Annotated in this window: 111 protein-coding genes and 1 pseudogene (1 of these 112 cut by a window edge); 47 read left to right on the forward strand and 65 right to left on the reverse strand. The window is 62.7% G+C overall.

Going from position 1 to position 112,000, the window contains the following annotated elements; genetic code table 11:
- Nucleotides 1-69: 69 nt before the first annotated feature.
- Nucleotides 70-1,857, reverse strand: coding sequence for a DUF6538 domain-containing protein (locus ACX3P1_RS15680; RefSeq protein WP_459080520.1), 1,788 nt, complete (start codon nt 1,855-1,857; stop codon nt 70-72).
- A gap of 208 nt (nt 1,858-2,065) precedes the next feature.
- On the opposite strand from ACX3P1_RS15680, the gene ACX3P1_RS15685 reads away from it, so the two are divergent.
- From ACX3P1_RS15685 to ACX3P1_RS15695, 3 genes are all read left to right on the forward strand, one after another.
- Nucleotides 2,066-3,475 (forward strand): DUF2793 domain-containing protein, encoded by a 1,410-nt coding sequence (locus ACX3P1_RS15685; RefSeq protein ID WP_459080521.1) that lies wholly within the window; start codon nt 2,066-2,068, stop codon nt 3,473-3,475.
- 72 nt (nt 3,476-3,547) lie between these two features.
- Nucleotides 3,548-5,464, forward strand: coding sequence for a glycosyltransferase family 4 protein (locus ACX3P1_RS15690; RefSeq protein WP_459080522.1), 1,917 nt, complete (start codon nt 3,548-3,550; stop codon nt 5,462-5,464).
- Nucleotides 5,391-6,077 (forward strand): glycosyltransferase, encoded by a 687-nt coding sequence (locus tag ACX3P1_RS15695; RefSeq protein ID WP_459080523.1) that lies wholly within the window; start codon nt 5,391-5,393, stop codon nt 6,075-6,077. Before ACX3P1_RS15690 ends, ACX3P1_RS15695 begins: the two co-directional genes overlap by 74 nt.
- Before the next feature lie 39 nt (nt 6,078-6,116).
- Here ACX3P1_RS15695 and smc read toward each other — a convergent pair whose 3' ends face one another.
- From smc to ACX3P1_RS15710, 3 genes are all read right to left on the reverse strand, one after another.
- Entirely contained in the window at nt 6,117-9,575 is a 3,459-nt protein-coding gene (smc, locus tag ACX3P1_RS15700) for a chromosome segregation protein SMC (protein ID WP_459080524.1), read from the reverse strand.
- Nucleotides 9,576-9,635: 60 nt separating this feature from the next.
- A complete protein-coding gene (locus ACX3P1_RS15705; protein ID WP_459080525.1) occupies nt 9,636-10,379 on the reverse strand; it encodes a DsbA family protein in 744 nt (247 codons plus the stop codon).
- Nucleotides 10,380-10,508: 129 nt separating this feature from the next.
- Nucleotides 10,509-11,006, reverse strand: a complete 498-nt coding sequence (locus ACX3P1_RS15710; RefSeq protein WP_459080526.1) for a DUF721 domain-containing protein — start codon at nt 11,004-11,006, stop codon at nt 10,509-10,511.
- 51 nt (nt 11,007-11,057) lie between these two features.
- On the opposite strand from ACX3P1_RS15710, the gene mutY reads away from it, so the two are divergent.
- Both mutY and ACX3P1_RS15720 read left to right on the forward strand, forming a co-directional pair.
- Nucleotides 11,058-12,176 (forward strand): A/G-specific adenine glycosylase, encoded by a 1,119-nt coding sequence (mutY, locus tag ACX3P1_RS15715; protein ID WP_459080527.1) that lies wholly within the window; start codon nt 11,058-11,060, stop codon nt 12,174-12,176.
- Complete coding sequence (locus ACX3P1_RS15720) at nt 12,173-12,784, forward strand: HAD family hydrolase (RefSeq protein WP_459080528.1); 612 nt, start codon at nt 12,173-12,175, stop codon at nt 12,782-12,784. The genes mutY and ACX3P1_RS15720 overlap by 4 nt, the downstream gene beginning before the upstream one ends.
- 87 nt (nt 12,785-12,871) lie before the next feature.
- On the opposite strand, the gene ACX3P1_RS15725 is transcribed toward ACX3P1_RS15720, so the two are convergent.
- Complete coding sequence (locus ACX3P1_RS15725; protein ID WP_459080529.1) at nt 12,872-14,002, reverse strand: DNA methyltransferase; 1,131 nt, start codon at nt 14,000-14,002, stop codon at nt 12,872-12,874.
- A 148-nt stretch (nt 14,003-14,150) separates the two neighbouring features.
- Here ACX3P1_RS15725 and ACX3P1_RS15730 point away from each other — a divergent pair, with 148 nt between their 5' ends.
- Nucleotides 14,151-14,840 carry an HAD family hydrolase gene (locus tag ACX3P1_RS15730; protein ID WP_459080530.1) on the forward strand — a complete coding sequence of 230 codons (690 nt, stop codon included), beginning with the start codon at nt 14,151-14,153 and terminating at the stop codon, nt 14,838-14,840.
- Between the two features lie 4 nt (nt 14,841-14,844).
- Here the strand turns inward: ACX3P1_RS15730 and ACX3P1_RS15735 are convergent, their stop codons facing one another.
- Nucleotides 14,845-15,456 (reverse strand): hypothetical protein, encoded by a 612-nt coding sequence (locus ACX3P1_RS15735; RefSeq protein WP_459080531.1) that lies wholly within the window; start codon nt 15,454-15,456, stop codon nt 14,845-14,847.
- A gap of 128 nt (nt 15,457-15,584) precedes the next feature.
- Here ACX3P1_RS15735 and thrC point away from each other — a divergent pair, with 128 nt between their 5' ends.
- The 4 genes from thrC to ACX3P1_RS15755 are packed head-to-tail and all read left to right on the forward strand — an operon-like array spanning nt 15,585 to nt 21,780.
- Complete coding sequence (gene thrC / locus ACX3P1_RS15740) at nt 15,585-16,979, forward strand: threonine synthase (protein ID WP_459080644.1); 1,395 nt, start codon at nt 15,585-15,587, stop codon at nt 16,977-16,979.
- 14 nt (nt 16,980-16,993) lie between these two features.
- Nucleotides 16,994-18,286 carry a M16 family metallopeptidase gene (locus ACX3P1_RS15745; protein WP_459080532.1) on the forward strand — a complete coding sequence of 431 codons (1,293 nt, stop codon included), beginning with the start codon at nt 16,994-16,996 and terminating at the stop codon, nt 18,284-18,286.
- A 9-nt stretch (nt 18,287-18,295) separates the two neighbouring features.
- Nucleotides 18,296-18,877 carry a GNAT family N-acetyltransferase gene (locus ACX3P1_RS15750; RefSeq protein WP_459080533.1) on the forward strand — a complete coding sequence of 194 codons (582 nt, stop codon included), beginning with the start codon at nt 18,296-18,298 and terminating at the stop codon, nt 18,875-18,877.
- A gap of 14 nt (nt 18,878-18,891) precedes the next feature.
- A complete protein-coding gene (locus tag ACX3P1_RS15755) occupies nt 18,892-21,780 on the forward strand; it encodes an EAL domain-containing protein (protein ID WP_459080534.1) in 2,889 nt (962 codons plus the stop codon).
- 61 nt (nt 21,781-21,841) lie between these two features.
- Here the strand turns inward: ACX3P1_RS15755 and ACX3P1_RS15760 are convergent, their stop codons facing one another.
- Entirely contained in the window at nt 21,842-22,450 is a 609-nt protein-coding gene (locus tag ACX3P1_RS15760; RefSeq protein WP_459080535.1) for a YqgE/AlgH family protein, read from the reverse strand.
- Between the two features lie 136 nt (nt 22,451-22,586).
- Between ACX3P1_RS15760 and ACX3P1_RS15765 the strand changes: the two genes are divergently transcribed.
- The 3 genes from ACX3P1_RS15765 (at nt 22,587) to ACX3P1_RS15775 (ending at nt 24,462) form a co-directional block, all read left to right on the forward strand.
- Entirely contained in the window at nt 22,587-23,396 is an 810-nt protein-coding gene (locus tag ACX3P1_RS15765) for a protein-disulfide reductase DsbD domain-containing protein (protein ID WP_459080645.1), read from the forward strand.
- 96 nt (nt 23,397-23,492) lie between these two features.
- Nucleotides 23,493-23,978: a redoxin family protein gene (locus ACX3P1_RS15770; RefSeq protein WP_459080536.1), complete on the forward strand. Its 486-nt coding sequence runs from the start codon at nt 23,493-23,495 to the stop codon at nt 23,976-23,978.
- Between the two features lie 4 nt (nt 23,979-23,982).
- The gene (locus tag ACX3P1_RS15775) at nt 23,983-24,462 is read left to right on the forward strand and encodes a DUF2938 domain-containing protein (protein ID WP_459080537.1); all 480 of its coding nucleotides are present in this window, start codon (nt 23,983-23,985) and stop codon (nt 24,460-24,462) included.
- Between the two features lie 98 nt (nt 24,463-24,560).
- Here the strand turns inward: ACX3P1_RS15775 and rnhA are convergent, their stop codons facing one another.
- The 11 genes from rnhA to coxB form a co-directional block, all read right to left on the reverse strand.
- A complete protein-coding gene (rnhA, locus tag ACX3P1_RS15780; protein ID WP_459080538.1) occupies nt 24,561-25,106 on the reverse strand; it encodes a ribonuclease HI in 546 nt (181 codons plus the stop codon).
- Nucleotides 25,103-26,083, reverse strand: a complete 981-nt coding sequence (locus ACX3P1_RS15785; RefSeq protein ID WP_459080539.1) for a homoserine kinase — start codon at nt 26,081-26,083, stop codon at nt 25,103-25,105. The genes rnhA and ACX3P1_RS15785 overlap by 4 nt, the downstream gene beginning before the upstream one ends.
- Nucleotides 26,083-27,087, reverse strand: coding sequence for a 4-hydroxy-3-methylbut-2-enyl diphosphate reductase (gene ispH / locus ACX3P1_RS15790; RefSeq protein ID WP_459080540.1), 1,005 nt, complete (start codon nt 27,085-27,087; stop codon nt 26,083-26,085). Before ispH ends, ACX3P1_RS15785 begins: the two co-directional genes overlap by 1 nt.
- Before the next feature lie 66 nt (nt 27,088-27,153).
- Nucleotides 27,154-27,909 (reverse strand): SURF1 family protein, encoded by a 756-nt coding sequence (locus ACX3P1_RS15795; protein WP_459080541.1) that lies wholly within the window; start codon nt 27,907-27,909, stop codon nt 27,154-27,156.
- The gene (locus ACX3P1_RS15800; RefSeq protein ID WP_459080542.1) at nt 27,906-28,292 is read right to left on the reverse strand and encodes a DUF983 domain-containing protein; all 387 of its coding nucleotides are present in this window, start codon (nt 28,290-28,292) and stop codon (nt 27,906-27,908) included. The genes ACX3P1_RS15795 and ACX3P1_RS15800 overlap by 4 nt, the downstream gene beginning before the upstream one ends.
- A gap of 83 nt (nt 28,293-28,375) precedes the next feature.
- On the reverse strand, nt 28,376-29,257 hold the full coding sequence (locus tag ACX3P1_RS15805; RefSeq protein ID WP_459080543.1) for a cytochrome c oxidase subunit 3: 882 nt from the start codon (nt 29,255-29,257) through the stop codon (nt 28,376-28,378).
- 1 nt (nt 29,258) lies between these two features.
- Nucleotides 29,259-29,888, reverse strand: coding sequence for a cytochrome c oxidase assembly protein (locus ACX3P1_RS15810; RefSeq protein ID WP_459080544.1), 630 nt, complete (start codon nt 29,886-29,888; stop codon nt 29,259-29,261).
- Between the two features lie 7 nt (nt 29,889-29,895).
- Nucleotides 29,896-30,051 carry a hypothetical protein gene (locus ACX3P1_RS15815; protein ID WP_459080545.1) on the reverse strand — a complete coding sequence of 52 codons (156 nt, stop codon included), beginning with the start codon at nt 30,049-30,051 and terminating at the stop codon, nt 29,896-29,898.
- On the reverse strand, nt 30,048-30,992 hold the full coding sequence (locus ACX3P1_RS15820; RefSeq protein ID WP_459080546.1) for a heme o synthase: 945 nt from the start codon (nt 30,990-30,992) through the stop codon (nt 30,048-30,050). Before ACX3P1_RS15820 ends, ACX3P1_RS15815 begins: the two co-directional genes overlap by 4 nt.
- A gap of 84 nt (nt 30,993-31,076) precedes the next feature.
- Nucleotides 31,077-32,729: a cytochrome c oxidase subunit I gene (ctaD, locus tag ACX3P1_RS15825; RefSeq protein ID WP_459080547.1), complete on the reverse strand. Its 1,653-nt coding sequence runs from the start codon at nt 32,727-32,729 to the stop codon at nt 31,077-31,079.
- Between the two features lie 38 nt (nt 32,730-32,767).
- A complete protein-coding gene (coxB, locus tag ACX3P1_RS15830; RefSeq protein WP_459080548.1) occupies nt 32,768-33,634 on the reverse strand; it encodes a cytochrome c oxidase subunit II in 867 nt (288 codons plus the stop codon).
- A gap of 381 nt (nt 33,635-34,015) precedes the next feature.
- Between coxB and ACX3P1_RS15835 the strand changes: the two genes are divergently transcribed.
- Together ACX3P1_RS15835 and tldD are read left to right on the forward strand one after the other, a co-directional pair.
- Nucleotides 34,016-34,531 (forward strand): invasion associated locus B family protein, encoded by a 516-nt coding sequence (locus ACX3P1_RS15835; protein ID WP_459080549.1) that lies wholly within the window; start codon nt 34,016-34,018, stop codon nt 34,529-34,531.
- Between the two features lie 81 nt (nt 34,532-34,612).
- Nucleotides 34,613-36,025 (forward strand): metalloprotease TldD, encoded by a 1,413-nt coding sequence (gene tldD / locus ACX3P1_RS15840; RefSeq protein ID WP_459080550.1) that lies wholly within the window; start codon nt 34,613-34,615, stop codon nt 36,023-36,025.
- 1 nt (nt 36,026) lies between these two features.
- Here the strand turns inward: tldD and ACX3P1_RS15845 are convergent, their stop codons facing one another.
- From ACX3P1_RS15845 to aroC, 14 genes and pseudogenes are all read right to left on the reverse strand, one after another.
- A complete protein-coding gene (locus ACX3P1_RS15845) occupies nt 36,027-36,542 on the reverse strand; it encodes an RES family NAD+ phosphorylase (protein WP_459080551.1) in 516 nt (171 codons plus the stop codon).
- Complete coding sequence (locus tag ACX3P1_RS15850; RefSeq protein ID WP_459080646.1) at nt 36,535-36,906, reverse strand: antitoxin Xre/MbcA/ParS toxin-binding domain-containing protein; 372 nt, start codon at nt 36,904-36,906, stop codon at nt 36,535-36,537. Before ACX3P1_RS15850 ends, ACX3P1_RS15845 begins: the two co-directional genes overlap by 8 nt.
- Nucleotides 36,907-36,909: 3 nt before the next feature.
- Nucleotides 36,910-37,242 (reverse strand): annotated as a pseudogene (locus tag ACX3P1_RS15855) (DUF2853 family protein); the annotation flags it as partial.
- A 46-nt stretch (nt 37,243-37,288) separates the two neighbouring features.
- Nucleotides 37,289-38,530: a class I SAM-dependent RNA methyltransferase gene (locus ACX3P1_RS15860; protein ID WP_459080552.1), complete on the reverse strand. Its 1,242-nt coding sequence runs from the start codon at nt 38,528-38,530 to the stop codon at nt 37,289-37,291.
- Nucleotides 38,527-39,291 carry a TlyA family RNA methyltransferase gene (locus ACX3P1_RS15865; RefSeq protein WP_459080553.1) on the reverse strand — a complete coding sequence of 255 codons (765 nt, stop codon included), beginning with the start codon at nt 39,289-39,291 and terminating at the stop codon, nt 38,527-38,529. The genes ACX3P1_RS15860 and ACX3P1_RS15865 overlap by 4 nt, the downstream gene beginning before the upstream one ends.
- A 53-nt stretch (nt 39,292-39,344) precedes the next feature.
- On the reverse strand, nt 39,345-39,629 hold the full coding sequence (locus ACX3P1_RS15870) for a hypothetical protein (RefSeq protein ID WP_459080554.1): 285 nt from the start codon (nt 39,627-39,629) through the stop codon (nt 39,345-39,347).
- Nucleotides 39,630-39,777: 148 nt separating this feature from the next.
- Complete coding sequence (gene dxs, locus ACX3P1_RS15875; RefSeq protein WP_459080555.1) at nt 39,778-41,691, reverse strand: 1-deoxy-D-xylulose-5-phosphate synthase; 1,914 nt, start codon at nt 41,689-41,691, stop codon at nt 39,778-39,780.
- An 82-nt stretch (nt 41,692-41,773) separates the two neighbouring features.
- Entirely contained in the window at nt 41,774-42,694 is a 921-nt protein-coding gene (locus tag ACX3P1_RS15880; protein WP_459080556.1) for a pirin family protein, read from the reverse strand.
- A gap of 16 nt (nt 42,695-42,710) precedes the next feature.
- On the reverse strand, nt 42,711-43,103 hold the full coding sequence (locus ACX3P1_RS15885) for a type II toxin-antitoxin system VapC family toxin (RefSeq protein ID WP_459080557.1): 393 nt from the start codon (nt 43,101-43,103) through the stop codon (nt 42,711-42,713).
- The gene (locus ACX3P1_RS15890) at nt 43,100-43,348 is read right to left on the reverse strand and encodes a type II toxin-antitoxin system Phd/YefM family antitoxin (RefSeq protein ID WP_459080558.1); all 249 of its coding nucleotides are present in this window, start codon (nt 43,346-43,348) and stop codon (nt 43,100-43,102) included. The genes ACX3P1_RS15885 and ACX3P1_RS15890 overlap by 4 nt, the downstream gene beginning before the upstream one ends.
- Before the next feature lie 62 nt (nt 43,349-43,410).
- Complete coding sequence (locus tag ACX3P1_RS15895) at nt 43,411-43,662, reverse strand: exodeoxyribonuclease VII small subunit (RefSeq protein WP_459080559.1); 252 nt, start codon at nt 43,660-43,662, stop codon at nt 43,411-43,413.
- A 2-nt stretch (nt 43,663-43,664) separates the two neighbouring features.
- Nucleotides 43,665-44,591 (reverse strand): histone deacetylase family protein, encoded by a 927-nt coding sequence (locus ACX3P1_RS15900; protein WP_459080560.1) that lies wholly within the window; start codon nt 44,589-44,591, stop codon nt 43,665-43,667.
- Nucleotides 44,592-44,677: 86 nt separating this feature from the next.
- The gene (gene ribB / locus ACX3P1_RS15905) at nt 44,678-45,775 is read right to left on the reverse strand and encodes a 3,4-dihydroxy-2-butanone-4-phosphate synthase (protein WP_459080561.1); all 1,098 of its coding nucleotides are present in this window, start codon (nt 45,773-45,775) and stop codon (nt 44,678-44,680) included.
- A gap of 107 nt (nt 45,776-45,882) precedes the next feature.
- Nucleotides 45,883-46,983 carry a chorismate synthase gene (aroC, locus tag ACX3P1_RS15910; protein WP_459080562.1) on the reverse strand — a complete coding sequence of 367 codons (1,101 nt, stop codon included), beginning with the start codon at nt 46,981-46,983 and terminating at the stop codon, nt 45,883-45,885.
- A 184-nt stretch (nt 46,984-47,167) separates the two neighbouring features.
- Here aroC and ACX3P1_RS15915 point away from each other — a divergent pair, with 184 nt between their 5' ends.
- Nucleotides 47,168-47,446 carry a DUF1344 domain-containing protein gene (locus tag ACX3P1_RS15915; protein ID WP_459080563.1) on the forward strand — a complete coding sequence of 93 codons (279 nt, stop codon included), beginning with the start codon at nt 47,168-47,170 and terminating at the stop codon, nt 47,444-47,446.
- 18 nt (nt 47,447-47,464) lie between these two features.
- Here the strand turns inward: ACX3P1_RS15915 and ACX3P1_RS15920 are convergent, their stop codons facing one another.
- From ACX3P1_RS15920 to ACX3P1_RS15935, 4 genes are all read right to left on the reverse strand, one after another.
- Nucleotides 47,465-48,052, reverse strand: a complete 588-nt coding sequence (locus ACX3P1_RS15920; RefSeq protein ID WP_459080564.1) for a histidine phosphatase family protein — start codon at nt 48,050-48,052, stop codon at nt 47,465-47,467.
- Between the two features lie 36 nt (nt 48,053-48,088).
- On the reverse strand, nt 48,089-48,907 hold the full coding sequence (gene fabI, locus ACX3P1_RS15925) for an enoyl-ACP reductase FabI (protein WP_459080565.1): 819 nt from the start codon (nt 48,905-48,907) through the stop codon (nt 48,089-48,091).
- A gap of 82 nt (nt 48,908-48,989) precedes the next feature.
- Complete coding sequence (locus tag ACX3P1_RS15930) at nt 48,990-49,922, reverse strand: DnaJ C-terminal domain-containing protein (protein WP_459080566.1); 933 nt, start codon at nt 49,920-49,922, stop codon at nt 48,990-48,992.
- Between the two features lie 96 nt (nt 49,923-50,018).
- Nucleotides 50,019-50,480: an RT0821/Lpp0805 family surface protein gene (locus tag ACX3P1_RS15935; RefSeq protein WP_459080567.1), complete on the reverse strand. Its 462-nt coding sequence runs from the start codon at nt 50,478-50,480 to the stop codon at nt 50,019-50,021.
- A 39-nt stretch (nt 50,481-50,519) separates the two neighbouring features.
- Here ACX3P1_RS15935 and pdxH point away from each other — a divergent pair, with 39 nt between their 5' ends.
- Nucleotides 50,520-51,137, forward strand: coding sequence for a pyridoxamine 5'-phosphate oxidase (pdxH, locus tag ACX3P1_RS15940; protein WP_459080568.1), 618 nt, complete (start codon nt 50,520-50,522; stop codon nt 51,135-51,137).
- Between the two features lie 25 nt (nt 51,138-51,162).
- Here pdxH and ACX3P1_RS15945 read toward each other — a convergent pair whose 3' ends face one another.
- Together ACX3P1_RS15945 and ACX3P1_RS15950 are read right to left on the reverse strand one after the other, a co-directional pair.
- The gene (locus tag ACX3P1_RS15945; RefSeq protein WP_459080569.1) at nt 51,163-51,936 is read right to left on the reverse strand and encodes a crotonase/enoyl-CoA hydratase family protein; all 774 of its coding nucleotides are present in this window, start codon (nt 51,934-51,936) and stop codon (nt 51,163-51,165) included.
- Between the two features lie 20 nt (nt 51,937-51,956).
- Complete coding sequence (locus ACX3P1_RS15950) at nt 51,957-53,732, reverse strand: acyl-CoA dehydrogenase (RefSeq protein WP_459080570.1); 1,776 nt, start codon at nt 53,730-53,732, stop codon at nt 51,957-51,959.
- A 291-nt stretch (nt 53,733-54,023) separates the two neighbouring features.
- Here ACX3P1_RS15950 and ACX3P1_RS15955 point away from each other — a divergent pair, with 291 nt between their 5' ends.
- Nucleotides 54,024-55,133, forward strand: a complete 1,110-nt coding sequence (locus ACX3P1_RS15955; RefSeq protein ID WP_459080647.1) for a glycoside hydrolase family 25 protein — start codon at nt 54,024-54,026, stop codon at nt 55,131-55,133.
- Here the strand turns inward: ACX3P1_RS15955 and purD are convergent.
- Nucleotides 55,130-56,410 (reverse strand): phosphoribosylamine--glycine ligase, encoded by a 1,281-nt coding sequence (purD, locus tag ACX3P1_RS15960; RefSeq protein WP_459080571.1) that lies wholly within the window; start codon nt 56,408-56,410, stop codon nt 55,130-55,132. The genes ACX3P1_RS15955 and purD overlap by 4 nt on opposite strands.
- A gap of 135 nt (nt 56,411-56,545) precedes the next feature.
- Here purD and ubiA point away from each other — a divergent pair, with 135 nt between their 5' ends.
- The gene (gene ubiA / locus ACX3P1_RS15965; RefSeq protein ID WP_459080572.1) at nt 56,546-57,529 is read left to right on the forward strand and encodes a 4-hydroxybenzoate octaprenyltransferase; all 984 of its coding nucleotides are present in this window, start codon (nt 56,546-56,548) and stop codon (nt 57,527-57,529) included.
- A gap of 2 nt (nt 57,530-57,531) precedes the next feature.
- On the opposite strand, the gene ACX3P1_RS15970 is transcribed toward ubiA, so the two are convergent.
- The 3 genes from ACX3P1_RS15970 to ACX3P1_RS15980 all read right to left on the reverse strand — a co-directional run bounded on the left by ACX3P1_RS15970 (nt 57,532) and on the right by ACX3P1_RS15980 (nt 60,696).
- Nucleotides 57,532-58,098, reverse strand: a complete 567-nt coding sequence (locus ACX3P1_RS15970) for a DUF6101 family protein (protein ID WP_459080573.1) — start codon at nt 58,096-58,098, stop codon at nt 57,532-57,534.
- A 183-nt stretch (nt 58,099-58,281) separates the two neighbouring features.
- Nucleotides 58,282-59,712: an FAD-binding oxidoreductase gene (locus ACX3P1_RS15975; RefSeq protein ID WP_459080574.1), complete on the reverse strand. Its 1,431-nt coding sequence runs from the start codon at nt 59,710-59,712 to the stop codon at nt 58,282-58,284.
- A gap of 9 nt (nt 59,713-59,721) precedes the next feature.
- The gene (locus ACX3P1_RS15980) at nt 59,722-60,696 is read right to left on the reverse strand and encodes an L-threonylcarbamoyladenylate synthase (protein WP_459080575.1); all 975 of its coding nucleotides are present in this window, start codon (nt 60,694-60,696) and stop codon (nt 59,722-59,724) included.
- Between the two features lie 174 nt (nt 60,697-60,870).
- Between ACX3P1_RS15980 and ACX3P1_RS15985 the strand changes: the two genes are divergently transcribed.
- Nucleotides 60,871-61,335, forward strand: a complete 465-nt coding sequence (locus ACX3P1_RS15985) for a hypothetical protein (RefSeq protein WP_459080648.1) — start codon at nt 60,871-60,873, stop codon at nt 61,333-61,335.
- 12 nt (nt 61,336-61,347) lie between these two features.
- Here ACX3P1_RS15985 and glyS read toward each other — a convergent pair whose 3' ends face one another.
- From glyS to ACX3P1_RS16000, 3 genes are all read right to left on the reverse strand, one after another.
- A complete protein-coding gene (gene glyS / locus ACX3P1_RS15990; RefSeq protein WP_459080576.1) occupies nt 61,348-63,948 on the reverse strand; it encodes a glycine--tRNA ligase subunit beta in 2,601 nt (866 codons plus the stop codon).
- A complete protein-coding gene (locus tag ACX3P1_RS15995; protein ID WP_459080649.1) occupies nt 63,948-64,874 on the reverse strand; it encodes a glycine--tRNA ligase subunit alpha in 927 nt (308 codons plus the stop codon). The genes glyS and ACX3P1_RS15995 overlap by 1 nt, the downstream gene beginning before the upstream one ends.
- Before the next feature lie 199 nt (nt 64,875-65,073).
- A complete protein-coding gene (locus ACX3P1_RS16000) occupies nt 65,074-66,852 on the reverse strand; it encodes a tetratricopeptide repeat protein (protein WP_459080577.1) in 1,779 nt (592 codons plus the stop codon).
- A 199-nt stretch (nt 66,853-67,051) separates the two neighbouring features.
- Here ACX3P1_RS16000 and blaOXA point away from each other — a divergent pair, with 199 nt between their 5' ends.
- Nucleotides 67,052-67,855: a class D beta-lactamase gene (blaOXA, locus tag ACX3P1_RS16005; protein WP_459080578.1), complete on the forward strand. Its 804-nt coding sequence runs from the start codon at nt 67,052-67,054 to the stop codon at nt 67,853-67,855.
- 21 nt (nt 67,856-67,876) lie between these two features.
- On the opposite strand, the gene ACX3P1_RS16010 is transcribed toward blaOXA, so the two are convergent.
- Nucleotides 67,877-68,893, reverse strand: coding sequence for a polyprenyl synthetase family protein (locus ACX3P1_RS16010; RefSeq protein WP_459080579.1), 1,017 nt, complete (start codon nt 68,891-68,893; stop codon nt 67,877-67,879).
- Between the two features lie 157 nt (nt 68,894-69,050).
- On the opposite strand from ACX3P1_RS16010, the gene ACX3P1_RS16015 reads away from it, so the two are divergent.
- From ACX3P1_RS16015 to ACX3P1_RS16045, 7 genes are all read left to right on the forward strand, one after another.
- Nucleotides 69,051-69,275: a putative signal transducing protein gene (locus tag ACX3P1_RS16015; RefSeq protein ID WP_459080580.1), complete on the forward strand. Its 225-nt coding sequence runs from the start codon at nt 69,051-69,053 to the stop codon at nt 69,273-69,275.
- A gap of 3 nt (nt 69,276-69,278) precedes the next feature.
- Complete coding sequence (locus ACX3P1_RS16020) at nt 69,279-70,070, forward strand: tRNA1(Val) (adenine(37)-N6)-methyltransferase (RefSeq protein ID WP_459080581.1); 792 nt, start codon at nt 69,279-69,281, stop codon at nt 70,068-70,070.
- Between the two features lie 85 nt (nt 70,071-70,155).
- On the forward strand, nt 70,156-71,022 hold the full coding sequence (locus ACX3P1_RS16025; RefSeq protein ID WP_459080582.1) for a S49 family peptidase: 867 nt from the start codon (nt 70,156-70,158) through the stop codon (nt 71,020-71,022).
- A 170-nt stretch (nt 71,023-71,192) separates the two neighbouring features.
- Nucleotides 71,193-71,378 (forward strand): hypothetical protein, encoded by a 186-nt coding sequence (locus tag ACX3P1_RS16030; protein ID WP_459080583.1) that lies wholly within the window; start codon nt 71,193-71,195, stop codon nt 71,376-71,378.
- A gap of 20 nt (nt 71,379-71,398) precedes the next feature.
- The gene (locus ACX3P1_RS16035) at nt 71,399-72,301 is read left to right on the forward strand and encodes a 4-(cytidine 5'-diphospho)-2-C-methyl-D-erythritol kinase (protein WP_459080650.1); all 903 of its coding nucleotides are present in this window, start codon (nt 71,399-71,401) and stop codon (nt 72,299-72,301) included.
- Nucleotides 72,294-72,836, forward strand: a complete 543-nt coding sequence (moaB, locus tag ACX3P1_RS16040) for a molybdenum cofactor biosynthesis protein B (RefSeq protein WP_459080584.1) — start codon at nt 72,294-72,296, stop codon at nt 72,834-72,836. Before ACX3P1_RS16035 ends, moaB begins: the two co-directional genes overlap by 8 nt.
- Entirely contained in the window at nt 72,833-73,471 is a 639-nt protein-coding gene (locus ACX3P1_RS16045) for a class I SAM-dependent methyltransferase (RefSeq protein WP_459080585.1), read from the forward strand. The genes moaB and ACX3P1_RS16045 overlap by 4 nt, the downstream gene beginning before the upstream one ends.
- Here the strand turns inward: ACX3P1_RS16045 and ACX3P1_RS16050 are convergent, their stop codons facing one another.
- From ACX3P1_RS16050 to ACX3P1_RS16060, 3 genes are read right to left on the reverse strand one after another with little or no spacing between them, the layout of a single operon-like run.
- A complete protein-coding gene (locus tag ACX3P1_RS16050) occupies nt 73,472-74,332 on the reverse strand; it encodes a C40 family peptidase (protein WP_459080586.1) in 861 nt (286 codons plus the stop codon).
- 12 nt (nt 74,333-74,344) lie between these two features.
- On the reverse strand, nt 74,345-74,695 hold the full coding sequence (locus ACX3P1_RS16055) for a MarR family transcriptional regulator (protein WP_459080587.1): 351 nt from the start codon (nt 74,693-74,695) through the stop codon (nt 74,345-74,347).
- A gap of 57 nt (nt 74,696-74,752) precedes the next feature.
- On the reverse strand, nt 74,753-76,117 hold the full coding sequence (locus tag ACX3P1_RS16060) for a leucyl aminopeptidase family protein (RefSeq protein WP_459080588.1): 1,365 nt from the start codon (nt 76,115-76,117) through the stop codon (nt 74,753-74,755).
- Nucleotides 76,118-76,261: 144 nt separating this feature from the next.
- On the opposite strand from ACX3P1_RS16060, the gene ACX3P1_RS16065 reads away from it, so the two are divergent.
- Nucleotides 76,262-77,080: a tetratricopeptide repeat protein gene (locus ACX3P1_RS16065; protein ID WP_459080589.1), complete on the forward strand. Its 819-nt coding sequence runs from the start codon at nt 76,262-76,264 to the stop codon at nt 77,078-77,080.
- Nucleotides 77,081-77,150: 70 nt separating this feature from the next.
- Here ACX3P1_RS16065 and ACX3P1_RS16070 read toward each other — a convergent pair whose 3' ends face one another.
- The 8 genes from ACX3P1_RS16070 to ACX3P1_RS16105 all read right to left on the reverse strand — a co-directional run bounded on the left by ACX3P1_RS16070 (nt 77,151) and on the right by ACX3P1_RS16105 (nt 85,922).
- On the reverse strand, nt 77,151-78,176 hold the full coding sequence (locus ACX3P1_RS16070; RefSeq protein ID WP_459080590.1) for a type II secretion system F family protein: 1,026 nt from the start codon (nt 78,174-78,176) through the stop codon (nt 77,151-77,153).
- A gap of 12 nt (nt 78,177-78,188) precedes the next feature.
- Nucleotides 78,189-79,202, reverse strand: a complete 1,014-nt coding sequence (locus ACX3P1_RS16075; RefSeq protein WP_459080591.1) for a type II secretion system F family protein — start codon at nt 79,200-79,202, stop codon at nt 78,189-78,191.
- A gap of 100 nt (nt 79,203-79,302) precedes the next feature.
- Nucleotides 79,303-80,811 carry a CpaF family protein gene (locus tag ACX3P1_RS16080; RefSeq protein WP_459080592.1) on the reverse strand — a complete coding sequence of 503 codons (1,509 nt, stop codon included), beginning with the start codon at nt 80,809-80,811 and terminating at the stop codon, nt 79,303-79,305.
- A 26-nt stretch (nt 80,812-80,837) separates the two neighbouring features.
- Entirely contained in the window at nt 80,838-82,127 is a 1,290-nt protein-coding gene (locus ACX3P1_RS16085; RefSeq protein ID WP_459080593.1) for an AAA family ATPase, read from the reverse strand.
- A 34-nt stretch (nt 82,128-82,161) separates the two neighbouring features.
- The gene (locus ACX3P1_RS16090; RefSeq protein ID WP_459080594.1) at nt 82,162-82,899 is read right to left on the reverse strand and encodes a CpaD family pilus assembly protein; all 738 of its coding nucleotides are present in this window, start codon (nt 82,897-82,899) and stop codon (nt 82,162-82,164) included.
- 15 nt (nt 82,900-82,914) lie between these two features.
- Nucleotides 82,915-84,402 (reverse strand): type II and III secretion system protein family protein, encoded by a 1,488-nt coding sequence (locus ACX3P1_RS16095; protein WP_459080596.1) that lies wholly within the window; start codon nt 84,400-84,402, stop codon nt 82,915-82,917.
- A complete protein-coding gene (gene cpaB / locus ACX3P1_RS16100; protein WP_459080597.1) occupies nt 84,399-85,211 on the reverse strand; it encodes a Flp pilus assembly protein CpaB in 813 nt (270 codons plus the stop codon). Before cpaB ends, ACX3P1_RS16095 begins: the two co-directional genes overlap by 4 nt.
- Before the next feature lie 192 nt (nt 85,212-85,403).
- Entirely contained in the window at nt 85,404-85,922 is a 519-nt protein-coding gene (locus tag ACX3P1_RS16105; protein ID WP_459080598.1) for an A24 family peptidase, read from the reverse strand.
- A gap of 165 nt (nt 85,923-86,087) precedes the next feature.
- Here ACX3P1_RS16105 and ACX3P1_RS16110 point away from each other — a divergent pair, with 165 nt between their 5' ends.
- From ACX3P1_RS16110 to ACX3P1_RS16170, 13 genes are all read left to right on the forward strand, one after another.
- Nucleotides 86,088-86,504, forward strand: a complete 417-nt coding sequence (locus tag ACX3P1_RS16110) for a pilus assembly protein N-terminal domain-containing protein (protein WP_459080599.1) — start codon at nt 86,088-86,090, stop codon at nt 86,502-86,504.
- A gap of 155 nt (nt 86,505-86,659) precedes the next feature.
- Nucleotides 86,660-87,256: a TadE/TadG family type IV pilus assembly protein gene (locus ACX3P1_RS16115; protein WP_459080600.1), complete on the forward strand. Its 597-nt coding sequence runs from the start codon at nt 86,660-86,662 to the stop codon at nt 87,254-87,256.
- Between the two features lie 37 nt (nt 87,257-87,293).
- Nucleotides 87,294-87,920 carry a TadE/TadG family type IV pilus assembly protein gene (locus tag ACX3P1_RS16120; protein ID WP_459080601.1) on the forward strand — a complete coding sequence of 209 codons (627 nt, stop codon included), beginning with the start codon at nt 87,294-87,296 and terminating at the stop codon, nt 87,918-87,920.
- A 93-nt stretch (nt 87,921-88,013) separates the two neighbouring features.
- A complete protein-coding gene (locus tag ACX3P1_RS16125; RefSeq protein ID WP_459080602.1) occupies nt 88,014-89,255 on the forward strand; it encodes a phosphopentomutase in 1,242 nt (413 codons plus the stop codon).
- On the forward strand, nt 89,248-90,138 hold the full coding sequence (gene mutM, locus ACX3P1_RS16130) for a bifunctional DNA-formamidopyrimidine glycosylase/DNA-(apurinic or apyrimidinic site) lyase (RefSeq protein ID WP_459080603.1): 891 nt from the start codon (nt 89,248-89,250) through the stop codon (nt 90,136-90,138). Before ACX3P1_RS16125 ends, mutM begins: the two co-directional genes overlap by 8 nt.
- A gap of 111 nt (nt 90,139-90,249) precedes the next feature.
- Entirely contained in the window at nt 90,250-91,023 is a 774-nt protein-coding gene (locus ACX3P1_RS16135; RefSeq protein WP_459080604.1) for an enoyl-CoA hydratase, read from the forward strand.
- Between the two features lie 167 nt (nt 91,024-91,190).
- Nucleotides 91,191-91,457: a 30S ribosomal protein S20 gene (rpsT, locus tag ACX3P1_RS16140; protein WP_459080605.1), complete on the forward strand. Its 267-nt coding sequence runs from the start codon at nt 91,191-91,193 to the stop codon at nt 91,455-91,457.
- Nucleotides 91,458-92,250: 793 nt separating this feature from the next.
- Nucleotides 92,251-93,786 (forward strand): chromosomal replication initiator protein DnaA, encoded by a 1,536-nt coding sequence (dnaA, locus tag ACX3P1_RS16145; protein ID WP_459080606.1) that lies wholly within the window; start codon nt 92,251-92,253, stop codon nt 93,784-93,786.
- Nucleotides 93,787-93,985: 199 nt separating this feature from the next.
- The gene (gene dnaN / locus ACX3P1_RS16150) at nt 93,986-95,104 is read left to right on the forward strand and encodes a DNA polymerase III subunit beta (RefSeq protein WP_459080607.1); all 1,119 of its coding nucleotides are present in this window, start codon (nt 93,986-93,988) and stop codon (nt 95,102-95,104) included.
- A 38-nt stretch (nt 95,105-95,142) separates the two neighbouring features.
- Nucleotides 95,143-96,282 carry a DNA replication/repair protein RecF gene (gene recF / locus ACX3P1_RS16155; protein ID WP_459080608.1) on the forward strand — a complete coding sequence of 380 codons (1,140 nt, stop codon included), beginning with the start codon at nt 95,143-95,145 and terminating at the stop codon, nt 96,280-96,282.
- 31 nt (nt 96,283-96,313) lie between these two features.
- Nucleotides 96,314-97,069: a molybdopterin-synthase adenylyltransferase MoeB gene (locus ACX3P1_RS16160; protein ID WP_459080609.1), complete on the forward strand. Its 756-nt coding sequence runs from the start codon at nt 96,314-96,316 to the stop codon at nt 97,067-97,069.
- A gap of 6 nt (nt 97,070-97,075) precedes the next feature.
- Entirely contained in the window at nt 97,076-98,329 is a 1,254-nt protein-coding gene (locus ACX3P1_RS16165; RefSeq protein ID WP_459080610.1) for an aconitase X, read from the forward strand.
- A complete protein-coding gene (locus tag ACX3P1_RS16170) occupies nt 98,326-98,739 on the forward strand; it encodes an aconitase X swivel domain-containing protein (RefSeq protein ID WP_459080611.1) in 414 nt (137 codons plus the stop codon). Before ACX3P1_RS16165 ends, ACX3P1_RS16170 begins: the two co-directional genes overlap by 4 nt.
- Before the next feature lie 3 nt (nt 98,740-98,742).
- Here the strand turns inward: ACX3P1_RS16170 and ACX3P1_RS16175 are convergent, their stop codons facing one another.
- Nucleotides 98,743-99,744, reverse strand: coding sequence for a 2-hydroxyacid dehydrogenase (locus ACX3P1_RS16175; protein WP_459080612.1), 1,002 nt, complete (start codon nt 99,742-99,744; stop codon nt 98,743-98,745).
- Nucleotides 99,745-99,899: 155 nt separating this feature from the next.
- Between ACX3P1_RS16175 and ACX3P1_RS16180 the strand changes: the two genes are divergently transcribed.
- Complete coding sequence (locus tag ACX3P1_RS16180) at nt 99,900-100,457, forward strand: SH3 domain-containing protein (RefSeq protein ID WP_459080613.1); 558 nt, start codon at nt 99,900-99,902, stop codon at nt 100,455-100,457.
- 69 nt (nt 100,458-100,526) lie between these two features.
- On the opposite strand, the gene irrA is transcribed toward ACX3P1_RS16180, so the two are convergent.
- Complete coding sequence (gene irrA / locus ACX3P1_RS16185; RefSeq protein ID WP_459080614.1) at nt 100,527-100,985, reverse strand: iron response transcriptional regulator IrrA; 459 nt, start codon at nt 100,983-100,985, stop codon at nt 100,527-100,529.
- Between the two features lie 234 nt (nt 100,986-101,219).
- Between irrA and fabA the strand changes: the two genes are divergently transcribed.
- The 4 genes from fabA to ACX3P1_RS16205 all read left to right on the forward strand — a co-directional run bounded on the left by fabA (nt 101,220) and on the right by ACX3P1_RS16205 (nt 105,549).
- The gene (gene fabA, locus ACX3P1_RS16190) at nt 101,220-101,735 is read left to right on the forward strand and encodes a 3-hydroxyacyl-[acyl-carrier-protein] dehydratase FabA (protein ID WP_459080615.1); all 516 of its coding nucleotides are present in this window, start codon (nt 101,220-101,222) and stop codon (nt 101,733-101,735) included.
- Between the two features lie 31 nt (nt 101,736-101,766).
- Nucleotides 101,767-102,984 (forward strand): beta-ketoacyl-ACP synthase I, encoded by a 1,218-nt coding sequence (fabB, locus tag ACX3P1_RS16195; RefSeq protein WP_459080616.1) that lies wholly within the window; start codon nt 101,767-101,769, stop codon nt 102,982-102,984.
- A gap of 115 nt (nt 102,985-103,099) precedes the next feature.
- A complete protein-coding gene (gene fabI / locus ACX3P1_RS16200) occupies nt 103,100-103,912 on the forward strand; it encodes an enoyl-ACP reductase FabI (protein WP_459080617.1) in 813 nt (270 codons plus the stop codon).
- An 83-nt stretch (nt 103,913-103,995) separates the two neighbouring features.
- The gene (locus ACX3P1_RS16205; protein WP_459080618.1) at nt 103,996-105,549 is read left to right on the forward strand and encodes a putative bifunctional diguanylate cyclase/phosphodiesterase; all 1,554 of its coding nucleotides are present in this window, start codon (nt 103,996-103,998) and stop codon (nt 105,547-105,549) included.
- A 9-nt stretch (nt 105,550-105,558) separates the two neighbouring features.
- Here the strand turns inward: ACX3P1_RS16205 and ACX3P1_RS16210 are convergent, their stop codons facing one another.
- The 6 genes from ACX3P1_RS16210 to rbfA all read right to left on the reverse strand — a co-directional run.
- Complete coding sequence (locus ACX3P1_RS16210; RefSeq protein ID WP_459080619.1) at nt 105,559-106,572, reverse strand: class I SAM-dependent methyltransferase; 1,014 nt, start codon at nt 106,570-106,572, stop codon at nt 105,559-105,561.
- 294 nt (nt 106,573-106,866) lie between these two features.
- Nucleotides 106,867-109,014, reverse strand: a complete 2,148-nt coding sequence (gene pnp, locus ACX3P1_RS16215) for a polyribonucleotide nucleotidyltransferase (protein WP_459080620.1) — start codon at nt 109,012-109,014, stop codon at nt 106,867-106,869.
- A gap of 267 nt (nt 109,015-109,281) precedes the next feature.
- Nucleotides 109,282-109,551, reverse strand: a complete 270-nt coding sequence (gene rpsO / locus ACX3P1_RS16220; protein ID WP_459080621.1) for a 30S ribosomal protein S15 — start codon at nt 109,549-109,551, stop codon at nt 109,282-109,284.
- A gap of 149 nt (nt 109,552-109,700) precedes the next feature.
- Complete coding sequence (corA, locus tag ACX3P1_RS16225; RefSeq protein ID WP_459080622.1) at nt 109,701-110,774, reverse strand: magnesium/cobalt transporter CorA; 1,074 nt, start codon at nt 110,772-110,774, stop codon at nt 109,701-109,703.
- A gap of 71 nt (nt 110,775-110,845) precedes the next feature.
- Nucleotides 110,846-111,841, reverse strand: a complete 996-nt coding sequence (gene truB, locus ACX3P1_RS16230; protein WP_459080623.1) for a tRNA pseudouridine(55) synthase TruB — start codon at nt 111,839-111,841, stop codon at nt 110,846-110,848.
- A protein-coding gene (gene rbfA, locus ACX3P1_RS16235) for a 30S ribosome-binding factor RbfA (RefSeq protein ID WP_459080624.1) crosses the window boundary here: on the reverse strand, nt 111,841-112,000 show its final stretch. 251 nt of this gene lie beyond the right edge of the window; only the last 160 of its 411 coding nucleotides appear in the window; its start codon lies off the right edge, out of view; its stop codon occupies nt 111,841-111,843. The genes truB and rbfA overlap by 1 nt, the downstream gene beginning before the upstream one ends.

Consider the following 112,000-nt stretch of genomic DNA (forward strand, 5'->3'; position numbering starts at 1 on the left):
GATTCTCTCATAGGTTGATTCGCGCGGCAAGTAGAAAAGGACTATTTTCCTATAATAATAGGAATTAATTCATACAAGGTGATCAATCGTCAGGCCGGAATAGGCAATCGAGTTCACCAATTCGACGCGCTGCTGAAGCATTCCTTGAGGCATAATGCCGTAACGTCCGGTCATGGTTGCGCTGGTATGTCCAAGGATGAACCCGAACTGTTCGTCTAGATGGCCGGCCCGGCGAAGGGCATCGGCCGCGCCGTGGCGGAAGCTGTAAAGCGATAGGCCGCGTCCCTCCTTCATGCCGAGCCGCGTGAGATAGCGCCCAAATTCCCGGCTGAAGTCGGCAATCATCTGCCCGCGCGAATTGCGTTCGGCGCGCGGGAACAGGCGTTGCTGCCCTGCCGTTTCCATGCCGTCGCGATACTTCAGGAAACCGAGCCGGACCAATTCGGGGTGAATAGGCACGACGCGCATTGAACCTTCATTCTTGGTGCTCTTGCCGCCGTCGCCTTCCGTGGTGATGTGCATGATCCAATGGCCGTGTTCCTGCCGAACGTCTGCAAGGGCAAGCTGCGCTATCTCTGCTGGGCGAGCGCCGGAATAAAGCATGATCAGCGGAACCCAATAGCGGTGATCACGGATACGGACGTTGCCGGGCTTGGCGACATTGCGCCATTCGTCGGCGCTTTGGCATCCGGTGAACAGCGGCGACTTGAACAGGGTGTTCAACTGGTCAGTCGTGAAAGGGATCGTGGTCCGCTTCTTTTCCTTTGCCAGCGACATTCCGGTGGTCGGGTTCTGGTCGAGGTATCCATGCGAAACCAGCCAACCACAAAAAGCGCCAAGGCTCGACAGGTAGCGGTTGACGGTGCGCGGCGTGATCACCGGCTTACCGACCTTCTCATTGTGCCGAACGATCTGCGCAAGCTTCATGCCAGCGAAGGCGTTGCTTTCGGTGGCCTTCACCGGATAGCGCATTAAAAGCGCCTTCCACTCACGGACTGCCTTCTTGTCGATCCGGTGAATCGGGCAAGTGCTGCCGACATGATCTACAAAGGTTCCGATGTCGCGGCGAGCCTGATTCAGCGTGTCGGCGGTGATGGCCTTCGGGTTCTCGCGGGAGTATTGCTCGAAAATCTCCATGATGGTTTCGCCGGGCTTCGCCTGCTCGCGCGACGTGCCAGTGGCGGGCTTCACGATAGGGTCGCGCGGCGAGCCGCTATAGTCGCCACGGTCACGCTCAAGGCTGCGCTCTAAGCCTTCGATTTCCGCACGCATCATCTTCCGGGCGAGGTCGCCACGATCTGGGGATAGCGGGTCAATCAGAAGTTTGTTGCGGTCGATGTAATCTTCAACCTCATCGGCAATCAGCGCCGTTTCCCCTTCGACAAGATGCTTACGCATGGCGTCGAGCTTCACTTGGCGGGCCTGCGCGTCGAATTCGCGCCGGCGCTTCAGCAACATCACGTCAAGACTGGCGTCCAGCACTGCCAACGGGTCGCGCACGTCGATGTTCTCGCGCTGCGCGCGTTCAACGGCTTGTTCGGTCGCGGCCTCAATTTCGGCGCTAGTCGGCGCTTGCTGCCGTGATTGCTCATCGCGCTCAAGGGTGCCGGTGTAGTGCTGCCAAACGGCATCGGCCTTGTCGTCTGGCGTCAACATACGGCGCGAACGCATGTCATCAAACTGCCGGTTCCATGCCTCGACCACCGGCCATAAGAGGCGCTTGGCTTCGTTCTCGTCTTTGGTGCCAAGTGCCTTCACAAGCTCGCGCTTGCCCATCACGTCGATAAGATCGGCCGGAACTTTGGCGCGAGCATAGTAGGTTGCGCCGCGTCTCAAGAGGTAACTTATGCGTGCCATTTCGGTCCCCGTGTAGCATCCCGGTGTTACAGTCAGGTGTTACAGTTTCGGGAAAAATATGTCAATAACTACAATGATTTATGCGAAAACAATGCCTTAGAAGATACTGGATTACTGTCCTGGCGCCCCAGCCATTTTCGACCTGAGCTTATCCACACCTCGAAAGCCCTACCTATACTTGTGCCACTGGCAATCTGGAGTGGCAAACATGGATTCTACCGAAAATCTCAATCTTCCTTATCTCATGCCTTCTCAGGCACAGAAGCATGTGACGCACAACGAGGCTCTACGCGCGCTGGACGCCTTAATCCAGTTGGCCGCCATCAGCAGAACCGTGGAAATTCCTCCGGTTTCCCCGCAGCCTGGCGACCGTTACATTGTGCCGGTGGATGCCACTGGCGCGTGGAGCGGCCACGGCGGCGCAATCGCAGCATGGCAGGACGGAGGCTGGACCTTCCACGCGCCACGCGACGGCTGGCTGGCCTATGCACTGGACGAAAACGCGCTGCTTTTCCGGAACAGCTCGGGCTGGTCCGATTATGCGGCCAATCTCGACGAATTGCAGAACATGGCTCGTTTGGGCGTGAACGCTACCGCAGACGCGGGCAACCGTTTGGCGCTGTCGTCGGCGGCCTCGCTATTCACCCATGAGGGTGCTGGGCACCAGATCAAGATCAACAAAGCCGACGCCGGCGACACCGCTTCGGTGCTGTTCCAGACCGGCTTTTCGGGCCGTGCCGAATTCGGACTTGCCGGCGACGACGATTTTCATGTCAAAGTCAGCGCCGATGGCGCGGCCTTCACCGAGGCGCTGGTGATAGAACGGGCGACCGGTAAGGCGACCTTTCCATCCGGCGTGACCGGCCTACGCGAGTCGCTGACCGCAAACCGTACATTCTACGTGGCAACCACCGGCTCCAATGCCAATAACGGCCTGACGGCGGGCACGGCCTTTGCCACCTTGCAGAAGGCCGTCGATGAGGCCGGCAAGCTCGATTGCTCAATCTACAATGTCGTGATCCAACTCGCCGACGGCAACTATGCCGGCGCGACGCTCAGCCGCCCGTTGCTTGGTGGCGGCACGCTCTCGATTCTTGGCAATGAAACTACGCCGGCCAATGTGGTGCTCAATTCCGGCACCCTCGTCGACAACGGCGCACATTTATCGATCACCGGCGTGAAGTTCGATTTTCCGGCGGACTGGATGCATGCATTGCAGATCGGGATCGGCGCGCAACTCAGCATCGGCGCCGTCGAATTCGGGACGGTCGGCGCCAATGCCGATCACATCAATTCCGAAAGCCCTTGCCGGATCACCATCGAGCAGGACTACGTGATAACGGGCGGCGGACGCCGCCACGTCGGCCTGAGCGGACCGGCCGTGCTCACCGGCACCAATCGTACATTCATGCTCGCAGGCACGCCGGCCTTTACCCAGTTCCTGTGCGCCATCAATTGCGCAACGATTTCCTTGTGGAACCTCAGCCTGTCAGGCTCGGCCACCGGCAGTCGCTACCTCGCCAGCACCAACGGCGTCATCAACCTCTTCGGCAAGGGAGCGGATTTCCTGCCCGGCGACGCAGCGGGGACGGTGGCGAGCGGAGGGGTTTATGCTTAATATTGCAACTTGAGCGAATTCACTGATGAACATCACAACTCGACAAGCTGTTAGAGGAATCTGACTGCTTTAGTGAAGGAAAATAATGCAAGCGGCACGATCTTCAGAGAGATCAAGGCGTCATCGCTTCTGGCGCGAGACGAGGTCGATCCGCTCCGGCATTTCCTGCAGCATGGCCGCAAGCATCGGCTTTCGCCCAGCCGGTCGTTCGATACAGGGCGCTATCTCGACCAGCATGTCGATGCGCGCAATTCGAAGCTCAATCCGCTCGTTCACTATTTGAAGCACGGCCGCGCGCGGGGGCTGGAGATTCACGCCTCGCCGCCCAGCGAGGCCGACCGCATCCTCGCCTCCGGCCTGTTCGATGCCGAATGGTATCTCGATCATCATCCCGATGTGGCGGCCGCCAACTATCCCGCGCTGCTGCACTATCTGGTGCATGGCGCGCTGGAGGGCCGTTCGCCGGGCCCCGATTTCAACGCCGAATGGTACCAGATGCGCTATCCCGACGTCGTCGGGCTCAATCCGCTTATCCATTTCATCGACCATGGGCTGGAAGAAGGCCGCATTGCCAAGCAGCCTGCCCGCGCCCTGGAAATTGCCAGGCATACGCTGGCCGGCGTCGAGGATCTGGACCCGGAGCTTTATGGCGCGGATTATTTCGCCGATGCCGGCCGGCTCGACGTGGTCGATGCGCGCAGGAACAGTCGGGTGTCGCGCTGTTTCGAGCATATTGTCGAAACGCTCGCATCGCCGCCGCGCCATGTCGTCTTCCTGCCATGGCTTTTGCATGGCGGGGCCGATCTCGTCGCCTGCCACGCCATCCGCGCCCTGGCCGAGACGTATGGCGCGGCATCCGTTCTGGTGGTGCTGACCGACCATGACCGGGAGGAAGCGCCGCATCTGCTGCCGGAAGGTGTTTCGCTGATCTCGCTTTCCCGCATCGAGCCGGCGCTGTCGCAGGCAGAGCGTGCCGAACTGGTCGACCTGCTCATTCGCAGCCTGCAGCCCGACACGGTGCTCAACGTCAACAGCCAGGCCTGCTGGGAGGCGGTCAGGCGCGGCGGCCGCAAGCTCCAGCATTTCAGCCGGCTGTACGCCATGCTGTTCTGCCCGGATTTCTCGCCTACGGACCGGCGGCGCAGCGGCTATGCCGATACCTATCTGCGTCATTGCCTGCCCTTTCTGGCCGGAATCTATTTCGACAATGCGTCCTATATCGAAGAGGTTACGCAACAATTCGGCATTCCGGCCGAGCTTCAGGCGCGGCTGGTCGTCCTGCGCCAGCCGGCGCCTGCACCGGCCAAGATCGCGAGGCGCGCGCGCAAGAAAGGCCAATTGCTGCGTGTGCTGTGGGCAAGCCGGATCGCGCCGCAGAAAAACATCGACCTCTTGATACGCATCACGGAGGCCGCACCGGAGATCGAGTTCCACATCTGGGGGCGCGGCAGCCATGCGCTTGAAGGCTGGCTCGACGAGCTTGCGGCACGCCACGAACATGTGCATTTCCACGGGCCATTCGAACGCTTCGACAGGCTCCCCTTGGGAGAATACGATGCGTTCGTCTATACGTCGCTATGGGACGGTATCCCGAACATATTGCTGGAAAGTGCCGCAGCCGGATTGCCCATCGTAGCACCCGATGTCGGCGGGATCGGCGAACTGGTCGACAAGCAGACGGGCTGGCTGATTGCCGATACGAACGATCCGGCGCCCTATGTGAAGGCGCTAGGCGAGATCCGGGATAGGCCCCGACAGGCCGTTACGCGTGTCGAAGCCATGCGGGGGCGGCTACGTGAAAACCATGACTGGAAGCGCTACCGGGAAATTCTCGCCTCGCAACCGCATACGACCGGGGGACTGCTGAATGGGGCGGGGATCGATAACGGCGGTACTGACTGCGCATCGCGAGGGGATGCTGGCAAAGCCGTCGCTGGAAAGCCTGAAACGCGCAGCGGCGCTGGCCGAAAAAGCCGGGTACGAGGTTGAAACTGTCGCGGTTCTGGATCGCGCGGATGCGCTGACCCGCGAGGTCGTCAGGGCTCACGGTCCCGATGGCTTGCGGATGGAAGCCGTGGATTTCGGCGACCCCGGCCTGTCGCGCAATCATGGGGTGTCCGTCGCCAGCGGGCATTATGTCGCCTTTCTCGACGCCGACGATCTTTGGGGCATGGACTGGCTGGCAAGCGCGGCCAACGTGGCGGGCGCGCGCCCGGCTCCGACCGTCTGGCACCCGGAAGTGAACCTCTATTTCGGCGCGGAAAAGCGCCTGTTCGTCCATGTCGATATGGAGGATGTGCTATTCCGGCCCGCCGGCCTGATGATCGAGAATTTTTGGACGGCGCTGAGCTTTGCCGCGCGCGAGATCTACCTCGACAATCCCTATCCAGAATCAGATTTAAGCGAAGGCTTCGGCTTCGAGGATTGGGCCTGGAACATGCAAACGATCAGCCGCGGCGTCGTTCACAAGGTGGTTCCGGGCACCGGTCATCTCATTCGCCGCAAAACCCACCAGTCGGTCGCTATGGCCGATGCCAATGCCCAGGCTGTGCCGCGCCCAAGCCGCTACATCCACAGGTTCATCGAAGAACGGGCGAAATAGCCCCCGCGCGCTGATACAATCGCCTCGTCAGAATGGCGGTCAGCTTGCCTCGCGCATCGCCTCGGCAGCCTGAAGGTCCACCGACACAAGCTGGCTCACCCCCTGCTCCGCCATCGTCACGCCGAACAGGCGGTTCATGCGCGCCATAGTGATCGGGTTATGCGTGATGATGACGAAGCGCGTTTCGGTCGAAGCCGCCATTTCATCCATCAGGTTGCAGAAGCGCTCGACATTCTGATCGTCGAGCGGCGCGTCGACTTCGTCGAGCACGCAGATGGGTGCTGGATTGGTCAGGAACACGGCGAAGATCAGCGACATGGCCGTCAGCGCCTGCTCGCCGCCGGAAAGCAGCGTCATCGTCTGCGGCTTCTTGCCGGGCGGGCGGGCGAGGATTTCGAGGCCGGCTTCGAGCGGATCATCGGACTCGATCAGTTGCAGTTCGGCCGTGCCGCCGCCGAACAGATGCGAGAAAAGCCGCTGGAAATGCACATTGACCGCGTCAAATGCGGCCAGCAGCCGCTCGCGGCCTTCGCGGTTCAGGCTCTGGATCGCCTGCCGCAGCTTTCGGATCGCCTCGATAATGTCCTCGCGCTCGGAGACGATGGCCTCGAGCTTGTCGGACAGTTCCTGCTGTTCTTCCTCGGCGCGCAGATTGACCGCGCCCAGCCGCTCGCGCTCGATCTTCAGCCGCTCCAGCTGGCGCTCGACTTCGTTGACGTCCGGCAGCGGGCTGTCGGCTTCCAGCCCGGTGTGGCGGATGACGAGATGCGGCGGCGTGTTCAGCGTTTCCTGGATGCGCGCCTCGACTTCGGCGCGGCGCTCGTCGGCGGCGGTCAGGCGTTCTTCGGCGCGCGCCCGTGCCTCCCGCGCCTCGGCCAGTCCCTGAATGGCGGCGATGGCAGACTTGTCGAACGTGGCCTGCCGGCTTTCCGCCTCCGCCAAGCGGTCGCCAGCGGCCTTGCGCAGCGTTTCCGCTTCAGCGATCTGCGACAGCAGAGCGCGCCGCCGTGCATCAATCTCGTCCGGCGCGTCGGCCAGCTTTTCGCGCTCCGCCTCGGCTTCCGCCTTGCGCTCGCCAAGCGATGCGATCTGCGCGGAGGCATTTTCGGCGCGCGCCAACCAGTTGCGGCGCTCGGCATTGATGGCCTCCAGCCGGCGCGTCCGCGCCTCGGCCTCGCGCTTCAAGCCTTCATGCACGGCGCGCGCATCGGCAAGAGCCGAGCGCTCGCGCGAGACATGGGCCGCCGCCTGCTCCAGCCGGGCTTGCAGATCGCTCAGATCGGCGGCGTCCTGCAACAGTTCTTCCGCCTCGATCACGGCCGCCGCCGCTTCCTCGTGGCTATCGACGACCCGCGAGCGCGCCTCGTCCAGAGCAGCGCGGCGACTGGACAGTTCGCCCGAGGCCCGTTCGGCCTGCGCCAAGGCGCTGCGGGCGGCGTCCAGCGCATGCTGCGCATCGCGCCAGCCTTGGCGTGCGTCGCGCTCCGCTTCGCCGGCAAGGCGAAGAGCTGCCTCGGCCTTGGCCAGCGCTTCCTCGGCGCCGCGAACTTTGAGCGTCGCCTGGATGGCTTCCGCATCCAGTTCGGCCAACCTGTTCTTCTGTTCGAGGCGCAAAGCTGCCGCCGTCGGCGCATCGGCGCTCGCGCAAAAACCGTCCCAACGCCACAGCGCGCCCGCGCGACTGACCAGCCTTTGTCCCGGCGCAAGCTGCCCTTGAAGCCTGCGACCCTCGCTGTCCTCGACAATGCCGATCTGCGCCAGCCGGCGCGCCAACTGACCGGGTGCGTTGACGACGCTGGCAAGGCTCTGCACGCCCTGCGGCAAGGCGGGGTCGCCGGGCTGAACAGCGCCCTCGCCCCAATGCACCGGCGCGCTGCGGTCGAGCGGCGCGTCGAGGTCTTCGCCCAAAGCTGCGCCCAAGGCCGTCTCGAAACCGCGCTCGACGCTGATCTTTTCCAGCACGGCGGGGAAGAGATCGCCGCTCGCCGCATTGAGCATTCTTGCCAGCGTGCGCGCTTCGGTTTCGATGCCGGCGAGTACCGCCTTGGCATCCTGCAACGGCGTGCGCGCGCCGGACTCGGCAGCGCGGGCATCCTCCACCGCCTGCTCGGCGTGTTCAGCGGCAGCCTCCGTTTCCTCCAGCGCCGCCTCAGCCTGTTCGACCAGCAGCTTCTTTTCAGCCGGATCGACAAGGCCGGCGATGCGCGAAGAAATATCGGAGAGTTCGCGGTCGACTTCGGCCAACTGGCCGGCAAAACGGTCGCGGCGCTCGGCGGTTTCGCGCAGGCTGCGTTCGATCTGCGTGCGCGAGGCCGCCGCTTCCGCCTTTTCGGCGGTCAATTTGGTCAGCGTCGCCTCGCTGCGTTCCAACGTCGCCGCAGCCTGCTCGAAGGCGGTGCGGGTGTTGGCCTCGCGCTCGGCAGCGCCGGCATTTTCCGCATGGAGCGCCTGCTCCTCACCGGCCAGACGCTCCAGAATATCGGCATTGTCGGAAACCATGCGCTCTTCGCGCTCTATGTCGGCGTCCAGTTGCTGCAGCCGCCGGTCGAGTTCGGCCTGGCGCTGGCCGATGCGGCCGGCTTCTTCCTCGATCTGCGTCCGGGCGATAGACAGGCGCTGAAAGGCGGCGGCGGCGGCGGCTTCCGCCTCGCGCAATTCCGGCAGATGGTGCGCGCCGATGCCCTGTTCCTTCGCGGCAGCCATTTGCGCGGCGGCGCGGTCGCCGACCAGCGCGGTTGCCGTCGCCAGCGCCGAGTGCGCCTCGCCCTCCTGCGCCTTGGCCTGCGACCAGCGCAGATGCAGCAGCGTCGCGTCGGCCTTGCGGATGTCGGCCGACAGGCTCTTGAAGCGCGAGGCCTGGCGTGCCTGCCGTTTCAGGCTCTCGATCTGGCTTTCCAACTGCCCAACGACATCCTCCAACCGCTCAAGGTTCTGCTCCGCGCCCCCCAGCCGCAATTCGGCTTCATGGCGGCGGGTATGCAGGCCGGAAATGCCGGCCGCCTCTTCCAGCAGCGCGCGGCGGGCTTGCGGCTTGGCCTGGATCAGTTCGCCGATGCGGCCCTGCCCGACCATGGAGGGCGAACGCGCGCCGGTCGACTGGTCGGCAAAAAGCAGTTGCACGTCCTTGGCGCGGGCTTCCTTGCCGTTGATGCGGTAGACCGAGCCGGCCTCGCGCTCGATGCGGCGCGACACCTGCAACTCGTCGGCATCGTTGAAAGCGGCGGGCGCGGTACGGTTGGAATTATCGAGGAAAAGCGTGACTTCGGCGGTGTTGCGCGCCGGGCGCGTGCCCGATCCCGAAAAGATCACGTCGTCCATGCCGGACGCGCGCATGTTCTTGTAGGAGTTTTCGCCCATCACCCAGCGTAGCGCTTCGACGAGGTTGGACTTGCCGCAGCCGTTCGGCCCGACCACGCCGGTCAAGCCGCGCTCGATGACGAATTCGCCGGGTTCGACGAAGGATTTGAAACCGAGAAGGCGAAGGCGCGAGAATTTCATGCGCGCATCGCCCGTCGCAGGCGCGCGGCAAGGCGCGCCTGAAACAGAACAGCCGAGACGTTAGAGCAGCGGATCGATAACCGCCGAAATTTCGTCAATCGACAACGCCCCCTTGTAGGTCTTCCCGTTGATGAAGAAGGTCGGCGTCGAGTCCACCTTGAACTCGTCGGCGCCGCGCTTCTGCACCGCTCTCACTTGGTCAAGAAGCTTCTGGTCCGTCAAGCATTTGTCGAAGCTCTCCTGTGTAAAACCAGCCAGCTTGGACAGTTGCAACAGCGAATCCTTGACGTTGTCGACCGCGACCCAATTGGCCTGTTGCTTGAACAGCACATCGACCATCGCGAAATAATTATCGCCGGAGCAACGCGCCAGCATGAAACCGGCCTCGGCGCGCGGGTCGAACGGGAACTCGCGCAAAATGTAGCGTACCTTGCCGGTGTCGATGTACTTCTTCTTCATTTCCGGGAAGGTCGTCTCGGCAAAATGCGCGCAATGTGGGCAGGTCATCGACGCGTATTCGACCACCGTAACCTTGGCATCGGCCTCGCCCATGACCTCGTCGGGCAAAGCGCCGGGCTTAAGCAGCTCAGTCATGTCGACGGAGCCCGAGGATTCCGGGGCGGCCACCGCCGGCTTCATGGCGTCAGCGGGTTTCATCGCGTCGGCTGGCTTCATGGCGTCGGCTGGCTTGACCTCGGCCGCCTTCGCCTCCTCACCGGAATCGCTGCATGCTCCAAGCACCATTACCGCCGGCACAGCGGCCAGCGTGGAGAGGACGGACCTGCGGGACAAGGAACGGTTCATTTGAATCACCTGATTGGAATCGGATTTTGCAATGAAACTACATGAAAGCGAATGTTGGCGCGAATTAAGGCATGGCCGCGCGCAATCCAAGCGCGAAAAGTTGACGCCACGATCACGAAACCGCGAGTTTTATTTCTTTTCTCCCAGAATCGTCGCGCCCAGCCGCTCCAGCGAGGCGCGCAGGCCGTCGTCCTCGATCAGGCCGACTGTGCTCGCCAGCTTCTTTTGCTCCGGCACGGTAAGCGGCCGGAACGTGGGTTTGTGCTTTTCCTTTGCCCCGGTCAGCGGCTTCTGCACGATCTTGATGCGGCCGATGGCATTGAAACCGAGGAAGGAATTGACGCGGGCAATGACCTCAGCCGTCTCGTGCTGCAAATGGAGTGCCGCCATGCCTTCGCAGGCGATGACCAGAACCGCTGGCTGGAACGGGTCGTCCTCGTGCATGCGGCGCGGCCACTGGATCTTTTCCGGCCGGGAGTGACGGCTAAGGCGCGGCCCGGCGATCTCGTCCCAGGATTGCACCAGTCCGATCGAGATGCCGGCGCGCTTGCGCAGCACCGGATCGAGGATGCGGGCGGCAAGATCGCTCACCGGAACGGGATTGCTGAAGGATGGTTTGCGTGCCATGCGTTTGTCCAACTCCAATCCAACCGGCACGAAAGCCAATCTTTCCGATCAATGGCACCGCAACACCAGACCCGCAAGGCCGTGCCGGGCAATGACGGCCTCGTCGCCTCCCGCCTGCTCGCCTGGTACGACCGGCACCATCGCGAATTGCCGTGGCGCGTGCCGCCCGGCGATCTGGCGCGCGGGGTGCGGCCTGATCCCTACCGCGTCTGGCTTTCCGAGGTGATGCTTCAACAGACCGGCGTGCAGACGGTCAGATCTTATTTCCACGCATTCGTCGAAAAATGGCCGACCGTGGAAGCGCTGGCGGCGGCTGAAACCGAGGACGTGATGAAGGCATGGGCCGGGCTTGGCTATTATTCGCGCGCCCGCAACCTTAAGGCCTGCGCCGACCGCGTCGCCGCTTCTGGCGGGAAATTTCCCGATACGGAGGAAGGTCTGCGCGACCTGACCGGCATCGGCCCCTATACGGCCGCCGCAATTGCGGCCATCGCCTTCGATCGCCCGGCCGCCGTTGTCGACGGCAATATCGAGCGGGTCGTTTCCCGGCTGTTTTCGATCACCACGCCCTTGCCGCAAGCGAAGGTCGAAATCCGCGCGCATGTCGAACGGCTGACGCCGGTCACGCGGCCGGGCGATTTTGCGCAGGCGATGATGGACCTCGGCGCGACCATCTGCACACCCAAAAAGCCGCGCTGCATGCTGTGCCCGCTTCGCGACGATTGCGATGCAACGAATTCGGGCGACCCGGAGTTCTTCCCGGTTCGCGCAGTCAAGACGGCCAAGCCGCAGCGTAGGGGCGCGGCGTTCGTGGCGGTTCGGAGCGACGGCGCGATCCTGCTGCGAAAACGTCCCGACAAGGGCTTGCTTGGCGGCATGACCGAGGTGCCGACCACCGGCTGGACGTCGCGAATCGACGGCGAAACGACGCCGGATGCCGCTCCTTTTGCCGGGAACTGGCAAAAGACGGGGCGAATCGGCCATGTTTTCACGCATTTTTCGCTCGAACTGGACGTGTTCCGGGCGGAAACGGACATTGCGGCTCCTGCCGGTGCGTTCTGGTCGCCGCCGGCCGACATTTCAGGCGAAGCTTTGCCCACGGTCATGAAAAAGGCCATCGAAGCCGCCATTCCGGGCGCGACGAAGAAAATAGCGAAGAGACCAGCATGACTGAAATCCGCCACATCGTTTTCGACATCGGCAAGGTGTTGATCCACTACGATCCAAACATTCCGTTCAGCAGGCTGATCCCGGATGCGAATGAGCGGAAATGGTTTTTCGAGAATGTCTGCACGCATGAATGGAACATCGAGCAGGATCGCGGTCGGTCCTGGGCGGAAGCCGAGGCGCTCGCGATTGCCGCGCATCCGGACCACGCGGAAAACATCCGCAACTTCCGCCGCCATTGGAACGCCATGGTACCGCATGCCTATGAGGACAGCGTGGCGCTGATGGACAGGTTGATCGACGGTGGCCACGACGTGACCATGCTGACCAATTTCGCCGCCGATACCTTCGTCGAGGCGCGGCAGCGTTTCCCGTTCCTGCATCGCCCGCGCGGGGTAACGGTGTCGGGTGAAATCCGCCAGATCAAGCCGGAGCGCGCAATTTACGATCACCACATCGCGTCATTCGACCTCGACCCGGCTGCGACGCTGTTCATCGACGACAGCCAGCCCAATGTCGACGGCGCCTTCGCCGCCGGTTGGCAGGCAGTGCTGTTTACGGGTGCCGAAAAGCTGAAGTCGGACCTTAACGGGTACGGAATCGCCGCATGATTTGAATCGCTTCGCGGCGGCGTTTAAGAATTTGATTCAACCGGGCGATTGCGGCTGCCGCGCCGCCGCCTGCGACGGGACGATCGCTCACCCCGCCCGCTCCATGCCGAGGCGGGCGATGCGGCGAAGCTCGTCGATCGGGGTCAGGCCGCCATTGCGCTCATAGTGCCAGAACGTCCAGCCGTTGCAGGCATCCAGCCCCTGCACCTGCGCGCCCATCTTGTGGATCGAGCCGGCGGCCTCGCCGATCGCCACCGTGCCGTCGGCGCGCACTTTCGCCGTCCAGCGCTTGCGCGAATCGTAAAGCGTGGCGCCCGGCGTCAGCAGACCGGTATCGAGCAGGCTGACAAAGGCGACGCGCGGTTCGGCGCGCTTGCCCGACAGCACGGTCAGGTCGGCGCGGTCCAGCGTGGTGACCGCATCGATGCGTGCGCGCGCGCCATCGATATATTTCTGCTCGCGCTCGATGCCGACGAAATGCCGGCCGAGCCGCTTGGCCACGGCACCCGTCGTTCCCGAACCGAAGAACGGGTCGAGCACGATGTCGCCCGGCTTGGTCGAAGCCATCATGATGCGGGCAAGCAACGCCTCCGGCTTTTGCGTCGGGTGCAGCTTGTCGCCATCGTCGTTCTTGAGACGCTCGCCGCCGGTGCAGATCGGAAAAAGCCAGTCCGAACGCATCTGTACGTCATCGTTCGACGCCTTCAGCGATTCATAGTTGAACGTGTAGCCCTTGCCCTTCTGGTCACGCGACGCCCAGATCATCGTCTCATGCGCGTTCTGGAAGCGACGCCCGCGAAAATTCGGCATCGGATTGGTCTTGCGCCAGATGACGTCGTTCAGGATCCAGAAACCGAGGTCCTGCAGCTTGGCGCCGACGCGGAAAATATTGTGGTAGGAGCCGATGACCCAGATGGTGCCGTTGGGCTTCAGCACGCGGCGCGCCGCCAGAAGCCAGGCGCGGGTGAAGGCGTCATAGGCCTCGAAACTGTCGAACTGGTCCCAGGCATCGTCCACCGCATCGACCTTGGACTGGTCCGGCCGGTGCAGGTCCCCGTCAAGCTGGAGATTATAGGGCGGGTCGGCGAAAATCACGTCGACCGACTTTTCCGGCAGGCGGTCTAGCGCGGCGACACAGTCACCCTTGAGGATGGTGTCCAGCCATTCGGACTGCTGCGGAGCATGGGAGAGGTCGGCGAGGAGACGCACGGCAGACATGATTACACCCGAGGCACACGGTTACTGTTTACGCCTCGTTATGGTTACCGTTCTGCGTAAATATTTAATGAAGTAGCTGCCGAATTTGCCGCCGCACCCTGCTTGGTGTATGCCGCCCCCGCCCGAATTCTCCCAGTCCCGGATAACCATGCACCAGCCAGATCTTGTCATTTTCGATTGCGACGGCGTCCTCGTCGATTCCGAAATCATTGCCGCCCGCGTCGAAGCCGAACTGCTGACGGATGCGGGGTTCGAGATATCGGCTGAAGAACTGGCCGAAACCTATGCCGGCCTGACCTTCAAGGACGTGCTGATCCGGGTCGAGGAAATCTCCAAGATTCCGTTCCAGATATCGCTGATCGACCGCGCCGATGAGTTGGTGGACCGCAAACTGCGGGCCGAGGTGCGCGCCATCGAAGGCGTGCATGAGGCAGTGGCCGCCGTTCCGGTGCCGTTTTGCATCTGCTCCAACTCGCGCACCGAACGAATTGAATTCATGTTGGAACGGGTGCGCCTGCTGCCGCTGTTTGCCGGCCGCATCTTTTCCGCGCTGGAAACGCCGACGGGAAAGACCAAACCTTCGCCGGACGTTTTCCTGCACGCGGCCAAGACCCTGGGCGCCGATCCCGCCCGCTGCTTCGTCATCGAGGATTCGGTGCATGGCGTTGCCGGCGCAAGGGCGGCCGGCATGCGGGTGATCGGCTTCACCGGAGCGTCTCACAGCTATCTTGGCCACGCGGACGCCCTGACCGAGGCGGGTGCCGAAACGGTGATACGGCGCTGGCCGGAACTGAAAAGCGTGATCGAAGCGCTGTCGGCGTGGTCGGCCGACGCTTGAGAGCCTACTTCTTCTTTTTGTCCACCGGGCCTTCGTCGTAACCGGCGAAGACCTGGTAGTCCTTGGCGGCGGGTTCCGGCACGACGACGTTCGGGTCGTTGAACACGAACTGCGTGGCCGCCGACATGTCGCTTACCTGCAGCTTGTACTGGTGAAGCTGGGAATAAAGCACGTCCGAGCCATGCACGACAACCACGCGGATCGGCATGGTGATGGTGCCGGGTGCGCCCTTCGGGCCGGGGACGACCTTGCCGGCCACGGCGATATTCAACGTCATCTGGCCCGCATTGCGGCTGCAATCGCGCGTCACCTCGGTGATCGCGGCCTGATAGACGATGTCTGCCGATGCGTCCTGTTCTGCATCCGCCGCGTCGGCCTTCTTCTTGCCGCCCTTGGCGTAGGTATTGTAATAAGCAGTACCGGCGCGCAGCGTGATCGCCGGGCAATAAGCCAGAAGATCGCTCGCCTTCACGCGCGTATCCTCCACCTTCGCCTGCTGGTCGCCGCCGACGCCTAAGACACCCTTGTCGCTTGACTGGCAACCCGCGACGGCGAGCATAAAGCCTGACAACACAACACCAGCCAAAAAGCGGCCGTTAAAAGAACGAAAGATCATGGACTGCGCTTCCCTCTCGCAAAGTTGGGGACCTATAGCAACCGAACGGCAAAAATGCGACTGACGAAGCGGATAAATCCACTACCTTGCTGCAACCCGGCAAGCCCGGCACCAACGGACGGCTGACAATGCACTATGTGAGTACACGCGGGGAAGCACCCGTTCTCGGTTTTTCCGACGCCGTGATGGCGGGGCTGGCGCGCGACGGCGGCCTCTATGTCCCGCGCGAGTGGCCGCATTTTTCCCAAGCCGAGATCCGAGCCATGCGTGGCCTTTCCTATCCCGACCTTGCCATAAGGGTGCTTACCCCTTTCCTTGGCGGCGAGATCGCGGCGCCCGTGTTCGAGCGTCTCGTGCGCGAGGCCTATGCCACATTCCGGCACGAAGCCGTCTGCCCGCTGGTGCAGCTTGGCCCGAACAGCTTCGTGCTCGAGCTTTTCCACGGTCCAACCCTCGCCTTCAAGGACGTGGCCATGCAATTGCTGGCCCGGCTGATGGACCATGTTTTGGCCGAGCGCGGCCAGCATGCCACCATCGTCGGGGCGACCTCGGGCGATACCGGCGGGGCTGCCATCGACGCGTTCGCCGGGCGCGACCGCACCGACATCTTCATTCTGTTCCCGCATGGCAAAGTATCGCCCGTGCAGCAGCGGCAGATGACGACATCGACGGAAAGCAATGTCCACGCGCTCGCCATCGAAGGCAATTTCGACGATTGCCAGGGTCTGGTAAAGGCTATGTTCAACGACCATACCTTCCGCGACGGGGTTGCACTGTCGGGCGTCAATTCGATCAACTGGGCGCGAATCATGGCCCAGATCGTCTATTATTTCTCGTCGGCACTTTCGCTTGGCGGCCCCGACCGGCCGGTTTCGTTCACCGTGCCGACCGGTAATTTCGGCGATATTTTCGCCGGCTACGCCGCCAAGAAGATGGGGCTGCCGATTGAAAAACTGGTCATCGCCACCAACGACAACGACATTCTGGCACGCACGCTTGCCACCGGCGCCTACACGACCAAGGGCGTCATCGCGACCACCTCGCCTTCCATGGACATTCAGGTGTCGTCGAATTTCGAACGGCTGCTGTTTGAATCCAGCGGCCGCGATGCCGCGACCGTGCGGCGCTATATGGATGGGCTGAAACAGTCCGGCGCTTTCACGCTCGAAGCCGCGGGAATAGCCAATATCCGCGCCGAATTCGACGCCGGACGTGCGACGATGGAAGAGACGGCGGCGACGATCCGCTCGACACTCGGGAAATCGAATTATCTGCTCGATCCGCATACGGCCACGGCGGTCCACGTCGCGGCGAGCCATGCCGGCCCGGTGCCGATGGTGGTGCTTGGCACGGCGCATCCGGCGAAATTCCCGGCGGCCGTCGAGGCGGCCAGCGGCGTATCGCCGGCCCTGCCCGCATGGCTGGGCGGGCTGATGGATTCGGAAGAAAAATACTCGGTACTTCCATCTGAGTTGAAAATGTTGGAAGATTACATCCACCGCCGCACAAGGGCGGCGCGTTAAGGAGTCTTTTTTATATGGGTGTAGAGGTAAGCCGTCTGTCGAACGGCCTGACAGTCGCCACCGAAACCCTTCCAAGCATTGAATCGGTCGCTCTCGGGGTCTGGATCAAATCAGGCGCACGCAACGAGCGCGACGAAGAGCACGGAATGGCGCATCTTCTTGAACACATGGCGTTCAAGGGGACCAAACGGCGAAGCGCGTTCGAGATCGCCTCCGAGATCGAGGATGTCGGCGGCGAGATCAACGCCGCGACCAGCGTCGAGACCACGTCCTATTTCGCGCGGGTGCTGCGCGACAACGTGCCGCTGGCAGTCGATATTCTCGCCGACATTCTCCAGGAGTCGGAATTCGACCCGAACGAACTGGAGCGCGAGCAGCACGTCATCCTGCAGGAAATCGGCGCGGCCCACGACACGCCCGACGACGTCGTCTTCGACCATTTCACCGAAACCGCCTTTCGCCACCAGACATTGGGGCGCTCCATCCTGGGTACGCCGGAGACGGTCAAATCCTTCACCTCGGCGCAGTTGCACGACTATATCGGCCGCCAATACGGCGCTGACCGGATGGTCGTGGTGGCGGCGGGCGACGTCAAGCACGACGCGTTCGTGCGCGAAGTGGAGAAACGGCTCGGCGGCTTCCGCAGCAAGGCCGACGGCACGATGCCGCAATATGCGCAATATGTCGGCGGTGATTTTCGCGAGCACCGCGACCTGATGGATGCGCAGATCGTGCTGGGCTTCGAGGGCCGCGCCTATCATGTGCGCGATTTCTACGCCAGCCAGGTGCTGTCGATGATCCTCGGCGGCGGCATGTCCTCTAGGCTGTTCCAGGAAGTCCGCGAAAAGCGCGGCCTGTGCTATTCCGTCTATGCATTCCACTGGGGATTTTCCGACACCGGCATCTTTGGCGTTCACGCGGCCACGGGTCATACCAGCCTCGGCGAACTGGTGCCGGTCATCATGAACGAATTGCAGAGTTGCGGCGAAAACATCCTGCAGGCCGAGCTTGACCGCGCCCGCGCCCAATACCGCGCCGGCCTCATCATGTCGGCGGAAAGCCCGTCCAGCCGCGCCTCGCAGATCGCCCGCCAGTTGCTGCTGTTCGGACGCCCTGTTGCCAAGGAAGAACTGATGGAGCGGCTCGACGCGCTGAACACCGGCAGGCTGACCGATCTGTCGGGGCGGCTGTTTTCGACCCGGCCGACGCTCACCGCCGTCGGCCCGGTGGGAACGCTGGCGCCTTACGAGGACGTGCTCGACCTGGCTTCGGGATCGCGCGCGGCCGCCCGCAAGCGCGCCGTCTGATCCATCGCCGTGCTGGCGCTTCCCTTTCTACGCCGCGAACTTCCGGCACTGAAGGGTGAACGCGTCACGCTGCGCGTGCCGGCTATCGGCGACTATCGCGAATGGGCCGCCTTGCGCGGGGAAAGCCGCTCGTTCCTCGAGCCGTGGGAGCCGCGCTGGTCGCCGGAGGAACTGGAGCGCGCCGCATGGCGCCACCGCATCCATCGCTACCGCGAGGATTATGGGCAGGGCACGGCCGTCGCCTTCTTCATTTTCGAAAAAAGCGGCAGGCTTGCCGGCGGCATCACGCTCGGCAACATACGCCACGGCGTCACGCAAAGCGGCCATATCGGCTACTGGATCGGCGAGCGCTATGCCGGGCGAGGCCTGATGACGGACGCGGTAAATACGCTCGCGCGCTTCGCCTTCGATACGCTGAGGTTGCACCGGATCGAAGCTGCCTGTATTCCCGGCAACGCCCGGTCGATCAGGGTGCTTGAAAAAGCCGGATTCCAGCGCGAAGGACTGTTGCGATCCTATCTCAGGATCAATGGCTTCTGGCAGGACCATTATCTCTACGCCCGGATCGTCGACGACCCACCGAGCGCGTGAACAAAGGGCTGATCTTGACGAACTCTCCGCGAATCAGATCGCTGGTTTCCTTTGTGCTCGCGGCTATCGTGATGTTCTGTTCGGCTACGTCGACCTATGCCATCGAGCCGATCAAGATCGCCCGCGACGACGTGGCGCTCGATCTCTCCGGCGCCGTCGAAATCTATCGGAACCAGGGCGAGAATTTTCAGGTTTCCACAGCACCCGGCCCTGACGGCATCGTGCGGCGCATCGAGGTCGAGGCCAACGACACGCGCTCGACGGGCGACTGGGCGGTGTTCGCGCTGGCCAACACGACCGACCAGCAACTCGACAGGTTGATCGTCGCGCCGCATTTCCGGCTGGTGAATTCCGGCATCTTCTGGCCGGACCTCGGCTCGACCCGCATTGCGGCGATCACGCCCAGCGAAGGCTTCGCGCTCGACCGCCAGACCAGCCCCGACGCAGACGTATTCCGCGTAACGCTGAACCCCGGCACCGTGGTCACTTTCATCGCCGAACTTGCCTCGCCCAAGCTGCCGCAGGTCTATCTGTGGGAGCCTGAAGCCTACAAGGACACGATCAATTCCTACACGCTGTATCGCGGCATCGTCATCGGCATTGCCGGCCTGCTGGCGCTGTTCCTGACCATCCTGTTCGTGGTCAAGGGCACGTCGATGTTTCCCGCCACGGCGGCGCTGGCATGGGCCGTACTGGCCTATATCTGCATCGATTTCGGCTTCCTCAACAAGATCATCCAGATATCGCCCGGCCACGAGCAGATATGGCGCGCCGGAACGGAGGTGGGGCTTGCCGCCACCTTCGTCGTCTTCCTGTTCACCTATCTCAATCTCAACCGCTGGCACGGCAATTTCAGCTACGGGGTGATGGCCTGGGTTGCCGGGCTCGGGCTGATCGCCGGCATCGCCATCATCGATCCCGCGATCGCGGCCGGCATTGCGCGCCTTTCCTTCGCCGCCACCGCGCTGCTTGGCCTTGGTCTCATCGTCTATCTGGGCATACGCGGTTACGACCGCGCCATCATGCTCCTGCCAAGCTGGGTGATGGTGCTTTTGTGGCTGACCGGCTCGTGGATGGCGATTACCGGCGTTCTCGACAACGACATCGCCCAGCCCGCACTTGGCGGCGGATTGATCCTCATCATCCTGCTGATCGGCTTTACGGTCATGCAGCATGCCTTTGCCGGCGGCGCGCTGCACCAGGGCCTGTTCTCCGACCTCGAACGGCAGGCAATGGCCGTCATCGGCTCCGGCGATACGGTGTGGGACTGGGACGTGCTGCGCGACCGCGTCGTCACAAGGCCCGATGTCAGCCTGCAGCTTGGCCTTGCACCCAACAGCCTTGGCGGCGCTGCCCGCAACTGGCTGCCCGTGCTTCACCCGGACGACCGCGATACGTTCCGCACCACGCTCGACATCATCCTGGAGCACAGGCGCGGCAAGATCTCCCAAACCTTTCGCCTGCGCGGGGCGGACGGCCATTATCACTGGTTTGCGCTGCGGGCCCGCCCGGTCATCGGTTCCGACGGCGAAGTCATCCGCTGCGTCGGCACCATGGTTGACGTGACCGAGCACAAGAAGTCCGAAGAACGCCTGCTGCACGACGCCGTGCACGACAATTTGACCGGCCTGCCGAACCGCGAACTGCTGATGAACCGGCTGGAAGCCGTCATCTCGATCGCGCGCACCGAGGAAAAAGTGAGGCCTACCGTCTTCGTCATCGACATCGACCGTTTCAAGCAGGTCAATGACGGCTTGGGCATCTCGGCCGGCGACACCATCCTGTTGACCGTCGCGCGCCGGCTTCACCGCCTGCTCAAGCCGAAGGATTCGCTGTCGCGCTTCGCCGGCGACCAATTCGCCCTGATGCTTCTTTCCGAGCAGGACACCGGCCGTATTGCGGCGGTGGCGGATGCCATCAAGCACGCGATCAACGCGCCGATCACCTTTGCCAAGCGCGAGATCGTGCTGACGGCCTCCATCGGGCTGATCAGCTGGAACACGGAGCAGACTTCGGCCGAAGACATGGTCAAGGACGCGGAACTGGCCATGCATCAGGCCAAGCGCTTTGGCGGCGACCGCATCGAGCCGTTCCGCCCCGCTTTCCGCACCGTCGGGTCGGACCGGCTGCAATTTGAATCCGACCTGCGCCGCGCCGTCGAGCGCAAGGAGTTCACGCTGGCCTACCAGCCGATCGTGCGGCTCGAAGACAACAGCATCGCCGGGTTCGAGGCCCTCTTACGCTGGGACCATCCGCGCCGCGGTATGATCCCTCCGGCGGACTTCATCCCCGTCGCGGAAAGCTGCGGGCTGATCGTGCAGCTCGGCCTTTTTGCCATGCAGAAAGCCGCCGAAGACCTGGCCTCCTGGCAAAAGCAGATCAGCGACGCGCCGCTATCCGTGTCGGTAAACCTGTCCAGCCGGCACCTTATCCGCCGCGATCTGGTCAGCGACGTTCGCTCTGTCATCGCCCGCGCCAACCTCAAGCCGCGCTGCTTCCGCCTTGAACTGACCGAATCGCTGGTGATGGATAATCCCGAGCAGGCGGTCCACGTTCTGAACAAGCTCAAGCATCTCGGCATCGGCCTGTCGCTCGACGATTTCGGCACCGGCTATTCGTCGCTTTCCTACCTGACGCGCTTTCCCTTCGACACGATCAAGATCGACAAGAGTTTTGTCGACGACACGACGCCGAAGCGGGCGGTGCTGCTGCGCTCCATGGTCAACATGGCGCATGAACTTGGCCTGTCGGTGGTCGCCGAAGGCATCTCCGACCAGAGCGATGCGCTCGAATTGCGCCAGATGGGTTGCGAATATGTGCAAAGCTTCATGTTCGGCGCGCCTGTCGCGGGCGATCTGGTGCTGAAGATGCTGAAAGAGCAGTACCCACTCGCGCAGGCCTGATTTTTGCAGCGGGACGCTGTATGCCCAATCAGATATGGGTGAGCGGCGCAGCGCCAAAAAATCAGGCGTGGCCGGCGACGCCGCTCAGATGCGTCAGGTCGATGCCGATGGAGGCCAGCGCCTTGTCGTATTTGCGGTCGATATCGGCGTCGAACAGAAGCTCGGGCGTGGCCGGGCAGGTCAGCCAGCCGTTTTCGGCAATCTCGCTTTCCAGCTGGCCAGCGCCCCACCCCGAATAGCCAAGCGCCATCAGCGCATGGCGGGGGCCGCGCCCCGCCGAAATGGCGCGCAATATATCGACCGTGGCGGTCAGGCAGACATCGCTCGACACGGCCAGCGATGATTCCACCTTGTAGTCGCCCGAATGCAGCACGAAGCCGCGCGAGCGGTCGACCGGGCCGCCATTGCGCACGACAAAATCACGCGCCTGCGCGGGCAGCCGGATCGCCTCCTGTTCGTCGAGTATCCCAAGCTGCACGAGCAGGTCGGGAAACAGCATCTGCTGCGGCTGATTGACGATCAGCCCCATGGCTCCTTCATCGCTATGGGCGCAGATATAGATGACCGCGCGCGCAAACCTGTCGTCCTTCATGCCGGGCATGGCAATGAGGAACTGGTCGTCGAGAAAGCTGCCGCCGGGCGCGGCGTTTATGTTGCGCAGAATGTCCATGGCCCTATCGTACTGCGTTTCGGCAAGGCTTGGAAGATCGCTGTAAGCCCGCCGATTACGCCAGGGTCACGCAAATATGATCCAGTCGGCCGATGAAACGGTTGCGCCGCCGCAATCCCCTGCTCAAATCACCACCATGAAACGCCAGCACATTCTCGCCCTCAGCGCCTCTCTGGCCATCGCTCTAGTTCCCGCCCTGCCCGCCCATGCATCCTCGTCGGACTGGCATGAGGGCGAAGGCGGCCGCATCCGCCTGGTTACAAGCGGCAAGCCCGATGCGCAGGGCAATATTCAAGGCGTGCTCGACATCACGCTCAAGCCCGGCTGGAAGACCTATTGGCGCGACCCCGGCAGCAGCGGCGTGCCACCGCAACTCGATATTTCCGCCAGCACCAATATCAGCAAGGCCAGCCTGTCCTTTCCCGCTCCGCAGCGGCACAATGACGGCTACGGCGCGTGGGCCGGCTACGCCCAATCGGTAGCGTTCCCGATCGTCTTTACGCTGGCATCCCCAGGCACTGCCGCAACCATCGACGCCGATGTCTTTCTCGGCATGTGCGATACCATCTGCATTCCGGTCCAGGTGAAGCTGACGCTGGATCCGGCCTCCGATCCGGACGACGCCGACGATGCGGCGCTCGTCAAAGCGGGCCTTGCAGCTTTGCCCGGCGCGCCGCGTCCGGATTTCAGCGCAAAGCTGCTGCCGGGCGACCATGAGACGCTGGCGGTGGAGACGACCGCTCCCGGCGATCCGGCGGCGGTCGATTTCTTTGTCGCCGGCGAAAGCGATTTCATGTTCGGCACGCCAGCGCGCAGCGAAAGCGACGGCAAAGTCATCTTCAAGGTGCCGATCCTCGACCGGCCGACGACGGCGCACGGTGCCGGGCTGCCCTACACACTGACCAGCGCCGAAGGCTCGGTGCAGGGGTTCCTGCCCTATCCGTAATTCGACATGGTCATCAATTGCCGGGCCGCCAATTGCCGGGCCTGCGTTAATCCGCTATCGCAGCGCAACGCAATCCGTTTTCCAGTGAGGATATCCATGCCCATTTCCGTTGGCGACAAGCTTCCCGAGTCGACATTCAAAACCATGACGGCCGACGGTGCCAAGAGCATAACCGCCGCCGAAATCTTCCCTGGCAAGAAGGTCGTGCTTTTCGCGGTTCCCGGCGCGTTCACGCCGACCTGCAGCAACAACCATCTTCCCGGCTATCTCGAAAACCACGATGCCATCCTGGCGCGCGGCGTCGACACCATCGCGGTTGTCGCCGTCAACGACGTGCATGTCATGGGCGCCTGGGCGCGCTTCACCGGCGGCGAGGGCAAAATCCTCTATCTGGCGGACGGCAGCGGCGATTTCGCCAAGGCGCTCGGCCTCGATATCGACCTGTCCGGCGGCGGCATGGGGTTGCGCTCCAAGCGCTATTCGATGATCGTGGACGACGGCAAGGTCACCGCCCTCAACATCGAGGACTCTCCAGGTCAGGCCGTCGAATCCAGCGCCGCGAAAATTCTGCAACAGCTTTAGCCCCATGCGGGAAACGATCTGTCGCGCTGCGGCCATCGGCGTCGGCGCAACGCTGCTCATGGATATCTGGGCGGTCGTCCTGAACAGGATTTTTGGTCTGGCCTTGCCCAATTGGGGCATGGTCGGCCGATGGGTCGGCCATCTCGGCGGTGGAAAAGTCTTTCACGACGACATCGGCAAGTTAGCGCCCGTGCCGAACGAACGGGTGCTCGGTTGGGCGTTCCACTACGCTGTCGGCATCGCCTACGGCCTGATCCTGGTCGCGCTGACTGGGCCGCAATGGCTGGCGTCGCCGACCTTCCTTCCCGCCTTCGTGCTCGGCATCGTGACCGTCGGTGCGGGCTGGTTCCTGCTCGCGCCCGGCATGGGCAACGGCTTGGCGTCCTCAAAGGCTGCGAACCCGACAAAAGTCCGCTGCCTCAATCTTCTCACCCATACGGTGTTTGCGTTCGGCCTTTACGGCACGGCGCTGGTGATCCGTTAGAGCATCGGACCGAAAAGTGGAGCCGGTTTTCGGATTATTCCGATGCTCAATCAAAGTGGTAGAGCGTCCTTTGTGCGTCCGAGGGGACGCACGGCGCTCTAGTAACTTTGCGTCGAACGTCGCGGGGCCTTTGACCCAGGCTTGGCGGCACTCGGCCCGGCGGCGTCAGCCGCTTGAGGCATAACGGCCATCTTCGGTTTGGCCGGCGTATTCTTGAACGGAGCCATGCCTTCGCGCGCCAATTCGTCGGCGCGTTCGTTCTCGGCATGGCCGGCATGGCCCTTGACCCAGTTCCAGGTAACTTCATGGCGCTTGTTGGCGGCATCCAGCGCCTGCCACAACTCGCCATTCTTCACCGGCTTCTTGTCGGCGGTCTTCCAGCCGTTCTTCTTCCAGCCATGGATCCATTTGGAAATGCCGTCCATGACGTATTTGCTGTCGGTGTGGAGGTCGACCGCGCAGGGTTCCTTCAGCGCGTCGAGCGCGGAGATCGCGGCCAGCAATTCCATGCGGTTGTTGGTGGTCATCTCCTCGCCGCCAGACAGTTCCCTGACCTTGCCGTTGAAGCGCAGGATCGCGCCCCAACCGCCCGGACCCGGATTGCCCGAACAGGCGCCGTCGGTAAAGATTTCGATGCGCTTCATGCCGGCGCGTCCTCCAGCTTCAGCCCATATTCCGCCGGCGAGCTTATCAGGCGGTGGAATCGCATGCGCCGCAAATACTCGAGCGGATCCTTCTTCACCACCAGGCTGCCGGCCGGCGTATTCAGCCAGTCGTAGAGCCGCGTCAGCATGAAGCGCAAAGCCGCGCCATGCGCGAGCAATGGAAGCGCGTCCGCCTCCTGCGCCGACATGGACCGCACCGCCGTATAGCCGGACAGCAGGGCCGTCCCCTTGGTGAGGTTGAAGGAATGGTCCTTCTCAAAGCACCAGGCATTGAGGCAGATGGCGACATCGTATGCCAGCATGTCGGTGCAGGCGAAGTAGAAATCGATCAGCCCGGACAGCCGGTCGCCAAGGAAAAAAACGTTATCGGGAAACAGGTCCGCATGGATGACGCCGACCGGCAGGTCGGCCGGCCACCGGTCCTCAAGCGCGGCAAGATCGGCCTGCACTTCCAAGGCCAGGCCGGTTTCGACCTCGTCGGCCCGGTCCGCCGCCCTGTTCCACAGCGGCCGCCAGCCACTGAGCGAGAGCGCATTGGGCCGGCGGAGAGAAAAATCCTGCCCGGCAATGTGCATCGAGGCCAGCGCCTTGCCCACCTCGCGACAGTGCTCGACTGTCGGACGGCGGGTCCAGATGCCTTCGAGAAAGGTCACGACCGCGGCCGGCCGGCCGGCAAGTTCACCGATGATCTGGCCGTCATTGCGCTGGACAGGCAATGGGCAGTTGATGCCCTTGTCATTCAGATGCTGCATCAGGCCGATGAAAAACGGCAGGTCGTCGCGGTTCACGCGCTTTTCATAGAGCGTGAGGATGTAGGCGCCGTGCGAGGTATGAAGAAGAAAATTGGAGTTCTCCACGCCCTCAGCGATCCCCTTGTAGGAAAGCAGGTCGCCGATGGCGTAGCCGCTCAGGAACGCCGTCAGTTCCACCTCGGAAATGTCGGTATAGACGGCCATCAGACGGTTCCGTTGACGAAAGCCATGTCGGCAGGGGTCAGTTCGACATCGCGCAGAACCCGCATGACCGGGAAATTCTCGGTTTCCGTCGCGGTGATCGCCAGTTCGACCGACACGTCGAAACGGGCGCGGAATGCCTCGATGATCTCATTGACGATGATTTCCGGCGCCGACGCCCCGGCGGACAGGCCAAGCGTCGTTATGTTGCCAATGTCGTCCCAGGGGATTTCGGAGGCGCGTTGCACCAGCAGCGACATTTTCGCGCCGGCGCGTTCGGCAACCTCGACCAGCCGCCTCGAATTGGAGGAGTTGGGTGCGCCGACCACGAGATACAGGTCCGCGCCGGCAGCGGTTTCCTTGACGGCCTCCTGCCGATTGGTGGTGGCGTAGCAGATGGATTCGGCCGCCGACGCCTGCATGAGCGGAAAACGCTCCTCAAGCGCGCGGATGATGCCGGCGGTGTCCTCGACCGACAGCGTGGTCTGGGTGACAAAGCCCAGAGCGGAAGCGTCAGTGGGCGTGAAGGTGCGCGCGTCGTTCTCCGTCTCGATCAGCGTCACCGCGCCGTCGGGCAATTGGCCCATCGTGCCGATCACTTCCGGGTGGCCGGCATGGCCGATCAGCAGGACATGGCGGCCCTGCCGCTGATGGCGCATCGCCTGCTTGTGAACCTTGGACACAAGCGGACAGGTGGCATCGAGATAAAAAAGGTTTCGCGCGACCGCATCCGCCGGCACCGATTTCGGCACGCCATGCGCGGAAAAGACGACCGGGCATTCTCGGTGCTCTTCCGGGATCTCGGAAAGCTCCTCGATGAACACCGCGCCGAGGTTTTGCAGGCCTTCGACCACGTAGCGGTTGTGCACGATCTCATGGCGGACATAGACCGGCCGGCCGTATTTCTTCAGCGCCAGCACGACGATCTGGATGGCGCGGTCGACGCCGGCGCAGAAGCCGCGCGGCTGGCATAGTCGGATGGTCAAGGGAGGTTTGGTCTGGATCATGATTCCGGATCGTCGTTCAAAGGCCGAGATGACGGACGGCGTCCGGCCCTGTCAAGGGCAGCGCCGCTATTCAGGTTTTGCCGGGCGGAAAAGCCAGACAAGCAGCACGCCCGCCAGCGCCGCCGCCAGCCCGTACCAGGTGACTGCATATTGCAGATGATTGTTGGGCAGGTCGATGATGGTCACCCCGCCTACGGGCAGCCCGCCCGCATTGGGCGCGTTGTTCGCATCGATGAAGATGGGCACAAGTTGGTAACCCGCCGGCAGGCCCGCTGTGGCGGCCATGCGGTCGCGGTCTTTCCAGTAAAAGATGTTCTTGGCGATGTCGTTGTCCGGGATCATGCTCGATGGCTTGCCTGCCAACGGATTGCGAGCCAACCCGGTTACGGTGACACGGCCGGCAGGCTGGCTCTGGGGCCGCTTGGCCGGGTCCTTGAGGTCGTAGGGCACGAAACCGCGATTGACGAGCACATAGCGGCCGTCGTCCAGATGCAGTGGCGTGTAGAGGTCGAAGCCGGACGTTCCATCCCATGTCGAGAAGAAATGCCGTTCGCCCGCATTGACGAAGGTTCCCGTCACCGTCACCGGCATGTAGTCCACATCGCCGGTGGCCGCGAACCGCGACTCGGCTTCCGCCAGCGTTATCGGGGCCGCGTGCCTCCGCTGGTCGATGGTGTGGAGGATGGCTTCCTTCCAGTGCAGGCGCCGCACCTGCCAGGTGCCAAGGGACAGAAGGATCGCGAAAACCACGCCGCCAAAGACGAGCGCCATTGCGATGCGAAGCCGGGTACGGCCATGACCCGATATCGCGACTTCGTTCATTTTCCGGTATCCAGGCGGCCCTCGGCAGCCTGCTTGCTGTATTGCAGCGTCAAGAGAACGCCCTTGATGAGCCGCAGCGCCGTCAGGGCGAGTACCACCGTCAAAGGCAGCCAGATAGCGAAATGGACCCAGAGCGGCGGGTTGATGTTGACTTCCGTCCACAACGCCAGGCCCACGACGATGAAACCGATGATGAGGATGACGAAAACCGCCGGTCCGTCGCCCGCATCCGCATAGGAATAGTCGAGGCCGCAATGGGTGCATTCCTGGCCGACGGCGATGAAGCCGTCGAACAACTGCCCTTCGCCGCAGCGCGGGCAGCGGCCCTTCAAGCCAGCGGGTATCGGATCGATCGGTGGCCAGATCGCCTTGTCGTCGTTCATCGCAAAACCTTACCAGACCCCCTGTCAAAAGATAAGGCGGCCGCGTTGCCGCAGCCGCCTCGTTTTAAGCGCTGTCGCGCCTGTCAGTGGCCTTCGATGACCGCACCGGCCGAGCCCCAGACATAGATGGAGGCGAACAGGAACAGCCACACCACGTCGACGAAGTGCCAGTACCAGGCGGCAGCTTCGAAGCCGAAATGCTGCTTCGGCGTGAAATCGCCCTTGATCGAGCGGATCAGGCAGACAGCCAGGAAGATGGTGCCGATCAGAACGTGGAAGCCATGGAAGCCGGTCGCCATGAAGAAGGTAGCGCCGTAGATGCTATCCTTGAAGGCGAAGGGTGCGTGAATGTACTCGTAGGCCTGCACGAACGAAAACAGGATGCCAAGCGCCACCGTCAGCGCCAGGCCGTTGATCAGGCCCTTGCGGTCGCCATGGATCAGCGAATGGTGCGCCCAGGTCACCGTCGTGCCCGACAAAAGCAGGATGATCGTATTGTAAAGCGGCAGGTGGAACGGATCCAGCACCTCCATGCCCTTGGGCGGCCAGACGCCGCCGGTGAAGGCAGCGCGGGCATATTGCTCGACCTCGGCCGGGAACAGGCTGGCGTCGAAGAAGGCCCAGAACCAGGCAACGAAGAACATCACCTCGGAGGCGATGAACATGATCATGCCGTAGCGCAGATGCAGCGACACGACGCGCGTGTGGTGGCCTTCATGCGCTTCCTTGATGGTATCCGACCACCAGGCGAACATCGTGTAGAGCACGATCGCCACGCCCATGAAGAATATCCAGGGCGTTGCGAAATTCACCCCGAAGAGATGAAACTCGTTGCCTTTCATGTATTGCATCCAGCCGACGCCGCCGAACGCCATGACGAGCGCGCCGATCGAACCGATGAACGGCCAGGGGCTAGGATCTATGATGTGGTAGTCGTGTTGCGGTTTTGCGTGCGCGTCTGCCATGTCAACCCCCGAGGCTTTCTTGGGTATTCGAAACTGGTTTGTCGTTCTGTTCCCGGATCGGCGCGGAGGCCACCGGCTTGGTCCCCTCGATGGGGAACATCGTATAGGAAAGCGTGATTGTCTTGATGCCCTTCAATTCCCGCGAATTGACGATATCGGGGTCGACATAGAAGACCACCGGCATGTCCAGCGTCTCGCCGGGTTGAAGCGTCGTATCGGTGAAGCAGAAGCACTCCACCTTGTTGAAATAGGCGCCCGCCAGTTCCGGCGTGACGTTGAAGGTCGCGCGACCCGTAATCGGCTTGTCGAACTCGTTGGTCGCGGTGAAATGCGCCTGCGCGGTCGCGCCGATCTTGATCGTCATGGCGCGCTCCGCCGGCCGGAAATCCCACGGGATGCCGGCTGCGTTGGTATCGAAGCGGATGGTCACGTCGCGGTCGAGGACCTTGTCGGCATATTGCGTGGTGCGCTGGGTGGTGCCGCCATAGCCGGTGACGCGGCAAAACATCGAATAGAGCGGCACGGAAGCATAGGCCATGCCGAGCATGCCGCCGAAAAAAGCCAGGCAGACGCCAACCACGACGCGGTTGGAGTGGTTGCTCTTCGAAGGGACCGGCTTTTGCTCGCTCATAATCGCCTCACATCGACCCGCTAAACTTGACGATGGTCGCTATGTAAAAGATGGCGACCAGCACCGCCAGAGCCAGCCCGATCCCGATCGAGCGGTTGCGCCGGGCCTTCTGCTGTTTTTCCGTCAGGGTAACCATTTCCATCTTGTCGTCGTCCATGATCATGCAACGCCCATGGTCAGGGCGCGCGCGACCACGGCGTCGACCAGATAAGCGGCGAAGACGGCAAAGAGGTACAGCAGCGAATAACCGAACAGCGCCTTGGCCGGCTTCATGACCCGGTCCGATTCCGGCATCCGCAGGACAGCCCAGGAATACCAGACGAAGCCGACGCCCAGCAGGCCCGCGACGATGCCGTAGGCGATGCTGGCGTAACCGAGGAACGAAGGCAGCACCGCAACTGGCGCCAGCACCAGCGCGTAGGCGAAAATCTGGCGCTTGGTCGACGCCTCGCCGGCGACGTTCGGCATCATCGGGATGCCGACGCGGCCGTAATCGTCCGCCTTGAACAAGGCCAGCGCCCAGAAGTGCGGCGGCGTCCACAGGAAGATGATCAGGAACAGGACGATGCTTTCGAGGCTGACCGATCCGGTGATCGCAGCCCAGCCGATGACCGGCGGGATAGCGCCGGCGGCGCCGCCGATGACGATGTTCTGCGGCGTCGAGCGCTTCAGCCACATCGTATAGACGACGGCGTAGAAGAAGATGGTGAAGGCCAGCAGCGAGGCCGACAGCCAGTTGACGAGGACGCCCAGCGTCATCACCGAAAGCGCCGACAGGATCAGGCCGAAGGTCAGCGCCTCGCCGGGGCGAACGCGGCCCGAGGGAACGGGGCGATTGGCCGTGCGCGTCATCACGGCGTCGATATCGGCATCGTACCACATATTGAGCGAGCCGGATGCGCCAGCACCTATAGCGATGGCCAGGATTGCGATGATGGCCAGCAGCGGATTGATGGTGGCGGGTGCCGCCACCATGCCGACAAAAGCCGTGAATACCACCAAAGACATGACGCGCGGCTTCAGCAACGCGAAGAAATCGCCCGCCGTCGCCTCCGAGACGCGGAAGGCCGCATCGTCAATGTGCGTTTCGTCGATCAGGGCCATATCTACTCAAAAACTCCGGTCATTCTGTTGTTCACAGCCGCCGATCTGGCGGCGGCTGTGAATTACCTTGCTGCTAGCATCAGTTCACTTGATGCGGGGCAACTGCTCCCACTGGTGATGTGGCGGCGGCGAAGGCAACTGCCATTCCAGCGTCGTCGCACCCTCGCCCCAGGGATTGGCCCCGGCAATGCGCTTCTTCGCGAACGCCTCGAACACGCCGACCAGGAAGATCAGGACGGCGAACGCCGAGATGTAGGAGCCGTAGGAGGAAACCAGGTTCCATCCTGCGAACGCATCCGGATAGTCGATGTAGCGGCGCGGCATGCCCGACAGGCCGAGGAAATGCTGCGGGAAGAAGAGCAGGTTCACGCCGATGAACGTCACCCAGAAATGGGTCCGCGCGATCAGCGGCGAATACATGTAGCCGCTCATCTTCGGGAACCAGTAATACCAGCCGGCGAAGATGGCGAACACCGAGCCGAGCGACATCACATAGTGGAAGTGAGCGACGACATAGTAGGTGTCGTGCACCGAGCGGTCGAAACCTGCGTTGGCAAGCTGGACGCCGGTGACGCCGCCGACCGTGAACAGGAAGACGAAAGCGATCGCCCACAGCATCGGCGTGCGGAGCGTGACCGAGCCGCCCCACATGGTCGCGATCCACGAGAAGATCTTGACGCCGGTCGGCACCGCGATGACCATCGTGGCGAAGACGAAGTAGCGCTGCGTGTCGAGCGACAGGCCGGTGGTGAACATATGGTGCGCCCACACCACGAAGCCGACGGCGCCGATCGCGACCATGGCGTAGGCCATGCCGAGATAACCGAAGATCGGCTTCTTGGAGAAGGTCGAGATGATGTGGCTGACGATGCCGAAGCCCGGCAGGATCAGGATATAGACTTCCGGATGGCCGAAGAACCAGAACAGGTGCTGGAACAGGATCGGATCGCCGCCACCGTCCGGCGTAAAGAAGGTCGTGCCGAAGTTGCGATCGGTGAGCAGCATGGTGATGCCGCCCGCCAGAACCGGCAGGGACAGCAGCAACAGGAAGGCGGTGATCAGCACGGACCACGCAAACAGCGGCGTCTTGTGCATCGTCATGCCGGGAGCGCGCATGTTGAAGATCGTGGTGATGAAGTTGATGGCGCCAAGGATGGAGGAAGCGCCGGCGATGTGGATGGACAGGATCGCCAGATCCATCGCCGGTCCGGGCTGACCTGAGGTCGAGAACGGCGGATACATCGTCCATCCGCCGCCGACGCCGTATGCGCCTGGCGCACTTGGCACGAAAAGCGAGACGATAAGCAGGAGCAACGCGGGCGGCAGCAGCCAGAACGAGATGTTGTTCATGCGCGGGAACGCCATGTCCGGTGCGCCGATCATGATCGGCACCATCCAGTTGGCGAAGCCGCCGATCAGAGCCGGCATGACCATGAAGAAGATCATGATCAGGGCATGCATCGTGGTGAACGCGTTGTACATGCTGCGACCGCCGTCGATGGCGGCATCACCGTTCATGCCATAGACCATCTCGGCCAGGCCGGTGAATATCTGGACACCGGGATGCGCAAGCTCCATGCGCATCACCACCGACAGGAAGCCGCCAAGGCAACCCGCGATGATCGCGAAGATCAGGTACAGCGTACCGATATCCTTGTGGTTGGTCGAATAGACCCAGCGGACCCAGCCGCTAAGCGGCTTATGGCCGTGATCGTCGTGAGCTGCAGCATGCGCCATGTTCGGCTCCGTTCCCTGATCTTTATCTGGCTGCGGCATCAGTTGCCGGCGGCCGCTACCTTGTTCGCGCTGTCGACCGCAGCCATCAGCGCCTTGTTGGCGCCGGGCAGGTCCGTCCTGGCAGCAGCCAGCCAGCTCTCGTACTGAGCGTCGGTGACGACGCGGATGGCAATCGGCATGAAGGCATGGTTCTGGCCGCACAATTCGGAGCACTGGCCGTAATAGAGGCCTTCCTTCTCGGCCTTGAACCAGATTTCATTGGTGCGGCCGGGGACCGCATCGGTCTTGATGCCGAAGGCCGGCATGGCGAAGGCATGGATGACGTCCGTTGCCGTCACCAGCACGCGGGTCGTCGTGTTCACGGGAACGACCATCTCATGGTCGACAGCCAGAAGGCGCGGATAGACCTTCTTGTCTTCCTTGCCGAGCCCGGCACGGTCGGCGTCCTCGATCATGGCGGAGTTGAACGAAAGCGGCTGGTCGACCTGATACTCATAGTCCCAGTTCCACTGGTTGCCGGTAGCCTTGACGGTAAGCTTCGGCTCCTCCGGCGGCGTGTACTGCGCGGTGAGCAACTGGAACGACGGAATGGCGATGCACAGCAGCACGAGAACCGGACCGACCGTCCAGATAACCTCGATCAGCGTGTTGTGGCTGGTGCGCGACGCGACCGGATTGACGCTCGCGCGGAACTTGATGATGCAATAGGCGAGCAACACCAGCACCAGCAGCGTGATCGGCCCGATGAACCAGAGCGTATAATGCTCGAACCAGGTGATCTGGCGCATGATCTCGGTCGCCGCCGGCTGGAAATTCATTTCCCAGGGCTGAGGCTGGGCCGCATGGGCGGCGGCTGATGCCAAAAGCGTTGCCGCGGCGCCAACGCCCGCCAGAAATGTTTTCATCGCTTTCATCGTTTCCCCCGCGATAACCCGCAAGCTACTGGAACAATGCCGGAAAGAGAATCCCCGGGCACATTGAGTTTCGGTTCAAACCATACTCTATTTCCCTCTGCAAGAAAGGAGCAGTCCAACCCATGCGGCATTTTTGCGCGCGCCGCCCGTGATATAGCCATTGCCGGGTATAAACAACGCGCCGAATCCTGCGCAAAGCGCCTGCCGGCATTCTGCAGCAATGGCGGCCACGCGCCATTTTCGTCCCCAGCGGCGCAAATAGAGCGGGAAAACCGCATTATCGCCGCAGTCGGGGCCAATTGAGCGTCGCCGCGTTCTTTTACTTGGCTTTGGCACAGCTTAAAGTGGCGTGATTCGCGCAATGGAGCCGTCATGAACTCTTGGCTTTCGAGAACCTTGGCGAAGGTCATCTTTCTCGCCGCCTCGCTATGTGTCGGGCAGGCTTTCGCCGCCCAGCCGAGCGGCACGGTGAAATCGACGCATGGCGCCTGGTCGATCATCTGCGATACGCCGGCCGGTGCGACCTCCGAGCAATGCGTGATGATGCAGAACGTCGTCGCCGAGGACCGCCCGGAGATGGGCCTTTCTGTCGTCGTGCTGCGCACCGCCGACAACAAGGCCGAAATCCTGCGCGTGCTGGCCCCGCTCGGCGTGCTGCTGCCGAACGGCCTTGGCCTCAACGTCGACGGCAAGGATATCGGCCGCGCCTATTTCGTGCGCTGTTTCCAGGATGGCTGCTATGCCGAGGTCATCCTCGAAAAGCCGCTGCTCGACACGCTGAAGACCGGCAAGGCCGCCACCTTCATCGTCTTCCAGACACCGGAAGAAGGCATCGGCATCCCGGTCGACCTCAAGGGCTTTGCCGACGGTTTTGCCGCCCTGCCCTGATCGGACCCGCGATCTAACATTGCCGAACAGCCGCCGCGCGCCTACATCGGGAAAACTGCTTTCCTCGAAGTGAGACGCGCCATGACCAGCCTGATCGGCCAATTCGACATTTCCGACGATCGCATCAAGCAGATCGTCGCCGACACCATAAAGGGCGCAGACGACGGCGAACTGTTCGTCGAATACAGCGAAAGCGAAGCGCTGATGTTCGACAATGGCAAGCTGAAGACCGCCAATTTCAACACCGACCAGGGTTTTGGCCTGCGCGCCGTGGCGGGCGAAGCCAGCGGTTACGCGCATTCGAGCGATCTTTCCGAAGCGGCTCTGCTGCGCGCTTCCGATGCGGTTTCGGCGGTCAAAGGTGGCTATTCCGGCCAGCTTGCGGCAGCGCCCGCCCGCACCAACCGCCATCTCTACAGCGACGAGAACCCGATCCCCTCGCCTTCCTTCGAGGTCAAGGCGAAGCTGTTGCAGGAAATCGACGCTTATCTGCGCGCCGAGGATTCTCGCGTGCGGCAGGTGACGGCCTCGCTGGCTTCGTCGTGGCAGCATGTGGAAATCCTGCGCGCCGACGGGCAGATGGCAAGCGACATCCGGCCGCTGGTGCGCATGAACGTTTCCGTCGTCGTCGGCGATGGCGACCGCCAGGAATCGGGCTCTTATGGCATGGGCGGCCGCAAGGCCTTTGGCGAGTTCCTGATCGAGGAAAGCTGGAAGCACGCCGCCAAGGAAGCGCTGCGTCAGGCGCTAGTCAATCTGGAAGCCATCCCCGCACCCGCCGGCACATTCGATATCGTCCTTTCCAGCGGCTGGCCGGGCGTCATGCTGCATGAAGCGGTCGGCCACGGGCTGGAAGGCGACTTCAACCGCAAGAAGACTTCCGCCTTTGCCGGGCTGTTGGGTCAACAGGTGGCGGCCAAGGGTGTGACCGTGGTCGATGACGGCACCATGCCGGAACGGCGCGGCTCTCTCACCATCGACGACGAAGGCACGCCCTCGGCGCGCAACGTGCTGATCGAGGACGGCAAGCTGGTCGGCTATATGCAGGACCGCCAGAACGCCCGGCTGATGGGCATGAAGGCGACCGGCAACGGAAGGCGCGAAGGCTACGCCCACCAGCCGATGCCGCGCATGACCAACACCTATATGACCGGCGGCGACATGGAACCGGACGAGATCATCGCATCGGTCAAGAACGGCATCTATGCCGTGTCCTTCGGCGGCGGCCAAGTCGACATCACGTCGGGAAAATTCGTGTTCGGCTGCACCGAGGCCTACATGATCGAAAACGGCAAGGTGACGCAGCCGATCAAGGGCGCGATGCTGATCGGCAACGGACCGGACGCCATGCACCGCGTTTCCATGATCGGCAACGACATGCAACTCGACACCGGCATCGGCATGTGCGGCAAGGCCGGCCAGGGCGTGCCGGTCGGCGTCGGCCAGCCGCATCTGCGCATGAACCAGATGACGGTGGGCGGTACGCGGGTTTAGCCTAAAGCCACGACGCGGGCGTTTTTGGCAGGCGGTGATCGGGATCGATCACGTCGAGGCGTGGCGCATCCTTTTCGTTCCAGCGCCACAGGGCAACGCAACTACCGCCGGGCGACATGAAGGACGGATAGATCACGCCGTGCCAACCCTTGCGCAGCAGGCGTTTTGCCAGCGCATGGGTCTCGGGCGTCGCGCCGCGATCCATGGCATCGCGCCATTCGCAGCGGTGGATCGCTTCCGTCACGCCGAACTCGGCCAACGTGGCTTCATCCGTCAGGTCGGCCAGCTTTTTCGCGCCTGACAGCTTCAGCTTGGCGATCAACGCCGGATGCTGGACAAAGCCTTGATTATATTCGGCCCAGGCTGTGGACATTTCGCGCGCGACATAGATGGCCGGCGCGCCGACCGGGTTCCATCGACCGCCGAAGCGGGCAGCCCCCTGGCCCGACAACGGCAGATGCGCCCAGCGCGGCACGAAAGCCCGCCACAGGTCGAGATCGGACGAACCGTCAGGCATAGACGCCGGAGCGGACTGCCTCCAGATAGGCAAGCACCTTGTCGGCCTTGCCCTCATGCACCAGATCAAAGGCGGTCTTGCCCGCCCAGCCGGGAATGGGCTGGTGCTTGAACCAGATCGCGGCGCGCTGCTCGTCGCCGGCCATTTCGCCCACCATGGCCAATATCCGCACGACCGGGCTCAACGCGGCATCGACCTTGCGCGCGCCGGCCTTGGCGGCCAGCGTATTGCGGGCAACGCCGATCAGGCCGGCGAGTTCGGAAAGCGTGACACCCAGCAATTCGGCCACGCGCCGCGCCGACAGGAAGGGAGCCTGAGCCTCGCCAAAGCGCGAGACAGGAATTTCAAGGGCCGGACTAGGCAAATTCAACTTACCCAGTTCCTTGGCGACGAGATAATAGAAGGTAACGCGGCCCTTGGAACGGTCGGCGGCCATCGCCTTGGCAACCTTGGCAATAGCGGCTTCTGCTTTGGTGATATCAACGCCGAGCTTCTTGACGGCCCATTTATCGCGCACCCGGTCGAGTTCCTCCTGGTCGGTTACCGAAACCCGCGCAGAGTCGCGATTTCTCAGCGCGATACCGAGATGTTTCACGATCCTCTCCACCACGGCGGCATCGGCGCCGGCGTCATATTTCTTAACGTCAGAGAGATAGTCAATTCTCTTAACGCCTTGACGGATGTCAGCGATTGAACTCATGGCGTCAAAATAAGCGCAAATAACGCGCAGTTCAAGCGGGGATCGCTCACCGCCTTTTTCGCGGCTTCTCCAGCAGCGCAACCGTCTCGACATGCGGCGACCACAGGAACTGGTCGATGGGGGTGACGCTTTTCAGGCTGTAGCCGCCGTCGAGCAGGATGCGTAGGTCGCGCGCCAGCGTCACCGGGTTGCAGGACACGGCAGCGACGTACGGGACATCCGAGCGCGCGATCTGCTTCGATTGATCCTCCGCCCCGGCGCGCGGCGGATCGAACACCAGTCCATCGAACAGATTGAGTTCCTTGAAGGTCAGCGGCCGCCGGAACAGATCGCGGCGCTCGTTTGTGACCCGCTTGAGGCCTGCGGCGAAGCGGAAACCGTGGTCGAGTGCTGCGAGTGCGGCCGCGTCCCCTTCAACAGCGTGAACCTCCGACTTCGAGGCGAGACGCAGCGCGAAGCTGCCGCAGCCGGCGAAAAGATCGGTCACTTTTTTCGCGCGAGACAGATGTTTGGCGACGATGGAAGCCATTTCCTGTTCGGCTCCTTGCGTTGCCTGCAGGAACGCGCCCGATGGCAAATTGACCGACACTTCGCCGAACAACACCACCGGCTTCAGCGGCTCGACGACGATTTCGCCGTCGATGGTCAGCCGGGCGAATTTCTGCGCGATGACGAAATTGGCGGCGATGCGGCGCTGGTGCTCGCCCAGTTTTCCGGAATCCTGCGCCGCTATGTCGAGACCGGAGGTCGTTGCCGTCACCGTCATGTGGAAGGATTTTGTCGTGGCGCAGATCAGCGTGGCCAGCGCCTTCAACTGGTCAAGCACGCCAACGATTTCCGGCACTGAAATCGGGCATTCGGTGATGGTAATCACTTCGCTGGACAGCGCACGGACGAAGCCGAACTGCATTGCCGACCCGCTTTTGCGGGCGGTGAAGACGACGCGGCGGCGGCTATGTGGTTCGCAAGGGATAATCGCGCCGATTTCGGTGTCGATGTCCTTCATCTTCAGCGCGTGCCCGACCTTGGCCCGCTTCCACTCCAGATAGGCTTGCGCCTCCAGATGCTGCACGGCGCAGCCGCCGCATTCGGTGAAGTGGCGGCAGGCGGGCTCGATGCGCAGCGGCGAAGGCTCGATCACCGCCATCAGCGTGGCGCGGTCCTTTTCGCGCGCGGCGTTGACCGTTTCGCCAGGCAGCGCGAACGGGATGAACACATCGCCCTTGTCGGTTTCGGCAATGCCGTCGCCCTGCGAGCCCAGTTTTTCGATGATGAATCGCGCGGTCATCGCGTCTTTTCTCCGGCAAGCAGGAATTCGCGGTTGCCGTCGCCGCCTTCGATGGGGGATGGGCAAAGCCCGAGCGCGCGCCAGCCCGGCACGGCATCGAGCCAGTCGCGCAGTTCTTCGGCGACGCGCCCGGCGTCGTCGGGGTTTTTCAGCAAGCCGCCCTTGCCGATGGCTTCGCGGCCCGCCTCGAATTGCGGCTTGACCAAAAGCACCGCTTTCGCGCCCAGCCTGGCCAGGCCAAGTGCCGGCGGCAGCGCCAGTTTCAGCGAAATGAAGCTGACATCGGACACGATGAAATCAGGAATTTTGCCGGCAAGATCGGCAAGCGATAGATCGCGCGCATTTAGACCTTCGATAACGGCCACGTGCGGATCACCGGAAATTTTCGCGTGAATCTGGCCATGGCCGACATCGATGGCGGTGACATGCGCCGCGCCGCGCTCCAAAAGCACCTGCGTGAACCCGCCGGTCGAAGCGCCGATATCGAGCGCGTGGCTGCCCGCTGGATTAAAGCCGAAGTGATCCAGCCCGGCAATCAGTTTCAACGCCGCGCGCGACACGTAAGCTTGGGCCGGATCGTCAACGATGATGGAGGCTTGCGGAGAGACACCCTGCCCCGGCTTGCGTACGACAGCGCCGCCGACAAGGACGGTGCCGCGCTCGATGGCGTCGCGGGCGCGCGAGCGGCTGGCAAACAGCCCCCGGCCGACGAGCAGTTCGTCGAGCCGCTGGCGCTGGCTGGCTGGCTGGGGTGAATTCATTGGCCTTCATTGACGAATGCCGGCCGGTAACGCAAGCCCACCCCTCAAGGCCGTCAGAATGCGGTGATGGAAGGCGAAGCGCTGGCTGGCGGTGGAGAACCCTGGCTCACACCGCCGGCAGGTTGGTCGCCCGCATCATTCACCGTGCGGCGCGCGTCACCATTCCGCACGACCAGTTGCACTTTCTGCTTGTAGGTAAACCCACCGCGAATATCGCCGATCTTGCTGGCGACGATGGCCATCGCCGCCTTTTCCAGGTTTCGGTCGTAACGCATCTCGGCGACGGCCGGCACTGTGGCAACGACCAGCATGGCCGCTGCGCCCAGTATCTTGTTCATTTCTTATTGCTCCCTGCCGGATGAACCCTAGCAGGCGAGCTTTGAAAAAAGGACCAAGAGAGACGGTAAGCAAAGCCCCAAAAGACAGGCTGAACAACGGGTTACGATAACCCGTCGCAATTATGATTCAAGCAGCTAACGTTTTGATTCAGGCGCGCTGTGCGTGGATGCCGTGGCCGAGCGCGACAAACACGGTGCGCACGATGCCGGCGGCATCCAGCCCGGCGTCGGCCAGCATCTTTTCAGGCTTGGCATGGTCGGTGAAAACGTCCGGCAGCACCAGGGGCCGCACCTTCAGACCATTATCGAGCAGACCCTCATGCGCCAGGAATTGCAGAACATGGCTGGCAAAGCCGCCGACCGCGCCTTCTTCGACTGTCACCAGAACCTCGTGCTCGCGGGCGAGACGGCGGATCAAATCCTCGTCAAGCGGCTTGGCGAAACGCGCATCGGCAACGGTGGTGGAAAGCCCGGCAGCGGCAAGTTCCTCGGCGGCCAGCAGGCAGTCGTGCAGCCGCGTGCCGAACGACAGCAGCGCAACCTTGGTGCCTTCCCTGACGATCCGCCCCTTGCCGATTTCGAGGATCGAGCCGCGCTCCGGCAGGTCGACCCCGACGCCGTTGCCGCGCGGATAGCGAAACGAGATCGGCCCGTCATCATAGGCGGCGGCCGTGCGCACCATGTGGCGAAGTTCGGCCTCGTCGCTGGGCGCCATCACCACGAAGCCGGGCAACGTCGCCAGATAGGTCGTGTCGAAAGCGCCGCAATGGGTCGCTCCGTCCGCGCCGACGAAGCCGGCGCGATCGATAGGAAAGCGCACCGGCAGCCCCTGAATGGCCACGTCATGCACGACCTGGTCGTAGGCGCGTTGCAGGAAGGTAGAATAGATCGCGGCGAAGGGCTTGTAGCCTTCCGTGGCCAGACCGGCGGCAAAGGTAACAGCATGCTGCTCGGCGATACCGACGTCAAAAGTGCGCGCGGGGAACGCCTTGCCAAACAGGTCGATCCCGGTTCCGGCGGGCATGGCCGCGGTGATGGCGACGATGCGGTCGTCCTCGCGGCCTTCCTGCGCCAGGCTTTCGCCGAACACCTTGGTGTAGCTCGGCGCGTTGGCGGGGGCCTTGGCCTGCGCGCCGGTGATCACGTCGAACTTGTTGACGCCGTGGTACTTGTCACGTGCCGCCTCCGCCGGGGCATAGCCCTTGCCCTTTTGCGTCACCACATGAATCAGCACCGGACCATGGCCGTTGTCGCGGACATTCTTCAGCACCGGGATCAGGTGCTCCAGATTATGCCCGTCGATGGGGCCGATATGGAAAAATCCCATCTCCTCGAACAGCGTACCGCCGGTGACGTAGCCGCGCGCATGCTCGACCGCGCGGGTGATAGCGCGGTCGACCTTCTTGCCGAGATAGGAGGTCAGTTTCTTGCCGACATCGCGAATGCCGCGATAGGTCTTGCCGGAAGCCATGCGCGCCAGATAGGCGCTCATGGCGCCGGTCGGCGGAGCAATCGACATGTCGTTGTCGTTGAGGATGACGATCAGCCGCGCATCGAGCGCGCCGGCATTGTTGAGCGCTTCATAGGCCATGCCGGCCGACATCGCGCCATCGCCGATGACGGCAATGACATTGTTCTTGCCACCGGAAAGGTCGCGCCCGACCGCCATGCCGAGGCCGGCGGAAATCGATGTCGAGGAATGGGCGGCACCGAACGGATCGTATTCGCTTTCCGCCCGCCTGGTGAAACCGGAAAGCCCGCCTTCCTGCCGCAGCGTGCGGATGCGGTCGCGCCGGCCCGTCAGTATCTTGTGCGGATAGGCCTGGTGGCCGACGTCCCAGATGACGCGGTCTTCCGGCGTGTTGAAAACGTAGTGCAGGGCTACCGTCAACTCGACGACGCCCAGGCCCGCACCCAGATGCCCGCCCGTTTCCGAGACGGCATCGACGAGTTCGGCGCGCAGTTCCGATGCCAGTTGCGGCAACTGGCTTTCGACAAGCGTGCGAAGGTCGGCCGGAATTCGGACCTTGTCGAGAAGCGGCGTGTCTGGTTTTGAACTCAATTTAGGCTGGCCTGCGGACTTTCTGTTCTCGTCCGAAGTAGGACGCCGGGCAACGGATGTAAATGCGCATCTATGCCGCGCATCATGTCTCGGGCAGCGGGATGAACTCTTCCTCGTCCCCCGGAACGATATCGAAGCGGCCGGTCTTCCACTCTTCCTTGGCCTGCTCGATCCGTTCCTTGGAAGACGACACGAAATTCCACCAGATGTAACGCTTTGTCCCCAGCGACGCACCCCCGAACAACATGAAATGCGCACCGGATTCCGACGAAACGATGATTTCGTCGCCGGGCTTGAAGACAAGCAGGCGTTCCTTGGGGAAAACGTCCCCGGAAATCGAAATCTCGCCTTCAAGCGTGTAGATGGCGCGCTCCTCCGCATCGGCTGGAATCTTTATCCGCGCGGCGGGCGCAAGCCGGACATCCGCGTAGAGCGTTTCGGACGTAGCCTTGACCGGCGAGCGCAGGCCGGAAAAATCACCGATAATAAGCCGGCCCTTGACGCCGTCGGCATCGAACCGCGGCAGGTCGGTGCTGGCCGTATTGGTGAAGACCGGCGCGATCTCCTCCTTGTCGTCGGGCAGAGCCAGCCAGGTCTGAAGGCCGGAAACCGACATCGGCGCGCCGCGCAATTCCTCCGGCGTGCGCTCGGAATGGACGATGCCACGCCCGGCGGTCATCAGGTTCACGTCGCCGGGCTCGATCACCATTTCGGTGCCGAGCGAATCGCGATGCCTGATCTTGCCGTCAAACAGATAGGTGACCGTGGAAAGCCCGATATGCGGATGCGGGCGCACGTCCAGCGCCTGCCCCGCCCGAAGCAGCGCCGGCCCCATCTGATCGAAGAAGATGAACGGCCCGACCATCCGGCGCCGGGCTGTCGGCAAGGCGCGACGGACCTGAAAGCCATCGATGTCGCGCGCATTGGGAATGACCATCAACTCGATCTGGTCGCAAGCCGAAGCGTCGCCGATATTCGGATCGTTTCCGGGAAAGAAGCTCATTTGCCTGTGCCCTTCGTCATGACCAGGTGAGTATTCCTGCATCATAGCGCGAGAGATGGCGGTCATATGTCACAAACTGCATAGTCTCGACCATAGCTTGAGCCAGCATGATCCGGTCGAACGGATCACCATGCAGCAAGGGCAGGCGCTCGACGAAGGCGGCATGGGCGGGGGTGATGTTCAAGAGGCTGAACCCCGCGGATTGAAACTCGGCAATTGCTTGATGGCCTGACATCGGCGGCGCGTCGGTGCGGCCAAGAGGGTACTTTATTGCGATTTCCCATACTGCGACGGCAGAAACGAAAACGTTCGGATATACCTCGCCGAAGAGGAGATGAACGTGGTCGGGGATACGCTCGGGTGCACTTATCGCCCAGATTGCGATATGGGTATCGAGGAGAAGCCTCACTTGTCGTCGTCAAGAAACATTGCTGCAACCTCGGCGTCCAATGCCTGAAATTTTTCGTAATCAAATGGCGGATACTTGCCACGCGCGAGCCCCAGACGGAGCTTCGTCTTCGGGGCAGCATCAATCGGCACCAGTCGCGCCGCCGGCTTGCCGTTACGCGAGATGATGATTTCCGCCTCGGCTCCGCTTTCCACCGCCTCGACCAGCTTGGACAGCGTGGTCTTGGCTTCCAGCATATTGACCATACCCATCGCAGGCTCCTTAGCTAACCCTGGCCAAGATAATCCTTCCGATCATCGGCTTCAAGCTACTCTCCGTCGAGCGGCTCCACGCCTGCCGGCTTGCCATCGCGGGAAAGGCGAATCTTTTCAACCTTGTCTTCGGCAGACTTCAACAAGCGGTCGCAATGCGCCTTCAGCGTCTCGCCGCGCTCGTAAATGCGGATCGACTGGTCGAGCGGCACGTCGCCCCGCTCCAGATCGTCGACGATCTTCTCCAGCGCGTCGAGCGCCTGCTCGAAGCTCATCGCCTTGACGTCTTCGTTCACTTCCTCAGCCATTTCTATCCCTTCATCAGCCGCGCGACATGGGCGGCAACCGAAAACGCCAGCCCTTGCAGATCATAGCCGCCCTCGAGCAGGCTGACGAGCTTTCCGCCGCTATGGCGCACGGCGCGTTCCATCAACTGCCCGGTCGCCCAGTCGAAATCGTCTTCCGTCAGGTTGATCTCGGCCAGCGGATCGCGGTGATGCGCGTCGAAGCCTGCCGAAATCAGAATGAGGTCAGGCGCGAAATTGTCGAGCGCCGGCAGGACACGCGACTGAAAGGCGTCGCGGAAAAACTCGCTGCCGGTGCGCGGCTCCAGCGGCGCGTTGACGATATTGCCGGCCCCGGTTTCGTTCTTTGCGCCGGTGCCGGGATAAAGCGGCATCTGGTGCGTGGAGCAATAGAGCACGGACGGATCGTCCCAAAAGATGTCCTGCGTGCCGTTGCCGTGGTGGACATCCCAATCGACGATGGCGATGCGCTCGGCACCGTGCTTTTTCTGCGCATAACGCGCGGCGATCGCGGCAGTGTTGAACAGGCAAAAGCCCATTGCCGTGGTCTTTTCGGCATGGTGGCCGGGCGGGCGGGCGGCGACGAAGACGTTATCGGCGCGGCCTTCGAACACGTCATCGACCGCGGCATTTGCGGCACCGATTGCCGTTACCGCCGCCTGCCAGCTTTTCGGGCTGGCGGTGGTGTCGCCGTCGATGCGGGTAATGCCGGCGTCGGGAATGGCCGCGCGTATCTTCGCGACATGCGAGGCTGGATGCGCATAAAGGATAGTGGCTTCATCGCCCAGCGGCGCTTCCACGCGGTCGAGATCCTCGAAACCCTCTTCCTCCAGTGCGCGTTCGATGGCGCGCAGCCGGTCCGGGCGCTCCGGATGACCGGGTGGCGTGAGATGTTCCAGAAAGATCGGATGGGTGTAGAGCCGCGTGACCATGCCCCGATATAGGCGCGAGCAACCGCTTTGACCATCTTTGCGTCGCCGCAAAGCCCGATGGTCAACAGGCGATTGCGGCCATGTCCTCAGAGAATCTCGGTCTTGACGATGTGGATGCCGAACCCTTCGAGGCCGACATAGTGCCGCTCGCGCGAAGCAATCAGACTGATCGAGGAGATACCCAGATCCTTCAGGATTTGCGCGCCAAGCCCGATCTCGCGCCATTCGTTTTCACGGCGCAGCGCTTCCTCGTGTTCCTCGCCTTCATGCACGGGCCGCTTGCGGTCCTGGTGCGCGACACCCACCGACCCCTCGCGCAGATAGACGATGACGCCGCGCTGGCGCTCGCCCATGAGTTTCATGATCGCATCCAGCTTGTGGTCGGTGCCGAACACGTCCGTCACGACATCCTCGGGATGCAGGCGCACCGGCACTTCCTCGCCGTCGCGTATATCCCCGAAGACGACGGCCAGATGCTGCATGACATCCCATGGCAGCGTGTAGGTGAAGACCTTGGCCTTACCGCCGGGCGTGTCGATGTCGGAGCAGGCAACGCGCTCGATCAGCGTTTCCTGCCGCTGGCGGTAGGCGATGAGGTCGGCCACGGAAATCTGCTTCAGGCCATGTTCCTTGGCGAAAGCCGAGACCTGTGGGCCGCGTTTGACGGTGCCGTCGTCATTGACCAGTTCCGAGATGACGCCGACCGGGGGCAGATTGGCAAGCTTGCACAGGTCGACCGCCGCCTCGGTATGGCCGGAGCGCATCAAAACGCCGCCTTCGCGCGCGATCAGCGGGAAAATGTGGCCAGGCCGCAGAAAATCCGCGCCGCCGACATTGCCGTTGGCGAGATTGCGAACGGTCAGCGTGCGGTCTTCGGCCGAAATTCCGGTGGTGGTGCCGTGCTTGAAATCGACGCTGACGGTAAAGGCGGTGGTGTGGGCCGAATCGTTGTCGGCAACCATCGGCGCCAGATTGAGCCGCTTGGCTTCCGCGCGTGGCATCGGCGCGCAGACGATGCCGGAGGTATGGCGCACCATGAAGGCCATCTTTTCGGGCGTGCAATGGACGGCGGCCACGATCAGATCGCCTTCGTTCTCGCGCCCGTCATCGTCCATGACCACGACCATTTCGCCCTGTTCGAATGCGCGCAGGGCTTCGACGATTTTCTTCTGGTCGTAGGACATGGCTCACTTCGCTCGCAGGGCAATAGGGGGGTAGGGCAATAAGGCAATAGGAAATTCGGGAAGGCGGGGCAAGTATCAGAGCTTACAAAGCCTACTGCCCTATTCCCCTAAATCCTTCCCGTCTGGCCGCGATGGCGCAAATAATGGTCGGCGAGCGCACAGGCAACCATGGCTTCGCCGATCGGCACGGCGCGGATGCCGACGCAGGGATCGTGCCGGCCCTTGGTGACGACGTCGACGTCGTTGCCGTCCTTGTCGATGGACTTTCGCGGGGTCAGGATCGAGGAGGTCGGCTTGACCGCGAAGCGCGCTACGATCTGCTGACCGGTCGAGATGCCGCCCAGGATGCCGCCGGCATTGTTGGACAGGAAGACAGGCTTGCCGTCATTGCCCATGCGCATTTCGTCGGCGTTTTCCTGGCCGGTGATGCGCGCCGCCTCGAAGCCGTTGCCGATCTCGACGCCCTTGACCGCGTTGATCGACATCAGATTGGAGGCGATGTCCTGGTCGAGCTTGGCGTAGATCGGCGCGCCCAGCCCCGCCGGCACGCCGTCGGCGACGATCTCGATGATCGCGCCGACCGAGGAGCCCGCCTTGCGGATGCCGTCGAGGTAATCGGCAAAGACAGGCACGGAGGCCGGATCGGGCGTGAAGAACGGGTTTTCCGCGTCATCCACGAAATTCCAGTTCCAGTTGTTCCGGTCGATGGATTTTTCGCCCATGGAAATGAGCGCGCCACGCACCACCATGCCGGGCACCACCTTGCGCGCCAATGCGCCGGCAGCGACCCGCGCGGCGGTTTCGCGCGCGGAGGAGCGGCCACCGCCGCGATGATCGCGCAGGCCGTATTTGACCTCATAGGTGTAGTCGGCGTGGCCGGGACGATATTGCCGGGCGATCTCGCCATAATCCTTGGAGCGCTGGTCGACGTTTTCGATCATCATGGACACCGGCGTTCCAGTGGTGATGAGCGTCTCGCCGTCCTCGTCCACAATGGTACCGGACAGGATTTTTACCTCATCGGGCTCGCGGCGCTGCGTGACGAAACGCGACTGGCCGGGACGCCGCTTGTCCAGTTCGGCCTGTATTTCGGCGACCGTGAAGCGGATGCCGGGCGGGCAGCCGTCGACCACGCAGCCCAGTGCCGGGCCGTGGCTTTCGCCCCAGGTGGTAACGCGGAAAAGATGGCCGAACGTGTTGTGAGACATGGAAATCGAACCCTCGCCGGTCGGAGGCCGGATCGTGCCTGCCTTCTATTGGCGTTTTGGACGGGGGTCAAACTGTCGATCGATGGCCTAAGCTTTGACACATTGGATTGGTTTCTGCACTGTTTCGCCGCTTGCAAATCACCCGCCCCTGAAAATGGGGCGCACGGAAAAAAGAGGACGACAAATGCGTATCCTATCCGGGCGTACCCTGTTCGGCGCCGTTGCCGCCACATTGCTGATTTCCACCGCAGCCTTCGCGGCCCAGACCGAGGGCCTGATCAAGAAGATCGACAAGGACACCCTGACGATTACGCTGGACGACGGCAAATCCTACAAGATGAACGGCGAGACCGACATCGAATCGCTGAAGGAAGGCATGGACATCGTCATCGCCTATGATGTTACGAATGGCGTGAACGTCGTGACCGACATGGAACTGCCGGACAGCGAATCGGGCGATTAAACCATCAAACCGTGGGCTTCAAAGCCATTCCAGGTGGCCGTCCCTTAGCCGCAGCACCCGATCCTGCGGCGTATCGAGGCTGGCGGCCTTTTCCCTCGAGACCTTTTCGACCAGCCGAAACAGCGTGCGGATGACGCCGCCATGCGTCACGCAAACCGTGTCGCGCGCCAGTTCCTCGAACCACGGCTTTATCCGCTCGTAGAGCATCTGGTAGCTTTCTGCGCCTTCGCCGGAAGGCCGATAATCCCATTTGTCGAGGCTGCGCTCGCTGGAGATGCCCGGATGCCGCGCCTCAAGCTCGGCATAGGTGAAGCCCTGCCAATCGCCGAAATTCACCTCGACCAGCCTCGCATCGGTGCGGTAGGCCTTGGGATCGAGGCCCATCGCCGTGCGGGCGCGCTCCATCGTTTCGCGCGTGCGCTTCATCGGGCTGGCGACGAAATCGAAAGCTTGCGGATCGTCGATCAATTGCGCCAGCTTATGGCCGTTTTGCGTTGCCTGCTCGCGCCCCAACGCATTCAAATCGATGTCGGCCTGACCTTGCAGCCGGTTCTCGGCGTTCCAGTCGGTCTGGCCGTGGCGCACGAAATAGACAAGCAGAGACATGGCTTCCAAACGGCACCGGTTAGAGCAGGGAGGGGATCAGTCCTTGACGGTCGAGATGTCCGGCGCATCCACCGCCTTCATGCCGACGACGTGATAGCCGGAATCGACGTGGTGGACTTCGCCGGTGACGCCGCGCGACAGGTCGGAAAGCAGATAGAGGCCGGAATCGCCGACCTCCTCGGGTGTAACCGTGCGCTTCAGCGGCGAATTGTATTCGTTCCACTTCAGGATATAGCGGAAATCGCCAATGCCCGAGGCGGCCAGCGTCTTGATCGGCCCGGCCGAAATGGCGTTGACGCGAATGCCCCTGCCGCCGAGATCGACCGCGAGATAGCGCACGCTCGCCTCGAGGGCGGCCTTAGCGACACCCATGACATTATAGTGCGGCATGACTTTTTCAGCGCCATAATAGGTCAGCGTCAGCAGCGAACCGCCATCGTTCATCAGCGGCTCGGCGCGCTTGGCGACGTCGGTGAACGAAAACACCGAAATTTCCATGGTGCGGCTGAAATTGGCGCGCGTCGTCTCGACATAGCGGCCGTCAAGCTCTTCCTTGTCGGAAAAGGCGATGGCATGGACGAGGAAATCGATCTTGCCGAAATGCGCGGCCACATCGGCGAACACCGCATCGAGGCTTTCCGGGTCGGTCACGTCGCAATGACCGGCGACATGCGCCTTGAGTTCGGCGGCGAGCGGCTCGACGCGCTTCTTGAACGCTTCGCCCTGATAGGTCAGCGCAACTTCGGCGCCGTGATCGACGCACGCCTTGGCAATGCCATAGGCGATCGACCGATTATTCGCCACGCCCAGGATAAGGCCGCGCTTGCCGGCCATAAGGCCCTGTCCACCCGCCATGTGAGCGCTCTCCATCACACATTCCAATGCGGGAGCGTATCGCACAGGCACACAGCGCCTTCAAGCGCCGGGCGGGCCTTATTCAATCGTTTTGCTTGCGCAGCAACGCCTCGAGTTCGCTATTGCCGCCTTCCGGCAGCATGATCTGGACATGGGCGTAGAGATCGGCATGGCCGCCGGTCTTGACGGGCAGGCCCCTGCCCTTGAGCCGCAGCACCTTGTCGGAACTGGACCAGGCGGGAATGGTCAGCGCCAGCCGGCCGGACGGCGTCTCCACCGCCACCTTGGCTCCCAGAACGGCATCCTTCAGCGAAACCGGCAGGCCCGCATGCAGGTTGCGGCCTTCGACGCGGTAGCGCGGGTGCTTGCGGAAATGAATCTTGACCAGCGCATCGCCCGCCTTGCCGCCATAGGGCGAAGGCTCGCCCTGCCCCTTGAGACGGATGGTCTGGCCGTCCTCGACATAGGCCGGAAGCTTGACGGCAATCTTGCGGCCACCGGGAAACACGGCCGTTACTTTCGGCGAGGTCGCCGCTTCCTCGACGGTTATGTCGAGCGTAGCGGAAACGTCGTCGCCTGCCGGCGCCGATTGGGCATTTCCGGCCCCGGCCTGCTTCTGCTGGCCAAAGCCGCCGAATATCTGGCTGAAAATATCGCTGTTGCCGTCGAACGGGTCGCCCCCCGGCCTGCCGGAGCGAAACTCGAAATGGGCGGCACCCGGTCCCTGCTGCTGGCGGCGAAAGCCGGCGAAGGGATCGCCGCCTTGCGCGCCCTCAAAGCCCTGGAACTTCTGTTTGCCATCGGCGTCGATTTCGCCGCGGTCGAAGGCGGCGCGGTTCTTTTCGTCGCCGACAACCTCATAAGCCTGATTGGCGGCGGCAAAGCGGTCCTTCGCCTTGGGATCATCCGGATTCTGGTCCGGATGATGCTTCTTGGCGAGTTTGCGGTAAGCCGATTTTATTTCCTTGGCCGAAGCGTTTTTGGCAACGCCCAGCACCTCATAGGGGTCGCGCATGTATCCCTACCCGTCAAACCTGAAGTTACAGTCGCCTTCTATATGCGTGCACCTAGGAAGAAATTCCAGTACGTACGGCCGCTTACGGGCAGTTTCTTATCGGGCCGCGAAGGCTTCCAGCCGCCACACTCCAGCGGCGATCATGCACGCCTCGCCCTTGAACAGGGATACCCCGTCGAAACTTTCGCGTGATGCGGCGAAGCTGCGGCAGAGCCTGCCGCCGGACTTGTCCTCGGTCAGCTGCGAGATCGCACCGCGCGAACCGGTTTCGGAATTCGCCCAGGGAATATCCTGCCCGGCCAGCGTCTCCACATCGGCAGAGGAGACGGCATTGCGGATCGTCGCCTGATCGGCCACCAGGCTGGAATCGTCAGTTGGCGAAGCCGCCGGCACACTGCTGGTGTAGAGCGTGCGGTCGACTTCCGCCTGCTCCAGGCTGAAACCGCCGGCCCCGCAACCCGCAACGACAAGAACGCCGATCAGCATACCGGCTTTCAAGCTGGCCGAAACGAAAACGCTCGCAGGCAGGCTGTCAAATGCTTGCGCGACGCGCGACAATCGGCAAACTCCCGCCAACGAATAAGATTTGAGAAAACTATGAACGACGCACCCTTAACAGATGATGACTTTACCGGGAGCACGGAGCCTTTTCGGCTGTTCGCGCAGTGGTTGGAGGACGCCACCAAGTCGGAGTTGAACGACCCCAACGGCGTGGCGCTGGCGACCGTCGATGCCGAGGGCATGCCGGACGTGCGCATGGTGCTGCTGAAGGGGTTCGATGAGCACGGCTTCGTCTTCTATACGAATTTCGAGAGCGCCAAGGGCCGCGAAATTCTGGGCAGCATGAAGGCGGCGCTATGCTTTCACTGGAAATCGCTGCGCCGGCAGGTGCGCGTGCGCGGTCCGGTCGAGATCGTCAGCGACGCGGAAGCGGACGAATATTACGCCTCACGCCCGCGCGGCAGCCGCATCGGCGCATGGGCCTCGAAACAGTCGCGGCCGCTGGAAAGCCGCTTTGCGCTGGAAAAAGCCGTGGCCGAATATACGGCGCGCTACGCCATCGGCACGGTTCCGCGCCCAAAGCACTGGTCCGGTTTCCGCATCGTGCCGAGTCACGTGGAATTCTGGCACGACCGCCCCTTCCGCCTGCACGACCGCGTCGTGTTCGACCGGGAAGGTGCTGGAGTCTGGAAGAAGACGCGGCTTTATCCGTAAGGCAGCGGCGTAAGGCCCCCTCTTCTCAGGGCTCCGGGGGGCTTGCCTGCCCCTTTTTCCTAGCCATGAACGCCATCAGAGCTGCGCGTGCCTCGTCGGATTTCAACCGTTCGCGAAAATGCGCGGCTTCCAGCCCGATCCGCGCCACCAGTTCCTCGCGCGGGCCGCGCATGAGGTCGCGGGCGATTTTCAACGCTTCCGGCGGCTTGGCCGCGATCTGGCCGGCCGCCGCCAGCACGGAAGCCTCCAGCGAGCCTTCCTCGACCACCTCGTAGATCAGCCCTGCTTGCCTGGCGCGCTCGGCGGAAAGGCCTTCGCCAAGGCCGAGCAGTGCGAACGCGCCCTGACGCCCGAGGATTTGCGGCACCAGCAGGCTGGAGCCTGCTTCCGGCACCAGCCCGAGATCGACGAAGGGCGTGCGGAACACGGTGCGCGGCGTGGCGAAGGTCAGGTCACAATGCAGGTTCAGCGTCGTGCCGATACCGACCGCGATGCCGTCGACGCCGGAAATCATCGGTTTTTGCGAGCCGGCCAGCGCCAGCAAAAAGTCCCAGACCTCATGACCGCCCTCGCCGCCTGTCGCCATGACGAGGAAATCGGCAAGGTCGTTGCCGGCCGAAAACGCGCCTGGCACGCCGAGAAAAACGCTGACGCGGATTTCCGGATCGGCATCTGCTTCGGCAAGGGCCGCCGTCATCGTCGCATACATGGCCCGTGTCAGGGCGTTCTTCTTGTCTGGCCGGTTGATGCGGATGATCTGCACCGCGCCCTGCCGCTCAACGAGAATATGGTCCGTCATGCTCGATTCATCCTTGTTGGTCATACCGAAATCAGCGCTTTTGCCGCAGCCGCGAGGCTGGGGCCACCGCCGATGACCCGCTGTTTCAGGGCGCCGACTTCGCCCATAAGATTTTCCGCGGCGAAGCGGCAAAGCGCCGCCCGCGCTTCAGACCGGTCGGCCAACGCGGCCCGCGCCAGATAGGCGCTGCCGGCGACCAGCGAAAAAAGCCTCAGATAGGGCGTAGCGACGGCCAGCGCTTTTTCCATGTCGCCGGAAGCCAGCAAATCCTGAAGGAAGAGCGTCGTCTCGGACAGATCCTCCAGCGCCTGGCCAAGAAAATCCGCCGTATGGCCAAGCCCGGCGATTTCGCTGGTGCTCGTGGCGGCGGCGATGGCCTCCAGCTCGTCGATATAGGCATGGACATGCGCGCCGCCGCCCAGCGGCAGTTTTCGCGTCACCAGGTCGATGGCCTGGATGCCATTGGTGCCTTCATAGATCGGGGCGATGCGCGCGTCGCGGTAGAGGATGGCCGCACCCGTTTCCTCGACAAAACCCATGCCGCCATGCACCTGCACGCCGATAGACGCCACCTCGACGCCGACATCGGTGGAGAATGCCTTGGCCAGCGGCGTCAGGAGATTGGCGCGGTCGCGCCAATGCGCCGCCTCGTTGTCGGTGGAGGCGCGCCCCATGTCGATGGCGTGGGCGCAGGAATAGCAGATCGCGCGGGCCATCTGCGTCAGCGCCTTCATGGTCAGGAGATTGCGCTGCACATCGGCATGATGAACGATCGGGGCCATGCCTTCGCCCGAAAAATCCGCGGCCTTGCCTTGCCGGCGCTCGTTCGCATAGGCCAGCGCCTTCTGGGTGGCGGCTTCGGCCATGGCCATGCCCTGCGTGCCGACGGCAAGGCGGGCATTGTTCATCATCGTGAACATGCAGGCGAGGCCCTTGTTTTCCTCGCCGATCAGCCAGCCGATGGCGCCCGGCTCCGCACCGCCGAAGCCGTCGCCATAGATCATGGTGCAGGTCGGCGAAGCGTGGATGCCGAGCTTGCGCTCCAGCCCCGAACAGAACACATCGTTGCGCTTGCCCAGCGATCCGTCGTCGTTCACCAGGAATTTCGGCACCAGAAACAGCGAGATGCCGCGCGTGCCGGCAGGCGCATCGGGAAGCCGCGCCAGCACCAGATGCACGATGTTGTCCGAAAAATCGTGCTCGCCATAGGTGATGAATATTTTTTGGCCGAAGATGCGGTAGGTGCCGTCACCCGCCGGCTCGGCGCGGCTGCGCAAGGCGGCAAGGTCCGACCCTGCCTGCGGCTCGGTCAGGTTCATGGTGCCCATCCACTCGCCGGAAACCAGCTTGGCGAGGTATTTTTCCTTCAGCGCCTCCGACGCGTGCTTGTCGAGCGCCTCGACCGCGCCCATGGTCAGCATCGGGCCAAGCCCGAAGGCCATTGCGGCGGAATTCCACATTTCATGGGCGGCCATCGCCAGCATCGTCGGCAAGGCTTGCCCACCATAGGCTTCGGGACCGGACAGCGCGTTCCAGCCGCCGTCGGTCCAGCGGCGGTAAAGCTCCTTCCAGCCGGCCGGCATGGTCACCGCACCGTCCTTCAGCACCGCGCCCTGCTCGTCGCCGATCCTGGCCAGCGGCGCGATTTCCTCGCTGGCGAAGCGGCCCGCTTCGCCGAGCACGGCATCGACCAGATCCTCGCTCAGATCGCCGAAAGCACCGGTATCGAGAACCTGCTTCAAATCCGCGATCTGCTTCAGCGCGAAGCCTATTTCCTCAACGGGTGCGCGATACATGCCGCCTCCTCCTGTCTTGAAAGCATGGCCAGCATACCCCGCAAAAGCGGCGCGGCCACCTGGCATTTCGACACCCACCTTTTACGTAAACGTCAACTATTGTCACGCGGATTCTTTTTTCTACCTCTCCCGCCCAAGTGCTGAAAGGGGCCTGCACTCCAGCGTATCTAATTACAGAATCAAATCGTTAACCATGACAGTCCAGGATCGGCGCGGGTTCCATGACGAGCCAGCGAGGATCGGGGTTTGAAGCTGAGTGCGCGGCACTTTTTGCGCGCGGCGATTGCCGCGATGGCGCTTTCTGCGGCCATGGCCGGCGCTGTCGCCTCGGATTTTTCCGAGCCTTGGAAGAACCCCGACCGTGCGCTGGTGCTCGACGCCTATGAGTATAATTCCATCGACTGGACGGCACTTGCCACCGACAAGCGCGTCGCCGGCTTCATCAGCAAGGCCTCGGACGGCCTTGCGCCACCCTATTTCTGCTCCGGCGACGAGACCGCGTTCCGGCTGTGCAAGGCGCTGTGGAAACGGCATGCGGTGACGCGCGAGCTTTTTCACACGCGTAAAATCATGGCGGGGATGCTGGGCCTCAAATGGGGCGCGTATCATCTGGCCCGCCCCGGCAATCCGGTGCAGCAGGCCAATAATTTCATCGATTTCGCGGAGCCCGGCCCCGACGATCTTCTGGCGCTCGACATCGAGGAAAACGATCCCGAAAAGTGGATGTCGCTGGAAGGCGCCGAGGAGTTCGTGCGGCAGGTGCATCGCCGCGTCGGGCGGTTCCCGATCCTCTATACCAACGGCACGACCGCGCGGCACATCGCCGAAAACCGCGCGCGCTACCCGCTTCTGTCGCGCCTGCCGCTCTGGTATGCGCGCTACAAGCCGGAAATCGGCGTGCATTTCCCGATGGGCAACTGGGAAAGCTATGCGCTGTGGCAGTTTTCGGCGCAGGCCAATTGCGGGCGCGTGCACTGCCCCTATCGCGTTCCCGGCACGCCCAACGACATCGACGTCAACGTCGCGCCGATGGATATCGCCGAACTGCGCGAAAAATGGCCGTTCGGCGGCCTGATCGACGCACCCGCCGACACACTGGTCAGCGTACCGGTGCCGGTCGGGCGGGATGTCGGCCTGAAGGGCAATTTCACCATCACCTACGCAGCCGTTGCGCCACCGCCGACTATGCGGGAACTGACTGCTGCCCTCGAGCAGAATTGGAAGGAAGTGCGGGATGGCTGGCGCATGGCGGCAACCTATTTTCGTACGTACGCCATGGCCAAAGCTGGATCAGAAAAACTCGCCGGACCACCGCCCGATCTGGTTCAATTCGCCGACGCGCCACAAGGTGTCGATCCGATACTGACTGGATCGATCAAGGCGGGGTTCGGTCCCCGCTAGGCCTGCTTCGCGGCCTTCTCGCGTTCGATCGCCTGCCAGCCGATATCGAGGCGGCAAAAGCCTTGCGGCCAGTCGATCCGGTCGACGCCTTGATAGGCTTTCGCCTGCGCCTCGCTCACCGTCGCGCCCATGGCGGTGACGTTCAGTACGCGCCCGCCATTGGCGACCAGCGCGCCGCCGTTCAGCGCGGTGCCGGCATGAAAGATCTCGACGCCGTCGCCTGAAGCAGCGCCCCGGATGACCGAGCCTTTTTCGGGCGTGCCGGGATAGCCGTTCGCCGCCATCACCACTGTCAGCGCCACCTCATCGCGCCAGCGCACCGACATATGCGCAAGCTGACCGTCGGCGGCCGCGTTGAGCAGCACCAGCAGATCGTCCTTCAGCCGCATCATCAAGACCTGGCATTCCGGGTCTCCGAAACGGGTATTGTATTCGATCAGCTTCGGCCCCTGATCCGTGATCATCAGGCCGGCGAACAGCACGCCGGAAAACGGCGCGCCGGCCTCTGCCATGCCGCGCATGGTGGGCAGAACGATCTCGTTCATCGTGCGCTCGATCATCTCGGGCGTCATCACGGGTGCCGGCGAATAAGCGCCCATGCCGCCGGTGTTGGGGCCGGTGTCGCCCTCGCCGACGCGCTTATGGTCCTGCGCCGTGCCGAAAGGCAGCGCGGTGACGCCGTCGCACAGGCAAAAGAAGCTCGCTTCCTCGCCGGTCAGGAATTCTTCGACCACCACTTCCGCCCCGGCATCGCCGAACGAACCGTCAAAGCAGGCGTCGAGTGCGGCCAGCGCCTCGGCCAGCATCAGCGCGACGGTGACCCCCTTGCCCGCCGCCAGCCCGTCCGCCTTGATGACGATCGGTGCGCCCATTTTTTCGACATAGGTTTTGGCCGAGGCCAGATCGCCGAAGCGGCCATAGGCGGCGGTCGGGATGTCGTATTTCGCGCAAAGGTCCTTGGTGAAACCCTTCGAGCCTTCCAGTTGGGCCGCCGCCTTCGATGGGCCGAACACGCGAATATTTGCAGCGCGCAGATCGTCGGCCAGCCCCGCCACCAGCGGCGCTTCCGGCCCGACCACCACGAGATCGATCTTTTTGGCCCGGCAGAATTCAACGATCGCTGCATGGTCGGCCATATCCAGCGCCACCAGTTCGGCTTCCTGCGCGACGCCGGGATTGCCGGGGGCGGCATAAAGCTTCGTCAGCATGGGCGACGCGGCCAGCTTCCAGGCCAGCGCATGTTCGCGGCCGCCGGAACCGAGCAGAAGAACGTTCATGGATTGCCTCACGATTGCTGACCCGCAAGGTCCATCCGGTATGGGCACGGCGGCGGGCGGTCAAGCAGCACGGCCAAATTATAAAGGACAAATCGCCCGCTTGACGCCACAAGCCCATGCTGCCACTTCACAGAAATGGAAACCATCCAGTCGAAAGCCAAGCAGGGCCGCGTTGCCGATGCGCCAAGCGGCCATTGGGTCTATCGGGCGCTGCCGCGCGCGCTATGGCCGTACGCGCAGCTTGCCCGGTGGGACCGGCCCATCGGCTGGCAGTTGCTGTTATGGCCGTGCTGGTGGTCGGCGGCGCTCGCTGCAAGCGCCTATGCGCGGCCCGGCGATTCGCTGGCCTCGCTGCTGCCGCAACCCTTCACGCTCATCCTGTTCCTGCTCGGCGCGATTGCCATGCGCGGCGCGGGCTGCACCTACAACGACATCGTTGACGTCGACATCGATGCGCAGGTCGAGCGCACCCGTTCGCGCCCGCTGCCATCGGGCCAGGTCAGCCGCCGGCAGGCGTGGATCTTCCTGATCGTGCAAGCCCTGGTCGGGCTGGTGGTGCTTTTTCAGCTCAGCGAGTTCGCCATACCGCTCGGCATTTCGTCGCTCGCGATCGTCGCGCTCTATCCCTTCGCGAAACGATTCACCAACTGGCCGCAACTCGTTCTCGGCCTTGCCTTTTCCTGGGGCGCGCTGATGGGCTGGGCAAACGAGTTCGGCGACATCGATGGGCCGGCCGTGATGCTCTATATCGGCTCGATCCTGTGGGTGATCGGCTACGACACCATCTATGCGCATCAGGACAAGGAGGACGACGCCATCGTCGGCGTCCGCTCCACCGCGCGCCTGTTCGGCGACAACACCAAATCGTGGCTGGCCGGGCTTTATGGCGGCGCGCTGATGTGCTTTGCCGTCGCTTTCGCGGCAGCCCAGGCGCCGGTCGTCGCCCTTGCCGGGCTGCTCGCCGCCGCCGCCCATATGACAAGGCAGATCACCGTGCTCGACATCGACGACCCCGACCAGTGCCTGAAACTGTTCAAGTCGAACAGCCAGGTCGGCTGGCTGATTTTTCTCGGCCTGATCGGCGGCGCGGTCTGGGTTGCGCTCAAACCGATGGTTTGAAATTACTCGCGCGCGATGATTTCCTCGCCGCTGATGACCAGCCTCAAACCGAGATCGCCGGCCCTGCGGCGAGCCAGAAAGCGCGGGCGGCGTGTGTGCGAAGCCCTGCCCTTGCGGCGCTCTTGCGGCGGCAGCGTCTTGATGGCCGCCCCCAGCGATTCTTCCAAGGTCCGGGCAACGCCGTCCGCCTCGATCAGCAGCATCGGCAGGCGGTAGGCGTCGGCCCAGGCGCGCCAGTCCGCGGCGACGTCGTAGAGGTCGTCGGCAACCAGCAGCGGCACCGACAGCATCGGGTCGTTGTGGAGCAGTTCCAGGGTCACGGTGACATTGCCTTCTGGATCTTCCATGGCCCTTGCGGCAACGCCCCGAAAGGCGATGGCGGGAAGCGCGATGGTTGCCGGCAAGCCACTGAGTTCGAGCATCCGGCGCACCACGGCACCGCGATGGTCGATGGTGAAGGTAACGTCGCCATAGTCGTCATTGGTCGCGTAGCTGACCATTTGCGGCAAACGAAAAGGGTCGAGGCGCATGTTGCGCCCCGCCCAGACTGGCTTCAGTCCGGTACTCATCTACTGTCTTCCCTGTCTCTCCTGAGAGCCGGTTTTCCGGTCTCTCCGGGCCAGTTTTCCCGGCCTCGTTTATGAGCAGAGACTAGCGCGGCCTCCTTACCGCCGCGCTTAAGAAAGTCGGTTAAATTTTCCTGATCTTGCAAATGGTTATCGGAATACCACCAGCAACGGCGCTGGAAAGGATCAGATAACCTTACCGGGATTCATGATGCCGGCGGGGTCGAACGCAGCCTTTACCCGCCGCATCAGATCGATCGCCATCGGCGGCGCCGTCGCGATCAGTTCGTCGCGCTTCGACTGGCCGATGCCGTGCTCGGCGGAGATGGAACCGTTGAGCGAGCGCACCACATCATGCACCGCATGGTTCATCGGGTGATAGAAAGCGAAGAAGGCTTCGTCGTCGCCGCCGACCGGCCTTGAAACGTTGTAGTGCAGATTGCCGTCGCCCATATGGCCGAAGCAGACCGGCCGCGCGCCGGGGCAGATCGTTTCAACGGCACGCGCCGCCTGCTCGACGAAGGCCGGGATCTTTTCTATCGGCACGGAAATATCGTGCTTTATCGACGCGCCCTCGGGCTTTTGCGCCTCGGGCAGCATCTCGCGGAAATTCCAGAAGGCGTTGGCCTGCGCGATGCTCGAAGAAATCACCGCATCGCCGACGATCCCGTCTTCAAGACCGGAAGAAAGAATATCCTCCAACAGCGCCCTGGCATCCTCCGCGGACCGGCCCGACGAAATCTCCATCAGCACGTACCACGGCCAGTCTTGCAGCAGCGGGCGAACGACGCCCGATGCGTGCCGGAGCGTAAAATCATAAGGCCGCCGTTCGATCAACTCGAAGGCCGTCAGGCTTGAGCCGCCGCGATCCATCGCCCGGGAAAACAGCGCAAGCGCTGCCTGCGTGGAGGTAAGGCCGACGAAGCCAACCTCGCGGCCCCTTGGCTTGGGAAAAAGCCTCACCACCGCCGCCGTGATGACGCCCAACGTGCCTTCCGCGCCGACGAACAGGTTCTTCAGATCGTAGCCGGTATTGTCCTTCTTCAGCTTGCGCAAATCGTCGAACACTTCGCCGGTCGGCAACACCACCTCGACGCCAAGGCAGAGTTCGCGCGCATTGCCATAGGCGAGCACGCCGGTTCCGCCCGCATTGGAGGAAAGGTTGCCGCCGATCTGGCAGGAACCTTGCGAGGCCAGCGACAGCGGGAACAGCCGGTCGACGGAATCGGCCGCATCGTGCAAATTCTGCAGGATGACGCCGGCTTCCACGGTTGCGGTGCCGGACAGAACGTCAAGCTCGCGAATGCGGTTCAGCCGCGACAGCGACAACAACACCTCGCGGCCGGAGCCGTCGGGCACCTGCCCGCCGACCAGCCCGGTATTGCCGCTTTGCGGGACGATCGGCGTTTTCGTCTCGGTCGCCAGTTTCATGATGCGGCTGACCTCCTCGACGCTGCCCGGCCGCAGCACCAGCGAAGTCCTGCCATGCCAAAGCCCACGCGGCTCGATCAGATAGCCGGCGATGTCATTTTGATCGCGCAGGGCGTGGCTGTCGCCGACGATGCACGCGAAACGGGCGATCAAGGCGGGATCGAGATTCTGAATGTCCGAAGCCATGTTAGCTGCCTATGTTGCGGCCGAAACGGGATCGCGCGGGGCGGCGGCGCGGGCCAGCCGGTCGTTGATCGCCTCGCCCAGCCCATCCATCGGCACAGGCTCCACGGCGATCATGCGCGCGCCGCTGCGGTCCAGTTCCTGGAGATAGGCGAACAGATTGCTTGCCGCTTCCCGCAAATCGCCGGCTTGGGAGAGATTTTTGACCGAAATGGCCCTTTCCGAACCCGGCACGCGCTCCGGCCCGAACGCCAGCAGCGCCTCGCCTTCGCCAATGCTCTCGGCATTCAGCCGCACCGCAGCGCCCGGCGCGTAGTGCGAGGCCATCATGCCCGGCGCCTGGATGCCACCGGAACCGCCGCGCAGCACATCCTGGCCGACAACCGCCTCGATTTCGGCCGCGGAAACGCCGCCCGGCCGCAGCAACCGCACCTTCCCGCCCTCAACCTTGACGATGGTGGATTCCAGCCCGACCGGCGTTGCGCCGGCATCGACCACCAGCTTGATCCTGTCGCCAAGCGAAGCGGAGACAGCGGCAGCACTTGTCGGGCTGATTTTCCCGGACGCGTTGGCGCTGGGTGCTGCCAACGGCCGCCCAAAACGGGCAATGAGGCCGACGCCGAAGCCTCTGGGCAGGCGCAACGCGATGGTATCGAGGCCGGCGGTCACCAGCGGATGGATTGCGGCACCGGCGCGCAACGGCAGCACCAGCGTCAGTGGGCCTGGCCAGAATTTTTCGGCCAGTTTTCGCGATAGCGGATCGAACACGCCGATGCGCACGGCCATTTCCATGTCACAGACATGGGCGATCAACGGATTGAACCGCGGCCTGCCCTTCGCCTCGAAAATGCGGGCAACGGCGACGCCATTGGTGGCGTCGCCCGCCAGGCCGTAGACCGTCTCGGTCGGGATGGCGACGACCTCGCCTTGCTCCAGTAGCGCCAGCGCTTGTTCCATCGCATCAGCGGCGGCGGATATGTCAGCCAAAACTCTAACCTTTCGAGGGGTCCAACCCCATGATTGGTGCTAATACGGTGACGCCCGCGCGGCAAGGCCGAGCTTGGGAAATTATAAATCCTTCGATGCTATACCCTTGGCCAGTGTGCATCCATGCACCCGGTGCGTGGATGCAGCCAGCAGGCAAGGAGCCTACTTTTGTTCGTGCGCGTATTGGCAGCGTTCATCCTGACAATGGCGGCAACGGGCATGGCCCAGGGGTCGTCCTTTGTCGTCATGGGCGAAACCGCTCCCGCAGCGACGCCCTCCATCATCACGCTTGGCGCGCCGGCACCGGCAAGACAAACCGGCCAGCCAAGCGCGCAGGGCGCCCGTTTCGTGGAAACGCCGCTGGAAACGCCGTCCATCATCGCGCTTGGCGAGCCGCTGCCGGAAGTGACCTTCGAGAAGGTGGCGGCGATCCCCCGACGCGGGCCGAACTTCCAGCCTCTGGTTATTCGCGGCGGCATAGCCGGAGACGCTTTCGCGCCCGCCATCCCGCCCAAGGATACGGCAGCGCCGTCGCAACAGGCTGCCGCCTCCAAGGGCGACGCGCCGGCCCCGCCGCCAGCGCCCGCCGCGCCACCTGCCTATCTGCCACCGAACGGCTACGGCAAGCATCGGCAATAGGTCGGGCGAGGATCAACCGGCGATTTTCGAGAAATCCGCGACCTGGTTGGTAGCCGCGCGGATGCGTGCCAGGAGCGCCAGGCGGTTGGCGCGGACAGTGGCGTCTTCATCGTTCACATGAACATGACCCAAGAATGAATCAACCGGCTGGCGCAAAGCGCTGAGCGCGGCAAGAGCGGTAAAAAAATCTTCATTCTGAATCGCTTGGGCTGCTTGGCTCTCAGCCTGATTCACCGCCGCGAACAGGTTTTTCTCAGGCTCTTCGCGCAACAGCGAGGGATCGACGGCATCGGCGATGGCGGTTTTTTTCTTTTCCTCGGCCGCCAGAATGTTCGCCGCGCGCTTGGTGCCGGCGAGCAGGTTCTTGCCGTCCTCTGTCTCAAGGAAAGCGCCGAGGGCTTCGACCTTGCGCACGATGATAAGCAGGTCGTCGTTGGAGGAAGGCCTGATCTCCCCCCCTGCGGGGGAGATGCCCGGCAGGGCAGAGGGGGGCAACGTAGAGCGCTTACCGTCGCGGCTTTCATCGACGGATTGAGAGGACTGCGGGACAGCGCCCCCCTCTGTCGGCTTCGCCGACATCTCCCCCGCAAGGGGGGAGATCAACGCGCTACTTCCGGCAAGCACAGCGTCGATCAGATCGTGCCGCGCACCCTGATCGCGGAGGTAGACTTTCAGGCGATCGTGGAAGAAGGAGAGGAGGTTAGCTTCTGCCTCATTGAAGCAGTTGGCCCAGTCCTGAAGAAATTCTTCCTTGCCCGCGAATTGCGCGGCTATTTGATCAAAGCCCCAATCCTCGTTGAGAGGTAGAGGCAATTTTTTCTGCAATTCTAACCAAGCGTCGAAAATTGGACGATAGCGTTGGTCAATTATCTGTCGGAAAATTAGCAGCCAGCCAGCGTGCCAGACTTTTTCAAGTCTTAGGCTTATCCCATTCTCGACCAATATCCGCACCACACCTAGCGCCGCCCTGCGTAGCGCGAACGGGTCCTTGCTGCCCGTGGGCTTTTCGTCGATCGCCCAAAACCCGACCAGCATGTCCAGCTTGTCGGCGAGCGCCACCGCTACCGAAACCGGATCGGTCGGGGCGCGGTCGGAGGGGCCTTGGGGTTTGTAGTGTTCTTCGATTGCGGCGGCGACGGACGCATGCTCGCCCTGTAGAGCCGCGTATTTGCGGCCCATCGCGCCCTGCAATTCGGGGAACTCGCCGACGATTTCGGTGGTCAGGTCGGCCTTGGCCAGCACCGCCGCGCGGGCGGCAAGCTCGGGATCGGCACCGACCAGCGGCGCGATTTCCTGCGCCAGCCGCCTTATGCGCTCCACGCGCTCACCTTGCGTGCCGAGCTTGGCATGGAAGGTAACGCCGAGATGATCAAGGCGGGCCATGCGCTGGTCGAGCGGCTTTTTCAGATTCAGATCGAACTTTTCTGCCGATGCCTGCAACGCGTCGAGGTCGGGCAGATCCGCCTGATCGGTCTTCCAGAAATGCACCGCATCGGAAAGGCGCGCGCGCACCACCTTGCCGTTGCCGTGGGCGATTTCCTTGCCGCCGTCCTTCGCCTCGATATTGGCGGTCAGGATGAAGTGGTTGGAGAGTGCGTCCTTCGAGGCTCGCTCCGCTCGCACCTCAGGATGAGGATCGTCATTGGGGTGGCTCTGCCCTCCCTCATCCTGAGGTGCCGGCGAAGCCGGCCTCGAAGGACGCACCACGAAACACTTCTGGTTGGCGCGGATGGTTAGGCGGATGACTTCGGCGGGGATCGCCAGAAACTCCGTCTCGAACTCGCCCATCAGCACGACCGGCCATTCGACCAGCCCGGCGACCTCGTCCAGCAGGCCTTCGTCCTCGACCAGATCAAGGCCGTTGGCGAAGGCCAGGTTCTTGGCGTCGGCCAGGATGATTTCCTTGCGGCGGTCAGCGTCGAGCACAACCTTGGCCGCTTCCAGCTTGGCCGCGTAGTCCTCAAAGCGGCGCACGGTGATTTCGGCCGGCGCATGAAAGCGGTGGCCGTAGGTGACGTTGCCGGAGCGGATGCCGTCGACCTCGAAATCGACCACCACCGGTTCCTCGGTCTCGGGGCCGAAGGTGCACAGGATCGATTGCAGCGGGCGAACCCAGTGCAGCGCGTCGCCGCCCTGGCCTTCGGTGCCGCCATAGCGAGCGCCTTTCGGCCCCGAGGCCGCGCCCCAGCGCATCGATTTCGGCCACGGGAACGTGCGGATGATGCCGGGTATCAGGTCGGCGATGATCTCTTCCGCCGCCCTGCCCGGCTTTGAAATATGGGCAACGTAGAAATCGCCCTTCTTCGGGTCGGTATGGACATGCGCCTCTTCAATCGAGGCCAGCCCCGCCGAGCGCAAAAAGCCCTGGATTGCCTGTTCGGGCGCTTTGGTTGACGGTCCCTTGCGCTCCTCGCGAATGTCCTTCGAGCGCGCCGTCAGGCCGCGCATGTCCAGCACGAGCCGGCGCGGCGTGAAATATTCGCGGGCCGCCTCATAGGTCAGGCCGGCCTCGACCAGACCGTCGGTGACCATCTTTTTCAGGTCGGCCGCCGCCTTGCGCTGCATGCGCGCGGGAATTTCTTCGGAGCGAAGTTCAAGAAGCAGATCGGGCATTACGCGGCCTCCCCGGCCAGGGAAAAGCCGCCGGCCTCGGTCAGCAAAAACGCCTCGCCGCAGGCCTTCGCCAGATTGCGCACGGCGAAAATGTATTTCTGCCGCTCGGTCACCGAAATCACGCCGCGCGAATCGAGCAGGTTGAAGACGTGGCTGGCCTTGATGCACTGGTCATAGGCGGGAAACACCATGCGGTGCGCGCCACCGTCCTGGGGTGCACCGGCCGCCAGCAGCGCCTTGCACTCGGCTTCCGCGTCCTCGAAGTGGCGCAGCAGCGTCGCGGTGTTGGCAAACTCGAAATTGTGGCGCGAATATTCCTGCTCGGCCTGCAGGAAAACGTCGCCATAGGTGACCTTGTCTTCGCCTTCGAGGCCGTTGAAGTTCAGGTCGTAGACGTTGTCGACGCCCTGCACATACATGGCCAGTCGTTCCAGCCCATAGGTCAGTTCGCCGGCCACCGGCGCGCATTCGATGCCGCAGACCTGCTGGAAATAGGTGAACTGCGATACTTCCATGCCGTCGCACCAGCATTCCCAGCCAAGGCCCCAGGCGCCCAGCGTCGGGCTTTCCCAATCGTCCTCGACAAAGCGGATGTCGTGCAGCAGCGGATCGACGCCGATCGCCGCCAGCGAGCCGAGATAAAGCTCCTGCAGGTTCGATGGATTGGGCTTCAGGATCACCTGATACTGGTAATAGTGCTGCAAGCGGTTGGGATTTTCGCCGTAGCGGCCATCCTTGGGGCGGCGCGAAGGCTGCACATAGGCCGCGTTCCAGCGTTTTGGCCCCAGCGCGCGCAGCGTGGTGGCCGGATGAAACGTACCCGCGCCCACTTCCATGTCGTAGGGTTGCAGCACCGCGCAGCCATAGTCGGCCCAATAGCTGTGCAGCGTCAGGATCAGCCCCTGGAACGAGTGGCTGGGGTGCATATGGGCAGGAATTTCGGCGCTCACGGATCGGCCTCGACGGCAATGGCAGGATGCCGCTTTCCCTAGTGCCCCACACCGTGAGCGTCAAGGCGAAGGGCCAAGAGAACCGGTCTACGCTCCGGCCTGCCGACAGCGTGCGCAAATCCTCGGCACAAGGCCGAGGATGACGGTAGAGACGGTTGCACTTACCCTTGGCCGCTCACCCCTTGGGTGCAGGCGTCGGATCGGGCTTGGGGGTCGGGGCTTCCTGTGCGGTGGCCTTGTCCGGCAGCGGCGGCAGGCCGTTGCGCAGTTTTTCAAGCACCGACGCCAAAATGTCGGGCTCCGGCTTCATGTCGCGGGCATGCGCCCACTGGAAGGTCGCTTCCAGCTTGCGGCCGACGCGCCAGTAGGCATCGCCCAGATGATCGTTGAGCACCGCGTCTTCCGGCTTCAGCGACACGGCGCGCTCCATCTCGCGCACGGAATCGTCGAACCTGCCAAGCTTGAAGTAGGCCCAGCCAAGCGAATCGACGATGTAGCCGTCGCTGGGGCGCAGATCGACGGCCTTCTGGATCATTTCCAGACCTTCGTTCAGGTTCATGCCCCTGTCCACCCAGGAGTACCCCAGATAGTTCATGACCTGCGGCTGGTTGGGGTTGAGTTCCAGCGCCTTGCGGAAATTCGGCTCGGCCTTGGTCCATTCCTTCAGCCGCTCATAGGCGATGCCGCGCTGGTAAAACACGTTCCAGTTGGCGGCGACGGGCGTCTTCAGCAATGAAACGGCCGTGTCGTAGAGATCGGCGGCGGAGCGGAAATCCTCTTTGGAGGAATAGACGCCGCCCAGCGCCAGATAGCCGCGCATATCGTCCGGATGCGCCTCGACAAGCGTCTTGAGATGCGCGATCGCCTCGTCCTTCTTGTCCAGGTCGGCCAGATTGAGACCGAGCTGCAATTCGGAAATTTCCTTCAGCGGCGAACCGTCGGGAATGCGGCGATACAGTTCGATCGCCTTGGCGCTGTCCTTCATCTGCTCGGCGACGGAAGCCAGTTGCACCAGCGCGGCGTCGCTGTCCGGCTTCAGCGCCAGCGCATATTCCAGGTAAAGCCGCACAAACGGCTCGCCGCCGCCGCGGTTGAGCGCGGTTGCGAGATCGAGCAGTATTTCGGCAGCGCCGTCGGACGCATTGGCGACCAGCGGCTCGATCTTCTCGCCCTTGGTGATCTTGTCGCGAAGGGCGGTAATCTCGATCTTGCCCGGCGCGAATGTTTCCGCCTGATCGAGGATCGTCAGCGCTTTGTCCTTGTCACCCTTGCGGGCAAGAAAACTGGCGTAGGATTGCGCGCAGCGCAGCCAGGTTTCGGGTGCCGCGCCGCCTGCGGCGACATTCTGCATCGTGGCCGCATAGGTTGCCTCGGCCTTGTCCGACAGGCCGGAGGCGTCGGCAATCAGCGCGCTATGGCAGGTCTTGAACAGGTCGAACCATTCCGGTCCTTCCAGCTTGTCCACAAAGGTCATGGCCTCTTCGCCATGGCCTGCGCCCTGCTTGGCCCAGCCGGCCATGACGCCGACGATCAGCCGGTCGAGATCGGATTCAAGCGACAGCTTCAGCCAGTATTCGGCCTTGGAAAAATCCTTCTTGCGAAACGAATCGACGGCCAGAGCCAGCCGCGAGAAGCGTTCGACATCGGGAACCGTCTTGAGCTTGTCGGCATAAGGCAGCGCTTCTTCGAAGCGTCCCTGCGAAATCAGCGACAGCATCAGGCTCTGCTGCAGCGAGGCGTCTTCCGGGTCGAAGGCGAGCGCCTGCTTGTAATAATTGATGGCGCTGTCGAGATCGTTGTCGGCCTCGGCGATATGAGCCGCAAGATAAGCTCCGGAAAACGAAGATATCTCGACCGGATCGCTCGTCTGCATGGCATAAGCGGGCAGGCTCGTAGCCGCCACGCCCGTCAAAACTGCCAGCCCCGTTAGCCAGCGCATACCTGCCTGCCGCATCGCATCCCTTTCAACCGAACAAAAGCACCGCCGAGGCGGCCTTCGTCGTCGAATCCATTTTTCACGGCAAAGCATGGCCTTTTTGCGTTCATGCTTCAACCGGGCGGGAATTCACAATCCGGGTAGGAAATTAATAAAACCACACTTTACCGGACAGGGTGCGTTCTTGCATGGTGCGCCGACAGATGGAGAAATGACGATGTCCCTGCGGAGCTTTGCGCTTTCTGTGGTGTTTGTGACCGCGATACCCTTGGCCGCGCAGGCGAAAACATTGTGCACGGCGTTTGCCGATGCCGCCACCGGCAAGGTGCTCAGCCAAGAAGGCGCATGCGACACGCGCGTTTTCGCCGCGTCCACCTTCAAGATCGCCATCAGCCTGATGGGCTACGATTCCGGTTTCCTGACCAATACGCATGAGCCGGCACTACCGTTCAAAAAGGGCTACCCGGACTGGATTCCCTCCTGGAAATCCACCACCGACCCGACCAGCTGGATAAAGAATTCGGTGGTCTGGTATTCGCAGCAGATCACCAGATATCTCGGCGAAAAGCGGTTTCAGCGCTATGTCAGCGAATTCCACTACGGCAACGCGGATGCGTCCGGCGATCCCGGCAAGCACAATGGCCTGTCGCGTTCCTGGCTCAGTTCCTCGCTGAAGATATCGCCGCTTGAGCAATTGGCGTTTCTGGGCAAGCTGGTGAACCGACAATTGCCGGTCACGGCGCACGCCTACGAAATGACAAGCCGGATCACGGCGCTTGGCACCTTGCCAAACGGCTGGGAGATCCACGGCAAGACCGGGGCGGGAGCGCCGCGCAATGCCGACGGTACGTTCGCAACCAACCGTGCCTATGGCTGGTTCGTCGGTTGGGCGAGCAATGGCGGACGAACGCTGGTGTTCGCGCGCCTTATCCAGAACGAAAAGAAAGAAGCCGTCAGCCCCGGCCTGCGCAGCCGTGAAGCGATGATGCGCGAACTTCCCGCATTGCTGGACGCGCTCTAAGAGGCTTGGAAGCGAAGGCCTTCAGCTTACCCGGCTGATGCAGAAGTCGATGACGTCGATCAGCGCCGCCTTCTGCGGCGTGGCTTCCAGCGGCGCCAGCGCGTCGCGGGCGATCTCGCCGAAATGGCGGGCGCGGCCGATCGTGTCGGATATCGCCGAATGGCGGGTCATCAGGCCGATCGCCTTTTCCAGCCCGGCGTCGTCGGCGCTGTTGTTCTCGATGGCGTTCTTCCAGAATGAACGCTCGGTTGCCGTACCGCGCCGATAGGCGAGGATGACCGGAAGCGTCACCTTGCCCTCGCGGAAATCGTCGCCGACATTCTTGCCCAGATCCTGGCTGGAGCCGCCATAATCGAGCGCGTCGTCGATCAACTGGAAGGCAAGTCCCAGATTCATGCCATAGGAGCGCAGCGCGGCGCGGTCAGTGCGCGAGGCCCCGGCGATGACCGGGCCGACTTCGGCGGCAGCCGAAAACAAGGCGGCGGTCTTGGCCTTGATGACGGCAAAATGCTCATCCTCGGTGGTTTCGAGGTTTTTCGCCGCAGCAAGCTGCATCACCTCGCCCTCGGCGATGATGGAAGCGGCACTGGACAGGATATCGAGCGCATCGAGCGAGCCGACATCGACCATCATGCGGAAGGCCTGGCCAAGCAGGAAGTCGCCCACCAGCACGCTGGCCTGGTTGCCCCAGATCATGCGCGCCGTCTTCTTGCCGCGCCGCAGCCCGCTTTCGTCGACCACGTCGTCGTGCAGCAGCGTTGCCGTGTGCATGAACTCGACGCTGGTGGCCAGCTTGACATGGCCCTCGCCGGCATAGCCGAACATCTGGGCGGCCGCGAGCGTCACCATGGGGCGCAGCCGCTTGCCGCCGGAGGAAATCAGGTGATTGGCAATCTCGGGAATCATCTCGACGTCGGAACCGGCCTTCGACAGGATCAACTCGTTGACCCGGCCCATATCGGACGCCGTCAGGGCAATAAGTTCCTTGATGGTCGCGGCTTCCCGCTTTCCATTATCAAGATTGAGAACGACACCCACCAAAAACCACTCCCGTCAAAAGGCGCACGACGGCACTCCGCGTTCGCATGACTCTAGGGCGGCACCCATGTCAACCGCAAGAGGCGAAATGGCGCGGCTTCTATGGTATCCGACGCCGCGTGCGTTTACATGAACGCGACAATCTGGAGGACGCTTCGTGATCGAACTCATCCGCACCAACGACGTGGTGGTCATATCCTTCGTCGAATCGCTGATGCGAGACGCCGGCATCGGCTGCTTCGTCGCGGACCAAAACATGAGCGTGATGGACGGGTCGATCGGCATCCTGCCCCGGCGCATCATGGTGCAGGCGGACCGCGCCGACGAGGCAAGGCAGATCGTCACCGATGCCGGCATGGGCCACGAAATGCGGAAAAAATAAACCGTGCCGCGCGAGAACCCCGGCGATGCGCCTGCCTATACGGTCGATGCCTTTCATCGCGGCCGGTTCTTTCTGGTGCAGCCCGCCCAAAGCGGACACCGCGCCGGCATGGACGCCATGATGCTGGCCGCCGCCGTACCGTCCGCCTTTGCCGGGCAGATCGCGGATTTCGGCGCAGGGGCCGGGGCTGCGGCGCTCGGCGTGCTTTCGCGATGCCCGAAAGCCAGGGCCGTCCTGGTCGAGCGCGCCGAGGAAATGGCCGCTTTCGCAGACGCCACGCTCAGCCATCCGGGTAACGCGCATCTTGGCGACCGCGCGCTCGTGCTTCGCGCCGATGTCGCCTTGAGCGGCCGCGCGCGGCAGGCCGCCGGCCTCGCCGACCGGTCCTTCGATTTCGTCATCATGAACCCGCCCTTCAACGCGGAGCAGGACCGGGCCACGCCGGATACCCTCAAAAGACAAGCGCATGTGATCGAGGACGGCCTGTTCGACAATTGGCTGCGAAGTGCCGCCGCCGTTCTCAAGCCGCGCGGCGGGCTGGCGCTGATAGCCCGGCCGGAACAGTTGCAGCCGATCCTCGACGCCCTTGGCAGCCGGTTCGGCAACGCCGAGATCATGGCCATCCATCCGCGCCCGGAGATAGCCGCCATCCGCATCGTCGTGCGGGCGGTGCGCGGCGCGCGCGGAAAGCTTTCCATCCGCCCCCCGCTGGTGATGCACGAAGGACCGGCCAACGCCTTTTGCGCCCGCGCCGACATGATCGGCAACGGACTTGCATCGCTTTTCGGCGACTGACTGAACGAACGGCCATTGCCGTTCCCCATTGCTGTTTTCTGGCGAATGCCTACATGCCTCAAGCCCTTTCAGGAGACCTGCCCCATTGAGACGCCTTCTTAAACGACTGCTGCCGAAATCATGGCGCTCCGACATCGTCACGATCCCGGTCATCAGGCTGCATGGAACGATCATGGCGGGCGGCGGCAGGTTTCGGCCGAGCCTGTCGCTCGCGTCGACCGCCGGGCTAATCGAAAAGGCCTTTTCATTCGACGCGCCGGCCGTCGCCATCTCGATCAACTCGCCCGGCGGTTCGCCGGTGCAGTCGCGGCTGATTTTTCAGCGTATCCGCGATCTGGCGGCTGAAAAGAACAAGCGCGTCTTCGTCTTCACCGAGGACGTTGCCGCATCCGGCGGTTACATGATTGCGCTTGCCGGCGACGAGATCATCGCGGACCCCTCCTCCATCGTCGGCTCGATCGGCGTGGTGTCGGCTTCGTTCGGTTTTCCCGAACTGTTGAAGAAGATCGGCGTCGAGCGCCGCGTCTATACGGCGGGCAGCAACAAGGCGACGCTCGACCCGTTCAAGCCGGAAAACGAAGAGGACATAGAGCGGCTGAAGGCGCTGCAGCTTGAAGTCCACGAAACCTTTATCGACATGGTCAAGGAGCGGCGCGGCTCCAGGCTGAAGGACGACCCGGACCTGTTCACCGGCCTGTTCTGGACGGGCAAGAAGGGGCTGGAACTTGGCCTCGTCGACGCACTTGGCGACATGCGCACGACCATGAAAGCCCGCTACGGCGCGAAAACGCGGCTGAAGCTGGTATCGGCATCGCGCGGCCTGTTCGGCAGGGTCGGCCTGTTCGGCTCGAGCGCCGGCGGCTTTTCGCCGCCTGAGATCGCGGAAGCGGCTGCCGGTGGCCTGCTCGACGCGGCGCAGGAACGCGCGCTGTGGCAGCGTTTCGGCCTGTGAGCGGGGAACCCTTTCGCGCGCCACGCGTCCAATCATTCAGGAAGCCGTTCTTGTTCTTATTGCTGCGCCGCCCTAGAAAAACCGTTTCGATTTCCCAACTTGTGCGCTAGCATAGCGCCAAAATAGACTGAAGAGGCCTCCGGCGCAGGAAAGCGAAGGAGAGTTTGGACATGCCGCAGATCATTTTCTTCACCGCCGTTGGTGTCGCCGCCTATGTTGGCTATCGCGCTTTCGTCAAGGAAGCGGAACGCGTGACCGCCAAGCTGCGCCGCGCCGAAAAGCAGCATGCGAACGGCACCCAGGGCACACTGGTCAAGGATCCCGTTACGGGCGAATACCGTCTAGCCAGGGATTGACCATCATCGATAGCGCGATTGTGAATGCCGGGGCGGCAGCAAGACTCGCACCCGCCAAGATCAACCTTGCCCTGCATGTAACCGGCCGGCGGTCGGACGGTTATCATACGATAGAAAGCCTGGCGGTGTTTACCCGCTTCGGCGACCGCATCGATGCCGCGCCCGCTGAGGCGGACGGCTTTGCCGTTTCCGGCAAATATGCCGCCGCCGTGCCTGCCGATGATGGTAACCTGATCCTGAAAGCGCGAGACACGCTGCGGCAGCGCTTTGGCGCGGACGCCACGCCGCCGGTAGCACTTTCGCTGGAGAAAAATCTTCCGGTTGCTTCCGGCATCGGCGGCGGATCAAGCGACGCCGCCGCCACGCTGCGCGCGCTCATCGAGGTCTGGAAGCTGGACGTGGACGAGGCCGAACTGGCCCGCATCGGGCTGGCGCTGGGTGCCGATGTGCCGATGTGCCTGGCAGCCCAACCGCTGCTGGCGCGCGGCGTCGGCGACGAATTGGACATCCTGCCGAATTTTCCGTCGCTTGGCCTGGTGCTGGTCAATCCGGGCGTCTCCGTCTCGACGGCGGCGGTGTTTGCCGGGCTGGAGAGCCGTGACAACAAAAATCTGCCGCCGCTGCCGAAGAAAATCGATTTTCACAGCCTGCGCAACTGGCTGGAAATCACGCGCAATGATTTGCAGCCCGTGGCGCAAAAGCTTCATCCGGCCATCGGCCGGGCGCTGTCGGCGCTGAAAAGGGCGGATGCCGGGTTCGTCCGTATGTCGGGTTCGGGTGCGACCTGTTTCGGCCTGTTCGAAACCGGCAATGTCGCCAAGCGCGCGGCGGCCTCGATTCGCAGCCATTACCCGGAAATGTTCGTCGCCGCGACACGCAGCCTGGCATCAGGGATCGACGCGAATGGCCGGGCCGATGGCTAAGATTGACGAGAGCCGCCCCTTCATCCCGGTGCGCATCGCGGTGCTCACCGTCTCCGATTCACGGACGCTGGCGGACGACAAGTCCGGGCAGACACTGGCCGACCGCATCGCGGAGGCCGGCCATATCCTCGCCGACCGCGCCTTCGTCACCGACGACGCGACAAAAATCCGCGACACGGTGCTGGCATGGTCGCGCGACAAGCAAATCGATGTCATCATCACCACCGGCGGCACCGGCTTTACTGGCCGCGACGTGACGCCGGAAGCGCTGGAGCCCATTTTCGAAAAGCGCATGGACGGGTTTTCGGAAGTGTTTCACCGCATTTCCTACGACAAGATCGGCACATCCACGATCCAGAGCCGCGCCACCGGGGGCGTCGTCAATGCCACCTTCGTGTTCGTGCTGCCGGGATCGCCCGGCGCCTGCAAGGATGCCTGGGACGGCATCTTGAAGCCGCAACTGGACTACCGGCACATGCCCTGCAATTTCGTGGAAATCATGCCCCGGCTGGACGAGCACCTGAAACGCTCGTGACCACGGACGCGGGCGACGTAAAATCCTTCATTCGCGAAAACCTGCCGCTGACGGCGGTGCCGTTCGTGCCGGAAATCCGGCTGCACACGGCCCATCCCGGCAGCGGGCTGAGGCGGCTCGAAGGCGATGCCGCGCCCTACTGGGCCTATCCCTGGGCCGGCGGCACAGCGCTTGCCCGCTACGTTCTCGACCGTCCGCAAACCGTTCTTGGTCGTCGCGTGCTCGACCTCGGTGCAGGTTCCGGTCTTGTCGCGATTGCCGCTGCGAAGGCTGGCGCGGGCGAAATACTCGCCGCCGAAATCGACCATAACGCGCTTGCGGTGCTGGAACTCAATCTGGCGGCAAACACTGTTACCGCCACCATCATCGATCAGGACATTCTTGGCGCAGAGCCGCCTGCCGTCGATCTCGTTCTCGTCGGTGATGTCTTCTATGAGCGCTGTCTCGCCCGGCGCGTCACCGCGTTTTTCGACCGGTGCGTCGCAGGCGGTATCAAGGTGCTGGTCGGCGATCTCGGCCGGGAACATCTGCCGCTCTCGCGCCTAAAAGTTCTGGCCGACTATCCGGTGCCGGATTTTGGTGATGGCAAGGGCGCGCCGCCGAAACCGGGCCGCGTCTTCGCCTTCGAGCGCTGACTATAGCCGGCGAAAGCCGGTCGGGCCGCCATAGAGATACCCGATGCGCGCGACGGCCTCGGCCAAGCCTTCGCGCGAGACCTGCATGGTGTGGCCGCTGGCGTGGATCATGTTTTTTTCGTCGGTCATGATGGCGACGTGGCCTTTCCAGAACACAAGGTCGCCGCGCCGCAGGCCGGAAAAATCCGCGCCCGGATCGAACGGTTCGCCAAGACCGGCCGCCTGCATGTCCGAATCGCGCAGCACGTCACGACCGACCATGCGCATGGAAAGCTGCACCAGCCCCGAGCAGTCGATGCCGAAGCCGGACACGCCGCCCCATAGATAGGGCGTGCCCAGGAATTGTTCTGCGACGGCCACGTAGTCAGCCGCATTTTTCGCGATTGGTCGCAGATGGCCCGCGATCACCGCGTCGCCGGTCGGCAGCACGGCATAGGGCGTGCCGCGCGTCTCGGCGGTGCCTGTTACCGTGACCGTCGAGCCCATCGACAATTGCCCGCTCACGGGAAAACGCAGATCCGGCCCCGGATAGACGAAGGTGCGGGGCACGCAGACGACATGCGTGGGCGCTTGATCTCGGCCACCCAGTTCCGATGCGGCGACATACCCCACGTAACCGTCCCGCTCGCTCTGCACCCATGCCCAGCCCTCGGTTTCCTCGAACACCAGCACGTCGTCGCCGAACAGGAACTGCGTGTTGACGCCGGCGTCGGCACCCGGTGCTTTGCGCACATCCGCGACCGAGGCCGTTATGCGCGCGGGCTTGCCGGCAACGAAGCGCTCGGCGGTCACCTCGCCTTTCAGCCGCGCGTCGGCAAGGTCGGGGCGAAAAGCATGCAGGCGGGAGTCATGAGCGGTCAAATCGGGTCGCTTTCACATCGGCAGTTCGAGAGCCTTGGCGATAATATCATCGCCAAACCGTTCGACATAGAGCGCGCCCTCGACGGTGCGCCGGATCAGCACGTTGCGCCTGTCGCGCTCGTCGCGGTGGCGCGAAACCAGTTTCAGCGCGCCCATCGTATCCAGCGCGCGGGTGATGACCGGCTTGGTCACACCGAGTTTTTCGGCCAGCCCGCGCACGGTATGCGGCGGCGGATCGAGATAGATGGTGAGCAGGATCGCGGCCTGGCGCATGGTGAGATCGGGCGCGTCGTCACGCACTTGCGACAGCATCACCTGCTGCCACAGCCGCAAAGCCTGGATCGGACGCATCGCTATCGCCATGCCGGCCATTCTATCGGCAAATCGTTTCGGTTCCGTTTCAGTCGGGCGTTCAAAGATTCAGCCGAAGCGCGTAGAAATCACCTTCTCCAGTGCGCGAATGCCCTGCGCTTCGCCACCGGCGGGGCCGTGCGGGCGGTCCCACGGGTTCCACGCGAAGATGTCGAAATGCGCCCAGCCCGGCGTTTTTTCCACGAAGCGCTTAAGAAAAAGTGCCGCCGTGATCGAGCCGGCAAAACCGTCCGTGGTGACATTGTTCATGTCGGCGATCTTCGACGCCAGCCTTGCCTGATAAGGCTGCCATAGGGGCATGCGCCACAGCGGGTCCTCGACCGCGACGGACGCTTGCGCAAGCTCCGAAGCCAGCGCGTCGTCGTCGGTGTAAAAAGGGGGTAAATCGGGGCCGAGAGCGACGCGCGCTGCACCCGTCAGCGTCGCCATGTCGACGAGCATCTGCGGTTCCTCGGCATCGGCCAGCGCCAGCGCATCGGCGAGCACCAACCGCCCCTCCGCATCCGTATTGCCGATCTCGACGGTAATGCCCTTGCGGCTCGTCAGCACGTCGCCGGGGCGAAAGGCGTTGCCGGCAATCGAATTTTCCACGGCCGGGATGAGAACCCGCAGCCGCACTTTCAGGCCGGCCGCCATGATCATCGAGGCGAGGCCGAGCACATTGGCCGCGCCGCCCATGTCCTTCTTCATCAACAGCATGCCGCTTGCCGGCTTGATGTCGAGGCCGCCCGTATCGAAGCACACGCCCTTGCCGACCAGCGTTACTTTCGGCGCGCCCTTCGGCCCCCAGCTCATGTCGATCAGGCGGGGCGCTTCGATGGAGGCGCGGCCGACCGCGTGGATCATCGGAAAGTTATGCTTGAGAAGATCGTCGCCCTTGGTGACGGTGATTTCCGCCTTGTGCGTCTTGGCCAGCTTGCGCACGGCCTTTTCCAGCGCATCCGGCCCCATGTCGTTGGTCGGCGTGTTGACCAGATCGCGGGCGAGGAACACGCCGTCGGCGATGCGGCGCAGACGGTCGGCATCCACCCCTGCCGGTGGATTGAAGCGCAGCGCCCTGCCCGAACCCTTGCCATAGCGGCTGAAGACATAGCCGCCCAGCATCAGCCCGAGCGCGGCAAGGTCGGGCTTGTCCGGCATCGACGCGAAAGCCCATTCGCCTTCCGGCAGCGCCTTGGCCAGAGCGCCTGCGGCAAGCGCGCTCTGCCCTTCGCCAATTCCGAACAGCGCGCCCGCGATGGTCCCGCCGGAGTCCGGCAACACCAGGACCCTGCCGGCCTCCCCGGAAAAGCCGTTCGCTTCAGCCCAGGCGAGATCTGGTTTTTCCAGCCCCGCACTCTCCAGCGCACCTGCCGCGACCAGATGAACCGGCAGCGCCTTTTTCGATTTCCGGGAAACGAGTTCGACTGGCATCAAAACCTCCTGGCCAGCCGCGACTCGGGCGGCCTGTCTTAACGAAGCATTAGGGTTAACAGAATATTTCTCGACGAGGAAAGATGGCCGTTTGCCGCCGACTGCGCTGCGCGACCATGCGGACAAGGGAAGGCTTAAGCGCCGATGTCGACGAATTGCATCATGATCCGGACCGGCAAGCGGATTGCCACGGCAACCTTTGTGGCGGCGCTGGCGGCGAGCATCGCCGGTTGCGGAACCAGCAAGATGACCACCGGCTCGATCAACCGGGGTGGCCAGGCGGTTGACAGCATGACCTCCAGCCAACTTCATCAGGCAGCCAATTCGCTGGGCCAGACCTATACCAGAAACCCGGGCGACAAGGCGGTCGCCTTGAAATACGCGTCCGTCCTGCAAATGAACGGCGACAATGACCAGTCCCTTGCCGTCATGCGCAAGCTGGCGATCGCGTTGCCTAAGGACCGCGACGTGCTGGCGGCCTATGGCAAGGCGCTTGCCGCGAATGGCCAGTTCGAGCCGGCGCTGAGCGCCGTGCGCCGCGCCCAGACCCCGGAATATCCGGACTGGAAACTGGTGTCGGCGGAAGCCGCCATTCTCGACCAGCTTGGCCAGAAGGACGAGGCCCGCCAGCTTTACCGCAAGGCGCTCGATCTCCAGCCGAACGAGCCGACGGTCCTGTCCAATCTCGGCATGTCCTATGTGCTGGAAGGCGACCTGCGGACGGCCGAAACCTATCTCCGCTCGGCGGCGGGACAACCCACCGCCGATAGCCGCGTGCGCCAGAACCTGGCGCTGGTGGTCGGGTTGCAGGGGCGTTTCGACGAAGCCGAGAAGATCGCGGCGCAGGAGCTTTCTCTCGACCAGGCGCAGGCCAATGTCGCCTACCTTCGCAAGATGCTCTCCCAGCAGAATGCCTGGAACCAGTTGAAGAAGGACGACAAGGGCAAGTCGGCCACCAACTGACTTTTCCGCATAGTCACAAAAAAGCCGCCTGTTTCGGGCGGCTTTTTTTTATGCTCTGCCGAAGATGGCGCTATTGTTCGCTGTCGCTCGTCGTTTGCGGCTGGTCGCCGAAGATGCCGTGCTTGCTTACCTGGATGCCGGCGGGTCCGAGAATGATCGCAAACAGCACCGGCAGGAAGAACAGGATCATCGGCACCGTCAATTTCGGCGGCAGCGCCGCAGCCTTCTTCTCGGCCTCGTTCATGCGCATGTCGCGGCTTTCGCCGGACAGAACGCGCAACGCGTGTGCCACCGGCGTACCGTAGCGTTCGGCCTGAACGAGCGCCTGCGAAACCGATTTGACCGATTCGAGCCCGGTTCGGGAGGCCAGGTTTTCATAGGCCTGCTTGCGTTCCTGCAAATATGACAACTCGGCATTGGTGAGGATGAATTCCTCTGCCAGTTCCACCGATTGCGTGCCGATCTCGTCGGCTACCTTGCGAAGGGCCGCTTCCACCGACATGCCCGATTCCACGCAGATCAGCATCAGGTCGAGCGCGTCGGGCCATGCCGTCTGGATGGACTTCTTGCGCTTGGTGGCGCGATTGGAAACATAGAGGACCGGGGCGTAAAAACCTGCATAGGCAACGAGGATGCAGACGAAGAATTTTACGACCATCGGCCGCTCGGGAAGGCCGCCAAGCGCGAAGATGTAGATAGCGGCCAGCGCCAGGCCGACGAAGGGCAGGACAAGCCGGAAGAACAGGAAGCGCGTCAGCGGGTTCTGGCCGCGAAAACCGGCAACCTTCAGTTTCTGCAACGTACCCTCGTCGGCCAGCGCACGCTTCAGGTCGAGGCGATCGACGATGTTGCGCATACCCACCGACTGCTCTTCGCGCAGGCCCTTGCGGCGGCGGTCGGCTTCCGCCGCCAGGCGTGCGCGCTGCTTGGCGCGAAGTTCGTCGCGCTCCAGCGCTACCGCCTTCATGCGGGCCTTGAGCGGATTTCCGCCGAGGGCCGGAACGAGCGTGAGCACCGTGGCGAACACGGCAAGCGAGACCAGCATCACGATCAGGACTACCGGGTCTGTAAACGTCTTGACGACTAGCGCGGTCATGGATCCAGCACCCTACACTTCGAAATTCATCATCTTGCGCATCACCAGGATGCCCATGCCCATCCAGAGTCCGGAAATGCCAAGGATCAGATTGCCCACATTGGTGGTGAACAACGGCATGATATAATTGGGGCTGGTGATATAGACCATGATAGCGACGATGAACGGCAGCGCGCCGATGATGACGGCCGACGCCTTGGCTTCCATCGAAAGCGCCTGGACCTTTGCCTTCATCTTCTTGCGGTCGCGCAGCACGCGCGAGAGATTGCCCAGCGCTTCTGACAAATTACCGCCGGCCTGCGCCTGGATCTGGATGACGATGCCGAAAAAGCCCGCCTCCGGGCAGGGCATCGTTTCCTGCATGCGAACGGCCGCCTCGGGAATGGACAGGCCGAGCTGCTGCGAATCGACGATGCGGCGGAATTCGCCCTTGACGGGTTCCGGTGATTCGTTGGCGATGAGACGGATGCCGTCATTGAGCGGCAGGCCCGACTTGATCGCCCGCACGATGATGTCGAGTGCATTGGGAAATTCGTTCAGGAACTTCTTGACGCGGCGCTTGCGGGCGAACGAGACGAACCACCGCGGCAGGCCGAATGCACCGGCGAGCAGCGCGCCCGGCACCACGAGCAGCGGCGCGCCGGCAAGATAGGCGAGAACGGCAAACACGACGCCGCAAACAGCCGAATACAGATAAAACCGCTCCATCGGCACGGTCATCCCGGCCTGCCGGATCTGCATCTTCAACGGCGGCTTCTTGACGTTGACGTCGTTGACCTTCTGCTTCTGATCCAGCTCCTTCAAGGAGTCCTGAACGGATTTGCGCCGCTTGGCGGCTTCCGCCACCCGGTCGCGCGAGGCACGAACGACGGATCGGTCCGTCTCCAGGGTCTTGACCGACTGAAGACGCCGGCCAGCCGCCTTTTCATTGTCCATCCGGGTGAACAGAAACGCATAGGCTACCGCACCAGCACTGAAGCCGGCGAGCACCACGAATATCAATACGGTGCTGTCAATTCCGAACATGGACCACCGCCTTCATGACTCCAATTGCCTGCAACGGCATGCGCCTTGCCCGAGCATCGGGTTAGCCCGAAAACCGCTGCACACTTTTCGGCCCGATGCTCTAGTCAGCACGTTTTTCCATCGCTTCGAGCGCCTTGGCCAGCCGCTGTTCCTCGTTGTAGTAACGGGCGCGGTCCCAGAAATGCGGACGGCCGATGCCCGTCGAGACATGCTCGCCGATAAGCCTGCCGTTCGCGTCTTCGCCCTTGATGTTATACAGGACCAGGTCCTGCGTGATGATGACGTCACCTTCCATGCCGATCACTTCGGTGATGTGGGTGATGCGGCGCGATCCGTCGCGCAGGCGAGAGGCCTGGATGATGATGTCGATCGAGCCGACGATGATCTCGCGCACCGTCTTCTGCGGCAGCGTGTAACCACCCATCGCGATCATGGATTCGATACGGTTGAGGCATTCGCGCGGGCTGTTGGAGTGGATGGTGCCCATGGAGCCGTCATGGCCGGTGTTCATCGCCTGCAGGAGGTCGAACACCTCGGGTCCGCGCACTTCGCCGACGACGATGCGTTCGGGCCGCATGCGCAGGCAGTTCTTGACGAGATCGCGCATGGTGACCTCGCCTTCGCCTTCCAGATTGGCGGGGCGGGTTTCGAGCCGGACCACATGCGGCTGCTGCAGTTGCAGTTCGGCCGAATCCTCGCAGGTGATGATGCGCTCTTCGCGATCCACATAATTGGTCAGGCAGTTGAGCAGCGTCGTCTTGCCGGAACCGGTACCGCCGGAAATCACCACGTTGCAGCGCACCCGGCCGATGATCTTGAGCACCTCGGCCCCTTCGGGCGTGATGGTTCCGAACTTGACCAGCTGATCGAGCGTCAGCTTGTCCTTCTTGAACTTGCGGATGGTGAGGGCCGCGCCGTCGATGGCGAGCGGCGGTGCGATGACGTTGACGCGGGAGCCGTCCGGCAGGCGGGCGTCGCAGATAGGCGAGGATTCATCGACCCGGCGTCCGACCTGGCTGACGATGCGCTGGCAGATGTTCAAAAGCTGCTGGTTGTCGCGGAAACGGATCGTGGTCTGCTCGACCTTGCCGTTGACTTCGATATAGACGTTCTTGGAGCCGTTCACCATGATGTCGGCGATGTCGTCGCGGGCCAGCAGCGGCTCCAGCGGCCCATAGCCCAGAACGTCGTTGCAGATGTCGTCGAGCAGTTCTTCCTGATCGGCGATCGACATCGCAAAATTCTTGATCGCAACGATGTCGTTGACGATGTCGCGAATTTCCTCGCGCGCGCTTTCGGGGTCGAGCTTGGCAAGCTGCGACAGGTCAATGGTGTCGATCAGCGCCGAGAAAACCTGGCTCTTGATGTCGTAATAGGCTTCGCTGCGTTCGCGCTGCACCCGCCTCGGCTCAGGCGCCATCGGCGGCGCCTCGACGGTCCGGCGCACGGGCGGCATGGATGAAGCGGGCGTCAACGGCGCCGACGGGCGGGAAATGACCGACGTTTCCGCAGCGCCGGCACTCGCCGGCGGCGAAGCTTCGGCGGCTACAGGTTGACGCGTTTCCGGAATGGGCCGGCTACCGTCGTCACTACCTCTTTTACCGAACATGATCGATACCCACTCCCGCCAAAGCGCTACTTCTTGTTCCGCTTGAGCATTTCGAGCAGCCCGCCGAGAGCCGCCTTCTTCCTCGACTTGATGTCGCTTCGCCCGGTAAGGACATGGGCGATTTCGCTGATGATGCCGACGATCGGGCTCTTGGAATCCATCTCGCCGAGCATGCGGCCATTATTGGATGCGTTGCCGAACAGCAGCGGGTCGAATGGAATGACCGCCATCGGCGTCAAGCCCAGCGGTTCGGCAAAATCGTCGGCCGAAATCTCGGGACGCTTGGGTATGCCGGCCTGGTTGATGACAAGTTTCGGCGGCGTATCGTTCGGCCGCAGCCGCTTCAGCATATCGACCAGATTCTTGGCGTTGCGCAGATTTGCCAGTTCGGGCGTGGCGGTGATGACCACTTCGTCCGCCTTGGTCAGCGTGTTCTTCGTCCAGCCGGTCCACACATGGGGAACGTCAAGCACAAGGATCGGGGCCGTGCGCTGGGCCGTGTCGATGATATGGGCAAAGGCGTCGGCGTCGAAATCGTAGACGCGCTCCAGCGTGGAGGGGGCCGCAAGCAAGGAGAGGTTTTCAGCACATTGCGCGAGAAGACGGTCGAGATAGACCTCGTCGATGCGCTCCGGCGAGAAAACCGCCTCGGCGATGCCCTGGGCGGGGTCCTGGTCGAAATTGATGTTGGCCGTGCCGAATGCGAGGTCGAGATCGGCTACCATCACCTCCGACCTGAACAGCGTCGACATCGTCCAGGCCACATTGTGGGCCACGGTGGAAGAACCGACGCCACCCTTTGCGCCGATGAAGGCGACGGAGCGGCCGATCGGCTCGGCCTCGGGGTCGACGAAGATGGTCGAGATCACGCTGACGACATCGGCCATCGAGATCGGAGCGATGACATATTCCGAAATGCCGGACCGGATCAGCTCGCGGTAAAGGCCGACATCGTTGTAATGGCCGATGACGACCACCTTCGAAGTCGGGTCGCAATATTCGGCTAATTGAATGAGCTGTTCCAGCAACTGCTTCGGCTCGGCCCGCGACTCCAGGATGATGAGGTTAGGCGTCGGCGCCGACTGGTAGAATTCGACCGCGGTCGGGATGCCGCCCATATGAACCTTCAGATGGGCCTTGGCCATGCGACGATCCTCGCCGGCCCGTTCGATGGGGCCGGAGACGCCCTCCGTCTCGCAGAAGGCCTGGATGGAAATGCGCGGTATCGGCCGCAGCGCCTGCATCGTGGAAATATCCTGATGCGAGGTTTCGACACTGTCGACGCTGGTTTCAAAAGCCAGATTGCTCATCGTCATGCTCTTTCCGTGACTTGCGTGCCTTTGGCCCGGCTCAATACGTCACTTCCGAATTACCGAGAAACTCACCCGAAATTTCTCGATTTCGATAGACGTCGATCACCGTGCTGCGATTTTCGGCATCGATTGGGGTCTGCTTGCGCGGCCCGAGCAGATCGGCCGGATTGGCGATCTGGGCGGCAAGGTTGTTCTGAGACGAACAGCCGAAATTGGCGTAATGCTTGTTCTCCACGTTCTGGAGCAGATCGTCGGGCCAGCGGCCGCATTTGTCGGTGTGGGCGCGAAGCCGCGAGTAGCTGACGCGGATGGGGGCGGAGGTTTCCGACGAGCTGGCCTGGTAGGACGCCACCGCGATGCGGTTGCGGGGGATGCCGTTCTTCGCCGCGAACTTGGCGAAATCGCGCCCTGCCGTGGCGGCGGCGATTTCGTTGGCCGATCCCGATGGAACCAGAATGGTCAGCGCGGGTGCCGCGCTCTTGTCATAGCCGTCGAGGAAGCCCGCGAGTGTCTGGCGCTGGTATTGCGTCATGCCGCGGTCGCCGGCGCCCACGGGCAGATCGATCTTCTCGTCCTTTTCGGAGATCACGATCGGATGGTTGGTGCGATAGTCGTCCGGGATCGAACCGACCGTGACGCTGTCGCGGTTGGCGCAACCCGACAACAGGCCGATGGCGGCCACTGCCAGGATGGGTGCTGCCAGAAGACAGGCGCGTGAGCGGCCGGAGCGCGATGCGGCGACTTCCATCCTGGCCTTGAATGCTGACTGAGACATGACCGGGTTCCCCGCTTACTTGTAAATGAAGCCGACGACGCCGTGGTAGCGGCCGTTCGGTCTATCGGTCTGCATGGTTCCATAGACGCGGTTGACGCGGCCTAGGAAAATGCCCGCGCCGTCGCTTGCCGGAGTGAAGTTGTCGTCGGGCTTGGCAAGTTCGTTGCGAGCCACCGGGCGCGCCAGATAAGGCGTGATGATGATGACCAGTTCTGTTTCATTGCGGACGAACTCACGGCTCCGGAAGAGCGCGCCAAGCACGGGAATCTTGGTCAATCCAGGCACCGCATTGATGGTCTGGCGAACATCGTCATTGACCAGGCCCGCGATCATCATGGACCCGCCCGACGGCAGTTCGACGGTGGTGTCGGCAAGCCGCTTGCGAAGCGAAAGAATGTTGCTGCCTTCCATCTGGACGGCACCGTCGGAGGTCGGCTCCGAAACGGATGTTCTGACCTTCAGGCTGATGCGTCCCGCCGACAGCACCACCGGCTGAAATTCGAGACCGATGCCGTAATCGATCTTGTTCAGCGTGGTCGTGCGCACGCCGTTTTCATTGGTTACCCCGGAAACGACGTTATATTCGCCGCCGACCTTGAAGGTCGCCTTTTCACCGGAGACGGCGGTTAGCGTGGGTTCGGCCAGCGTCTTCATGACGCCCGACTGTTCCATGGCGTTCATGGTGCCGCTCAGATAGCTGGGCAGGCTGCCGACCGGCGATCCCCTGGTACCAGCCTGCGCGACGGATTCCGCCGTTGAGGCAAGAGACTGGAACGAAATTCCGTCCGCCTGCCCGATCAGCTTGACGCCGAGCTGTTTCATGACGGAGCGGCTTACTTCCGCGACTGTCACTTTCAGCGTCACCTGATCCTCGCCGACAATCTGCAGCAGGTTGACGATCTGCGAGGTTCGTCGTTGCGAATCCGGGTTGTCGATGCTGACGCCGCTTTGCGCGGATCCGCCGGCTGCCGTCTGCGAATACTGGCCGGTCGTCGCCTCGCCGCCTGACACGAAGATATTGGCAAGGTCGGCGGCGCGCTTGGCGTCGAGCGGCGTATCGACGGTTCCCGTCAGCACGACGTTGTCGTTGAGCAATTCGACCTTGACTTCGGATGTCGGGATGAAGCGCTTGATATAATCCTCGAGCCCGGCGACGTCGCGCTCGACGGAAAGGTCGAGGCTGACGATCTGCTCGCCATTGGGTCCGAAGACGAAGATGTTGGTTTCGCCCACCGACTTGCCGAACAGATAGATGCGCCTTGCGGTGCGTGTCACGGCGTCGGCGACGGCCGGATTGGCGACCAGAATGTCATAGGCATCGCTCGGCAGGTCGATGACGACCGATTTGTTCAGGCCAAGCTTGACCCGCTGCACCGCCTTGGATGCCGTTACCCGCGCCGCGCCGGCGGCACTCGCCTGATCGACGCCCTGCGCATAAGTTCCCACCAGCATCAGGCTGGCGGCGGCGGCAAAGACGATCGGGAGTTTTCTGATGGACCTCATTTCCTTGCCCCTACTTCGGAAACTTCGCCGGACTTGATCAGGCGCACCGTTCCTCGCCGCCCATTCCCGGAAACCAGGTAGTCGGCTTCGCCGGTGGCTTTCTCCTGCGTGTCCTTGACCGAGCGCAGCGCCAGCGTCAGGCGATCGGCCATCTGCTGGGCCACGGTGATGATTTCCGCCTGCTGGGACGTCAGCTCCAGTGTCGCCGTCTGGCCAACCCTGGTCTTCTTGCCCTCTTCATCCTCCTGGATGGTCTGGTCGATCGCCAGCACACGGATGTTCTGCAGGATCGTCTCGGTGGTAAACCCGGTGGAGCCTGTGGCATCGGCCCGGCGCGTCATGATGACGTCGACATGATCGTTGGGAAGGATGAAGCCGCCGGCGGACGTGTCGGCCGCGATCGACGTGGCGACGGCGCGGCTGCCGGCCGGCAGCATCGACGACATGAAGCTCTGCCCCTCGGGGATCAGCTTGGACCGGCGCAGCGGCTCGCCGGCAAACATTGCCATGCGGGCGACGGAGCCTTTCAGCTTTTCGACCGCGTCCGGCTCGGCGTCGCGGGTAATGAAATTCTCGTTGAGACCATCGGCCGGCCAGGCCTGCCATCCGAGATTGGCGCCCACGGGATCGCCGATCGGCACGTCGCCGGAAAGCACGAGGACATCCTTCAGCGCGATGCTCGGCGTCGGCAGTCCGGCATCGACGACGACTTCCTGCGGCGCTATCGCCACCATGTTCTTCGCTACGTATCCGGCGCCGCCCGCAGCAGCTACCGCCACGCCCAGAATTATAAGTCGGGATGCTGGCATATGTCCGAACCCTCGCCCTTGGCAAACCACCTAGCCAAGCGGAACATTGCAGCGGCAATCGTCAAATTATAGTTAACGCAATGCTTACGATTGTGATTAATTTAACGTTTAGAGATGTTCGAAGCATTCGAACGCTCGGACTTCAGTAACGAGCGCTTTTAACCGGCCTCCAATAGCCGGGTATCCGCGCGGTCAACCCGCCAGTTGTGCGAGCGCCCATGTCATCATGGACGTGTCCGGATAGGTCAGCAGGCCGCCGATCCCCAGCGCGATGCCATAGGGAATACCCGTCTGCTCGTTGGCCAGATGCTGCAGGAAGGCGCTGTGGCGGGTAAAGACGGCGAGCGTCGACTTGCGATAGGCCAGTATGCCCAGGGTCAGGACGCCGCCCAGGAACGACGAAATCACCAGATATTCGAGGAGTTGGACATTGAAGCCCATCCAGATGGCGGTTGCGGCGAGCAGCTTGGCATCGCCGCCGCCCATGCCGCCCATGGCGAAAAGCCCGAAAGTCACGCTCAACACCAACGCGCCGGCTGCGAAATGCCAGCCATAGGTCGCCCAATCCATGCCGGTCAGCGGGGCCGCCAGCGCAAAAACGACGATCAGCAACAACGGGACACGGTTGGCGATGGTCATGGACAGCATGTCCGAGATCGCGGTAAACACCATGCAGAACGGAAAAACGACGAAAATCAACGCTTCAAGCATTTGTTTCGAGCACCGTACAAGGGCCAATGTATCGCTGAAAGATTAACGCGATTCCGTTAAGGATCGGTGAGCCGCAGCGAACCGGCCTGCCGCAAGTGCTGCTTAACCGTTGGTTCACCAATCTCGTTCATTGTCTGTTGAACAGTTTGGGTCCCGGGGAGCACCATGGCCAACTTCAGATCCTTTGCGATAGCCGCCGCGGTTTTTGCGACTGCCTGCCTGCCTGCCCAGGCTGGAGCCGGAATCGAAGTCACGATGAACGAGGCAAAGATCGTCAAGCTGGCGCGCGCCGCCGACACGATCGTGATCGGCAATCCGGGCATCGCCGATGCTTCGGTCCAGGATGCCTCGACCATCGTTCTGACCGGCAAGGGGTTCGGCGTTACCAACCTCGTCGTGCTCGACAGCGACGGCAGCCCGATCATCGACGAACAGGTCACTGTGGTTCGGCAGGACGCATCGTCGGTCCGCATCTATCGCCGCGCGCAGGTCCAGACGATGTCGTGCACGCCGTATTGCGAAAGCTCCTTCAAGACCGATGCCGAAAAGAAGTCCGAGGGCGAACTGAGCGGCGGGAACTGATCGGGTCGACGATGTTCGTTCACGGCCGGGCCTGTTTCTGGTTAGCGCCGGGTAAAGCGAAATCCGTCAAATTGAACGACCATCCAAACCGGCCTTCAACGGATTTCCGCTACAGTCCCGGCCGATAACCGCATCAGGATCGGCAGGGACCGGACATGAGCAGCCATTCCAAGCCCGCAGGCGTCAGACAAAAGGCAGCACCTACCGGGTTTCTCAGGCGGTTCCTTCGCGACCGCAGCGGCAGCACCGCGATCGAGTTCGTGGCGCTTGCAATCCCCTTCTCCATGCTGGTTTTCGCCATTCTCGAAAGCTGCATCTCGTTTGCGGGTCAGGAAGTGATGGCCAATGCGACCGACGACGTGGCGCGTCAGTTCCGGACGGGACAGATGAGAACGACCGGGCTGACGGCCCCGCAGGCCACCGACAAGGTCGAGAAGGAAATCTGCTCCAGGCTCGAGATCATGGTCGCCAAGGGTTGTCCCGGCCTGTCGGTCGACCTGCGCAAATACGACACTTTCGCCGAAGCCGCAGCTGCCGGTTTCACGATCAACAATGGCGACATCGTGTTGAGCGGAACGGGTAACGCATTCACTGTCTCGCCCGGCGACTCCGGCACGATCAACATGCTGCGGGTGTTCTACAAATGGCCGGTGATGACCGATTTCATGAGCACGTGGATGTCGAATGCGGGCAAGGGCAAGACGCTGCACTACGCTTCGACGACCTGGCAAAACGAACCATTCGACAACTGATTTGACGGCGGCACGGGGCAACGGGAAGGACAACAAGATGTCGGTTTGTGCGGGGGCACATCGCAAGGCTTCGGCCTGCATCAGGCAAGCGATCCGGCTTTGCCGTGACCGGCGCGGTGTGGCGGCAATCGAGTTCGCATTCATCGCCCCCCTGCTGCTGGCCATGTATTTCGTCACGATGGAAGTGTCGCAGGGCATCGAGACCAGCAAGAAGGTCAGCCGCATCGGCTCGATGGTGGCCGATCTCGTGGCTCAACAGCAAAACGTAACCCCTGCCAGCCTCAAGGCCATCATGCAGATCGGCCAGGCCACGCTGCAGCCCTATAACCGGTCGGACCCGACAATCATCATCACCGAGATCGAGATAACCGGCGATACCCCGCCGAGGGCCGAGGTATCGTGGTCGCGCCGCCTGGTGAAGGGCGTCGATTCTGCCGGTGAGGCCAAGGAATCCGAGACCACGGTTCCGGATGCCCTCAAGATCGCCGGCACCCATATCGTGCGGGTGCAGAGTTCGCTTGAATACAAGCCTGTCATCGCCTGGGCCGCCGAGAGCGACAAGCGACCGCTGGGCCTCTCTTCCGCCTTCAGCAACATCTCGATGAGCGAAACCTATTATCTGCGGCCGCGCATGAGCACATCGGTCGCGTGCGCCACCTGCTGATGCGTTTCCTCTAGGGCCGGCTCCAGTTGCCGATTGCCATTGAGCGAGCGCACTCCTATGTCTCAGCCGTCAGGTTGATGCACACAGGTTCGGATGGCGCGCGCTTTCGTTTTCGTACTCGATTCTTTCGGCATAGGCGGTGCTGCCGACGCGGCGCGCTATGGCGATGCCGGCGCCAACACGTTCGGGCATATCGCGCAGGCCTGCACTGACGGCATGGGCGACAGGCTGGGCCTGCGCCAAGGCCCGCTCGCCATCCCCAACATGGCCGCCCTTGGGCTGGTGCACGCAGCCGAAATCGCCACCGGGTTCTTGTTCGAGGACGGGGCTGCGCGGCTACTTCCATCGTCCTTTCACGGCGCGGCGCAGGAAGTTTCGAGCGGCAAGGACACGCCGTCCGGCCATTGGGAAATCGCCGGCCTGCCCGCGCTTTTCGACTGGGGCTATTTCCCCGACACGGTGCCCTCCTTTCCCGCCTCGCTGACCGACGCCATGATCCGCGAAGGCAAGGTTCCGGGCATCCTGGCCAACCGCCATGCGCCCGGCACCACGGTGATCGAGGATTTCGGTGAGGAGCATATCCGGACCGGCAAGCCCATCTGCTATACATCGGTGGACTCGGTGCTCCAGATCGCCGCGCACGAAACCTATTTTGGCCTCGACCGGCTCTATGAATTCTGCACGGTGGTGCGTCGGCTGTGCGACCCGCTCAAGATCGGGCGCGTGATCGCGCGACCGTTCATCGGCGAAACCGCCGCCACCTTCCAGCGCACGCCCGACCGCCGCGATTATGCCGTGTCGCCGCCTCAGCCGACGTTGCTCGACCGATTGACCGCGCAAGGCCGGCGCGTCATCGCCATCGGCAAGATCGGCGACATCTTCGCCCATCGCGGCGTCTCCGAAACCCGCAAGGGCGCGGGCAACATGGCGATGTTCGACAAGGCGCTCGGTGCGATGGACGATGCGGGCGACGGCGACTTCGTCTTCGCCAACTTCGTCGATTTCGACAGCGAATTCGGCCACCGCCGCGACGTTCCGGGCTATGCCGCGGCGCTCGAAGCCTTCGACCGGCGCTTGCCCGAGGCACTGGCGAGACTGAGACCCGGCGACCTGTTCGTGCTGACGGCCGACCATGGCAACGACCCGACATGGCGCGGCACCGACCATACCCGCGAACGCATTCCGGTGTTCGGCGTCGCACCCGGCTTCAAAGGCGGCGGCATCGGCCTGAGGCCGACCTTCGCCGACATTGGAGCTACCGTCGCCGAACATCTTGGCCTGTCGCGCAGCGAGCACGGCACGTCATTCCTGCACGCGATAGGTGGCCATGCCTGAACTGCCCGAGGTCGAAACGGTAAGGCGCGGCCTGCAACCCGTTCTGGAAGGCGCGCGCATCCTGCGCGTCGAGGCACGCCGGCCCGATTTGCGCTTTCCCTTCCCCGAGCGGTTTTCGGAAAGGCTCCGCGGCAAGACGGTCGTGTCGCTTGGCCGGCGCGCCAAATATCTGACGCTGGAAATGGAAAGCGGGCCTAACCTCCTCTGCCATCTCGGCATGTCGGGCTCTTTCCGCATCGAGATGCAGGACGCCGAACAGGTGCCCGGCGCTTTTCACCACGACCGCTCCAAGAACGCGGCCCACGACCATGTCGTCTTTCACCTCGTTTCGGCGGCGGGCGACACTGCCCGCGTGATCTTCAACGATCCGCGCCGCTTCGGCTTCATGCTGTTTGCCGAGGGACCGGTCAACGAACACAAGATGCTGGCCGGCCTCGGTGTCGAGCCGACCGGCAATACGCTGGACGGCGCGTTGCTCGCGTCGCTGTTCAAGGATCGCAAGGCACCGCTCAAGGCTGCCCTTCTCGACCAGCGGCTGGTTGCCGGCCTTGGCAACATCTATGTGTCGGAAGCGCTGTGGCGCGCCGGCCTGTCGCCGCTGCGGGCGGCCGGCACCATCGCCGGGCCGGGCAAGAAGGTCCGTGAGCAGAGCGAGCGTCTCGCCACCGCCATCCGTTCGGTCATCGCAGACGCCATCGCGGCCGGCGGTTCTTCGCTGCGCGACTATGTCCACGCCGATGGAAGCCTTGGCTATTTCCAGCATTCCTTCGCCGTCTACGACCGCGAAGAAGCGCCCTGCCCGACGCCCGGCTGCAACGGCCATATAGAGCGCATCGTCCAGAGCGGCCGCTCCACCTTCTATTGCCCGACGTGCCAGCGCTGAAGGAAAGCCCCGTCCCCGACAATCTATCGGCCCCAACAGTCGGCTGGCATTGAGGGCGGGCCGGCATTGCGATAGATCGAATGGCTTGTTGCGAATGCGAGGAGAAAAAACATGGCCTATGAGACGATCCTGACGGAAACGCGCGGCAAGGTCGGCTTGATCACGCTGAACCGGCCGAAGGCGCTCAATGCGCTGAACTCGCAGGTGCTGGCCGACCTTCTCGCCGCGGTAAAGGTATTCGAGGCGGACGCCGGCATCGGCTGCCTGGTCGTCACCGGCTCGGAAAAGGCCTTCGCGGCGGGCGCCGATATCAAGGAAATGCAATCCAAATCCTATGTGGAAGCCTATCTGCAGGACTTCTTCGTCGGCTGGGAAGAGTTTACCCGCGCCCGCAAGCCGGTAATCGCGGCGGTCGCCGGCTATGCGCTGGGCGGCGGCTGCGAACTGGCGATGATGTGCGACTTCATCATCGCCGCCGACAACGCCAAGTTCGGCCAGCCGGAGATTACGCTTGGGGTCATGCCGGGCATGGGCGGGTCGCAGCGACTCACCCGCTTCGTCGGCAAGGCAAAGGCCATGGACCTGGTGCTGACAGGCCGCATGATGGACGCCGCCGAGGCCGAGCGCTGCGGCCTCGTCTCGCGAATCGTGCCGGCCGAGACATTGCTCGAGGAAGCGCTGAAGGCGGCCACGAAGATCGCCGACTTTTCGCTGCCGGCGGTGATGATGGCCAAGGAAGCCGTCAACCGCTCCTTTGAGACGACGTTGTGCGAGGGATTGCGTTTCGAAAGGCGCCTTTTCCACTCCATGTTCGCGCTCGAGGACCAGAAAGAAGGCATGGCCGCCTTTACCGAGAAGCGGAAGGCGAATTTCGTCAATCGCTGATCGTCGCAGACCGCAACAAGAGATCATCGTAGACCGCAAAAAGACTGGGGTTCAGCGTTGACGCGCCGGGAAAGCTGAATTATAAGCCGCACCAATCGAGGTGGCCCTGCGGCTGCCCGTTGTTTTTTGCGCGCAAGCGCTCACCACAGAGATCGGAAAGAGGCGTCATGGCCAATACCTCCTCGGCCAAAAAGGCCACGCGCAAGATCGTCCGCCGTGCGGCCATCAACAAGAACCGCCGCTCGCGCGTTCGCACCTATGTCCGCCAGGTCGAAGAGGCACTGGCGGCCGGCGACAAGGTCGCTGCCGCAGCCGCCTTCAAGGCAGCCGAGCCGGAATTGATGCGCGCCGCCACCAAAGGCGTCCTGCACAAGAACACAGCGTCCCGCAAAGTTTCGCGTCTGGCCCATCGCGTCAAGACGCTGACTGCCTGACCGCATTTTTGGATTTTCGTAAAAGCCCGGCGCACCGCGCCGGGCTTTTTGCGTTTGCCGGCAATGGTTTAAAAAAGAGCAATTTGTATCCGACGCCCGACGCCTTTAAATCTTTGCCGGCATATTCATCGAGACGAATGTTTCAGCAGCAGGCCGAACCGCGGCAGCGTCGCGTCGCCTGTCACAAATAAGTTATTCTTTTCAAATATTTACAACAGGTAATGCACAGGTTCTGCACAGCGCCGGCCGCCAAGCGGGGACAAGTTGCTGTCAAGCGAATTATAAAAAAAAATTAACCGGCGCGGCCCGTTTTCCGGTTTCCCGGAAAAGAGTTTGAATCACAACGGCTTTGCCTGAAGCGACCCTGCCGGCAAGCTCCCGGCAACCGTCCCGGTAACCAGATTCGTTAAAAATGTGTTAGTCGCGCCCTTGCCCTGTCCACAGGGAATTCGGTAGTGTCCCTCCATCGAAAGGGAAGGGCCAGCGGCTCTCTACCTACCTAAATAGGCCAGCCAAAATTGGCGGAATTCACAACGCGGGGCAACCTCCGCGAACGGGTTTGGTTTGCTTTCGATGCGTGGGGACTGGGGTAGCGTAGCATTGTTACCGGTCCGGCAGTTTGCCGGACGCTGTTGCTATGCCTTGCGGGGCGGCATTTCCGAGGAGCGTTAGTTCCTCGGGGGGACTGGGTTTGTGGCCGGCGGCGGCTGCGAATTTCCAAGGAATGGCAGATCGCCGGACCAAGGGTGCAGGAGGCGCACCCCCGGCGCAAACAGGTACAAGGAATTTAAGCATGCAAAGCGGCGTCGACAGGGAGTTTGGTGACAACCTCCCTCTTCAGGTAAATTTGGCCCATGGGGATCGGATGGCGGCGTCCAGCGAAGCGGAATCGAGGTTCGAGCGCGTCAAGATCCAGTTGAAGGCGCGCCTTGGCAGCGAAGTCTATTCAAGCTGGTTCGGCCGGATGAAACTGGCGGAAGCGTCCAAGGGGATCATTCGCATCTCGGTCCCGACCGCATTCTTGCGCTCGTGGATCAACGGGCACTATCTCGACGTCATCTGCGAACTATGGAAGCAGGAGGATCCGGACCTCCTGAAGATCGAAATCATCGTGCGGACGGCCACGCGCCATGTTCCCAGCCCCCAGGCCGAGGCCCTGCCCGCATCCAAGGCGACGCGGCAGACCCAGACAGCGCTTGCCTCCAGCACGGTAGCGGGCCGGCCCGAGCGTTCGGCCATGCCACATGGGCGTCCCGCCGATGGCGAGATGCGCCAAAGCGTGCTCGGCTCGCCGCTCGATCCGCGCTATACGTTCTCCTCCTTCATCGAAGGCCCGTCGAACCGGGTTGCGTTCGCTGCGGCCCGCGCCGTGGCGGAATCCCAGTCCAATGCCGTGCGCTTCAACCCGCTTTTCCTGCACGCCTCGGTCGGTCTCGGCAAAACGCATCTTCTACAGGCTATCGCGGCCGAAGCACTGCGGCAGAACCCGAAATCGCGCGTCGTTTATCTGACGGCGGAGTATTTCATGTGGCGCTTCGCCACGGCCATCCGCGACAACAACGCCCTGACGCTGAAGGAACAGTTGCGCGACATCGACCTCCTCATCATCGACGACATGCAGTTCCTGCAGGGCAAGTCGATTCAGCATGAATTCTGCCATCTCATCAACATGCTGCTCGACAGCGCCAAGCAGGTGGTGGTTGCGGCCGACCGCCCGCCTTCCGAGTTGGAATCGCTGGAGCCGCGCGTTCGCTCCCGTCTCAATGGCGGTGTTGCGCTGGAAATGTCGGCGCCGGATTTCTCCATGCGCCTCGACATGCTCAAGCTTCGCCTGGAGACGGCGACGGCCCAAGGCACGCCGCTCGATATTTCCGAGGAAATCCTCAACCACGTCGCTCGCACCGTGACCGGCAGCGGCCGCGAACTGGAAGGCGCGTTCAACCAGCTATTGTTCCGCCAGTCCTTCGAGCCGCAAATCACCATCGACCGCATCGACGAGATCCTCGGCCATATCTACCGCACCGGCGAGCCGAAGCGGGTTCGCATCGAAGACATCCAGCGCATCGTTGCCCGCCATTACAACGTTTCGAAGACCGAGCTTCTGTCCAACCGCCGCACCCGCACCATCGTCAAGCCGAGGCAGATCGCCATGTATCTGGCCAAGGTGATGACGCCGCGCTCGCTGCCGGAAATCGGCCGGCGTTTCGGCGGGCGCGACCACACCACGGTCCTGCACGCGGTGCGCAAGATCGAAGACCTTTCCGGCGGCGACAACACGCTGGCGCAGGAACTGGAACTGCTGCGCAGGCTGATCAACGACCAGGCTTGAACGCAGGCCGAATGCCGCCGAACGCTGTTTCGGCGGTGTTATCCCCAAAAAGCCTGCGATGCCGTCCTGAACCGGCTTCGCGGGCTTGCGTTTGAATGGATTTTCCTGTCAGTTTGGCGCAAATCTGACCCTGTTCAGACCTTCCGCGGGCACCGGTCATCGGCGACCCGCTTGTTCAGTCAAGTGAGCCTCTATCGTCATGCGCGTCATCCTGGAACGGTCAAATCTCCTGAAATCCCTCAACCACGTCCACCGCGTGGTCGAGCGCCGCAATACCATTCCGATCCTGTCCAACGTGCTCCTGGCGGCCGATGGTGCCAGCCTTGAAATGAAGGCGACCGACCTCGACCTGGAAATCACAGAGGCAACGCCCGCCAGGGTCGAACAGGGTGGTGCGACGACCGTGCCGGCGCATCTTCTCTACGACATCGTGCGCAAGCTGGCCGATGGCGCGGAAGTGATGCTCAAGACGGACGAAGACGGCAACGCCATGACGGTCGCCTCCGGCCGCTCCAGTTTCCGCCTGCAATGCCTGCCGCAATCCGACTTTCCAGAACTGTCGGCGGGTTCGTTCTCGCATATCTTCCGGCTCGACTCGACGGCCCTCAAGGGCCTGATCGAAAAGACCCAGTTCGCCATCTCGACCGAAGAAACGCGCTATTATTTGAACGGCATCTACCTTCACACGCATGAAGTGGGCGGCAAGCTCAAGCTGCGCTCGGTGGCAACCGACGGCCACCGGCTGGCGCGCGCCGAGATGGAAGCGCCGGCCGGCTCGGAAGGCATGCCGGGCATCATCATTCCGCGCAAGACGGTCAGCGAATTGCAGAAGCTGGTCGACGACCCGGATGTCGCCGTCACCACCGAGCTTTCGGAAACGAAAATCCGCTTCACCATCGGCTCAGTCGTGCTGACCTCGAAGCTGATCGACGGCACCTTCCCGGATTACCAGCGCGTCATCCCGACCGGCAACGACAAGAAGCTGGTCATCGACCGGCAGAGCTTTGCCGCTGCCGTCGACCGTGTCTCGACCATCTCGTCGGAACGCGGACGCGCGGTCAAGATGTCCATCGCTGAGGGCCAGGTGACGCTTGCCGTCAACAATCCCGATTCCGGCAGCGCCACCGAAGAACTTGCGGCGGATTATTCGTCCGACCCGATCGAGATCGGCTTCAACGCACGCTATCTGCTCGATGTCGCAGCGCAGCTGACCGGCAGCGAGGCCAGGTTCATGCTTGCCGATGCCGGTTCTCCAACGCTGATCCACGACGCCAGCGACGAGACCACGCTCTACGTGCTGATGCCGATGCGGGTGTAGGCGCCCGTTGGAAGTCAGTTACCCTGTGGCGCAGGCCTATGCCAGCTAACGGCGCAACCCACCTCACCAGACTGTCGCTGACCAACTTTCGCAACTATGCTGGGTTGGCCATCGATTTGCGGCCCGGTGCGGTGGTGTTCACCGGCGACAACGGCGCTGGCAAGACCAATCTTCTGGAAGCGATTTCACTTTTTACGCCGGGGCGCGGCCTGCGCCGCGCGCCCTACGGCGATGTCGCGCGCGAAGGCGGCGACGGCGGCTTTGCCCTTCACGCCGCACTTGACGGCCCGCAAGGCGATGTCGAAATCGGAACCGGCATCATTGCCGGCGATGCGGCAAGGCGGGTGCGCATCAACGGCGCGTCGGCGCGTTCGACCGATGCCATGCTGGAATGGCTGCGGGTCGTGTGGCTGACGCCCGCCATGGACGCGCTGTTTACCGGACCGGCGGGCGACCGTCGCCGCTTTCTCGACCGGCTGGTCCTGGCGGTCGATGCCGGCCATGGTCAACGTGCGCTCGACTATGAAAAAGCGATGCGCGGACGCAACCGCCTGCTTGCCGAAGGATCGCGCAACGACCCCTGGTTCGAAGCCATCGAAACGCAGATGGCCGAAACCGGGGTGGCGATTGCCGCAGCCAGGGTCGAACTGGCGCGCCTGCTTGCGGCCATGATCGAAAGATTGCCGAGCGACAGCCCCTTTCCGCAGGCCAACCTGGCGCTTTCCGGCGAACTGGAGGAGCAGATCGGCTCGGCTGCCGCGGTCGACGTCGAGGAACGGTTTCGCCGGATGCTTGCCTCCGGACGCGAGCGCGACCGCGCAGCCGGGCGCACGCTGGACGGGCCGCACCGCTCCGATCTTGTCGTGCGCCACCGGCCCAAGGCGATGCCCGCCGAACTCTGCTCGACCGGCGAGCAAAAGGCGCTGCTGGTCGGCATCATTCTGTCGCATGCACGGCTGACCGGTGAAATGTCGGGCATGAGGCCCATCCTCCTGCTGGACGAGATCGCCGCACATCTGGACGGCGGGCGGCGCGCAGCGCTTTTTTCCATCCTCGAGGAATTGAATTGCCAGGTCTTCATGACCGGCACGGAACCCTCGCTGTTTGCCAGCCTCAAGGGCCGCGCGCAGTTCCTGAGCGTCGATCACGGCGCGGTTGGGCCAACGACCGGCTACTGACAAGCATTCCGGCCCGCACTATGGTTTCCCCATGACCACCCTCACCGACGAAGAACTGGAACGCTATGCCCGCCATATCGTGCTGCCGGAGATCGGCGGCGCGGGCCAGCAGAAGCTGAAGCGCGCGCGGGTGCTGGTGATCGGCGCGGGCGGGCTCGGCTCGCCGGTGCTCGAATATCTGGCCGCCGCCGGCGTCGGCACGCTCGGCATCGTCGATGACGACACCGTGTCGCTGTCCAACCTGCATCGTCAGGTCATCCACGAAACGGCGTCCATTGGCCAAAGCAAGGGCGAAAGCGCAAAAGCGTCGATTGCGCGGATCAATCCCCATGTCGCGGTCGAACTGCATGCCCTGCGCCTGACGGCGCAAAACGCCCCTGCCCTCGTCTCCGGCTATGATGTCGTGATCGACGGTTCCGACAATTTCGAGACGCGCTATGCGGTCGCCGACGCTTGCGCTGCGGAACACAAACCGCTGGTGCATGCCGCCATCGGCCGCTTCGACGGATCGATAACCGTGCTGAAGCCGTTCGAGAGGGCAAGCGACGGGCGGCAAAACCCGTCCTATCGCGATCTTTTTCCCGAACCGCCGCCGGCCGGGCTGGTGCCATCTTGCGCCGCCGCCGGCGTTTTGGGCGCGCTGCCGGGTGTCATCGGCACGCTGCAGGCGATGGAAGCGATCAAGCTCATTACCGGCATTGGCGAACCGCTGGTCGGCCGGCTCTTGCTCTACGATGCGCTTGCCGCCCGCTTCGACACCATCCGCTATTCAAGCCCGAAGGAGTGATAGCGCTTGGCGCTCGACCTTACCCCTGAACAGCGCTCGATCGCGGCGGGAAGCGACGGCGCGGCCATGGCCATGCGCATCGTCGCTGAAAGCGCGCGGTTGCTCGGCGCGCAACGCCTCATCCCGATCGCCTCGGCGCATATAGACGGCGCGCTCTATCACGGCGATTCCGGCACGCTGTTTGCCGAAAGGCTGGTCGCAGGCGGCGCGAAGGTCGCGGTGCGCGCGACGCTCAATGTCGGCGCGCTCGACCTGATGGGCTGCTCCAAGGTCCGGCTGGAAGAGCCGCAGCGCGGCATGGCGCGGAGAATGATGGAAGCCTATCGCAAGCTCGGCTGCGAACCAAGCTGGACCTGCGCGCCCTATCAGGCCGGACATCGCCCGGCACAGGGCAGCGATGTCGCCTGGGGCGAATCCAACGCCGTCGTGTTCTGCAATTCGGTTCTAGGCGCACGCACCAACCGCTATGGCGATTTTCTCGACATTGCCTGCGCCATTGCCGGCCATGCCCCCGATTATGGGCTGCACCGGCCGGAAAACAGGCGCGCGACGCTGCTGTTCGACGTTTCCGGCCTGCCCGCAGCCTTCCTCCACTCCGAAATCGCTTGGCCGATCCTCGGCAGCCTTTACGGGCGCGAGGCAGGCAGCGCCGTGGGCGTCGTCTCCGGCATTTCGCGCCATCCGGGCGAGGATGCGCTGAAGGCGTTTGGCGCCGCTGCGGCATCTTCCGGCGCGGTCGGGCTTTTTCACATTGCCGGCGTCACCCCGGAAGCCCCGGACACTGATGCCGCCCTTGGCGGCGTCGAACCCGAAACCGTCATCCGCGTGACAGTGGAAATGGTCGCTGCGGCACGCGCAGCCCTTTCGACGGCGGTAAAGCCGCAAGCCATCGATGCCGTCGCCATCGGCAGTCCGCATCTTTCGGCGGCGGAATTCGAGACGCTGGAGCGGCGGATCGCCGGGCGGCGGCTCAGCGTGCCCTTCTATGCCTGCACCGGCCGCCATGTGCTTGCGCTTCTGGAACAGAACGGCAGGCGTGCATCGCTCGAGGCAAGCAGCGTCACCATCGTCGCCGATACCTGCGTGGTGGTGACGCCGATCCTGCCTGTGCTGACTGACGGCGTGCTGATGACCAATTCAGGCAAGTTCGCCCATTACGCGCCGGGCAATACCGGCTATTTCGTGCTCTACGGCTCGCTGGCGGATTGCGTCGAAAGCGCCGTTCTTGGCAAGCCCGTTTTCGAGGACATCGCGACATGACCGGCGTCGCGGAAATCCTGGTGCCGGGAGGCGCTGGTGCGGGCGAGGCGCTGGTGCTGACAGCTCCGATCAGCTTCTGGGGTGGGGTCGATGCAAAAACCGGGCGGATCGCCGATGTACGGCATCCGCAATGCGGCCAGACCATCGCCGGGCGCGTGTTGTTCCTGCCGGGAACCATCGGCTCGTCGTCCGCCTCGGCGGTCCTGCTGGAACTCGTCCATAACGGCCATGCACCGGCAGCACTCGTGCTGCACGAGCCTGACGCGATCCTGCTGCTCGGGCTGATCGTGGCGCGGGAGATGGGTTGGCCGACACCGCCGGCGCTGCGGCTGGCCCGCGAAAGCTTCGACGCATATCGCGGCAAGACGGTCGCGATCAGCGAAAATGGCGAGTTGACGGTGACCCTCTAGGACTCACGTCCGCAGCGGCAGTACGCGGTCGGGCGGGCGGTGGCCGTCGACAAAGGCGCGAATGTTGATGATGACCTTCTCGCCCATGTCGATGCGGCCTTCGATGGTGGCTGAACTCATATGCGGCAACAGCACCATCTTGCCCTTGGTGGCCAGCTTGAGAAGCTTGGCGTTCAGGGCCGGCTCGTTTTCGTACACGTCGAGGGCGGCGCCGGCAATCTTGCCCTCGTGGATCAGCTTGACCAGCGCGTCTTCGTCGATGATGTCGCCGCGCGCGGTATTGACGATGTAGGCCGTAGGCTGGAGCAAGGCCAGCCGGCGCGCCGACAAGAGATGAAACGTTGCCGGCGTCGAAGGGCAATTGACCGAGATGATGTCCATGCGGGCCAGCATCTGGTCGAGGCTTTCCCAATAGGTGGCCTCCAGCCCCTCTTCCACCGCCGGCAGCACGCGGTGGCGGTTGTGGTAATGGATCGAAAGGCCGAACGCCTTGGCCCGCTTGGCGACGGCGGTACCGATGCGGCCCATGCCGACGATGCCCAGCCGCTTGCCCCAGATGCGCCGGCCGAGCATCCAGGTCGGCGACCAGCCGGGCCAGCGGTTGTCGCCGGTCAGCACATTGGCGCCTTCGGTCAGCCGGCGCGGCAGCGCCAGCATCAGCGCCATGGTCATGTCTGCCGTGTCTTCCGTCAGCACGTTGGGCGTGTTGGTAACGGTGATGCCCTTCCTGGCGGCGGCGGCGACGTCGATCTTGTCGATGCCGTTGCCGAAATTGGCGATCAGCTTGAGGTTCTCGCCCGCCTGCTCGATCAGCGCGGCATCGATGGTATCGGTGATGGTGGGCACCAGCACATCGGCCTCGCGCACCGCCGCAACCAGTTCGGGCTGCGTCATCGGCCGGTCCTCGACGTTCAGCCTCGCGTCGAACAGTTCGCGCATGCGCGTCTCGACCGCGTCGGGCAGTTTGCGCGTGATGATGACGAGGGGCTTCTTTTTGCCGGCCATTTTATCCTCGAACCCGAACCTGTTGAGACCTCTTTAACCAAGACCAGCCAAACTGGAAACCGGCCGCAGCATGAATGTCATGTATCAAGCAGCGCCGCCGATGACAAAGAAAAAGGCGCCTGCCGCCGGCCCGTCCTGTTGGAGAAACGAACAAAGTGTCTGGTTTCGCGTCGCTTCGCCTGGCCCTCAGCGCAGCATTCCTGGGCACGATGGCGCTCTCCACCCCTGCGGACGCGCAAAGTGCCGCGGCCCCCGTGCAAAGCGTGACGCTTGGGCCCAGCGGCCTGCCCCTGCCCCGCTTCGTCAGCCTCAAGTCAGGCCGCGTCAACTCCCGCGTCGGACCGGGCGTGAACTATTCCGTGGAATGGATGTACACGAAGTCCGGCCTGCCGATGGAGATCGTGCAGGAATACGACACCTGGCGGCGGGTGCGCGACGCGGAAGGCTCGGAAGGCTGGATCAACCAATCCCTGCTGTCGGGCCGGCGCACGGCCATCGTCACGCCCTGGCAACGAGGCAAGGAAACCCGCATCAACCTGCTCCGCGAGCCGGACGAAAAAGCGTCCGTGATCGCCATTATCGAACCGGGTGTCATCGGCTCGATCAAGGCGTGCAACGGCCAGTGGTGCGAAATGACTTTCGACGGCCACACGGGCTGGCTCAGCCAGTCGTCCCTGTGGGGCGCTTATCCCGGCGAAAAGGTCAAGGACTGACTTTTCGCTCCGAAGCACCGAAATAAGCGGTTTTGTGATTCTTGAAAGCGGCCAGCGATTTTCGCCCGGTCAATCGGCTTCGCGCGGCTCCAGGCCGACGGCCTTGCGGCGCGGGCGCAGCCGCACCACGATGTCGACATTGACGATTTCCATACCTTCCGGCGGCTCGGGCAGGTTACCGACGGTCACCTGCCCGCCGTCGATGTCGAAGACCCTATTTTCGCCTTCGACATAGAAGTGGTGATGGTCGGAGGTATTGGTGTCGAAATAGGTCTTCGCGCCTTCCACGGCCAGAATGCGCAGAAGACCGGCCTGCGTGAACTGATGCAGCGCATTGTAGACGGTTGCCAGCGACACGGGCACGCCTGACGCCTGCGCCTCCTCATGCAGTTCTTCCGCCGAAAGATGGCGGTCGCCCTTGGCAAAAATCAGGTCGGCCAACGCTATGCGCTGACGTGTCGGCCTGAGGCCGGCATCTCGAACCCGCTTGTCCACAGCAACTCTTTCCCTTGGTCGATTCAACGTCATCTTTTACCGAAACGCCTCATTTCGGTCCCGAAAGGCGGAAACGGTCGAAACAGAAGACGGATTACCTCTGCTTGCGCTTCAACATATATTCGTTCGGCGCTATACGATCAATAGCGCGCATTGACCCAGCAAGAGTGGCAGGTTAATCGCAAATGTCGGTTTTCGGCCTGAAACGTGTCAGGAAAACCAAAAGCAGGGGCGTATGCCGCCCGAACAGATTGGAGATGGCGCTCAATGGTGGGTAAATCCAGTTACGGCTACGAGGAACTGCTCGCCTGCGCGCGCGGCGAACTGTTCGGGCCGGGCAACGCCCAACTGCCGGCCCCGCCAATGCTGATGTTCGACCGCATCACCGAGATCAGCGAAACCGGCGGCGAGTTCGACAAGGGCTTCATCCGCGCCGAATTCGACATCAAGCCCGATCTCTGGTTCTTCCCCTGCCACTTTATCGGCAACCCGGTCATGCCCGGCTGCCTTGGCCTCGATGCCATGTGGCAGCTCACCGGCTTTTTCCTCGGCTGGCTGGGCGAACCCGGCAAGGGCATGGCGCTGTCCACCGGCGAGGTAAAATTCAAGGGCATGGTCACGCCTTCGGTCAAGAAGGTCGAATACGGCATCGACTTCAAGCGCGTCATGCGCGGAAGACTGGTGCTCGGCATCGCCGATGGCTGGCTGAAAGCCGATGGCGAACCTATCTACAAGGCAACCGACCTGAAGGTCGGCCTGTCGAAGCAGGAAGCAGCCGCCTGACCGGCACCGAGACTCTGGAAGGAACCCGCCCATGAGACGCGTCGTAGTGACAGGCCTCGGCATCGTATCGTCCATCGGAAACGACGCAGCCGAGGTGCAGGCTTCGCTGCGCGATGCCAGATCCGGCATCAGCTTTTCCGAATCCTTCGCCGAACATGGCTTCCGCTCGCAGGTCTGGGGCGCGCCGACGCTCGACCCGACGGAACTGGTCGATCGGCGCGCCATGCGCTTCCTGTCGCGCGGCGGGGCGTGGAACCATGTCGCCATGGTCCAGGCCATCGCCGATTCCGGGCTTGAGGAAAGCGACATAACCAATGAGCGCACCGGCATCGTCATGGGTTCGGGCGGCCCGTCCACCCGCGTCATCGTCGAAGCGGCCGAAACCACCTTGAAGAACGGTTCGCCCAAGCGCATCGGCCCGTTCGCGGTGCCGAAGGCGATGTCGTCCACGGCGTCGGCCACGCTGGCCACATGGTTCAAGATCCACGGCGTCAACTATTCGATCTCGTCGGCCTGCTCGACCTCGGCGCATTGCATCGGCAACGCGGCCGAACTGATCCAGTGGGGCAAGCAGGATGTGATGTTCGCGGGCGGCCACGAAGACCTCGACTGGACCATGTCCGACCTGTTCGACGCCATGGGCGCGATGTCGTCCAAGTTCAACGACCAGGCTTCCACGGCGTCGCGCGCCTATGACGTCAGCCGCGACGGTTTCGTCATTGCCGGCGGCGCGGGTGTTCTTATCCTTGAGGAACTGGAGCATGCCAAGGCGCGCGGCGCGAAGATTTACGCCGAGATCGTCGGTTATGGCGCCACATCCGACGGCCATGACATGGTCGCGCCATCGGGCGAAGGCGCCAAGCGCTGCATGCGGCAGGCGATAGCCACGGTTTCGACGCCCATCGACTACATCAACACGCACGGCACCTCGACGCCGGTCGGCGATTCCAAGGAAATGGGCGCCATCCGCGAGGTGTTTGGCGACGCGATGCCCTACATCACCTCGACCAAGTCGTTGACCGGCCATTCGCTGGGGGCGGCGGGCGTGCAGGAATCGATCTATTCGATCCTGATGATGCAGGGAAAGTTCATCGGCGAGAGCGCGCATATCGAACAGTTGGACCCGGAATTCGAGGGCATGCCGATCGTGCGCAAGCGCATCGACGACGCCAGGATCGATACCGTGCTGTCCAACTCGTTCGGCTTCGGCGGCACCAACGCCACGCTGGTCTTTCAGCGCTACACGTGAGCGAATAGGGAGTAGCGAATAGATAGATGCCTACCTATCGCGCAGCTCACCTTTCCTTCGTTCACACCTCGCTATTCGTTATTCGCTACTCGCTCATCTCGAAGGACTGCTCGCCATGACTGGATTAATGAAGGGCAAGCGCGGGCTTGTCATGGGCGTGGCCAACGATCATTCGATTGCCTGGGGCATCGCCAGGAAGCTTTCCGAACAGGGTGCCGAACTCGCCTTCACCTATCAGGGCGAAGCGTTCGGACGCCGGGTCAAGCCGCTGGCCGAACAGGTCGGCGCGTCGCTCGTCGTTCCGTGCGACGTCGAAGACAGTGCGTCGATCGCCGCGACATTCGACACGCTGCGCGACGCCTGGGGCGGACTGGATTTCATCGTCCATGCCATTGGGTTCTCCGACAAGAACGAGTTGAAGGGCCTTTACGCCGATACCAGCCGCGACAACTTCGTGCGCACCATGGTCGTTTCCTGCTATTCGTTCACCGAGGTCGCGCGCCATGCCGCGGCCCTGATGAAGGACGGCGGTGCGATGGTCACGCTGACCTATGCCGGCTCGGTCCGCGTCATGCCGAACTACAACGTCATGGGTGTCGCCAAGGCAGGCCTGGAAGCCAGCGTGCGCTACCTCGCCAATGATTATGGCCCGCGCGGGATCCGGGTAAACGGCATTTCTGCCGGCCCGGTGCGCACCCTTGCCGGCGCCGGCATTTCCGATGCCCGCCACATGTTCGGCTATCAGCAGCGCAACTCGCCGCTGCGCCGCACCGTCACCATCGACGAAGTCGGCGGCTCCGCCCTCTACCTCCTGTCCGACCTGTCCTCCGGCGTTACCGGCGAAATCCATTATGTCGACTCGGGCTACCATATCGTCTCCATGCCGACGCTCGAGGCGCTCAAGGAAATGGATGGCGGACGGGAATAGGTTTCGCTAAAATTGTAGCAAAGCGCGGAAACGCATTTTAAGTAGAGTTAGGGTATAAGCGTCCCTTCCTGGGGACGTTTTGTATGTCTTTCGTCAAAAACCCGAACCGTACGCCGACGTTTAGGCTCATCACCATTGCCAGTTCCGGCATCGGTAGTTTCATTCTTGGCATCTGGGGCCTGAAGTTCGGGTTTGGCGACGGGCTGGCCGGGCTGGACGCCGCAACGGTGGTCGGCATTATCGCCGCACTTTGCGCGCTTGCCGCGGCCGGCGCTGCCCTGTCCTTCTATGCGGGCGTCGACGAATCCGCCGACTATGTGTTCTCGGAAACCAATTTCGACAAGCTGACCGGCCTTCTGGCGCGGCCCGCCATGGTCGGCAAGATCGCCGAAGCCGCATCGGCGACGGCGAGAACGGGCGAGCCGGTCTATCTCCTCGACATCGACATCGACCGGTTCAAGGCGATCAACGATGCAATCGGCTACAGCCAGGGCGACGAACTGATCCGCCTTTTCGCGCAGCGCCTGCAAGGCTGCGTTCCCGATGGCCTGGTGATGGGGCGCATCGGGGCCAGCGAGTTCGCCATCCTGCTTCCCGACCGCGAAATCACCGCCGGCTCCATGGAATCGATTGCCAGCAGGTTGATCGACACGATGACGGAGCCTTACCAGCTATCCACGCATTTGCAGGCCGTCAGCATTTCCATGGGCGTCGTCGCCATGCCCAAGGATGGAACCGATCCGGTTCTCTTGTTGCGGCATTCCAACCTGGCCCTGCAGCATGCACGGGCCAGCGGGGTGGGAAACTGGTCCGTCTTCCAGCCTGAAATGGGAAAGGTCGCCGAACACCGCCAGTGGGTCGAGTCCGAGCTTCACCCGGCATTCCTGCGGGGCGATTTCGGCCTGCACTACCAACCGCAATTCGACCTTTCTACCGGCCGCACCGTGGGCTACGAGGCGTTGATCCGCTGGAAGCATCCCGAACGCGGCATGATCCAGCCTATGGAATTCATCCCGATCGCCGAGGAAACCGGCATGATCGTGCCCATCGGCGAATGGGTGCTGCGCAAGGCTTGCACCGATGCCCGCTACCTGCCCGACGACTGCTTCGTCGCCGTCAACATCTCGCCGGTGCAGTTCATGACCAAGGACTTCATCGGCCTTGTCCGCAGCACGATTGCCGAAACCGGCATCGAGCCCTCCCGGCTTGAACTGGAAATTACCGAGACGGCGATGATGCAGGACCGTGTCCGCGCCGCCGCGATCCTGAAGCAGCTTGCCGAAATGGGCATTTCGGTCGCCGTCGACGATTTCGGCACCGGCTATTCCAATCTCAGCTACCTGATCGATTTCGCGTTCGGAAAACTCAAGATCGACCGCTCCTTCGTCAGCCGCATGGATACCGATTCGAATTCCGGCGCGGTCGTCTCCACCATTGTCGGGCTTTCGCGCGCCCTTGGTGTTTCCATCATCGCCGAAGGGGTGGAGACGGAGAACCAGGCGACGCTGCTGCGCGCGGCCGGATGCGAGGTGGTGCAAGGCTTCCTGTTCGGCCTGCCGGCGCCGCTGACGGTCGAGGCGGGCACCGCTGTCGCTGAGCGCCAGGTGCTGGAACGGCGCTTCGCCAATCTGCGCTAGAAGCGGGTTTCAGCGGCGTGCGGAAAACACCTTGAACATGCCCTCGCGGACGATCTCGCCATAGCTCGAAAACGCGGCGTCCAGCGTCGCCTCATAGGGCAATTGCCGGTTGGCCACCATGAACAGCCGCCCGCCCGGCTTGAGCGCCTTGGCGGCGGCGCGGATCATGCCGGCACCGATTTCAGGCTCAGTGGCGCGCGCCCGGTGAAAGGGCGGGTTCATGACGATGGCGTCGTAACGCTGCTCGGCCGGCTCTGCAAGCAGGTCGATCCAGAAAAAACGGGGCTCGATCTCGCCTTTGACAACATTGCGTTTCGCGGCCTCCAGCGCCTCGAAATCCGCCTCATAGAGATCGAGGCCGGTCACACCGGGACAGCGCGCCAGGACTTCGACCGACAGATAACCCCAGCCGGCACAGAAATCGGCAACGTGACCGCGAAGGTCGCGGGGCAGATGATCGGCCAGCAGTTTAGAGCCTGTGTCGATCCGGTCGAAGGAGAACATGCCCGGTGCGGTATGGAAGCGATCCTCGACCAGAAGCTCGGGATTGACGGCACGAAGCGTCTTGGCCACCTCGTCGCTTTCCGGCCGCCGGAACCAGAAGGCGATGCCGTGATGTTTCGGCAGATGTCCCTCAAGCGCCACCAATTCCCCGATGCGCTTGCGCAAGGGCGCGATGCCATCGTCCTTGCTACCGGCGACTAGGATCAACCCGCCCGGTGCGGTGCGCTCCAGCGCATCAGCGATGCGCAGTTCGTTCTGGCCGCGATGGCGACCGGCCAGGATGAGCGCCATGTCGCAGCCTTCGCCTTGCGGGCGAGACGTTACCATGTGTCCGGCCGTTTCAAGCACCCGCAAGGAGGGGCGAAAGCCCTGCACGAGGTGCAATGGCGCGTCGAACCCATCCGGCAAGCGAAAGCCGGGTTCCGCGCCGAGGAACAGAATTTTTGCGCCCTTGGCCGGCAAGGGAACCGCGTCGGCCTCGAAGGGGTGGAACAGGGTTTTCAACGGTTCAGTGGACATGGATACCGGTTTCTTTGTTCGTGCTGTTGGCCGACCGCAGCGGGACAGCGCCCCTCTCTGTCCTGCCGGACATCTCCCCCACAAGGAGGGAGATCAGCCGGCCGCGATGGACCCACCCGTTCTGCGACGTCGTGAATTGGCGAACACGCTGAGGTGAATGATCTCCCCCTTGTGGGGGAGATGTCCGGCAGGAAAGAGAGGGGCAACGTAGAGTGTCATCTCATCAAAACTGGCGATAAAACGAAAACGGGCGCGCCATGATGGCACGCCCGTTTGATCGCTAAATCAGCCCAATCAGGCGGCGTCTTCTTCGCCTTCAGGCTTCTTTTCCTTGGCCAGTTCCTTGCCGGTGGCCTGGTCGACGACCTTCATCGACAGGCGAACCTTGCCGCGCTCGTCGAAGCCCATCAGCTTGACCCAGACCTTGTCGCCTTCCTTGACCACGTCCGACGTCTTGGCGACGCGGTCGTTGGCAAGCTGCGAGATGTGGACCAGGCCGTCCTTGGGGCCGAAGAAGTTGACGAAAGCGCCGAAGTCGGCGGTCTTGACGACCGTGCCTTCGTAGATTTCACCGACTTCCGGCTCGGCAACGATGGTGTGGATCCACTTCTTCGCCGCCTCGATCTCCTTGGCATTGGAAGAAGCGATCTTGACCGTGCCGTCGTCCTCGATGTTGATCTTGGCGCCGGTTTTTTCCACGATCTCGCGGATGACCTTGCCGCCCGAACCGATCACGTCACGGATCTTGTCGGTCGGGATGTGCATGACCTCGATGCGCGGAGCGAATTCGCCGAGTTCGGCGCGCGCGCCGGTCAGCGCATTGGCCATCTCGCCCAGGATGTGCAAACGACCGTCCTTGGCCTGGCCGAGAGCGATCTTCATGATCTCCTCGGTGATGCCGTCGATCTTGATGTCCATCTGCAGCGAGGTGATGCCGCCTTCGGTGCCGGCGACCTTGAAGTCCATGTCGCCGAGGTGATCCTCGTCACCGAGGATGTCGGAGAGAACCGCGAAGCGCTCGCCTTCCTTGATAAGGCCCATGGCAATGCCCGCAACCGGCTTTGCCAGCGGAACGCCGGCATCCATCAGCGCCAGCGAGGTGCCGCAGACGGTGGCCATCGAGGACGAACCGTTGGATTCGGTGATCTCCGAGACGACGCGCAGCGTGTAGGGGAACTGGTCGGCGGTCGGCAGCATCGGACGAATGGCGCGCCAGGCAAGCTTGCCATGGCCGATTTCGCGGCGGCCTGGCGAACCCATGCGGCCGGTTTCACCAACCGAATAGGGCGGGAAGTTGTAATGGAGAAGGAACTTCTCCTTGTACATGCCGGTCAGGCTATCGACATACTGCTCGTCCTCGCCGGTGCCCAGCGTGGCAACGACCAGCGCCTGGGTTTCGCCGCGTGTGAACAGCGCCGAACCGTGGGTGCGCGGCAGGACGCCGACTTCCGAGACGATCTTGCGGACCGTCGAGAGGTCGCGGCCGTCGATGCGCGAACCGGTGTCGAGGATGTTCCAGCGCACGACCTTGGCCTGGAGTTCCTTGAACACGGAACCGATCTGCTCGGACGTGTATTTTGCGTCTTCGCCTTCGGCCGGTGCAAACGCTGCCTTGACCTTGGCCTTGACGGCATCGACCGCGGCATAACGCTGCTGCTTGTCGACGTTCTTGTAGGCTACGCTGAGTTCGTCGCCGACGATCTTCAGCATCTCGGCTTCAAGGGCGGAATTGTCCGGCGCGGTGAAGTCGCGCGGTTCCTTGGCGGCAGCCTCGGCCAGCTTGATGATCGCGTCGATCACCGGCTGGAAGCCCTTCTGGCCGAACATGACAGCGCCGAGCATCAGCTCTTCGCCGAGTTCCTTGGCTTCCGACTCGACCATCAGCACGGCGTCGGTGGTGCCGGCGACGATCAGGTCGAGCTTGGATTCCTGCATCTCGTCGACATGCGGGTTCAGCACGTATTCGCCGTTGATGTAGCCGACGCGCGCGCCGCCGATCGGGCCCATGAAGGGCACGCCGGAAAGCGTCAGCGCAGCCGAAGTGGCGACGATGGCGAGAATGTCCGGATCGTTTTCGAGATCATGCTGGACGACGGTGACGACCACCTGGGTATCGTTCTTGTAGCCGGCGGCGAACAGCGGACGGATCGGGCGGTCGATGAGACGCGAAACCAGCGTTTCCTTCTCGCTCGGACGGCCTTCGCGCTTGAAATAGCCGCCCGGGATCTTGCCGGCGGCGTAGGTCTTTTCCTGGTAGTTGACGGTAAGCGGGAAGAAATCGAGGCCCGGCTTCGGCTCTTTCATCGAGACGACGGTGGCCAGAACCTTGGTCTCGCCGTAGGTCGCGAGCACAGCGCCATCGGCCTGGCGGGCGATCTTGCCGGTTTCAAGGGTAAGCGGACGCCCACCCCATTCGATTTCCACTTTGTGGTAATTGAACATTTCTTGTCCTTCATATGGGAAAAGGCCGCGCTCTTTGATTGTGCGCGGGTGTTCTTTTCCTGGCTTCCTTGCGGACCAGCCACGGGCAAGACAACGGGAAGCTCCGGTAAATGCGGCCCTGGTGCCGCGCGAGCGTCCTGCAATCCTGCCCCATGACCGTCCATGGCAGTCCCGAGCGGCCCTGTGCCGTCTCGAAACCGGGTTGGGCCGACCAGATGGCCTGCCCGAATGCGCGACCGGCGGGCGTAGAGCCCGCCGGTCAATTAGTCAGCGGCGCAGACCGAGCTTCTCGATCAACGTCTGGTAGCGCGCGCTGTCCTTGCGATTGAGATAATCGAGCAGGCTGCGGCGCTGGGAGACGAGAGCCAAAAGGCCACGGCGGGAATGGTTATCCTTCTTGTGGTCCTTGAAATGGTCCGTCAGGTTCTTGATGCGCTCGGAAAGGATGGCAACCTGGACTTCCGGAGAACCGGTATCGCCCTTGGCCGTGGCGAATTCGCCCATCAATTCCTGTTTGCGTTCGGCAGTAATCGACATCGTACTTTTCCTTTATGTTTGAGGAAACGAGGCGCCCACAGCCGGGATGTCGTCCAGCAGGGGTCAATGAAACAAAGCGACATGGCGCGATGTTGCGGCGCATATAGTCCAGTTTGACCGGAAAAGCCAGCGGCATTTGAAAAGCGGCGTTACAGCCACTTTTTCCACTTGAAGAAGCCGATGAGACCGGCAGCCACGGCCGCCATGAACAGCAGCGCCGACGGATAACCGTAATAGGCGCGCAGTTCCGGCATGTTCCAGGGCGATGTGTCGGGGTCGAAATTCATGCCCCATACGCCGACGAGAAAGGTCAGCGGCATGAAGATCACGGACACGATGGTCAGGTAGCTGATGATGTCGTTGGTGCGCGCCTGGGACAGCGACAGGTGCATTTCCATCAGGCCCGTCACCGTATCGCGCTGCGTCTCGACCAGTTCGATCAGGCGCATCGAGTGGTCGAGCGTATCGTTCAGGAAAATTTTCGTGTCGGCACTCACGCAGGGCGCCTCGCTGCGGATCAAGGCGGCAAGCGCGTCGCGCAGCGGCCACAACGTCCCCTTCAGGACGTTGGTGCCGCGCCGCAACTCGTGCAGCTTGCGCATTTGCTGCTTTTGCGGCGCATTCATCATCTGGTCCTCGATACCGTCGATGAACTCGCTGGCCGCCTCGACCGGCGGGAAATAGCTGTCGACGATGGCGTCGATCAGCGCATAAGCCAGATAGTCCGAGCCGCGCGAGCGCAGCCGATTGGGCATCGGGCTTTCAATGCGCTTGCGCACGGGGTCGAACGGATCGCCTTTCCGCTCCTGAAAGGTGACGACGAATTTCTCGCCGAAGAACACGGCAATCTGCTCGTAGCGATGCGCGGCGACATCGTCGATCATCGAGAGCACGACAAAGGCATGATCCTCGAAGAAGTCGGTCTTGGGCCGCTGGCCGGTATTGACCACGTCTTCCAGGGCGAGCGGATGGAGATTGAAGATGCGGCCGATCTCGCTGATCAGCTCGATGCTGCCAAGCCCGACGCAGTCCAGCCACAAGGTGTGCTGCTTGTCGCAATGAGCCGCGACATCGGCAATGCTGGCATTGTCGATGGTCTTGCATTTCTCGGGCGAAATCAGCGTCAGCCGAAGCTCGCTGCGGCTGGCAGTCGGGTCGGCGATGAGCGTTCCGGGCGATGCGCCCACCGGTGTCCGCCGCTTCTTCACCTTGGTACGCTTCATGGTCATGGCCGCCCTTGCGATGGTTCCTATGGGCGTCGACCATCGCCGGTGTCAAGAGACGCGTCGGGGTTTCAGCCGCCGAAGACGCGCTTGGGCTTGAACATGCCCTGCTCGATCGCGCCGATGGCGACCAGCCGGCCGCGCACCGTGGCGCAAGCCTCCTCGGCCTCGACGGGTGCATCGCGGCCGCGGATGACGACCGGATTGCCCAGCCTGATCTTGGTCGCGGCATCGTCGCTGACGGCCACCTGCGGCAGGCAATCGAGGGCTGCGACCGTGTCGACCAGAAGCGCGTCGATGTCGTCGAAACGATCCGGCAGACGAGCAGGCTCCACTTCGGCCACGTCTTCACCCGTCGCCTCAGCCAGCGGCACGTCCTTGGGCTGGTCGCCGAAGCGGGCAGCCTCCAACTGGGCAATCGTGACGAAATCGTCCGCCGTGAAAGGGTCGACCTCCATGCGGCGCAGATCGGCGATGTGGCCGAAACAACCGAGGTCGCGGCCCATGTCGCGGGCCAGGGAGCGCACATAGGTGCCCTTGCCGCATTCGGTCTCGAAAATCGTGCTGTCGGCACCGTGCTCGATGATTTCGAGCCGGCCGATTTCAACCTCGCGTGCCGGAATCTCCACCGCAGCCCCGCTGCGGGCCAGATCGTAAGCGCGCTCGCCGGCAATCTTGATTGCCGAAAACTGCGGCGGTATCTGCATGATGACGCCGGTGTATTTTGGCAAAAGCGCCGCCACTTCCGCTTCCGATGGGCGCTTTTCGGAACTCTTCGTCACCGGCCCTTCCAGATCGTCGGTGGAGTGTTCCTGCCCCCATGCCACGGTAAAGCGGTAAATCTTGGCGCCGTCCTGCACATAAGGCACCGTCTTGGTCGCGTCTCCCAGCGCGATCGGCAGCATGCCGGACGCCAGCGGGTCCAGCGTGCCGGCATGGCCCGCCTTTTCAGCCTGGAACAGCCACTTCACCTTGGAGACGGCATCCGTCGAACCCATGCCGACGGGCTTGTCCAGCACCACCCAGCCGGAAATCGGCCGGCCCTTCTTCTTACCGCGACGCGCCACTATTTCTCATCCTTGTCGTCTTCATCGCGGTCGAGATCGCGCGCCACTTCAGGCGAATGCAAAAGCTGGTTGATCTTCTGGAAATTGTCGAAACTCGTATCCAGCCGAAAGCGGAACTCCGGCATGTATTTCATCTGCCTGAGCGCCGACGAAACCCGC

Source organism: Mesorhizobium sp. A623 (genome assembly GCF_054489405.1).

Excerpts from the sequence above, each read along its gene's own strand:
- ACX3P1_RS15915 (WP_459080563.1), top strand. The coding sequence starts at position 47,168 with ATGCGTATCCTATCCGGGCGTACCCTGTTCGGCGCCGTTGCCGCCACA.
- dnaN (WP_459080607.1), top strand. The coding sequence starts at position 93,986 with ATGCGCGTCATCCTGGAACGGTCAAATCTCCTGAAATCCCTCAACCAC.
- ACX3P1_RS15970 (WP_459080573.1), bottom strand. The coding sequence starts at position 58,098 with ATGAGTACCGGACTGAAGCCAGTCTGGGCGGGGCGCAACATGCGCCTC.
- ACX3P1_RS15995 (WP_459080649.1), bottom strand. The coding sequence starts at position 64,874 with ATGCACCCCAGCCACTCGTTCCAGGGGCTGATCCTGACGCTGCACAGC.
- ACX3P1_RS15775 (WP_459080537.1), top strand. The coding sequence starts at position 23,983 with ATGCGGGAAACGATCTGTCGCGCTGCGGCCATCGGCGTCGGCGCAACG.
- fabI (WP_459080565.1), bottom strand. The coding sequence starts at position 48,907 with ATGGCGGGTGGACAGGGCCTTATGGCCGGCAAGCGCGGCCTTATCCTG.
- ACX3P1_RS15745 (WP_459080532.1), top strand. The coding sequence starts at position 16,994 with ATGGGTGTAGAGGTAAGCCGTCTGTCGAACGGCCTGACAGTCGCCACC.
- ACX3P1_RS16080 (WP_459080592.1), bottom strand. The coding sequence starts at position 80,811 with ATGTTCGGTAAAAGAGGTAGTGACGACGGTAGCCGGCCCATTCCGGAA.
- ACX3P1_RS15945 (WP_459080569.1), bottom strand. The coding sequence starts at position 51,936 with ATGACGGACCATATTCTCGTTGAGCGGCAGGGCGCGGTGCAGATCATC.
- ctaD (WP_459080547.1), bottom strand. The coding sequence starts at position 32,729 with ATGGCGCATGCTGCAGCTCACGACGATCACGGCCATAAGCCGCTTAGC.
- ACX3P1_RS16085 (WP_459080593.1), bottom strand. The coding sequence starts at position 82,127 with ATGACGATGAGCAATCTGGCTTTTGAAACCAGCGTCGACAGTGTCGAA.
- ACX3P1_RS16175 (WP_459080612.1), bottom strand. The coding sequence starts at position 99,744 with ATGGCCGGCAAAAAGAAGCCCCTCGTCATCATCACGCGCAAACTGCCC.
- ACX3P1_RS15810 (WP_459080544.1), bottom strand. The coding sequence starts at position 29,888 with ATGAGCGAGCAAAAGCCGGTCCCTTCGAAGAGCAACCACTCCAACCGC.
- ACX3P1_RS15725 (WP_459080529.1), bottom strand. The coding sequence starts at position 14,002 with ATGTCTGCCGTGCGTCTCCTCGCCGACCTCTCCCATGCTCCGCAGCAG.
- ACX3P1_RS16060 (WP_459080588.1), bottom strand. The coding sequence starts at position 76,117 with ATGCCAGTCGAACTCGTTTCCCGGAAATCGAAAAAGGCGCTGCCGGTT.
- ACX3P1_RS16030 (WP_459080583.1), top strand. The coding sequence starts at position 71,193 with ATGCCGCAGATCATTTTCTTCACCGCCGTTGGTGTCGCCGCCTATGTT.
- ACX3P1_RS15835 (WP_459080549.1), top strand. The coding sequence starts at position 34,016 with ATGAACTCTTGGCTTTCGAGAACCTTGGCGAAGGTCATCTTTCTCGCC.
- ACX3P1_RS15760 (WP_459080535.1), bottom strand. The coding sequence starts at position 22,450 with ATGGACATTCTGCGCAACATAAACGCCGCGCCCGGCGGCAGCTTTCTC.
- ACX3P1_RS15865 (WP_459080553.1), bottom strand. The coding sequence starts at position 39,291 with ATGAATTCACCCCAGCCAGCCAGCCAGCGCCAGCGGCTCGACGAACTG.
- ACX3P1_RS15680 (WP_459080520.1), bottom strand. The coding sequence starts at position 1,857 with ATGGCACGCATAAGTTACCTCTTGAGACGCGGCGCAACCTACTATGCT.
- mutY (WP_459080527.1), top strand. The coding sequence starts at position 11,058 with ATGGCACCGCAACACCAGACCCGCAAGGCCGTGCCGGGCAATGACGGC.
- ACX3P1_RS15805 (WP_459080543.1), bottom strand. The coding sequence starts at position 29,257 with ATGGCAGACGCGCACGCAAAACCGCAACACGACTACCACATCATAGAT.
- ACX3P1_RS16055 (WP_459080587.1), bottom strand. The coding sequence starts at position 74,695 with ATGGCGATAGCGATGCGTCCGATCCAGGCTTTGCGGCTGTGGCAGCAG.
- corA (WP_459080622.1), bottom strand. The coding sequence starts at position 110,774 with ATGAAGCGTACCAAGGTGAAGAAGCGGCGGACACCGGTGGGCGCATCG.
- ubiA (WP_459080572.1), top strand. The coding sequence starts at position 56,546 with ATGGAAACCATCCAGTCGAAAGCCAAGCAGGGCCGCGTTGCCGATGCG.
- ACX3P1_RS16170 (WP_459080611.1), top strand. The coding sequence starts at position 98,326 with ATGACCGGCGTCGCGGAAATCCTGGTGCCGGGAGGCGCTGGTGCGGGC.
- purD (WP_459080571.1), bottom strand. The coding sequence starts at position 56,410 with ATGAACGTTCTTCTGCTCGGTTCCGGCGGCCGCGAACATGCGCTGGCC.
- ACX3P1_RS15710 (WP_459080526.1), bottom strand. The coding sequence starts at position 11,006 with ATGGCACGCAAACCATCCTTCAGCAATCCCGTTCCGGTGAGCGATCTT.
- mutM (WP_459080603.1), top strand. The coding sequence starts at position 89,248 with ATGCCTGAACTGCCCGAGGTCGAAACGGTAAGGCGCGGCCTGCAACCC.
- ACX3P1_RS15975 (WP_459080574.1), bottom strand. The coding sequence starts at position 59,712 with ATGGCTTCGGACATTCAGAATCTCGATCCCGCCTTGATCGCCCGTTTC.
- ACX3P1_RS15720 (WP_459080528.1), top strand. The coding sequence starts at position 12,173 with ATGACTGAAATCCGCCACATCGTTTTCGACATCGGCAAGGTGTTGATC.
- fabB (WP_459080616.1), top strand. The coding sequence starts at position 101,767 with ATGAGACGCGTCGTAGTGACAGGCCTCGGCATCGTATCGTCCATCGGA.
- ACX3P1_RS16160 (WP_459080609.1), top strand. The coding sequence starts at position 96,314 with ATGACCACCCTCACCGACGAAGAACTGGAACGCTATGCCCGCCATATC.
- ACX3P1_RS16135 (WP_459080604.1), top strand. The coding sequence starts at position 90,250 with ATGGCCTATGAGACGATCCTGACGGAAACGCGCGGCAAGGTCGGCTTG.
- rpsT (WP_459080605.1), top strand. The coding sequence starts at position 91,191 with ATGGCCAATACCTCCTCGGCCAAAAAGGCCACGCGCAAGATCGTCCGC.
- ACX3P1_RS15730 (WP_459080530.1), top strand. The coding sequence starts at position 14,151 with ATGCACCAGCCAGATCTTGTCATTTTCGATTGCGACGGCGTCCTCGTC.
- smc (WP_459080524.1), bottom strand. The coding sequence starts at position 9,575 with ATGAAATTCTCGCGCCTTCGCCTTCTCGGTTTCAAATCCTTCGTCGAA.
- ribB (WP_459080561.1), bottom strand. The coding sequence starts at position 45,775 with ATGTCCTACGACCAGAAGAAAATCGTCGAAGCCCTGCGCGCATTCGAA.
- ACX3P1_RS15880 (WP_459080556.1), bottom strand. The coding sequence starts at position 42,694 with ATGAGCTTCTTTCCCGGAAACGATCCGAATATCGGCGACGCTTCGGCT.
- fabI (WP_459080617.1), top strand. The coding sequence starts at position 103,100 with ATGACTGGATTAATGAAGGGCAAGCGCGGGCTTGTCATGGGCGTGGCC.
- pnp (WP_459080620.1), bottom strand. The coding sequence starts at position 109,014 with ATGTTCAATTACCACAAAGTGGAAATCGAATGGGGTGGGCGTCCGCTT.
- ACX3P1_RS15820 (WP_459080546.1), bottom strand. The coding sequence starts at position 30,992 with ATGGCCCTGATCGACGAAACGCACATTGACGATGCGGCCTTCCGCGTC.
- ACX3P1_RS16090 (WP_459080594.1), bottom strand. The coding sequence starts at position 82,899 with ATGTCTCAGTCAGCATTCAAGGCCAGGATGGAAGTCGCCGCATCGCGC.
- ACX3P1_RS15890 (WP_459080558.1), bottom strand. The coding sequence starts at position 43,348 with ATGGTCAATATGCTGGAAGCCAAGACCACGCTGTCCAAGCTGGTCGAG.
- ACX3P1_RS16115 (WP_459080600.1), top strand. The coding sequence starts at position 86,660 with ATGAGCAGCCATTCCAAGCCCGCAGGCGTCAGACAAAAGGCAGCACCT.
- cpaB (WP_459080597.1), bottom strand. The coding sequence starts at position 85,211 with ATGCCAGCATCCCGACTTATAATTCTGGGCGTGGCGGTAGCTGCTGCG.
- pdxH (WP_459080568.1), top strand. The coding sequence starts at position 50,520 with ATGAACGACGCACCCTTAACAGATGATGACTTTACCGGGAGCACGGAG.
- ACX3P1_RS16000 (WP_459080577.1), bottom strand. The coding sequence starts at position 66,852 with ATGCGGCAGGCAGGTATGCGCTGGCTAACGGGGCTGGCAGTTTTGACG.
- ACX3P1_RS16210 (WP_459080619.1), bottom strand. The coding sequence starts at position 106,572 with ATGTCCACTGAACCGTTGAAAACCCTGTTCCACCCCTTCGAGGCCGAC.
- ACX3P1_RS16110 (WP_459080599.1), top strand. The coding sequence starts at position 86,088 with ATGGCCAACTTCAGATCCTTTGCGATAGCCGCCGCGGTTTTTGCGACT.
- ACX3P1_RS15860 (WP_459080552.1), bottom strand. The coding sequence starts at position 38,530 with ATGACCGCGCGATTCATCATCGAAAAACTGGGCTCGCAGGGCGACGGC.
- ACX3P1_RS16075 (WP_459080591.1), bottom strand. The coding sequence starts at position 79,202 with ATGTTCGGAATTGACAGCACCGTATTGATATTCGTGGTGCTCGCCGGC.
- ACX3P1_RS15895 (WP_459080559.1), bottom strand. The coding sequence starts at position 43,662 with ATGGCTGAGGAAGTGAACGAAGACGTCAAGGCGATGAGCTTCGAGCAG.
- irrA (WP_459080614.1), bottom strand. The coding sequence starts at position 100,985 with ATGACGTTGAATCGACCAAGGGAAAGAGTTGCTGTGGACAAGCGGGTT.
- ACX3P1_RS15685 (WP_459080521.1), top strand. The coding sequence starts at position 2,066 with ATGGATTCTACCGAAAATCTCAATCTTCCTTATCTCATGCCTTCTCAG.
- ACX3P1_RS16125 (WP_459080602.1), top strand. The coding sequence starts at position 88,014 with ATGGCGCGCGCTTTCGTTTTCGTACTCGATTCTTTCGGCATAGGCGGT.
- recF (WP_459080608.1), top strand. The coding sequence starts at position 95,143 with ATGCCAGCTAACGGCGCAACCCACCTCACCAGACTGTCGCTGACCAAC.
- blaOXA (WP_459080578.1), top strand. The coding sequence starts at position 67,052 with ATGTCCCTGCGGAGCTTTGCGCTTTCTGTGGTGTTTGTGACCGCGATA.
- ACX3P1_RS15785 (WP_459080539.1), bottom strand. The coding sequence starts at position 26,083 with ATGGCCGTCTATACCGACATTTCCGAGGTGGAACTGACGGCGTTCCTG.
- ACX3P1_RS15765 (WP_459080645.1), top strand. The coding sequence starts at position 22,587 with ATGAAACGCCAGCACATTCTCGCCCTCAGCGCCTCTCTGGCCATCGCT.
- dnaA (WP_459080606.1), top strand. The coding sequence starts at position 92,251 with ATGCAAAGCGGCGTCGACAGGGAGTTTGGTGACAACCTCCCTCTTCAG.
- fabA (WP_459080615.1), top strand. The coding sequence starts at position 101,220 with ATGGTGGGTAAATCCAGTTACGGCTACGAGGAACTGCTCGCCTGCGCG.
- ACX3P1_RS15815 (WP_459080545.1), bottom strand. The coding sequence starts at position 30,051 with ATGATCATGGACGACGACAAGATGGAAATGGTTACCCTGACGGAAAAA.
- rpsO (WP_459080621.1), bottom strand. The coding sequence starts at position 109,551 with ATGTCGATTACTGCCGAACGCAAACAGGAATTGATGGGCGAATTCGCC.
- ACX3P1_RS15955 (WP_459080647.1), top strand. The coding sequence starts at position 54,024 with ATGGCGCTTTCTGCGGCCATGGCCGGCGCTGTCGCCTCGGATTTTTCC.
- ACX3P1_RS15930 (WP_459080566.1), bottom strand. The coding sequence starts at position 49,922 with ATGCGCGACCCCTATGAGGTGCTGGGCGTTGCCAAAAACGCTTCGGCC.
- rnhA (WP_459080538.1), bottom strand. The coding sequence starts at position 25,106 with ATGAAGCGCATCGAAATCTTTACCGACGGCGCCTGTTCGGGCAATCCG.
- aroC (WP_459080562.1), bottom strand. The coding sequence starts at position 46,983 with ATGTCTCACAACACGTTCGGCCATCTTTTCCGCGTTACCACCTGGGGC.
- ACX3P1_RS16070 (WP_459080590.1), bottom strand. The coding sequence starts at position 78,176 with ATGACCGCGCTAGTCGTCAAGACGTTTACAGACCCGGTAGTCCTGATC.
- ACX3P1_RS15920 (WP_459080564.1), bottom strand. The coding sequence starts at position 48,052 with ATGTCTCTGCTTGTCTATTTCGTGCGCCACGGCCAGACCGACTGGAAC.
- ACX3P1_RS15870 (WP_459080554.1), bottom strand. The coding sequence starts at position 39,629 with ATGAACAAGATACTGGGCGCAGCGGCCATGCTGGTCGTTGCCACAGTG.
- tldD (WP_459080550.1), top strand. The coding sequence starts at position 34,613 with ATGACCAGCCTGATCGGCCAATTCGACATTTCCGACGATCGCATCAAG.
- ispH (WP_459080540.1), bottom strand. The coding sequence starts at position 27,087 with ATGATCCAGACCAAACCTCCCTTGACCATCCGACTATGCCAGCCGCGC.
- ACX3P1_RS15845 (WP_459080551.1), bottom strand. The coding sequence starts at position 36,542 with ATGCCTGACGGTTCGTCCGATCTCGACCTGTGGCGGGCTTTCGTGCCG.
- ACX3P1_RS16120 (WP_459080601.1), top strand. The coding sequence starts at position 87,294 with ATGTCGGTTTGTGCGGGGGCACATCGCAAGGCTTCGGCCTGCATCAGG.
- ACX3P1_RS16065 (WP_459080589.1), top strand. The coding sequence starts at position 76,262 with ATGTCGACGAATTGCATCATGATCCGGACCGGCAAGCGGATTGCCACG.
- ACX3P1_RS15950 (WP_459080570.1), bottom strand. The coding sequence starts at position 53,732 with ATGTATCGCGCACCCGTTGAGGAAATAGGCTTCGCGCTGAAGCAGATC.
- thrC (WP_459080644.1), top strand. The coding sequence starts at position 15,585 with ATGCACTATGTGAGTACACGCGGGGAAGCACCCGTTCTCGGTTTTTCC.
- ACX3P1_RS16095 (WP_459080596.1), bottom strand. The coding sequence starts at position 84,402 with ATGAGGTCCATCAGAAAACTCCCGATCGTCTTTGCCGCCGCCGCCAGC.
- ACX3P1_RS15695 (WP_459080523.1), top strand. The coding sequence starts at position 5,391 with ATGCTGGCAAAGCCGTCGCTGGAAAGCCTGAAACGCGCAGCGGCGCTG.
- coxB (WP_459080548.1), bottom strand. The coding sequence starts at position 33,634 with ATGAAAACATTTCTGGCGGGCGTTGGCGCCGCGGCAACGCTTTTGGCA.
- ACX3P1_RS16205 (WP_459080618.1), top strand. The coding sequence starts at position 103,996 with ATGTCTTTCGTCAAAAACCCGAACCGTACGCCGACGTTTAGGCTCATC.
- ACX3P1_RS16105 (WP_459080598.1), bottom strand. The coding sequence starts at position 85,922 with ATGCTTGAAGCGTTGATTTTCGTCGTTTTTCCGTTCTGCATGGTGTTT.
- ACX3P1_RS15770 (WP_459080536.1), top strand. The coding sequence starts at position 23,493 with ATGCCCATTTCCGTTGGCGACAAGCTTCCCGAGTCGACATTCAAAACC.
- ACX3P1_RS15705 (WP_459080525.1), bottom strand. The coding sequence starts at position 10,379 with ATGAACCGTTCCTTGTCCCGCAGGTCCGTCCTCTCCACGCTGGCCGCT.
- moaB (WP_459080584.1), top strand. The coding sequence starts at position 72,294 with ATGGCTAAGATTGACGAGAGCCGCCCCTTCATCCCGGTGCGCATCGCG.
- glyS (WP_459080576.1), bottom strand. The coding sequence starts at position 63,948 with ATGCCCGATCTGCTTCTTGAACTTCGCTCCGAAGAAATTCCCGCGCGC.
- ACX3P1_RS15900 (WP_459080560.1), bottom strand. The coding sequence starts at position 44,591 with ATGGTCACGCGGCTCTACACCCATCCGATCTTTCTGGAACATCTCACG.
- ACX3P1_RS15795 (WP_459080541.1), bottom strand. The coding sequence starts at position 27,909 with ATGAACGAAGTCGCGATATCGGGTCATGGCCGTACCCGGCTTCGCATC.
- ACX3P1_RS15800 (WP_459080542.1), bottom strand. The coding sequence starts at position 28,292 with ATGAACGACGACAAGGCGATCTGGCCACCGATCGATCCGATACCCGCT.
- ACX3P1_RS15735 (WP_459080531.1), bottom strand. The coding sequence starts at position 15,456 with ATGATCTTTCGTTCTTTTAACGGCCGCTTTTTGGCTGGTGTTGTGTTG.